112 protein-coding genes, 1 tRNA gene, 1 other RNA gene and 1 pseudogene (2 of these 115 only partly in view) are annotated in these 112,556 nt (G+C 62.4%); 59 read left to right on the forward strand and 56 right to left on the reverse strand.

The annotated features are described in order from the left end of the window. From ileS to MN188_RS13845, 3 genes are all read left to right on the forward strand, one after another. Positions 1-886 carry the final stretch of an isoleucine--tRNA ligase gene (gene ileS / locus MN188_RS13835; protein WP_242109767.1) on the forward strand. It extends 2,006 nt beyond the left edge of the window, so 886 of the gene's 2,892 nt are visible here — the last part of the coding sequence; the start codon falls outside the window, past its left edge; its stop codon occupies positions 884-886. A 68-nt stretch (positions 887-954) separates the two neighbouring features. Further along, complete coding sequence (locus MN188_RS13840) at positions 955-1,413, forward strand: methylated-DNA--[protein]-cysteine S-methyltransferase (protein WP_242109768.1); 459 nt, start codon at positions 955-957, stop codon at positions 1,411-1,413. Further along, the gene (locus MN188_RS13845; RefSeq protein WP_242109770.1) at positions 1,410-2,246 is read left to right on the forward strand and encodes an EamA family transporter; all 837 of its coding nucleotides are present in this window, start codon (positions 1,410-1,412) and stop codon (positions 2,244-2,246) included. Before MN188_RS13840 ends, MN188_RS13845 begins: the two co-directional genes overlap by 4 nt. Here MN188_RS13845 and MN188_RS13850 read toward each other — a convergent pair. From MN188_RS13850 to fsa, 5 genes are all read right to left on the reverse strand, one after another. Next, positions 2,243-2,941, reverse strand: coding sequence for a CDP-alcohol phosphatidyltransferase family protein (locus tag MN188_RS13850; protein ID WP_242109772.1), 699 nt, complete (start codon positions 2,939-2,941; stop codon positions 2,243-2,245). The two genes, MN188_RS13845 and MN188_RS13850, sit on opposite strands and share 4 nt — an antisense overlap. A 59-nt stretch (positions 2,942-3,000) precedes the next feature. After that, a complete protein-coding gene (locus tag MN188_RS13855) occupies positions 3,001-3,486 on the reverse strand; it encodes a hypothetical protein (RefSeq protein ID WP_242109773.1) in 486 nt (161 codons plus the stop codon). 87 nt (positions 3,487-3,573) lie between these two features. Further along, positions 3,574-4,497, reverse strand: a complete 924-nt coding sequence (locus tag MN188_RS13860) for a tyrosine recombinase XerC (protein WP_242109774.1) — start codon at positions 4,495-4,497, stop codon at positions 3,574-3,576. Beyond that, positions 4,494-5,201, reverse strand: a complete 708-nt coding sequence (locus MN188_RS13865; protein ID WP_242109775.1) for a DUF484 family protein — start codon at positions 5,199-5,201, stop codon at positions 4,494-4,496. Before MN188_RS13865 ends, MN188_RS13860 begins: the two co-directional genes overlap by 4 nt. A 186-nt stretch (positions 5,202-5,387) precedes the next feature. Then, positions 5,388-6,041 (reverse strand): fructose-6-phosphate aldolase, encoded by a 654-nt coding sequence (gene fsa, locus MN188_RS13870; RefSeq protein ID WP_242109776.1) that lies wholly within the window; start codon positions 6,039-6,041, stop codon positions 5,388-5,390. A gap of 88 nt (positions 6,042-6,129) precedes the next feature. Between fsa and MN188_RS13875 the strand changes: the two genes are divergently transcribed. Next, complete coding sequence (locus MN188_RS13875) at positions 6,130-8,316, forward strand: primosomal protein N' (protein WP_420839003.1); 2,187 nt, start codon at positions 6,130-6,132, stop codon at positions 8,314-8,316. Positions 8,317-8,320: 4 nt separating this feature from the next. Here the strand turns inward: MN188_RS13875 and MN188_RS13880 are convergent, their stop codons facing one another. Beyond that, entirely contained in the window at positions 8,321-9,640 is a 1,320-nt protein-coding gene (locus tag MN188_RS13880; protein ID WP_242109778.1) for an L-lactate MFS transporter, read from the reverse strand. 63 nt (positions 9,641-9,703) lie between these two features. Continuing rightward, positions 9,704-10,768 carry a YeeE/YedE family protein gene (locus tag MN188_RS13885; protein ID WP_242109780.1) on the reverse strand — a complete coding sequence of 355 codons (1,065 nt, stop codon included), beginning with the start codon at positions 10,766-10,768 and terminating at the stop codon, positions 9,704-9,706. A gap of 132 nt (positions 10,769-10,900) precedes the next feature. Here MN188_RS13885 and MN188_RS13890 point away from each other — a divergent pair, with 132 nt between their 5' ends. From MN188_RS13890 to MN188_RS13905, 4 genes are all read left to right on the forward strand, one after another. Next, positions 10,901-12,142 (forward strand): MFS transporter, encoded by a 1,242-nt coding sequence (locus MN188_RS13890; RefSeq protein ID WP_242109782.1) that lies wholly within the window; start codon positions 10,901-10,903, stop codon positions 12,140-12,142. Positions 12,143-12,193: 51 nt separating this feature from the next. Continuing rightward, positions 12,194-12,841 (forward strand): peptide-methionine (S)-S-oxide reductase MsrA, encoded by a 648-nt coding sequence (gene msrA, locus MN188_RS13895; protein WP_242109784.1) that lies wholly within the window; start codon positions 12,194-12,196, stop codon positions 12,839-12,841. Between the two features lie 208 nt (positions 12,842-13,049). Beyond that, the gene (locus MN188_RS13900) at positions 13,050-13,922 is read left to right on the forward strand and encodes a 50S ribosomal protein L11 methyltransferase (RefSeq protein WP_242109786.1); all 873 of its coding nucleotides are present in this window, start codon (positions 13,050-13,052) and stop codon (positions 13,920-13,922) included. A 113-nt stretch (positions 13,923-14,035) separates the two neighbouring features. Then, positions 14,036-14,383 (forward strand): hypothetical protein, encoded by a 348-nt coding sequence (locus MN188_RS13905; protein WP_242109788.1) that lies wholly within the window; start codon positions 14,036-14,038, stop codon positions 14,381-14,383. Positions 14,384-14,532: 149 nt separating this feature from the next. On the opposite strand, the gene MN188_RS13910 is transcribed toward MN188_RS13905, so the two are convergent. The 3 genes from MN188_RS13910 to MN188_RS13920 all read right to left on the reverse strand — a co-directional run bounded on the left by MN188_RS13910 (position 14,533) and on the right by MN188_RS13920 (position 15,957). Continuing rightward, positions 14,533-14,901, reverse strand: coding sequence for a hypothetical protein (locus MN188_RS13910; RefSeq protein WP_242109790.1), 369 nt, complete (start codon positions 14,899-14,901; stop codon positions 14,533-14,535). A 24-nt stretch (positions 14,902-14,925) separates the two neighbouring features. After that, positions 14,926-15,453, reverse strand: a complete 528-nt coding sequence (locus MN188_RS13915) for a peptidoglycan-binding domain-containing protein (RefSeq protein ID WP_242109792.1) — start codon at positions 15,451-15,453, stop codon at positions 14,926-14,928. Between the two features lie 126 nt (positions 15,454-15,579). After that, on the reverse strand, positions 15,580-15,957 hold the full coding sequence (locus MN188_RS13920) for an OB-fold nucleic acid binding domain-containing protein (protein WP_242109794.1): 378 nt from the start codon (positions 15,955-15,957) through the stop codon (positions 15,580-15,582). Between the two features lie 124 nt (positions 15,958-16,081). Between MN188_RS13920 and MN188_RS13925 the strand changes: the two genes are divergently transcribed. Both MN188_RS13925 and MN188_RS13930 read left to right on the forward strand, forming a co-directional pair. Beyond that, entirely contained in the window at positions 16,082-16,405 is a 324-nt protein-coding gene (locus MN188_RS13925; RefSeq protein ID WP_242109796.1) for a 2Fe-2S iron-sulfur cluster-binding protein, read from the forward strand. After that, positions 16,405-17,133, forward strand: a complete 729-nt coding sequence (locus MN188_RS13930; protein WP_242109798.1) for an FG-GAP repeat domain-containing protein — start codon at positions 16,405-16,407, stop codon at positions 17,131-17,133. Before MN188_RS13925 ends, MN188_RS13930 begins: the two co-directional genes overlap by 1 nt. Before the next feature lie 4 nt (positions 17,134-17,137). Here MN188_RS13930 and MN188_RS13935 read toward each other — a convergent pair whose 3' ends face one another. Both MN188_RS13935 and purD read right to left on the reverse strand, forming a co-directional pair. Continuing rightward, positions 17,138-17,683 carry a hypothetical protein gene (locus MN188_RS13935; protein ID WP_242109799.1) on the reverse strand — a complete coding sequence of 182 codons (546 nt, stop codon included), beginning with the start codon at positions 17,681-17,683 and terminating at the stop codon, positions 17,138-17,140. A gap of 44 nt (positions 17,684-17,727) precedes the next feature. Then, positions 17,728-18,990, reverse strand: a complete 1,263-nt coding sequence (gene purD / locus MN188_RS13940; RefSeq protein WP_242109800.1) for a phosphoribosylamine--glycine ligase — start codon at positions 18,988-18,990, stop codon at positions 17,728-17,730. Positions 18,991-19,047: 57 nt separating this feature from the next. On the opposite strand from purD, the gene MN188_RS13945 reads away from it, so the two are divergent. Then, complete coding sequence (locus MN188_RS13945) at positions 19,048-19,713, forward strand: glycine-rich domain-containing protein (protein WP_242109801.1); 666 nt, start codon at positions 19,048-19,050, stop codon at positions 19,711-19,713. Here the strand turns inward: MN188_RS13945 and MN188_RS13950 are convergent. After that, positions 19,710-20,054: a hypothetical protein gene (locus MN188_RS13950; protein ID WP_242109802.1), complete on the reverse strand. Its 345-nt coding sequence runs from the start codon at positions 20,052-20,054 to the stop codon at positions 19,710-19,712. The two genes, MN188_RS13945 and MN188_RS13950, sit on opposite strands and share 4 nt — an antisense overlap. A 101-nt stretch (positions 20,055-20,155) precedes the next feature. Between MN188_RS13950 and xseA the strand changes: the two genes are divergently transcribed. After that, entirely contained in the window at positions 20,156-21,718 is a 1,563-nt protein-coding gene (gene xseA, locus MN188_RS13955; protein ID WP_242109803.1) for an exodeoxyribonuclease VII large subunit, read from the forward strand. A 6-nt stretch (positions 21,719-21,724) separates the two neighbouring features. Here xseA and MN188_RS13960 read toward each other — a convergent pair whose 3' ends face one another. After that, the gene (locus MN188_RS13960; protein ID WP_242109804.1) at positions 21,725-22,711 is read right to left on the reverse strand and encodes a pseudouridine synthase; all 987 of its coding nucleotides are present in this window, start codon (positions 22,709-22,711) and stop codon (positions 21,725-21,727) included. Positions 22,712-22,782: 71 nt separating this feature from the next. Between MN188_RS13960 and MN188_RS13965 the strand changes: the two genes are divergently transcribed. Both MN188_RS13965 and MN188_RS13970 read left to right on the forward strand, forming a co-directional pair. After that, positions 22,783-23,235: a nucleoside deaminase gene (locus MN188_RS13965; RefSeq protein WP_242109805.1), complete on the forward strand. Its 453-nt coding sequence runs from the start codon at positions 22,783-22,785 to the stop codon at positions 23,233-23,235. Between the two features lie 162 nt (positions 23,236-23,397). Continuing rightward, complete coding sequence (locus tag MN188_RS13970; RefSeq protein WP_242109806.1) at positions 23,398-23,844, forward strand: VOC family protein; 447 nt, start codon at positions 23,398-23,400, stop codon at positions 23,842-23,844. 274 nt (positions 23,845-24,118) lie between these two features. Here MN188_RS13970 and MN188_RS13975 read toward each other — a convergent pair whose 3' ends face one another. Genes MN188_RS13975 through MN188_RS13990 form a run of 4 tightly spaced genes read right to left on the reverse strand, consistent with a single transcriptional unit; the run spans position 24,119 to position 27,996 of the window. Beyond that, complete coding sequence (locus MN188_RS13975; protein WP_242109807.1) at positions 24,119-25,615, reverse strand: malonate--CoA ligase; 1,497 nt, start codon at positions 25,613-25,615, stop codon at positions 24,119-24,121. A gap of 4 nt (positions 25,616-25,619) precedes the next feature. Next, positions 25,620-26,909, reverse strand: a complete 1,290-nt coding sequence (locus MN188_RS13980) for a malonyl-CoA decarboxylase domain-containing protein (protein WP_242109808.1) — start codon at positions 26,907-26,909, stop codon at positions 25,620-25,622. A gap of 1 nt (position 26,910) precedes the next feature. Further along, entirely contained in the window at positions 26,911-27,570 is a 660-nt protein-coding gene (locus MN188_RS13985) for a GntR family transcriptional regulator (RefSeq protein ID WP_275116215.1), read from the reverse strand. A 39-nt stretch (positions 27,571-27,609) separates the two neighbouring features. After that, a complete protein-coding gene (locus MN188_RS13990; protein WP_242109810.1) occupies positions 27,610-27,996 on the reverse strand; it encodes a YciI family protein in 387 nt (128 codons plus the stop codon). A gap of 83 nt (positions 27,997-28,079) precedes the next feature. Here MN188_RS13990 and MN188_RS13995 point away from each other — a divergent pair, with 83 nt between their 5' ends. From MN188_RS13995 to MN188_RS14025, 7 genes and pseudogenes are all read left to right on the forward strand, one after another. Then, the gene (locus tag MN188_RS13995; RefSeq protein ID WP_242109811.1) at positions 28,080-28,961 is read left to right on the forward strand and encodes a fumarylacetoacetate hydrolase family protein; all 882 of its coding nucleotides are present in this window, start codon (positions 28,080-28,082) and stop codon (positions 28,959-28,961) included. After that, positions 28,958-29,623, forward strand: a complete 666-nt coding sequence (locus tag MN188_RS14000) for a malonic semialdehyde reductase (RefSeq protein ID WP_242109812.1) — start codon at positions 28,958-28,960, stop codon at positions 29,621-29,623. The genes MN188_RS13995 and MN188_RS14000 overlap by 4 nt, the downstream gene beginning before the upstream one ends. A gap of 25 nt (positions 29,624-29,648) precedes the next feature. Beyond that, entirely contained in the window at positions 29,649-30,098 is a 450-nt protein-coding gene (locus tag MN188_RS14005; protein ID WP_242109813.1) for an OsmC family protein, read from the forward strand. A gap of 87 nt (positions 30,099-30,185) precedes the next feature. Then, complete coding sequence (locus MN188_RS14010) at positions 30,186-31,211, forward strand: C4-dicarboxylate TRAP transporter substrate-binding protein (RefSeq protein ID WP_275116229.1); 1,026 nt, start codon at positions 30,186-30,188, stop codon at positions 31,209-31,211. A 30-nt stretch (positions 31,212-31,241) separates the two neighbouring features. Continuing rightward, entirely contained in the window at positions 31,242-31,793 is a 552-nt protein-coding gene (locus MN188_RS14015; RefSeq protein ID WP_242109815.1) for a TRAP transporter small permease subunit, read from the forward strand. Positions 31,794-31,876: 83 nt separating this feature from the next. After that, positions 31,877-33,028: pseudogene (locus tag MN188_RS14020) on the forward strand (TRAP transporter large permease); the annotation flags it as partial. 77 nt (positions 33,029-33,105) lie between these two features. Beyond that, entirely contained in the window at positions 33,106-33,975 is an 870-nt protein-coding gene (locus MN188_RS14025; RefSeq protein WP_242109817.1) for a dioxygenase family protein, read from the forward strand. Positions 33,976-34,282: 307 nt separating this feature from the next. Here the strand turns inward: MN188_RS14025 and MN188_RS14030 are convergent, their stop codons facing one another. Then, positions 34,283-34,975 (reverse strand): metal-dependent hydrolase, encoded by a 693-nt coding sequence (locus MN188_RS14030; RefSeq protein ID WP_242109818.1) that lies wholly within the window; start codon positions 34,973-34,975, stop codon positions 34,283-34,285. A 124-nt stretch (positions 34,976-35,099) separates the two neighbouring features. Here MN188_RS14030 and gatC point away from each other — a divergent pair, with 124 nt between their 5' ends. From gatC to rpmG, 6 genes are all read left to right on the forward strand, one after another. After that, positions 35,100-35,387 carry an Asp-tRNA(Asn)/Glu-tRNA(Gln) amidotransferase subunit GatC gene (gene gatC, locus MN188_RS14035; RefSeq protein WP_242109819.1) on the forward strand — a complete coding sequence of 96 codons (288 nt, stop codon included), beginning with the start codon at positions 35,100-35,102 and terminating at the stop codon, positions 35,385-35,387. After that, the gene (gene gatA, locus MN188_RS14040; protein ID WP_242109820.1) at positions 35,387-36,877 is read left to right on the forward strand and encodes an Asp-tRNA(Asn)/Glu-tRNA(Gln) amidotransferase subunit GatA; all 1,491 of its coding nucleotides are present in this window, start codon (positions 35,387-35,389) and stop codon (positions 36,875-36,877) included. The genes gatC and gatA overlap by 1 nt, the downstream gene beginning before the upstream one ends. 42 nt (positions 36,878-36,919) lie before the next feature. Beyond that, positions 36,920-37,600: a hypothetical protein gene (locus MN188_RS14045; RefSeq protein WP_242109821.1), complete on the forward strand. Its 681-nt coding sequence runs from the start codon at positions 36,920-36,922 to the stop codon at positions 37,598-37,600. A 3-nt stretch (positions 37,601-37,603) separates the two neighbouring features. Next, a complete protein-coding gene (locus tag MN188_RS14050; protein ID WP_242109822.1) occupies positions 37,604-38,290 on the forward strand; it encodes an N-acetylmuramoyl-L-alanine amidase in 687 nt (228 codons plus the stop codon). An 11-nt stretch (positions 38,291-38,301) separates the two neighbouring features. Further along, an RNA gene (gene rnpB / locus MN188_RS14055) (RNase P RNA component class A) lies at positions 38,302-38,693 on the forward strand. Between the two features lie 100 nt (positions 38,694-38,793). Next, positions 38,794-38,961 carry a 50S ribosomal protein L33 gene (gene rpmG, locus MN188_RS14060; RefSeq protein WP_058261865.1) on the forward strand — a complete coding sequence of 56 codons (168 nt, stop codon included), beginning with the start codon at positions 38,794-38,796 and terminating at the stop codon, positions 38,959-38,961. 78 nt (positions 38,962-39,039) lie between these two features. Here the strand turns inward: rpmG and MN188_RS14065 are convergent, their stop codons facing one another. From MN188_RS14065 to MN188_RS14080, 4 genes are all read right to left on the reverse strand, one after another. Then, entirely contained in the window at positions 39,040-39,291 is a 252-nt protein-coding gene (locus tag MN188_RS14065; RefSeq protein WP_242109823.1) for a helix-turn-helix domain-containing protein, read from the reverse strand. Positions 39,292-39,489: 198 nt separating this feature from the next. Then, on the reverse strand, positions 39,490-40,179 hold the full coding sequence (locus MN188_RS14070) for an SGNH/GDSL hydrolase family protein (RefSeq protein WP_242109824.1): 690 nt from the start codon (positions 40,177-40,179) through the stop codon (positions 39,490-39,492). Between the two features lie 105 nt (positions 40,180-40,284). Beyond that, positions 40,285-41,019: a Bax inhibitor-1/YccA family protein gene (locus MN188_RS14075; protein WP_242109825.1), complete on the reverse strand. Its 735-nt coding sequence runs from the start codon at positions 41,017-41,019 to the stop codon at positions 40,285-40,287. A gap of 128 nt (positions 41,020-41,147) precedes the next feature. Then, positions 41,148-41,363 carry a DUF1127 domain-containing protein gene (locus tag MN188_RS14080; RefSeq protein WP_242109826.1) on the reverse strand — a complete coding sequence of 72 codons (216 nt, stop codon included), beginning with the start codon at positions 41,361-41,363 and terminating at the stop codon, positions 41,148-41,150. A 123-nt stretch (positions 41,364-41,486) separates the two neighbouring features. Between MN188_RS14080 and MN188_RS14085 the strand changes: the two genes are divergently transcribed. Beyond that, complete coding sequence (locus MN188_RS14085; RefSeq protein WP_242109827.1) at positions 41,487-42,341, forward strand: LysR family transcriptional regulator; 855 nt, start codon at positions 41,487-41,489, stop codon at positions 42,339-42,341. A 3-nt stretch (positions 42,342-42,344) separates the two neighbouring features. Here the strand turns inward: MN188_RS14085 and MN188_RS14090 are convergent, their stop codons facing one another. Then, the gene (locus MN188_RS14090) at positions 42,345-43,304 is read right to left on the reverse strand and encodes an NADPH:quinone oxidoreductase family protein (RefSeq protein ID WP_242109828.1); all 960 of its coding nucleotides are present in this window, start codon (positions 43,302-43,304) and stop codon (positions 42,345-42,347) included. A 332-nt stretch (positions 43,305-43,636) separates the two neighbouring features. Between MN188_RS14090 and MN188_RS14095 the strand changes: the two genes are divergently transcribed. From MN188_RS14095 to MN188_RS14105, 3 genes are all read left to right on the forward strand, one after another. Continuing rightward, a complete protein-coding gene (locus MN188_RS14095) occupies positions 43,637-44,005 on the forward strand; it encodes a helix-turn-helix domain-containing protein (RefSeq protein ID WP_242109830.1) in 369 nt (122 codons plus the stop codon). 58 nt (positions 44,006-44,063) lie between these two features. Further along, complete coding sequence (gene hisN / locus MN188_RS14100; RefSeq protein WP_242109831.1) at positions 44,064-44,864, forward strand: histidinol-phosphatase; 801 nt, start codon at positions 44,064-44,066, stop codon at positions 44,862-44,864. A gap of 178 nt (positions 44,865-45,042) precedes the next feature. Continuing rightward, positions 45,043-46,374: an 8-oxoguanine deaminase gene (locus MN188_RS14105; RefSeq protein ID WP_242109832.1), complete on the forward strand. Its 1,332-nt coding sequence runs from the start codon at positions 45,043-45,045 to the stop codon at positions 46,372-46,374. Here the strand turns inward: MN188_RS14105 and guaD are convergent. Further along, positions 46,371-47,651, reverse strand: coding sequence for a guanine deaminase (guaD, locus tag MN188_RS14110; RefSeq protein WP_242109833.1), 1,281 nt, complete (start codon positions 47,649-47,651; stop codon positions 46,371-46,373). The genes MN188_RS14105 and guaD overlap by 4 nt on opposite strands. Before the next feature lie 126 nt (positions 47,652-47,777). Between guaD and mgtE the strand changes: the two genes are divergently transcribed. Next, a complete protein-coding gene (gene mgtE / locus MN188_RS14115) occupies positions 47,778-49,160 on the forward strand; it encodes a magnesium transporter (protein WP_242109834.1) in 1,383 nt (460 codons plus the stop codon). Continuing rightward, entirely contained in the window at positions 49,157-49,717 is a 561-nt protein-coding gene (locus MN188_RS14120; RefSeq protein ID WP_242109835.1) for a 5-formyltetrahydrofolate cyclo-ligase, read from the forward strand. The genes mgtE and MN188_RS14120 overlap by 4 nt, the downstream gene beginning before the upstream one ends. Before the next feature lie 30 nt (positions 49,718-49,747). Here MN188_RS14120 and MN188_RS14125 read toward each other — a convergent pair whose 3' ends face one another. Together MN188_RS14125 and MN188_RS14130 are read right to left on the reverse strand one after the other, a co-directional pair. Then, positions 49,748-51,067, reverse strand: a complete 1,320-nt coding sequence (locus MN188_RS14125; protein ID WP_242109836.1) for a PepSY-associated TM helix domain-containing protein — start codon at positions 51,065-51,067, stop codon at positions 49,748-49,750. Positions 51,068-51,227: 160 nt separating this feature from the next. Beyond that, on the reverse strand, positions 51,228-51,467 hold the full coding sequence (locus MN188_RS14130; RefSeq protein ID WP_242109837.1) for a hypothetical protein: 240 nt from the start codon (positions 51,465-51,467) through the stop codon (positions 51,228-51,230). Positions 51,468-51,572: 105 nt separating this feature from the next. Between MN188_RS14130 and MN188_RS14135 the strand changes: the two genes are divergently transcribed. The 4 genes from MN188_RS14135 to MN188_RS14150 are packed head-to-tail and all read left to right on the forward strand — an operon-like array spanning position 51,573 to position 55,783. Continuing rightward, complete coding sequence (locus MN188_RS14135; protein ID WP_242109838.1) at positions 51,573-52,397, forward strand: TIGR00282 family metallophosphoesterase; 825 nt, start codon at positions 51,573-51,575, stop codon at positions 52,395-52,397. Beyond that, complete coding sequence (locus MN188_RS14140) at positions 52,394-53,299, forward strand: DMT family transporter (RefSeq protein ID WP_242109839.1); 906 nt, start codon at positions 52,394-52,396, stop codon at positions 53,297-53,299. The genes MN188_RS14135 and MN188_RS14140 overlap by 4 nt, the downstream gene beginning before the upstream one ends. A gap of 31 nt (positions 53,300-53,330) precedes the next feature. Then, complete coding sequence (locus tag MN188_RS14145) at positions 53,331-55,109, forward strand: SLC13 family permease (protein WP_242109840.1); 1,779 nt, start codon at positions 53,331-53,333, stop codon at positions 55,107-55,109. After that, complete coding sequence (locus MN188_RS14150; RefSeq protein WP_242109842.1) at positions 55,106-55,783, forward strand: M50 family metallopeptidase; 678 nt, start codon at positions 55,106-55,108, stop codon at positions 55,781-55,783. Before MN188_RS14145 ends, MN188_RS14150 begins: the two co-directional genes overlap by 4 nt. Before the next feature lie 124 nt (positions 55,784-55,907). Here MN188_RS14150 and MN188_RS14155 read toward each other — a convergent pair whose 3' ends face one another. Further along, entirely contained in the window at positions 55,908-57,689 is a 1,782-nt protein-coding gene (locus MN188_RS14155) for an SLC13 family permease (RefSeq protein WP_242109844.1), read from the reverse strand. A gap of 349 nt (positions 57,690-58,038) precedes the next feature. Beyond that, positions 58,039-58,632: a LysE family translocator gene (locus tag MN188_RS14160; protein WP_242109846.1), complete on the reverse strand. Its 594-nt coding sequence runs from the start codon at positions 58,630-58,632 to the stop codon at positions 58,039-58,041. Between the two features lie 73 nt (positions 58,633-58,705). On the opposite strand from MN188_RS14160, the gene MN188_RS14165 reads away from it, so the two are divergent. From MN188_RS14165 to MN188_RS14175, 3 genes are all read left to right on the forward strand, one after another. Then, positions 58,706-59,158 (forward strand): Lrp/AsnC family transcriptional regulator, encoded by a 453-nt coding sequence (locus MN188_RS14165; protein ID WP_242109847.1) that lies wholly within the window; start codon positions 58,706-58,708, stop codon positions 59,156-59,158. A 90-nt stretch (positions 59,159-59,248) separates the two neighbouring features. Further along, complete coding sequence (locus tag MN188_RS14170) at positions 59,249-59,989, forward strand: YebC/PmpR family DNA-binding transcriptional regulator (RefSeq protein WP_242109848.1); 741 nt, start codon at positions 59,249-59,251, stop codon at positions 59,987-59,989. An 86-nt stretch (positions 59,990-60,075) separates the two neighbouring features. After that, the gene (locus tag MN188_RS14175; RefSeq protein ID WP_242109849.1) at positions 60,076-60,978 is read left to right on the forward strand and encodes a DMT family transporter; all 903 of its coding nucleotides are present in this window, start codon (positions 60,076-60,078) and stop codon (positions 60,976-60,978) included. Between the two features lie 75 nt (positions 60,979-61,053). On the opposite strand, the gene MN188_RS14180 is transcribed toward MN188_RS14175, so the two are convergent. Further along, positions 61,054-61,779, reverse strand: a complete 726-nt coding sequence (locus tag MN188_RS14180) for a leucine-rich repeat domain-containing protein (RefSeq protein WP_242109850.1) — start codon at positions 61,777-61,779, stop codon at positions 61,054-61,056. 67 nt (positions 61,780-61,846) lie between these two features. After that, entirely contained in the window at positions 61,847-63,316 is a 1,470-nt protein-coding gene (locus MN188_RS14185; RefSeq protein WP_242109851.1) for an ABC transporter substrate-binding protein, read from the reverse strand. A 157-nt stretch (positions 63,317-63,473) separates the two neighbouring features. Between MN188_RS14185 and panB the strand changes: the two genes are divergently transcribed. Then, positions 63,474-64,301 carry a 3-methyl-2-oxobutanoate hydroxymethyltransferase gene (gene panB, locus MN188_RS14190; RefSeq protein WP_242109852.1) on the forward strand — a complete coding sequence of 276 codons (828 nt, stop codon included), beginning with the start codon at positions 63,474-63,476 and terminating at the stop codon, positions 64,299-64,301. After that, positions 64,298-65,134, forward strand: a complete 837-nt coding sequence (gene panC / locus MN188_RS14195; protein ID WP_242109853.1) for a pantoate--beta-alanine ligase — start codon at positions 64,298-64,300, stop codon at positions 65,132-65,134. Before panB ends, panC begins: the two co-directional genes overlap by 4 nt. Here panC and MN188_RS14200 read toward each other — a convergent pair. Both MN188_RS14200 and MN188_RS14205 read right to left on the reverse strand, forming a co-directional pair. After that, positions 65,131-66,408: an acetylornithine deacetylase/succinyl-diaminopimelate desuccinylase family protein gene (locus MN188_RS14200; RefSeq protein WP_242109854.1), complete on the reverse strand. Its 1,278-nt coding sequence runs from the start codon at positions 66,406-66,408 to the stop codon at positions 65,131-65,133. The genes panC and MN188_RS14200 overlap by 4 nt on opposite strands. 38 nt (positions 66,409-66,446) lie before the next feature. Further along, positions 66,447-68,330, reverse strand: a complete 1,884-nt coding sequence (locus MN188_RS14205; RefSeq protein WP_242109855.1) for an SLC13 family permease — start codon at positions 68,328-68,330, stop codon at positions 66,447-66,449. 178 nt (positions 68,331-68,508) lie between these two features. Here MN188_RS14205 and MN188_RS14210 point away from each other — a divergent pair, with 178 nt between their 5' ends. The 6 genes from MN188_RS14210 to MN188_RS14235 all read left to right on the forward strand — a co-directional run bounded on the left by MN188_RS14210 (position 68,509) and on the right by MN188_RS14235 (position 75,139). Then, positions 68,509-69,585 (forward strand): hypothetical protein, encoded by a 1,077-nt coding sequence (locus MN188_RS14210; RefSeq protein ID WP_242109857.1) that lies wholly within the window; start codon positions 68,509-68,511, stop codon positions 69,583-69,585. Between the two features lie 42 nt (positions 69,586-69,627). Then, positions 69,628-70,770, forward strand: coding sequence for a hypothetical protein (locus tag MN188_RS14215; protein WP_242109858.1), 1,143 nt, complete (start codon positions 69,628-69,630; stop codon positions 70,768-70,770). 42 nt (positions 70,771-70,812) lie between these two features. Next, a complete protein-coding gene (locus MN188_RS14220; protein WP_242109859.1) occupies positions 70,813-72,750 on the forward strand; it encodes an ATP-binding protein in 1,938 nt (645 codons plus the stop codon). Positions 72,751-72,820: 70 nt separating this feature from the next. Continuing rightward, on the forward strand, positions 72,821-74,173 hold the full coding sequence (locus MN188_RS14225) for a DUF6638 family protein (protein ID WP_242109860.1): 1,353 nt from the start codon (positions 72,821-72,823) through the stop codon (positions 74,171-74,173). A 1-nt stretch (position 74,174) separates the two neighbouring features. Then, complete coding sequence (locus MN188_RS14230) at positions 74,175-74,450, forward strand: hypothetical protein (RefSeq protein WP_242109861.1); 276 nt, start codon at positions 74,175-74,177, stop codon at positions 74,448-74,450. Between the two features lie 8 nt (positions 74,451-74,458). Continuing rightward, entirely contained in the window at positions 74,459-75,139 is a 681-nt protein-coding gene (locus tag MN188_RS14235) for a DUF1523 family protein (RefSeq protein WP_242109862.1), read from the forward strand. 295 nt (positions 75,140-75,434) lie between these two features. Here MN188_RS14235 and MN188_RS14240 read toward each other — a convergent pair whose 3' ends face one another. Together MN188_RS14240 and deoC are read right to left on the reverse strand one after the other, a co-directional pair. Beyond that, positions 75,435-77,783 (reverse strand): aldehyde dehydrogenase family protein, encoded by a 2,349-nt coding sequence (locus MN188_RS14240; protein WP_242109863.1) that lies wholly within the window; start codon positions 77,781-77,783, stop codon positions 75,435-75,437. A 4-nt stretch (positions 77,784-77,787) separates the two neighbouring features. Further along, entirely contained in the window at positions 77,788-78,795 is a 1,008-nt protein-coding gene (gene deoC / locus MN188_RS14245) for a deoxyribose-phosphate aldolase (protein WP_420839004.1), read from the reverse strand. A gap of 321 nt (positions 78,796-79,116) precedes the next feature. On the opposite strand from deoC, the gene MN188_RS14250 reads away from it, so the two are divergent. From MN188_RS14250 to MN188_RS14275, 6 genes are all read left to right on the forward strand, one after another. Next, entirely contained in the window at positions 79,117-80,739 is a 1,623-nt protein-coding gene (locus MN188_RS14250; protein ID WP_242109864.1) for a peptide ABC transporter substrate-binding protein, read from the forward strand. 154 nt (positions 80,740-80,893) lie between these two features. Then, entirely contained in the window at positions 80,894-81,817 is a 924-nt protein-coding gene (gene oppB, locus MN188_RS14255) for an oligopeptide ABC transporter permease OppB (protein WP_242109865.1), read from the forward strand. 10 nt (positions 81,818-81,827) lie between these two features. Further along, positions 81,828-82,775, forward strand: coding sequence for an ABC transporter permease subunit (locus tag MN188_RS14260; protein WP_242109866.1), 948 nt, complete (start codon positions 81,828-81,830; stop codon positions 82,773-82,775). Between the two features lie 6 nt (positions 82,776-82,781). Then, positions 82,782-83,756, forward strand: coding sequence for an oligopeptide/dipeptide ABC transporter ATP-binding protein (locus MN188_RS14265; RefSeq protein WP_242109867.1), 975 nt, complete (start codon positions 82,782-82,784; stop codon positions 83,754-83,756). Further along, the gene (gene oppF / locus MN188_RS14270) at positions 83,753-84,739 is read left to right on the forward strand and encodes a murein tripeptide/oligopeptide ABC transporter ATP binding protein OppF (protein WP_242109868.1); all 987 of its coding nucleotides are present in this window, start codon (positions 83,753-83,755) and stop codon (positions 84,737-84,739) included. Before MN188_RS14265 ends, oppF begins: the two co-directional genes overlap by 4 nt. A gap of 137 nt (positions 84,740-84,876) precedes the next feature. Continuing rightward, complete coding sequence (locus MN188_RS14275) at positions 84,877-85,098, forward strand: YjiS-like domain-containing protein (protein WP_242109869.1); 222 nt, start codon at positions 84,877-84,879, stop codon at positions 85,096-85,098. On the opposite strand, the gene MN188_RS14280 is transcribed toward MN188_RS14275, so the two are convergent. The 4 genes from MN188_RS14280 to MN188_RS14295 are packed head-to-tail and all read right to left on the reverse strand — an operon-like array spanning position 85,099 to position 88,751. After that, the gene (locus tag MN188_RS14280; RefSeq protein ID WP_242109870.1) at positions 85,099-86,232 is read right to left on the reverse strand and encodes an ABC transporter permease; all 1,134 of its coding nucleotides are present in this window, start codon (positions 86,230-86,232) and stop codon (positions 85,099-85,101) included. Beyond that, on the reverse strand, positions 86,229-87,167 hold the full coding sequence (locus tag MN188_RS14285) for an ABC transporter ATP-binding protein (protein ID WP_242109871.1): 939 nt from the start codon (positions 87,165-87,167) through the stop codon (positions 86,229-86,231). The genes MN188_RS14280 and MN188_RS14285 overlap by 4 nt, the downstream gene beginning before the upstream one ends. Further along, entirely contained in the window at positions 87,164-88,111 is a 948-nt protein-coding gene (locus MN188_RS14290; RefSeq protein ID WP_242109872.1) for an HlyD family secretion protein, read from the reverse strand. The genes MN188_RS14285 and MN188_RS14290 overlap by 4 nt, the downstream gene beginning before the upstream one ends. Further along, on the reverse strand, positions 88,104-88,751 hold the full coding sequence (locus MN188_RS14295) for a TetR/AcrR family transcriptional regulator (protein ID WP_242109874.1): 648 nt from the start codon (positions 88,749-88,751) through the stop codon (positions 88,104-88,106). The genes MN188_RS14290 and MN188_RS14295 overlap by 8 nt, the downstream gene beginning before the upstream one ends. A 158-nt stretch (positions 88,752-88,909) precedes the next feature. Here MN188_RS14295 and MN188_RS14300 point away from each other — a divergent pair, with 158 nt between their 5' ends. The 4 genes from MN188_RS14300 (at position 88,910) to MN188_RS14315 (ending at position 93,953) form a co-directional block, all read left to right on the forward strand. Continuing rightward, positions 88,910-91,591, forward strand: coding sequence for a bifunctional acetate--CoA ligase family protein/GNAT family N-acetyltransferase (locus MN188_RS14300; protein ID WP_242109875.1), 2,682 nt, complete (start codon positions 88,910-88,912; stop codon positions 91,589-91,591). Between the two features lie 56 nt (positions 91,592-91,647). Then, a complete protein-coding gene (locus MN188_RS14305; protein ID WP_242109876.1) occupies positions 91,648-92,571 on the forward strand; it encodes a histone deacetylase family protein in 924 nt (307 codons plus the stop codon). Positions 92,572-92,641: 70 nt separating this feature from the next. Then, positions 92,642-92,718: transfer RNA gene (locus tag MN188_RS14310), tRNA-Met, on the forward strand. 167 nt (positions 92,719-92,885) lie between these two features. Then, positions 92,886-93,953: an alpha/beta hydrolase family protein gene (locus MN188_RS14315; RefSeq protein WP_242109877.1), complete on the forward strand. Its 1,068-nt coding sequence runs from the start codon at positions 92,886-92,888 to the stop codon at positions 93,951-93,953. Here MN188_RS14315 and MN188_RS14320 read toward each other — a convergent pair. Genes MN188_RS14320 through MN188_RS14360 form a run of 9 tightly spaced genes read right to left on the reverse strand, consistent with a single transcriptional unit; the run spans position 93,935 to position 103,044 of the window. Then, the gene (locus MN188_RS14320) at positions 93,935-94,528 is read right to left on the reverse strand and encodes a phosphatase PAP2 family protein (RefSeq protein WP_242109878.1); all 594 of its coding nucleotides are present in this window, start codon (positions 94,526-94,528) and stop codon (positions 93,935-93,937) included. The genes MN188_RS14315 and MN188_RS14320 overlap by 19 nt on opposite strands. Continuing rightward, a complete protein-coding gene (locus tag MN188_RS14325) occupies positions 94,515-95,435 on the reverse strand; it encodes a fatty acid desaturase family protein (protein WP_242109879.1) in 921 nt (306 codons plus the stop codon). Before MN188_RS14325 ends, MN188_RS14320 begins: the two co-directional genes overlap by 14 nt. Next, positions 95,428-96,420, reverse strand: a complete 993-nt coding sequence (locus MN188_RS14330) for a Rieske 2Fe-2S domain-containing protein (protein ID WP_242109880.1) — start codon at positions 96,418-96,420, stop codon at positions 95,428-95,430. The genes MN188_RS14325 and MN188_RS14330 overlap by 8 nt, the downstream gene beginning before the upstream one ends. Next, complete coding sequence (locus tag MN188_RS14335; protein ID WP_242109881.1) at positions 96,417-96,995, reverse strand: nuclear transport factor 2 family protein; 579 nt, start codon at positions 96,993-96,995, stop codon at positions 96,417-96,419. Before MN188_RS14335 ends, MN188_RS14330 begins: the two co-directional genes overlap by 4 nt. 33 nt (positions 96,996-97,028) lie before the next feature. Beyond that, entirely contained in the window at positions 97,029-98,096 is a 1,068-nt protein-coding gene (locus MN188_RS14340; protein ID WP_242109883.1) for a hypothetical protein, read from the reverse strand. Further along, a complete protein-coding gene (locus tag MN188_RS14345; RefSeq protein ID WP_242109884.1) occupies positions 98,093-99,442 on the reverse strand; it encodes a B12-binding domain-containing radical SAM protein in 1,350 nt (449 codons plus the stop codon). The genes MN188_RS14340 and MN188_RS14345 overlap by 4 nt, the downstream gene beginning before the upstream one ends. Before the next feature lie 2 nt (positions 99,443-99,444). Further along, complete coding sequence (locus MN188_RS14350; RefSeq protein WP_242109885.1) at positions 99,445-100,806, reverse strand: B12-binding domain-containing radical SAM protein; 1,362 nt, start codon at positions 100,804-100,806, stop codon at positions 99,445-99,447. A gap of 16 nt (positions 100,807-100,822) precedes the next feature. Then, positions 100,823-102,340 (reverse strand): GH3 family acyl-acid amido synthetase, encoded by a 1,518-nt coding sequence (locus MN188_RS14355; protein WP_242109886.1) that lies wholly within the window; start codon positions 102,338-102,340, stop codon positions 100,823-100,825. Continuing rightward, entirely contained in the window at positions 102,337-103,044 is a 708-nt protein-coding gene (locus MN188_RS14360; protein ID WP_242109887.1) for a hypothetical protein, read from the reverse strand. The genes MN188_RS14355 and MN188_RS14360 overlap by 4 nt, the downstream gene beginning before the upstream one ends. 176 nt (positions 103,045-103,220) lie before the next feature. Between MN188_RS14360 and MN188_RS14365 the strand changes: the two genes are divergently transcribed. Then, on the forward strand, positions 103,221-105,806 hold the full coding sequence (locus MN188_RS14365; RefSeq protein WP_242109888.1) for a cation-translocating P-type ATPase: 2,586 nt from the start codon (positions 103,221-103,223) through the stop codon (positions 105,804-105,806). Here the strand turns inward: MN188_RS14365 and MN188_RS14370 are convergent. From MN188_RS14370 to MN188_RS14405, 8 genes are all read right to left on the reverse strand, one after another. Continuing rightward, positions 105,803-106,885, reverse strand: coding sequence for an NAD(P)/FAD-dependent oxidoreductase (locus MN188_RS14370; protein ID WP_242109889.1), 1,083 nt, complete (start codon positions 106,883-106,885; stop codon positions 105,803-105,805). The genes MN188_RS14365 and MN188_RS14370 overlap by 4 nt on opposite strands. After that, a complete protein-coding gene (locus MN188_RS14375) occupies positions 106,882-107,820 on the reverse strand; it encodes an aldo/keto reductase (RefSeq protein ID WP_242109890.1) in 939 nt (312 codons plus the stop codon). Before MN188_RS14375 ends, MN188_RS14370 begins: the two co-directional genes overlap by 4 nt. Before the next feature lie 67 nt (positions 107,821-107,887). Next, positions 107,888-108,454: a hypothetical protein gene (locus MN188_RS14380; RefSeq protein WP_242109892.1), complete on the reverse strand. Its 567-nt coding sequence runs from the start codon at positions 108,452-108,454 to the stop codon at positions 107,888-107,890. Positions 108,455-108,586: 132 nt separating this feature from the next. Next, positions 108,587-109,663, reverse strand: a complete 1,077-nt coding sequence (locus MN188_RS14385) for a BMP family ABC transporter substrate-binding protein (protein ID WP_242109894.1) — start codon at positions 109,661-109,663, stop codon at positions 108,587-108,589. 1 nt (position 109,664) lies between these two features. After that, positions 109,665-110,420, reverse strand: coding sequence for an ion transporter (locus tag MN188_RS14390; RefSeq protein ID WP_242109895.1), 756 nt, complete (start codon positions 110,418-110,420; stop codon positions 109,665-109,667). A 17-nt stretch (positions 110,421-110,437) separates the two neighbouring features. Then, positions 110,438-111,361: an ABC transporter permease gene (locus tag MN188_RS14395; protein WP_242109896.1), complete on the reverse strand. Its 924-nt coding sequence runs from the start codon at positions 111,359-111,361 to the stop codon at positions 110,438-110,440. Beyond that, the gene (locus MN188_RS14400; protein ID WP_242109897.1) at positions 111,358-112,446 is read right to left on the reverse strand and encodes an ABC transporter permease; all 1,089 of its coding nucleotides are present in this window, start codon (positions 112,444-112,446) and stop codon (positions 111,358-111,360) included. Before MN188_RS14400 ends, MN188_RS14395 begins: the two co-directional genes overlap by 4 nt. Then, positions 112,443-112,556, reverse strand: the end of a protein-coding gene (locus MN188_RS14405; RefSeq protein ID WP_242109898.1) for an ABC transporter ATP-binding protein. 1,407 nt of this gene lie beyond the right edge of the window; only the last 114 of its 1,521 coding nucleotides appear in the window; the start codon falls outside the window, past its right edge — the gene reads right to left on this strand; it ends in the stop codon at positions 112,443-112,445. The genes MN188_RS14400 and MN188_RS14405 overlap by 4 nt, the downstream gene beginning before the upstream one ends.

Here is a 112,556-nt window from a genome sequence, read left to right on the forward strand (position 1 = left end):
GGCGCAGACGGATTACACCAACGATCAGCGCATCGGGCCGGAGATCCTGAAGGGCACCGCCGATAGCTATCGCCGCCTGCGCAACACGATGCGGTTCCTGTTGGGCAACCTGAACGGGTTTACGGACGGCGAAAAGGTGGATATCGCCGAGATGCCCGAGTTGGAGCGCTGGGTGCTGCACCGTCTGGCGGAACTGGATCACGTCGTGCGCGACGGATACGCGAAGTTTGACTTCCAGGGCGTGTTCCAGGCGGTGTTCAACTTCGCCACCGTGGATCTGTCGTCGTTCTATTTCGACATCCGCAAGGACGCGCTGTATTGCGACGGGGAGGCCAGCCTGAACCGCCGTGCCGCGCGCACAGTTCTGGACATCCTGTTTCACCGCCTGACCACCTGGCTGGCCCCGGTTCTGGTCTTCACGATGGAAGAGGTCTGGCTGGAGCGGTTCCCGGGTGACGACAGCTCGGTCCACCTGGTCGATTTCCCGGTGACCCCGGCCGATTGGCTGGACGAACCGCTGGCGGCGAAATGGGCCGGCATCCGCAACGTGCGCCGTGTGGTCACCGCCGCGTTGGAGATCCAGCGCCGCGACAAGGTGATCGGCGCCTCGCTTGAAGCCGCCCCGGTCGTGCATGTGCGCGATACGGATGTTCTGGCCGACCTGAACTCGGTCGATTTCGAGGATGTGATCATCACCTCGGGCGTCGCCCTGACCAATGACCCGATGCCGAACGAAGCCTTCCGCCTGCCGGAAACCGAGGGCGTCGGCGTGGTGTTTGAGGTTGCGCATGGCGAAAAGTGCCAACGCTGCTGGAAAATTCTGCCCGATGTGGGCGCACATGACCATGCAGGCACCTGTGGCCGTTGTGACGACGCGCTGGACTGACACGCTTTCAGCATGAAGCGGAGCGCCCCGGCCTTCAGGTCAGGGCGTTTTGCGTTTAGGCTTGTCCCATGGCCATCGCAATTCTGGATACGCCCGTCGGGCGCTTGGGAGTTCACGAAGAGGGCGGGGCAATCACCCGCGTGACCTGGGACGCCGTGGCCGAGGGCGATGAGACCCCAGTTCTGACCCGGGCCATCACCCAGTTGCGCGCCTATTTCGCCGGTGAGCTTCAGCGCTTCGATCTGCCGCTGCGGGTCGACGGTTCGGCGTTCCAGCGCGCGGTTTGCGATGAAATGTCGGCCATTCCCTTCGGCGACACCGTCACCTATGGCGATATCGCCAAGGCCACTGGCAAATCCGCCCAGGCCGTGGGCAGCGCCTGTGGCGGCAATCCGATCCCGATCATCATCCCCTGTCACCGCGTGCTGGGCGCGGGCGACAAAATGGTCGGGTTTTCCGGTGCCGGGGGTGTTGAAACCAAGGTCTGGCTACTGCGCCACGAAGGCGCGGCGGGGCTGCTCATATGACGCCTGTCGTTCTGCTGGCAGTGCTGGGCGCGGCCTTTCTGCATGCGTTCTGGAACGCGTTGATCAAGACCGGCGGCGACAAGCAGACGGGCATGCTGATGCTCACCCTGGGCCACGCCGCGATTGGTGCGGTGGTGGTATCGCTGCGCCCCTTACCGGCCGCCGAGGTCTGGCCCTGGCTCATCGCCTCGGGCCTGATCCACATGGCCTATCAGCTGTTCCTGGCCTACGCCTATGAACACGGTGACCTTAGCCGGGTGTACCCGATTGCCCGCGGCACCGCGCCGCTGATCGTGGCCATCGTGGGCGCGGTCGTGCTGAGCGACGTGATCACCGGGCGGGAGTATACCGGCGTGGCGGTGTTGGGCCTTGGCATCCTTTTGATGGCGCAGGGCGTGTTTCGCAACGACGAAAGCCGCCGTTTGTTGCCCTATGCGCTGGGCTCGGCATGTGCGACGGCGGGGTATTCTCTGGTCGATGGTATGGGCGCGCGGGTGTCGGGCGATCCGGTGACCTATGTGGCGTGGCTTCTGATCCTGTCGGCGCTGTTCTACACCCCCGTGGTGCTGGCGTTGCACGGGCGCCGGGTGTTGGCAAACACGCCACGTGGCTGGGCTTTGGGGGGCGTGGCCTCGGCGGCGTCGTACGTGGCTTATGCGGTGGTGGTCTGGGCGATGACCCAGGCGCCGATCGCGCTGGTCACGGCGCTGCGCGAAACCTCGATCCTGTTTGCGGTTCTGATCGGTTGGGTCGTCTTTCGCGAACCGATGCAGCGCGGCAAGCTGGTGGCGGCGGGACTGATCGTGCTGGGCGTGGTTCTGACCCGAACTTAGGCTGTGGTGCGGGCCGGAATGATTTGCTGCACGATGCCGGCCGCCAGAAGGTAGACCGAGGTCACGACCAGCCCCCAAAGCGCCCAGCTTTGCGGGTCGAAATCGACCCAGGCGGCCCAGCCAGCGAAGAAAGTCCACGCAAGGGCAATCGGAAGCGACAGGGCGCGCCAGCGCTCGGTGCGCACCGGGTGGATGAATTTCAGCGGCGTGAACATGGTCACCGCCAGGGCCACAATGATGGCAAGCATCAGCCAGAAATTCGGTTCGGTCGCGAACAGGACCAGGATCAGCATGTTCCAGCAGCCGGGGAAACCGGCGAAAGAATTGTCCTTGGTCTTCATTCGCGTGTCGGCGAAATAGACCACGCTGGCATAGGTGATCACGATGATCGCCAGCCAGCCGGTCCAGCCCGGCAAAAGCCCTGATTTGAACAGGGCATAGGCGGGAATAAAAACATAGGTCAGGTAGTCGATGATCAAGTCCAGCAGCACGCCATCGATCTGCGGCGCGTTGCGCTTGACCTCGTAATGGCGCGCCATCGGCCCATCCAGCCCGTCGACAAAGAAGGCGATGACCAGCCACAGGAACATCAGCCCCCACTTTTCGTCCACGGCGGCCAGCATGGCCAACATGGCGAAAACGGCCCCAGTTGCGGTGAACAGGTGAACGAAGAAGGCTTTGGTCTGAATTGTCATGGCCTGTTCATGCCGGATGCGGCCGGGTCATGCAATGGCAGGGTGCCTTGTCGTGCGGATCAATCGTCGCCTAGACGTCCATAGCCGGTCATGCCCGTCGTGTCCGGTGACGCGGCCAGCGTGCCGGCAAACAGCGCGCCGGGGCTGAGTCGGGCCAGGCCATCGCGCTCCGCCGGCGGGGTAAAGTCGCCTGCGTCAAACGGGGTTTCACGCAACGGGGCGGACTGCAAGTCTGGCCGTTCGGCGATCGCGGCGGGCCGCCCGCTGGGTGCCTTTGGCGGGACAAAACCGAATTGATCGGTAAGTGACGAGGATGGTTGGTCCGGAGTGCGCCCCTTGGGCGTCTCAACGTCGAATTCCTGCAACAGCGGCACAAGACCTTTCAGCCCCGTTTCACCTTTCATGATCTCGGCAAATCCCATCGGCCCGCGATCCGCCATCAGATCTGAGATCTTCTGTGACAGGTCGGTGGGCTGGGCGGGGGAATTGGCGGGAAGTTGGGCGGCGGGGACGCGCGACATCAGGGCGGCGATCGACTTGTCCATCATGAGGGCACCTTTCTGGTTTCGGGGATGGTCGCGGCCATCCTGCCAGAACACCCTGAACAAAGGGTTTCTTGCCCCGGGACAGTGTCAGGCCCGTGGATGCGCCTTGTCGTAAACTTCCATCAGGCGCGCGGTGTCTACCGCGGTGTAGGCCTGGGTGGTGGACAGTGATGCGTGGCCTAAAAGCTCCTGAATGGCGCGCAGATCACCGCCGGCGTTCAGAAGATGGGTGGCAAAGCTGTGGCGCATCGCATGGGGCGTGGCGCTGGCGGGTAGGCCCAGTTGCAGGCGGGCGGCCTCGACCGTCTTTTGCAGCTGGCGCGGGTTCAGCGCGCCGCCACGCACACCGCGAAACAGCGGCGCGTCGGGCGCCTGTGGGTGTGGGCAGGCGGCCAGATAGGCGGTTACCGCATCGCGGGCGGCGGGCAGGACTGGAACCAGGCGTTCCTTGCCCCCCTTGCCGCTGATGCGCAGCACGCCGGGCAGGGGCGCATCGGCGCCGGTCAGCGACAGCGCCTCGGAAATGCGCAACCCGCAGCCATAGAGCAAGGTGACCACCGCCATGTCGCGGGCATTCACCCAGCCCGTGGTGGATTGCAATCCGGCGGTCTCAATCACCGCGCGCGCGGCGTCTTCGGCCAAGGGGCGGGGCAGCTTCTTGGTGAATTTCGGCGATCGGGTGGACAGGACGGCAGTGGCGTCAAATCCATCGCGCTCGGATAGCCAGCGGTAAAACCCTTTCACCGCGGACAATTTGCGTGCCAGCGACCTTGCCCCGGTGCCAGTGCTGCGTTCGTGGGCCATCCAGCTGCGCATGTCGCGGATGCTGACCCGCGCCAGTGCCGCGCGGCCTTGGGCGCCACCAAGATGCCCGGCCATGAAGGCCAGGAACCCCAGAACATCGGTGTGATAGGCCGTGAGTGTATTGTCCGCCGCGCCGTCCAGCGCGCGGATGTGGTCGATCCAGCCCTCAAGCGCGTTGCGCGCGCCGGGCGAGATCGTAAGGCTCATGACAGCCAGCGGCGCATCGCCCGTTCGAACACGCCGCCGAAAAAGGCCAGAAGGTCGGTGCCCTGACCGGGTTTGAACTGATGCGGGTCCTCGGCGCCCAGTACCAACATGCCGGGCAGGCGACCTTCGCCCAGGTCCAGACGCAGGCAGGCTTCGGAGCGGACCCAGAACCCGGTTTCGCCGTAAATGCTTTCATCCTGCTCGCGCACCTGTCGCAAGGTGACGGGGCGCTGGCCGGTGTCGCGGCCCTGGTTCAGATATTCGTCAATGAAGCCCGGTTCGGCCGTGGACAGCACCGCGCCAAGTTTCTTCACGGCAGGGTTCTTGTCGTCCTGCACCGTTTCCAGCACCAAGCGCACGCAATCGACGCGCAGGATCTCGGCGACCTCGCCGTCCAGTTCTTTCATGAATTCGGCAAAATCCGCCGGGTCCAGCATGCGCAGGATGGCGCGGTGGATGATGTTCATCCCGGCCAGGTTTTCGTAGGCGGCGGCGATCACGCTGCGGTGCGTTTCCTCAAGCCGATCCAGCCGCGCCTCAAGCCGTTCCATCGCGATGCCGCGCATGTCGACGATATTGGCCCCCATCGCGCGTTCATTCGCCGCGATCAGGGCGCGCATCAGGTCCTGGTCATCCAGAATGGTTTCGGGTTGCGAGAGAAGTTTCTCGCGCAGATCGTCATCGATCACTGCGGGGTCGCTCATGTCTGCCTCGGGTCTTCTTTTGTTTGTTGCCGGACAGTATAGGGCAGACGGGCAGGAAATTCAGCAGTTTTTTGGCAACAGGCGGCAGTAAAGAGGTTAACGAGCCACTCGGGCTGAGGTGCGGCAGGCGTGAAAAAGCCCCGCAGCCGGGTGGCGCGGGGCTTTTCTTTCCGTCTGGCGACGACCTTACAGGATCTTGATGTCTGCGGCCGCGATGTCGGCCAGGAAGGTCTCCAACCCTTTGTCGGTCAGAACGTGTTTCGCCATCGCCTGGATCACGTTGGGCGGCGCGGTGGCCACGTCGGCACCGATCAGGGCCGCGTCCTTCATGTGGTTCACTGTGCGGATCGAGGCGGCCAGGATCTGCGTGTCGAACCCGTAATTGTCATAGATCGTGCGAATGTCCGCGATCAGGTCCATGCCGTCGATGTTGATATCGTCCAACCGGCCGATGAAGGGCGAAATGAAGGTCGCGCCCGCCTTGGCGGCCAGAAGCGCCTGATTGGCGGAAAAACACAGGGTCACGTTGACCATCGTGCCATCGTCCGACAGCGCCTTGCAGGCTTTCAGCCCATCCCAGGTCAGCGGAACCTTGACCGCGATCTGGTCCGAAATCTTGGCCAGCTTGCGGCCTTCGGCGATCATCTGGTCGGCGTCGGTGGCGGTGACTTCGGCGGAAACCGGGCCATCGACCAGGTCGCAAATTTCCTTGGTCACTTCCAGGATGTCACGGCCGGATTTCTTGATCAGCGACGGGTTGGTGGTCACGCCGTCGACCATGCCCAGAGCGTTCAGCTCGGCGATGGCGTCGATATCGGCAGTATCGGCAAAAAATTTCATGGCAGGGTCCTGTCAGGCGGGTTCATGTTGGCGCTCTCATAGCCTATGTCTGGTCCGACAGAAACCCCGTAAAGGAGACCCCGTGGGCGTGAGGTTCTATAACGAAGGTGACCGCGTGGGGGTGCTGACCACCCAACCGCTGGATCGCATTCTGACCTATCGCGCGCCTGAGGGCGGCTGTTGGCAGGGTGCCTTCGTCGAGGTGCCTTTGGGTCCGCGCAAGGTGATTGGCGTGGTCTGGGCGCCGGGCGAGGGCGGGTTCGATGCCTCGAAACTGCGCAGTGTGATCCGGGTGCTGGACGTGGCGCCGATGCGCGCGGAAATGGCCGAGTTCCTGACCCGCGTGGCCGATTACACCCTGACCCCGATGGAGCAGATGCTGCGTCTGGCCACCCGTGCGCCGGGCCTGTCGGACCCGCCGTCGATGCGCAAAGTGTTGCGTCCGGGCGGGCCGCGCCCGAACCGGTTGACCGATGCGCGCACCAAGGTGATGGCGGTGCTGGATGAGAACCCGAGTGTTGCCTTCACGCTGAAAGAGTTGACGGATTTGGCGGGGGTGTCGTCATCCGTGGCGAAGGGGCTGATAAAGCTGGGCGCGATCCGCGAAGAGGATACGCCGCGCGATCTTCCCTATCCGCATCTGGACCCGATGCGCCCCGGCAAAGCGCTTGAGGGCGATCAGGTTGGGGCTGCAAAGTCGCTGCGCGACGCAGTGCGCGCGGGCGCTTACGGCACCACGCTATTGCGCGGTGTGACCGGGTCGGGCAAGACCGAAGTCTATCTTGAAGCCGTCGCCGAATGCCTGAAAAAGGGGCGTCAGGCGCTGGTGCTGCTGCCGGAAATCGCCCTGACGTCCGAGTTCCTGAAACGGGTCGAGGCGCGGTTCGGCGCGCGGCCTGCGGAATGGCATTCCGGCGTCACGATGACCGAACGACGCCGCTGTTGGCGCATGGTCGGGCAGGGCGAGGCTTCGCTGGTCGTCGGTGCGCGCTCGGCGCTCTATCTGCCGTTTCGCGATCTGGGCCTGGTGGTTGTCGATGAAGAACACGACACCTCCTACAAACAAGAAGACGGCGTGCTGTATTCCGCGCGGGACATGGCGGTGCTGCGCGCCTCGATCTGTGACGCACAGGTGGTGCTGGCCACCGCGACGCCGTCGCTGGAAAGCTGGGCCAATGCCGAGGCGGGCAAATACACGCGGTTGGAGCTGACCAGCCGCTTTGGTCCGGCGGTGATGCCGAAGATGCAGGCGATCGACATGCGGGTCGAGGATTTGCCGGGCAACCGCTGGGTGTCGCCCACTCTGAAACGCGCGGTCAACGACCGGATGGAGAAGGGCGAACAGGCGCTTTTGTTCCTGAACCGGCGTGGCTATGCCCCGGTGACGATCTGCCGGGCGTGCGGCCACCAGATCGGATGTGACCATTGCGACGCGCGCATGGTCGAACACCGGTTTCTGAAGCGTCTGGTCTGCCACCAATGCGGCGAAACGAAACCGATGCCCGAGGTCTGCCCATCGTGTGAAGTCGAGGGCAAGCTGGCCCCGGTCGGGCCGGGGGTCGAGCGTCTGGCCGAAGAGGTGCGCGAGGTTTTTCCCGAGGCGCGTGTGGCGGTGCTGTCATCCGACCTGTTCGGCTCAGCCCGCGCGCTGAAGGATCAGGTGGAACTGATCGCTGCCGGAGGGGCTGACATCATCATCGGCACGCAGATGGTGGCGAAGGGGCACAATTTCCCGCTGCTGACCCTGGTGGGGGTGATCGACGCCGACCTGGGGCTTCAGGGCTCGGACCTGCGCGCGGCGGAACGTACCTTTCAGCTGATCCGTCAGGTTGCAGGCCGGGCGGGTCGGGCCGAGGTGCCGGGGGTCGCGATGTTGCAGACGTTCCAACCCGAACACCCGGTGATCCGCGCCATCCTGGCAGGCAACGAAGAGGCGTTTTGGCAGGCCGAAGCCGCCGAGCGTCGCGCGGTCGGCGTGCCGCCCTATGGTCGGCTGGCAGGCATCGTCCTGTCCTCACCAGACGTGCAGGAGGTGTTCGACCTGGGCAGTGCGATGGCGCGCGCCGATGGTCCCTTGCGCGAAATTGGCGCGCAGGTGTTCGGCCCGGCACCCGCGCCCATCGCGCGCATTCGCGGCCGCCACAGGGTACGATTGTTGGTGAAGGCGGAAAAGACCGCGCCGATCCAGGCCGCGCTGGCGCGCTGGCTACGTCAGTTCCCGGTCAAAGGCGACCTGCGCATCACCGTCGATATCGACCCGCAGAGCTTCTATTAGGCGCTTAGTCCCAGTGCATCTGGTGCAAAAACCCGTGCACCGACGGGGGCCGGTGGGCTTCTTCCTGATCCGGTACCCGGATGAGGGCCACACACAATGCGCCCAGCAGGCAGGCGCCTGCACAAACTGAAAACGCCAAGGGGAAGTTGCCAAGATCGCCCAGCACGCCGCCCAGCATCGGGAAAGCAATGCCGCCCGCGCCGTAGCTCAAAAACACCATCGGGTAGTTCTGGCCAATCCGGTCGTTGCCGAATGTGTCGGCGGTGATCGCGGGGAACAGGGCAAAGTTGCCACCGAAGTTGAAACCGATCAGCGCCGCGCCCAGGTACAACAGCCACGGCGTCCCGGCCATCGCGGTGAAGGCGAACAGGAACACCGCCTGGCTTGTCGCCATGATGATCAGGGACCGGCGGCGGCCCAGCTTGTCGCTGATCGTGCCCCAGGCCACGCGCCCGATCCCGTTGGCCAATGAAAAGAACACCGCCATCGCGGTCCCGGCTACGGCGCTGGCCTCGGCCAGGGTTAGCCCCTGGGCCTGCAGCGCCTCCATCGGGTAAAGCTTCATCAGCCCGATCGACATCAGCCCGCTGCCTGCGGACACGGCGAAGGTCAGGAAGATCAGGTAAAACTGTGGTGTGTGCAGCATTTCGGCGGTGGTAAAGTTCTCGCGTCCTTTGCGCCCAGTTGCAGCCGCAGAGGCCACGAAACCCGCGGGAACCCAGCCCTTGGGCGGCATGCGCATCCACAGTGACCCGATCCCGATCAGGGCGGCGAATATCAGACCATAGATGACGAAAGTGCCATCCAGACCGATCCGCTCGATCAACCCGCCCCAGCTGCCCGCCAGCTTGACCCAGCCCATCGCGCCAAAGCCGAAGCCCGCGACAGCCAGGCCGGTGATCATGCCTTTCCGGTCGGGGAACCAGCGCATGCCCACGGCGATCGGCACCATATAGGCCAGCCCGATCCCGGCGCCGCCAATCGCACCGACACAGATCGCGACGACCCAGAACGAGGTGCTTCCCAGCAGGCCCGCGAGCACATAGCCCGCGCCCAGCGTCGCCCCGCCCATCAGGGCCAGCGCGCGCGGTCCCAACCGGGCCATGAGCCGCCCGGCGAACACCATCACGATGGCAAACATCGCAAGCCCGATGGCAAAGACGGCCTGTGTTTCCATCTTGCTCCAACCAAGGTCGGTCAGGGCGGGGGTGAAGACGGACCAGGCATAAATCGCGCCCAGAGCCAGCTGGATCAGCACCGCGCCCAGCACGACCCCCCAGCGATTTCCGGTGTATTCTTGCGCTTCGGTGCCTTTGGTCGACATGACGAACCCTCCCCCTCTGTGGTCAGAGTGCCCGAAATGGTTCCGTTTTGGAAATGATCTGGATCAGGCCGCGACGGCCTGGGGGCCGCGCTGGTCCACCAGGGCATCGGTGACCATCGCGCCGATCCACATGCACAGGAGCGCGAGCCACGCGGTGCCGACGAAGATCGACCCGCCAGTGACGCCTGCGCCGATTGCGCAGCCACCGGCCAGCATGGCGCCAAAGCCCATCAGGACAGCGCCGGTCATCGAACGGCGCATGTTGGCTTCACCGTCGAACCCCTGGAACTTGAAGTCGCCGGCGAACCAGCTGGCAGCAAAGGCACCGATCACGACGCCGGGCACCAGGCCCACGTCGAATTCCAGCACCGGGTCGGGGATCAGGAAGAACATCAGCGTATTGGCCGACGGGCCCGAGAATGTGGCCGAGGTGACCGAAACCGGCTCGAACGCGGCCAGCGACAGTTGATAGGTCAGCACCCAGCCAAGGGCGACGGCAAAGCCCACGCCCGAGCCAAACACCAGCCGTTTGTAGCCCATGCCGGATTTGCGCGCGATGACGATGGCCAGCACGGCGGCGATCAGGCCAAGCGCCAGCCCGGCCCATTCCGGCGCGCCAATCGCGGTCAGAAGGTTCACGTTCACGCCGCCATCGGTCATCCAAAGACGGGCAAGGTAATCGCGGGTGGGCGACAACCAGCCGTGCAGGCTCATCTGAGCGACCACGGCGAAGATCAGGCCGGACACGACAGAGCGCAGGTTTCCCGTTGCGGCCAGCACCAGAAGACGGCCTGAACAACCGCGCGCAAGCACCATGCCGACGCCGAACAGAAGCCCCCCGATCACCGCGCCGGACCAGCTTCCGGTGACGGCCATCATGCGCGCGTCCTCGGTCCGCATCAGGCCCACCAGGGCGGCGCCCTGCACCCAGACCAGCGCGGTCGAGAAGGTCAGAAGCCAGACGGCGACCGAGCTGTCCATCATGCGGCGGGCAAATTCCACCGCAGCGGCGCGCAGGCAAAACCGCGAGCGTTGCGCAGACACGCCGAACACGATGCCGGTGATTAAGCCGAAAAGCGCGGCTGTGGGTTCTTCTCCGATCCGGTCGATCAGCGGGACGATATCCATGGTGCCTCCTTGAATTCTGGCGGGGTTGTGGGGGTAAAGGCGGGAACTTGCCTTGATCCATGTCAGAAACATGCGGTTTTGCGCATACGATTTGCGCTCGCCACAGGCGGGTTTCCCGCGTAAGCCGGGATCATGGCGACACGACACAACATTCTGACCCTGAACGAAGCTCAGGGGCTGCCGGTTTGGCGGCGGCCGGTTTTCCTGCTGCTGTTGATGGCCGCCGCGATGCCGATCGCCTTTTCCACCTGGTCGGCGCTGTTGAACAACTGGGTGATCGAGGTTGTCGATTTCACCGGGGTCGAGATCGGCTGGCTGCACACGGTGCGCGAAATCCCGGGCTTTCTGGCCATTGGTGTCATCGCCCTGATGATGATCATGCGCGAACAGGTGCTGGGCATCGTCGCGCTGGGCCTTCTGGGTGTGGCCACGGCGATCACCGCCTGGTTCCCGTCGCTGGGGGGCATCCTGGTCCTGACCATGCTGTCGTCGATCGGCTTTCACTACTATGAGACGGTGAACCAGAGCCTTCAGCTGCAGTGGATCGACAAGAAACGCGCACCGCAAATGCTGGGCTGGATCATGGCGGTCGGCTCGGCTGCGTCGCTGGTGGCCTATGGGCTGCTTGTGGTGACATGGAAAAGCTTTGGGCTCAGCTACAACTTTGTCTACATGGTGTCGGGCGGGGTCACGGCGGCCATTGCGCTGTTTTGCTTCTTTGCCTACCCGCAGTTCGAAAGCCCGGAACCACAGTTGAAGACCTTCGTGCTGCGCCGCCGCTATTGGCTTTACTACGCGCTTCAATTCATGTCGGGCGCACGGCGCCAGATCTTCACCGTCTTCGCCGCCTTCATGATGGTCGAGCGTTTCGGCTTCGAAGTGCATGAGGTCACGGCGCTGTTCCTGATCAACTTCGTCGCCAACATGATTTTCGCCCCCCTGATGGGCAAGGCGGTGACGATCTGGGGCGAACGCCGTGCGCTGACCTTCGAATATGTTGGGCTGATCTGCGTGTTCCTGGCCTATGGTGGGATCTACTATTTCGGCTGGGGCGTGGTGCTGGCGGCGACGCTTTACGTGATCGACCACATGTTCTTTGCGCTGGCCTTCGCGCTGAAGACCTATTTCCAGAAGATCGCTGACACACAGGACATCGCGCCCACGGCGGCGGTGGCCTTCACCATCAACCACATCGCGGCGGTGTTCCTGCCGGCGTTGCTGGGATATCTGTGGGTCGTTTCACCGGGGGCGGTGTTCGGTTTGGCATCAGCGATGGCCGCTGTGTCGCTCGCCCTGGCCTTGATGATCCCGCGCCACCCGGAAAAGGGCAACGAAACGGTGTTCTCACGATTTGTTGCGGCCCCGGCTGAGTAGAAATTGGCGCGCCGCGTTGCTATCTTGGTCGGACGCGAACAGGAGGTTGAAATGATCTTTGCACGGAACAAGACGGAAATGGTTAGCGCACAGGACGCGCTACCAGGGCGCGAGGCCTCGGTTCTCAGCCCCGAAACCCACCACGTTTTTGCCCGCCCCCTGACGATGGACGTGCCCGACGGCATGGAGGTCGCGGTGTTTGGAATGGGCTGCTACTGGGGTGTCGAGCGCGTTTTCTGGCAGGTGCCGGGCGTTTGGCTGACCATGGTTGGCAACGCGGGCGGGGTTACGCCCAACCCGACCTATGAAGAAACCTGCACCGGCAAGACCGGGCATACCGAGGCTGTGCGCGTGGTGTTCGACCCGGCGGTGGTCAGCTATGAGGACTTGCTGACCGTGTTTTGGGAAAACCACGACCCGACCCAGGGGATGCGCCAAGGCAACGACATGGGCACGCAATACCGTTCTGCGATCTACGCAATGGATGAAGGCCAATTGGCCGCCGCCCGCAGCACGGCAGCGGCGTTCGCGCCGAAACTGAAAGCCGCTGGATTCGGTCCGATCACCACCGAGATCAAGCTGGCTGGCCCGTTCTACCCGGCCGAAGACTACCACCAGCAATACCTGTCGAAAAACCCGGCGGGCTATTGCGGTATTGGCGGCACCGGTGTGACCTGCCCGATCGGCACTGGCGCCTGAGACCACAGCCCCCTTCCCCGAAGCGCCGCCCACTCACCCACCTCGTCGCTCCGGGGAAGGGGCGCCCCTTCGCGCGTAGCGCGCCACGCCCAACCAGAGGCGACGCGTCAGCGTCAACGATGGGCGGGAGCGCCCCGTTTCGAGTCGCACAGCTTGACCCGGCCCGCCCCCCCGTCTAGGCCCCTGTCAACTCATGAAAGGATGCGACATGCCCACTTGGACCGCTCTGACCACCTTGGCTGGCAAGGCTGACGCCGAGGCGCTGGGCGCCGCGATGGAAAACCTGATCCCAGAACCCACCGGCATCGGCGTGTTCGAGGTCGAGGATGACAGCGGCTTGTGGGAGGTCGGCGGCTATTTCACCGAAAACCCTGACACCGCTGGCCTGGCGTTGTTGTCCACCCTGCACGGGGCGAAAGACTTCACCGTTTCGGAACTGCCCGAGGTCGACTGGGTCGCCCATGTGAAACGCGAATTGGCCCCGGTCGAGGCCGGGCGTTTCTTCGTTTACGGAACCCACGATGCGGATCAGCTGCCCAAGGACAAGATCGGGCTTTTGATCGATGCGGCGATGGCCTTCGGCACCGGGCATCACGGCACCACCCTGGGATGCCTGCGCGCGCTGGACCGTTTGGCGCAGAACGGCTTTGTCGGCCGGAACGTTGCCGACATCGGTTGTGGCACCGCCGTTCTGGCCATGGCCGCCGCGCGGATCTGGCCCAACCCGGTCATTGCCAGCGACATCGATCAGGTTGCGGTCGACGTGGCGCGTGCGAACGTGGCGGCGAACCACCTCGAGGAGCGCGTCCATTGCGTTGAAGCCGCCGGGTTCGATGCCCCTGACCTGCGCCAGGCCGCACCGTTCGACCTGGTGTTCGCCAACATTCTGAAAGGCCCGTTGATCGGCCTGGCGCCTGACATGGGTGATTCTGTCTCGCCGCAGGGATTCGCCATCTTGTCAGGCATTCTGAACCCGCAGGCCGACGAGGTGATCGCGGTTTATCGCCAAAACGGGTTCAATCTGGTTAACCGGGATGAGATTGTTGACTGGACGACGCTCACGCTGCAACGCGCGCCCTAAAAACGTCTAAAAAATGCTTGGAAACAATCGGTTTCCAGGGTTTTGCCACATTCTCGCCGCATTTCGCCTGAATCTTGTCATTGTTGGTGGGGGCCAGCACTCAGGAGGCGAAGATGGCCGAAGCCAACTACGTCAAGTTCAACAAGCGGTTGCGCAACATCGACCGCAAACATCAGAAACTGTCGCGCGGTTACGTGCAGCTGGTCGAACGTGATGGGATCCTCGTCCCCAAAGCACGTCGCAGCACACGTCGCGGGTTCCCGTTCCGGGGCCTTCTGCTGACGCTCGCAGTCTTCCTTGTGTTCAAGGGCTTCCTGCTGGCTCAAATCGGTCCGATCACCTATCAGGACCGCGTCGAAAAGCTGGCCGCTGGCAGCGCGATCGAACAGGCAGGGGCCTGGGCGATGCACGCCGATCCAGTCACGCTGTGGGTTGCCGGGCAACTCAAGCCGCTGATGTGAAATAAGCAATCAATGGGTTCCGGACTGTCCCCCGGGATCCGACCTGTGACCAGAAAGGCCCTCGTGGAAAACCACGGGGGCCTTTCGATATTCGGGGAGTGGGGCGCAAGACAAAGCTTCACGCCGTCTTTATGTCACCTGCGATCTGTTCAGCGGTTTCTTTCACGCGCAACATGCCTTGCGTTGTCGCGAAACAAGCGCGTGCGTGCAGAAGGGTCGGGCGAACAGATTCGACGGATTTTCCGAATTGTGACATCCAAGGATACCCGGGGCACCATCCACAAATAGAAATGGTGTGACGTGTTCACATTGTGGAAGTAGTAGACATGCTCGACGCCAAGGATTTTCGATTGCGCGGTTTCCAGCGACGTCATGTCAGTCAATGTGCGGAAGTGCCGCCTTGAGGCCAGAATGACCTGACCTGGAACTGGGTAGGCCACATCCTGATGCACATGAGTAAAAGGCGGTTTCGTGGACTGCGCCGCCTGGCACAAATTTGTGGCCAGAGGTGATTCCACAGCTTAGGCAAGCGCCCTGCTTCCTTAGGACCCGTCACTCGCGCCCCGCTCATAGGCGATCAACCCCAATCGCCGCGCGCTGTCCATTGTCAGAAGGTCCGAGTTGAAGCCGGGCAGCTGGAAATTGCGGATCGCTTTGCGGGTGCGGGGATCCAGGGTGCCGTTGATAGGCCCCTTGTAGACCCCACGCACGGTCAGGGCGCGTTGCAGGGTCGATACGAACTCGACCGTGAACAGATGCGGGCAGGGGACTTCGAAGAAGTAGTCACGCCGCTCCTGCACGATGCGTTGGCGCACGTCAGTCTTGTAGACCGCCGGTGCGATCACCGCGCCGTCCGAGGCGATTTGTGCCGGTTGGATCAGCACCTGTTCGGTGACGCTTTCGATCACCGCGGGGGTCACGTCTTTGCCGTAGCAAGCGCCGGAGCGCGCGTCGGGCGGGCCTTCGCCCGGGGCCAGAAGAGTGGCGCCATCGGGCGCGGCGGGGCCGGTGGGACTGACGCAGGCGGTCAGGGTCATCAGGGCCGCAAGGGCGATAAGGGGTCGGATCATGTGCTCGTGCTCAATTGCGGTTCTTGTGACCGTTTCGCGGGCAGGTTACCCGGTTTCACCGCACTGTCATAGCCCCATGGCTGGGCGCGTGCGCAAAGCTTCGCCTTCCTTGTTCACCCAGCCCATTTACCGGGCAGGGGCTGTGTCAGTCTCCAGCTCCGGGGGGCGGGCAAGATCGTCCAGCATGTGCGAGATGTCCTCGATCCGCTCGGCGATGATCTGCACCACGCCGCTTTCGCGTTGCAGTCGGCCCGTCACGCGCAGGCAGCGGCCGGAAACGACCGCGCGGCGAAACGCCTCATAGGCTTTACGCCAGACAATGATGTTGGACACGCCGGTTTCATCCTCAAGCGTAAGGAAGATCACGCCGTTCGCCGTGCCGGGGCGTTGGCGCACCAGGACCAGCCCCGCCACTGTCACAAGCGCCCCGTTGGGCGGCAGGTGCAACAGGTGATGCGGGATCGCGTGGGGCGGACGGGGCCAGGGCTGTTTCGGGGCACGCATGAGAACAAATATGGAACATTTCCCGCGATCACGCAACTGCGACATGTGAGGGGTCGCAAAACGGGCTGGCGATATACATATGGCTTGTCTAAACACAGCGCGAGCAACGAATGGAGAGAGCCAGATGGCAAAGATCACCTATGTCGAGCACAACGGCAAAGAGCATGTCGTGGACGTGGCCAATGGCCTGACCGTCATGGAAGGTGCGCGCGACAACAACATCCCCGGCATCGAGGCCGATTGCGGCGGCGCCTGTGCTTGTTCCACCTGCCACGTCTATGTGGACGATGCCTGGGTCGAAAAGCTGCCTGCGCGGGACGCGATGGAAGAGGACATGCTGGATTTCGCGTTTGAACCGAACGCCACCACGTCGCGCCTGACTTGCCAGATCAAGGTCACCGATGCGCTGGACGGTCTGGTCGTGAAAATGCCGGAAAAGCAGATCTAATGCGGCGCCTGGCGGCGTTTCTGACCGCCATCTGGGCGGGGGCGGCCTGGGCCACCCCGCCTGACATCATTACCGAGGCGCAATACGCCGAGCCCACCACGCGCTATGCCCACGGCGTGCTGGGCGATGATGTCGAATGGGGCGCGCTGGTCTTGACCGTCGATCGCTGTCTGGACTGCGCCACCAAGATGATCGACCGCGTGGTGATCCGTCTGCCGGAAACCCGCGTGTTCGAGGACCTTGCGCCGCGTCTGTTCGTCGATGACGATGGCGCCACGCAGGTCGCGGTGGTTGAAAGCGACCGTGACCGGGGCGCGCGGCTGGCGATCTATGACGAAACCGGGCTTGTCACTGCAACGCCGTTCATCGGCCAGGCCAACCGCTGGCTGGCGCCGGTGGGCATTGCCGATCTGGATGGGGACGGCTTTGTCGAGATTGCCTATGTCGATCGCCCGCATCTGGCCAAGGTGCTGCGGGTCTGGCGGCTGGCAGGCCGGGAGCTGCGCGAGGTCGCCTCGGCCCCCGGCATAAGCAACCACCGGATTGGGGAGGACTTCATCTCGGGCGGGATGCGCGATTGCGGCGCGGGGCCTGAGATGATCGTGGCCTCGGGAGATTGGCGCGAGGTGATGGCGGTAGGGTTTGACGGGAAAGCCCTGTCATCCAATCGGGTCGGGCCATTCGAAGGCCGCGACAGCTTTGCCGCCGCTTTGGCCTGCAAGGACTGACGCGCTAGGACTGCGGCGCGCGGGCACGCTCCGCGATCCGGGTCAGAACCCCACGCAAATCCCCTGCCGCAAGCGTCGGCTGTTTGCGCCACGGGGCATAGCCCGCGACCAGCGTGCTTCCAATCAGGACCAGCGCAATCATCGGGATGGCAGCGGTCAGCAGTTTCGATGTCGCCACGCCGGACAACGCCGCGATCGGGAACAGGCCAAGCCCTGCGATGAGGGCGATCAGCCCGATGGCAAACATCCATTTGCGGGACCGACCATAGGTGCCCCAGGTGATCCTGAGGTCCGGCTGCACCTTGGCCAGCGCATCGGCTGTGGCGCTGCAAAGATCGAGGAAGGCAAAGGCCTCGGGATCGGTGGTCCAATCGCCTGCCAGACCGCTCCAGCTGACGCTGTGGCGGAGGTCGCCCTGCCACAGGTCCATGTGGCGAAAGACATTTGATTTCACACGAGTTTGCACAAATGCGACGCGCGTGACCTGGGTCAGATCAAGTGTCCAGCCATCTTCCTGCGACAGGATCGGCCCGTCGAGGTGAAAGCTCACATGCCCGCGCGCCGGGGCCGGTTTGAAGCGGGCTTGCACAGCCCTTACAGCGCGCGCCAGCCGATGTCGGAGCGGGTGAAACCGTCGGGCCAGTCGATCCCGTCGACCATCGCATAGGCGCGGGCGCGGGCCTCGGACAGGCTGTCGCCGCGCGCGGTCACGTTCAGCACACGACCACCGGTGGCGGTGATCTGACCGTCAACCTTGGCGGTGCCCGCGTGGAACACCATGTTCAGGCTGTCCTCGGGCAGGGTATCCAGCCCCTTGATCACGCTGCCTTTTTCGTAAGGCCCGGGGTATCCGTTCGCGGCCATCACCACGGTGATGGCATGATCGTCGGCCCAGTTCACCTGTGCCTGATCCAGCCTCCCCTCGGCGCAGGCCAGCAGCAGGTCCAGCGCCTGTGCGCCCAGGCGCATCATCAGAACCTGGCATTCCGGGTCGCCAAAGCGCACGTTGTATTCCACCAGCCGGGGCTGGCCGTCCTTGATCATCAGACCGGCATACAGCACACCTTTGTAGGGGGTGCCACGTTTGGCCATTTCGGCCACGGTCGGGTTGACGATTTCATCCATCGCCTTTTGCGCCACCGCGTCGGTCAGAACCGGGGCAGGAGAATAGGCCCCCATGCCGCCGGTGTTCGGCCCGGTGTCGCCGTCGCCCACGCGTTTGTGGTCCTGGGCGGTGCCGATGGGCAGGGCAGTTTTGCCGTCACACAGGATGAAATAGGACGCTTCTTCGCCCTCCATGAATTCCTCGATCACGACCTCGGCGCCCGCGTCGCCGAACTCACCGTCGAACATGTCGTCGATGGCGGCCAGTGCTTCGTCTTCGGTCATCGCGACGATAACGCCCTTGCCAGCGGCCAGACCGTCGGCCTTGACCACGATTGGGGCGCCTTCGCGCCGGATATAATCCTTGGCAGGGTCCGGTGCGGTAAAGCGGGCGTAGCCTGCTGTCGGGGCTTGGGACGCGTCGCAGATTTCCTTGGTGAAGCTTTTCGAGGCTTCCAGACGGGCGGCCTCGGCGGATGGGCCAAAGGCCAGGATCCCGGCCTCTTCCAGACGGTCGGCAACCCCGGCAGCCAGCGGCGCCTCGGGGCCAATGATGACGAAATCAATGGTGTTTTCCTGGGCGAAGGTCACGACCGCGTCGCCATCCATTATGTCGATGCTGGCGCAGTCCGCGATGGCCGCCATGCCCGCATTGCCCGGCGCACAAATCAAACGGTCGCATTTCGGGTTCTGCATCACGGCCCAGGCCAATGCATGTTCGCGCCCGCCGCTGCCAAGGATGAGGATGTTCATGATGCGCTCCCTTTGCTATTGCGTGGGGCATATCGTTTGAAGGCACTGGAAACAAGCATGCGTGACCCGGATTTGTGGCACAGACTGAAAGCCTATCCCTTAGAGCGGCCAGGAGACGACCAGGGCTTCACGGCCAAGCTGAGGACCCAAAACAAATGGGACCATGCATTTGCCGATGCGGTCACGGATGACTACCGGCGGTTTGTGTATCTGAGTCAGGTCAGCGAAACACCCGTGACGCCGTCCCAGGCCATCGACAAGGCATGGCACCTGCACCTGACCCATACCCGCGCCTATTGGGACGGGCTGTGCAAGGACGTGTTGGCCAGACCGTTGCATCACGATCCGAGCGCGGGTGCAGGGGATGACGCCAAACACGCTGCGCAATATGCACGCACGCTGGCGCTCTATGAGGCCGAGTTTGGCATGGCCCCGTCCGAAGCCTTGTGGCCGCGCATGCCCGCGAAACCGGCGCAGGCGGGCGGGCGAACGCGAAGGACAGCCATCAAGCTGGGCGCGCTGGCCTGTGTTGGTGTCGTCTCTGGTGTGATGTTCTTCACCGGAAATGAAGACATCAGCGGGGCCGGTCTTGCCGTTCTGGTTGTCTTGGTGTTCTTCTTCCTTGCGGCGCGGGACAAGGCACCAGGCAGCGGTGGCGCTTACTCGGGTCACACGGCCTGTTCTTCCTCCTCGGACGGGGGGGCGGATTGCGGCGGCGACTAGGCGCCGTGCACCATCAGGGCCACGACCAACGCCTCGGCATCGTTGTGATAGAGCGTGATGTCTTCCGCCAAAAGGCGGGTGATCGCCGGGCGCTTGGGGGCAGGGATCCAGGCCAGCTCCATCGCGGTGGACAAAAGCGGCCCGCCGCCGGCCGTGATTTCCCCGATGATGGCGACAAAATTCGCAGTGACATGGCGCTCCACCCGCGCGCGCCGCGCATCATAGCGCGCGTTTTGCACGGTCGAGGACACCGCCTGCGCGGGCAGAAACAGCGGGTTCGGGATATGGCTGGGCTGGTCGGTGCAGGCCGCAAGGGGCAGGATCAGAAGAAGACGTTTCATGCCGGGTAAGGTGACAGGCTTGCGGGCGGGGGCCAAGCCTGTGCCCTTCCCCTCGGCGGCACACCGCCATAGGATGGGCGCAAAGCAGCACACAGGCCCCCATGTCCGACCTTCTTGAAGATACCACCCCCGGCGAAAATGCCCCGGAATTCACCGTTTCGGAAATCTCCGGCGCGGTAAAAAAGACCATCGAAGGCGCGTTTGGGCGCGTGCGCGTGCGCGGTGAGGTCGGGCGCGTGTTCAAGGCGCGCTCGGGCCATCTGTATTACGACGTGAAGGACGACAGGAACGTGCTGGCCTGCACCACCTGGAAGGGCCAGGCGGCGCGGCTGTCGGTGCAACCCGAGGAAGGGTTGGAGGTCATCGTCACCGGCAAGCTGACCGCCTTCGGCGCGCAGTCGAAATACAATCTGAATGTCGAAGAGGTCGAGGTCGCCGGCGAAGGCGCGCTGATGGCGATGCTGGAAAAGCGCAAGAAGGCGCTGGCAGCCGAGGGGCTGTTTGATGTGGGTCGCAAACAGCGCCTGCCATATCTGCCCGAGGTGATCGGGGTCGTGACCAGCCCGTCAGGCGCGGTGATCCGTGACATCCTGCACCGGCTGCGCGACCGGTTTCCGCGCAAGGTGCTGATCTGGCCCGTCGCTGTGCAAGGCGCGGCCTGTGCGCCGGAAGTGGCGCGCGCGATCGACGGGTTCAACGCGCTCACCCCCGGCGGCGCACTGCCCCGGCCCGACCTGTTGATTGTTGCGCGCGGTGGCGGGTCGATCGAGGACCTATGGGGCTTCAACGAGGAAATCGTGGCCCGTGCGGTGGCCGCGTCCGATATACCGCTGATCTCGGCGGTCGGGCACGAAACCGATACGACGCTGATCGACTATGTCTCGGATCTGCGCGCGCCCACGCCCACGGCGGCGGCGGAACACGCGGTGCCGGTGCGGTTGGAGTTGCTGGCCTGGGTCGAGGAGCAAAGCGCACGGCTGTCGCGCGGCATGGGCCAGGCGGTGATGCAGCGCGGCCAGCGCTTGCGCGACCTGTCCCGGGCCTTGCCCCGGGCCGAGGCGCTTCTGGACAGCCCGCGGCAGCGGCTGGATCAGGTCAGCCTGCGCTTGCCCAACGCCCTGCGCGGCTTGACCGCGACGCGGCGGGTGAAACTGACCGAAGCCTCGGCGGGCCTGCGCCCCCGCGTGCTGACCGCGCGATTGGAGCCGATGCGCGACCGGATCGCGACCACCGGTGCCCGTCTGGGTCCGGCGCTGGGCCGGGCAGCAGCGGAAAAGCGGCGCGAACTGGACCGGTTGGCGCCGCGTCTGGACGGCGCGCGACTGGGCGAGGCCACGACCTTGCGAAAGGACGCGTTGGCAGAGGCGGCCAAGCGGCTGGAGCGGGCTTTCGCGGTCAACACGGCCAAGCATCGCGACCGGATGGATGCGTTGGAGCGGATGCGCCAAACGCTGGGCTATACCGAAACGCTGAAGCGCGGCTACGCAGTGGTGCGCGGCGACGGCGACGTGGTGACAACCGCCAAGGCCGCCGGCAAGGCCGGGGCGCTGGAAATCGAGTTCGCCGATGGGCGTCTGGCGTTGGGTGAGGCGCCCGCCAAACCTGCGAAAAAACCCAAGCCGAAACCGAAAACGCCCACGCCCGGGCAAGGGTCGCTGTTCTGAGCCAACCTACCGGCTGGGGCGTTTGCCTTTCGGCGTGAACCGTTTGCCGGGATCGGCGGCGCGGTTTTTCGGGGCGGGTTTACCGGCTGGTTTGCCGCGCGGACCTGAGGTGGCCCGTCCGGCAGGCTTACCGGCAGGCTTGCCACCCGGTTTGCCACTGGGCTTACCGGTGAACTTGCCACCCGGTTTTCCACCCGGCGCGCCCTTGCGGCTGCGCACAGGCTTGCCACGCGTCTGCGCCGGAGCCTCCTCATGCGCCATGCCCAATTGGTCGCGCATCACGCGGGCTTTGATCTCTTCGACCTGTCCGGCCTTCAGTTCGGCCAGTTTGAACGGGCCATAGCTGACCCGCAGCAGGCGGTTCACGGACAGGCCCACGGCCTCCATCGCGCGGCGAATTTCGCGGTTCTTGCCTTCGCGCAGCGACACGGTCAGCCAGGCGTTCGCGCCCTGTTGGCGATCCAGCGACACGGTCATCGGCTGGAACCGTTCGCCATCCACAGTGATGCCACGGCGCAATGGGGCCAGCGTGTCCTCGCTCGGCTCCCCTTTCACGCGGACGCGGTATTTGCGCACCCATCCGGTCGAGGGCAGCTCCAACTTGCGCTTGATGCCGCCATCATTGGTCAGCAGCAGCAGGCCTTCAGAGTTGATGTCCAGCCGCCCCACGCTCATCACGCGCGGCAGATCCTTGGGCAGAGTGTCAAAAACCGTCTCACGCCCCTTTTCGTCCTTCGCCGTGGTCACCAGGCCCAGGGGCTTGTGGTACAGCCACAGGCGCGGCGGCTCAGGCTCGGCCAGGGGCGCGTCGTCGACCATGATCTGGTCCTTTGTGGTCACGTTCAGCGCGGGGCTGTCGATGACCTTGCCGTTCACGGCCACGCGGCCCGCTTCGATCATGCGCTCGGCTTCGCGGCGCGATGCGACGCCCGCGCGGGCCAGAACCTTGGCGATGCGGTCGCCGTCCGGTGTCTTGGGAGTTTCCTGTGTCATGCCCCCGCATAGCGCGCGTTTGGGCAAAGGGAAAGCCTTGGCAAAGCGGGCAGGGCAGGGCAGGAAGGGGCATGAGTCCTTTCACCTCGCATATGGATGCCGCCCTGGACGAAGCGCGCAAGGCCGCGGCGCGGGGTGAAGTGCCGGTGGGTGCGGTGCTGGTCGGACCAGATGGCACCATCGTGGCGCGGGACGGAAATCGGACGCGCGAGCTGAACGACCCAACCGCCCATGCCGAGATCCTGGTAATCCGCGCAGGTTGTGCTGCGGCGGGCAGTGAACGGCTTCCGGGCCATGACCTCTATGTCACCCTGGAACCCTGCCCGATGTGCGCCACGGCGATCTCCTCTGCGCGCATCCGGCGGCTGTATTACGGTGCTGCCGACCCGAAATCAGGCGGCGTGGCGCAGGGGCCGCGGGTGTTTTCCCATCCGCAATGCCACCACGTGCCCGAGGTTCTGGACGGGTTTCAGGCCGATGAGGCCGAGGCGCTGCTGAAGACCTTCTTTGCCGCGAAACGGTGATGCCCTTGCGCCAGCTTCAGTAATCAGGTTGATCGTGTGTCATTGGCTCAAGACCCTTGCCCGGACCCCAGGCACGGTTTGCCGATGGATTGATTGCGCCCTATCGTGGCAGGGCATCGCGACGCCCGCGCCACTTGCGCAATTTGAATACAGGAGCGTGACATGGATTTTGAAACGACCACGGCGGAGGATTTCGGCGCGTCCCTGACCGGGCTGGGGATCAATATACTGACGCGGGATGTGCGCGCGCTGTCCGCGTTCCTGGTCGAGGTCTTTGAGATGACAGCGCACCGGATAAGCGACGATTTCGCCATCATGACCTATGGCGGGCAGGTGTTCCAGTTGCACGGCGACCATACCTATCACAGCCACCCCCTGCCGTCGCTTCTGCCCGAGGCAGGCGCGCGCGGGGCAGGGATCGAATTGCGGCTTTATGGCACCGACCCTGACGACGCGGCGGTGCGCGCCAAGGCGTTTGGCGCGACGGTTTTGCAGGCACCAGAAAACAAGCCGCACGGGCTACGCGAATGCGTGATCCTTAGTGACGAAGGCTATGCCTGGCTGCCCAGTCGCGCCTTGAGCGACGAAGAGGCGGCGGCGGTCGGCTGACGCGCCCTACCCGTGCGGCGCCGGGCCTCCAGGGCACAGTGAGTAGTCCATCCAATGTCGGCTTTGCGGACAGAGCCGTATTTTGCGTGCAAAGAAGATGCGAGTGCAGAAAACCTTCGCACGCGCTGCGCCCGGTGTTCGGCAACGCGGCAGTTTTCCCCAGCCTGGCCAATCACGTCGTCGAACTCAGATGATTCCAAACAGCTTTTTTGCAACGATGGCCAACTTCACACTCCAATCGGTCTTTCTGAAGCGTCATAAGGTCCCGTTTTTGCTAATTTCCGTGGCGATCTCGTAGGAGATTCTTTTGCACCTTGCCCATCGTATTGCGAGGGAGCGCATCCGTGGTTTGGTACTCACGAGGATGTTTGAAGCGGGCAAGCTTGGTCTCGACTGTGGCGACAATTGCATCCGTGGACAGAGCAGGATCTTCCAACACAATCGAGGCAACCACGCTTTCGCCAAAGTCAGGATGCGGAACACCATAAACGGCGCTTTCCAATACGCCGGGGACGTCGTTGATCACGTCCTCAATCTCTTTCGGATAGATGTTATAGCCGCCTGCGATGATGAGATCTTTCTGACGCCCAACGATCGAGACACGGCCATCTTCGGCCATTGTCCCAAGGTCGCCCGTGATGAAAAACCCGTCGTCACGCAATTCTTCCGCCGTCTTGTCGGGCATCTGCCAATAGCCCTGAAACACGTTGTCGCCACGCACTTCAATGACGCCAATTTCACCTGTCGCACAGGTTTCTCCGGTTGCCGTATCGGTGATCTTCACCTCGGTGCCGGGCAGGGCGTATCCGACCGATCCTGCAATCCGGTCGCCGTCATACGGATTGGATGTGATCATGTTGGTCTCGGTCATGCCGTACCGTTCCAAGATGCGATGGCCGGTGCGGTCTTCAAACGCGACATGTGTTTCGGCAAGCAACGGTGCAGAGCCCGATATGAAAAGACGCATGTTCGCGACGGTGGGTTTGCTAAAGCGTTCGTCGGACAGCAGGCGCGTATAGAATGTCGGCACACCCATCATCAAGGATGCGGTGGGCAATGCGCCCAGAACCGTATCAAGGTCAAACTTCTCCATGAACCGAACCGACGCGCCCGATAAAAGCGCGGTGTTCATCGCCACGAAAAGACCATGTGTATGAAAGATCGGAAGGGCATGTATCAACCGATCATCATCTGAGATTTGCCAAAGTTCCGTCAGGACTTCGGCATTGGACAAAAGGTTTCGATGGCTCAGCATCGCGCCTTTTGAGCGACCGGTCGTGCCTGAAGTGTAAAGCAAAGACGCAAGATCGTCTGGGTCCCGCTGCACAGTTTCAAATGCCTCGGGCAATGCGTTTGCAGTCACCGACAGGCTTCCGTTTGAACCGCAAAGAGTGTGGACCTTGGCCCCGACCTTTGATGCGATGGCATTGATCGCACTTTCGTCTTTGGCGTCACATACAATCAATTTGGGTTGTGCATCCGATACGAAATATTCCAGCTCGGCCTCAGTATACGCCGTATTCAAGGGTAAATAGACCGCGCCCGCCTGCACAGATCCGGCATAAAGCGCAATTGTATCTGCGAGTTTAGGGGCTTGCACAACCACTCGGTCGCCGGGCGTCACACCCGCTGCGACAAGAACATGGGCCATCTGCGCGGCGCGGCGTACAAAGGCGTCATATCTCAGCTGTGAGCCATCGTCGCATTCAAGGAATGTCGCGCTATTGCCAGCGTGCGGAGCGATCAACGCATCATAAAGCGGGTTTGTCATGTCTTCATGCCTTTTGGGATGCCACGATCGGCGCTGTTGAAAGTGCCGCGACGGTCGGTGAAGCGGCAACGATACCATTCAGAACGAAGTCTTCGTGCTGGCGTTCGGTTTGTGACAGATCATAGAGATAGTTGACCATCATGCCGCTTGACTGCATTTGTCCATTTTCCGACGTGTCCGCTTGGGTATGCAGGTCAAATACCTCGGCTCCGTTCCCAAGATGAAACCGTGCCACCGGATCAAGCGGCGTACCATCGGCGCGTTTTGCCAACAACAAATAGCGGGCGGCCAGGGCCTTGCAGTCGTCATCCGTGGCCGCGCCGCCTAGCATCGCGGTCGCCGCTTGTCCGATCTCTTCGTCCTTGGTCTGTTGTTCGAGCCATGCGTTCAATCCCGGAATGGGCGACAGCGTGACAGAAGTCTCAAGCGTTGGGACTTCTAGTGCCAGCTCTGTGACCACTTGCTTGATAAGCAAGTTGCCAAAGCTGATATTGCGAAGCCCTTTTTGGCAGTTCGAAATCGAATAGAACACGGCGACGTTTGCTTGTTCAGCATCGATGGGCGTTCGTCCTTCAGAAAGCAGCTTGTCAACCGATCCCGGAACGCCCTCGGTCAAAGCAACCTCGACAAAAATCAGCGGCTCGTCAGGCATGGCCGGGTGAAAGAACGCAAAACAGCGGCGGTCGGGGGGATAGAGTCTGCGCCGCAGGTCATCCCAATCATTGATCTGGTGGACGGCTTCATAGGCGACAATCTTGTCGAGAATCCGCGCCGGGGTATCCCAGCTGATTTGTTTCAAGACCAGAAAGCCCCGGTTGAACCAGCTTCGCAGCAAGTGGACGAAATCCAGATCAGTTCGCCTTAGCGCAGGCTGATCTTTCAAAAAGCGCAGCAAGTCGACGCGCATCGACACCAAGGTGGGCGTCGCCCCCGTGGGTTGGTTGAGCCGCCGTAACAATTCTTGCCGCCGTGGCTCGGATGCTTGGCTCAGGGTGCTGAAATGCTCGACACTTGGATCCTGTGCGTATTGGCGGGCAAGCGTCGCTACCTGGGCTGCGTCAATGTCAAGTTCGTCATTGAGGTATTCAAAGAACGCGCGCTTTCCAGCGTCGTCCAGGTCGCCATAGCGTTCCAGCACAGTTGCAGCGAGCCGATATCCCGACACTTCACCTTCGGCCGACAAAAGCGCCTCGCACAGATCGACGATGCTACGGTCATCCTGCTTGCCACGCATCTGATTTGGCCGGTCGAACAGATGCGCCAGCAGGTCACCTAAGAAACGATTGCGCTTCATCTTATGTGTCCATCTGGCTGCTCAGATACTCGCCTGTCCGTCGATAATGGCTCAGCAGCAATTCGCAGGCGCTGTCGGTATTTTTGCCAATGGCGGCGTTCATGATTTCTTGGTGTTCGGTTTCAATTGACCGTTTCTGATAGCTTTCGCCGCCCGCAGCGAGGTATCGATAGCGGATGTTCAGGTCGTAAAGTTGCGAACAATACCCCTCTAGCATCGGCAGTCCCGACTGATCCAACAGCGCCATATGAAATGCTTTGTGGGCGGCCTCAAACACAGCGACGTCGTGTCCTCTGGCCTTGTTCATGTGGTAGTGTTTGAGGATAAGGCGCTCTTCCCAAGGCGCATCTGCATTGGCGATCGAGGCACGCAGCGCCATGTCTTCAAGCGTGCAACGCAGCATGAGGATTTCTTCAAAGTTCTCTTTGCTGACCGGTGCTGCGCGAAAACCGCGCTGATCAATCCGTTCGACAAGTTTGTCTGACGTCAAAAGGCTTAGCGCCTCGCGCACAGGGCTTGAACCCAATTCCAGCAGGCGGCGCAGTTGTTCAATCTTCAGCTTGAAACCGGGCTCAATCTCGCCGGTCAGGATCATCTCACGCAGCTTGAGATAAGCCCCGCGCGTGGCCGAAGATTCCTTGGTCGCCGTCTCTGTCGCCATATTCACTTGGCTTCTCCTATTGCTGTTCGCGAATGCCCATTAGCTGAGCGTCGCGCCACCTGTCGAGAGGTTGGCTGACACGCTGACCGATCCTTCATTGATCATCCAACGCCGCAAAATATAGGTGCGCGCACCGCTTCCATGCATCGGGTCCGCTTCGGCAAGGGCGCGTGCGGCCTCAAGGCTGTCAGCGCGGTAGATGATCAACCCCATGCCTTGCATATGTTCGCCCGTTTCGTCCGACATCGGGCCCGCAAACGCCAGCTTCCCTTCGCGTTCCAGCTTCGCCTGGTAGGCCAGGTGATCAGGCAGCGACGCCTTCACATCTTCCGGTGCTTTCGCAGGCGTGCTGTGCGCCACATAAAGCTCAAACGCCAGTGCACCTCGAGTTTTCGCCTCTGCCTTGTAATCCGCCCAAGCAACCATCGCGCCCTCCAAAAATATCGATATTATTTGACATCTGATAATATTGTAGGCAGAAATTAGGGGAACTGACAAGGATTGCATTCATGAAATACATGGTGGGCGAGACATCAACCGGGACAGCGGTCTTTGCCATAAATGGCGAGAAAGCCGTTAATATTACGGCTCTTGATCCTGGAATTGGCAGCGATTTGGCTGTGCTTGCTGGCCAGGGCGATCGCATCGAATCTCTTTCTGATCAGCTTGGCGCAGCGCCGACTGTGCCTGTTGATTCGATCACACCTGCGCTGCCCGTCGCGAACCCGGGGGCGATTATTTGCGTCGGTCTGAACTACACTGATCACATCAAAGAGGGCGGCTATGACATCCCGGATTACCCGGCATTGTTCATGCGCTCGAAGGCCTCGATCATGGCGGCTGGGAAGCCCATGGTGCGCCCCACATGCTCGGAACGTTTGGACTATGAAGCCGAATTGATGCTGATTGTAGGCAAAGGCGGCCGCCACATCTCGGAAGCGGACGCGCTGGATCATGTGTTTGGTTACACCGTCTTCAATGACGGCTCCGTGCGCGACTATCAACGCAAGACGCACCAATGGACACCGGGCAAGAATTTTGACGACACCGGCGCGATTGGCCCAATTGTCGTGACCCCCGATGAGGTGCCAGAAGGCGCAGCTGGCCTTAATATCGAAAGCCGCGTCGGCGATGAGATTTTGCAAAGCTCGAACACCGCAAACATGATTTGGGGCGTTCGCAAGATCATCGCAATCGTATCTGAATACACCACTCTGGCCCCCGGCGATCTGATTGCACTTGGCACACCGCCGGGCGTTGGGCACGCAAAGAAACCTAACCCGCGTTGGTTGGTGCCGGGTGAAACCGTCGAGATCGAAATCGAAGGGATCGGCATTTGCGCCAGCCCTATCGTGGACGAAAAAAACCACGCGTCGGAGGCTGCTGAATGAACGCGCCAACCGGACAGGAGCTTGCGGGTCTGCGCGCCAAGGCACAGGAAGATCACCGCGCATTGCGCGGACGGTTGAATCGGCTATCCGACGATGCCATCGATCTGATCTTGCGGGGTGCTCGGTCGCATTATGCCTGGACGGACAAGCCGATCCCTGACGGATTGCTTGAAGAGATCTATGACATCACGATCAATGGCGCGACCAGCATGAACACATTGCCCGCCCGTTTCGTTTTCGTAAACACTCCAGAAGGCAAAGCGCGGTTGGCGAAGTCGCTAAAGCCCAAGAACGTCGAGAAAATGATGGGGGCACCCGTAACGGCAATTATCGCATATGACACGGATTTTTGGCACGAGCTGCCGTTCCTGTTTCCGCATGAGGACCGTCGTCACTTGTTTGATGGCAAACCGGAGTATTGCGAAGACACAGCTTTTCGCAACGGCACGCTTCAAGGAGCGTACTTCATGATCGCGGCACGCGCTGTTGGGCTGGATGTCGGGGCCATGTCAGGCTTTTCCAACAAGATTGTCGACGAAGAGTTCTTTGCCGGCACCACTCTGAAGTCGAATTTCCTGTGCAACATTGGTTACGCCGATGAGACCGCGCTGTTTCAGAAACTGCCGCGTTTCGCATTCGACAAAGTTTGCACATTCGCCTGAAGGAGGCCCCACATTGGCCGTCAAAATGAAAACTGTTGTGACCTATCGCGCCAAGGCAGAATGCCCGACCCATGCGCGTACGGAAATTCCAGTACGCGATCTGATTGTCGTGATTGACGAACCATTGGAACGTGGTGGGACTAATTGGGGTCCCTCTCCGACGGAAGCGGCAATGACGGCACTGATCGCCTGTACGAATGTCATCGGCCACAAATGTGCCAAAAAGCTTGGTGTGGATCTTGGCAGCACAAGAATTGACGCCAACTGCAAATTTGATCGGCGCGGTGTTCTCTTGGAGGAAGAGATCGACGTGCCGTTCCCTGAAATCTCACTCACGGTGAACTGCGACACCCCGGCCAGTCAGGCTGACCTGGCACGGGTTGGGGTGGAAACAGCGAAATACTGCGCAATCGCAAAGCTGTTTGAAGCAGCAGGCACAGATCTGACCGTGAATTGGGTGAAGACGAACACGTAAAACAACAGGGCGAAAGCCCATATCTCTGGGAGGAAGAAAATGTTGAATTGGACGAAGAAAGCAGTGGCGGGGGCCGCACTTGCGACAATGACGGCTCTACCAGTAGCCGCACAAGAGACTGTTTCGGCTGTTGTCATTGATGGCTATCCTGACCGAGCGCTTTGGGTGAAGGAGTTCACGAATTTCTTTATCCCACAAGTCGATAGCCGCCTTGCAGCAGCTGGCAACTATCAAATGAGTTGGCAGGAAAACTATGGTGGCTCAATTGTGAAACCCAAAGGCGTGCTGGAAGGCGTGCAGTTGGGTCTTGGTGACATCGGCATCGTGACAACCATTTTCCACTCATCGAAGCTGCCAAGCCAGGGCATCTCGGGATCCACGCCGTTTGTGTCTTCGGATGCCCGCGCTGTGGCGAAAGCGGTCGACGAGATTGCGCGCGAATACCCTGCCATGCAAAACGAATTTGCGGCTCAGAACCAAGTTTATCTCGCGACGGGCGTCGTGTTGGACACGTATCAGGTGTTCTGTTCGCAGCCGGTCGCATCGGTTGCGGATCTCGAAGGGCGCAAGATCGCGGGTGCGGGTTTGAACCTGCGCTATCTGGAAGGTATCAAAGATGCCGCTGGCGTTCGTGGTGGTCTGACAGATTTCTACAACATGCTGCAGACGGGCTTGGCCGATTGCGCGATGCTGTGGCCCGAGGCGGCGGTCACGTTCAAGATTGCGGAAGTCGGACCCTACATGCTGCAAGCAGACCTTGGTGCCGTGAACTCGAAAACCGTTACCGTAAATGCGGATTATTGGGCAAAGCTGCCTGACGAGGTGAAAGCCACCCTTCAGGATGTCGCAATTGAATACCGCGACCACCTTGCCGGTATCGCAATGGACCGCGCAGCTGCTGCACACGCAGCCTATACCGAAGCCGGCGGAACAATCGTTGAGGTCTCGGCTGATGATCGCGCCGCATGGGCCAACGCGATGCCAAACATCGCGTCGGAATGGGCAGCAACGCTGAACGGCAATGGCGAACAAGGTACCGACATGCTGGCCGCTTATCTTGGCAAGCTTGAAAGTGCAGGCTTCGTCGGTGTCCGTGACTGGACCGCAGAGTAACCGATTGGCAACCCCAGAAAGGGTCATCCGATGTTAACTTCGGCTATCGCTGGCCTGTCTAGGGTCGCCAACACCTTTGCTATCGCTGCCAACGCCATGGGTACGCTTGTCGTGCTGGCGTTGGTGGTCGTCCTTAACGTCGACGTGATTGCACGAGGCGTATTCTCGGCCCCCATCAAGGGCACGTACGAGATGGTCCAGTTCTCGGTCGTCCTTATCGTTTTTCTACAACTTGCCGATGTTGTTCGGGTCGACCGTTTGACCCGATCAGACGGCTTTCTCAATCTGCTTCATAACCGTCATCCACGGCTGACGGCGAACATGAGACGCATCATCAACGCGTTGTCTGCGATTTTCATGGGGCTGATCGCCTACATCACTTTCCCGGAATTCCTGCACATGTGGGACACGCAGGATTATTTTGGAGTGCCCGGACTGTTTACTTTGCCCTGGTGGCCCGTGAAGTTGGTCATTTCAATCGGCACGGCACTGTCCTGCCTGATTTTCATCCTAAAAGTTATCACTGCGCAGGATCGCCCCCAGCTGATCCGCGCGCCCGAACATGACGAGCCGTCCAAATGAGCCCGATTGAGATTGGCCTCATCTCGGTCATTGCAATTGTCTTTCTGATCTATGCAGGCGTCTACATTCCGATCGCCTTGGGCATGGTGTCCTTCGTGTCGATCTGGTTGATGCGGGACAATTTCACACTTGCTTTGAACCTGCTGAAAATCGCGGTCGGCGACAGCGCGATGGAATACAGCTTTGCCACCATACCGCTCTTTACCTTTATGGGGCTCATAGTCTCCAAAGCCGGACTTGGCCGAGACATATACGAAGTCATGACCATGCGGTTTCGCAAAGTGAAAGGCGGCATCGGCATGGCAACCGTCGGGGCGAATGCGGTCTTTGCGGCGGTCACCGGGTCGTCGATCGCGTCTGCGTCAGTATTCACCAAGGTGTCGGTGCCACAGATGTTGGCCCAAGACTACAACCCGCGCTTTGCTGTTGGCGTCGTTGCCGGGTCGTCCGTGTTGGGCATGATCATTCCGCCCTCGGCGATGCTGATCATCTACTCGTTTGTATCAGAGCAGTCGGTTGGGGATATGTTCCTTGCCGGCGTCATTCCGGGTATCATGCTGGCCATCGCCTATGTGGGCGCGATTTGGTTTATGGGGCGCTACACCCCGAATTTTGTTGGCGGCCGCGTTGTCCAAGATACGGAATGGATGTCCGGGCGTGAAATCGCATCGAAAACACTGCCGACCCTGGGTCTGATCACGATTGTTCTGGGTGGGATCTATACCGGCTGGCTGACGGCGGTCGAAGCTGGCGCAACAGGTGCGCTTGTTGCGCTGATCATTGCCGCTGTGCGCAAATCAATGACGGCCAGATCGTTCTGGGAGGCCTTGCTTGAAACCGGTCACATCACTGCGGCGATCTTGTTTTTGATCACCGCCGCGTCGATCTACAGCCGGATGCTGGGTCTGGCTGGCTTGCCGAACCAACTCCAGGATCTGCTGGCAGGAAACGCCGCGTCGTTCTGGACAGTCATGTTGGTCTATGTGCTGCTGATGCTGTTTCTTGGCACCTTGCTGGATACGGCGTCAATCATCCTGATTGTCGTGCCTCTGTTTTTGCCGCTTGTCGAAGCGCTTGATCTGTCGCTGATTTGGTTCGGCATCATCACAGTCGTCGGCGCGGAAATCGGACTGTTAACACCACCACTTGGGATATCGTGTTTCGTGATCAAGTCGACGATCAACGATGACCGCATTTCGCTTAAAGACGTCTTCATGGGCGCATTGCCCTTCGCCTTTGTCATGCTCATCGTCCTGTTCATCCTGATCGCGTTCCCGGTCCTCAGCCTCGCCTTGATTTAAGGAGCTACATCATGCGCAACGTCACCAAAGATAACATCACCGACGTCTTTATGGGCTATCTGGCCGAGGACAGCGATCCGCGCGTGCGCGAGGTCATGGGCGCAATGGTAAAGCACCTGCACGCGTTCGCACGCGAAACCAACCTGACCCATGATGAGTGGCGCAAAGGCATCGAATTCCTTCAAGGTTGCGCAGCGGTCGAGTGCGAGGATCGGCACGAATTTGTTCTGGCTTCTGACGTGCTTGGCATGTCCTCGTTGGTCGACATGCTGAATTCCAGCCCAGAGGCCACGTCGTCGTCGGTGCTTGGACCATTCCATGTTTCTGGGGCACCGCCCCTTGCGTTTGGTGGCGATATGAAACGCCACTACGGGGGCCCCATTTTGTTGGCGGAAGGGACGATCAAAGACACCGATGGCAACCCAATTGCTGGGGCACAGCTGGATATCTGGCAGACCGCGCCAAACGGCAAATACGCAAGCCAAGACGAAGAGCAGGACACTTATTCGTTCCATGGTCTCATGACCGTGGGTGACGATGGGCGCTATGCGTTCACCACTGTTAAGCCGGTTGAATACACTGTTCCTGACGATGGCCCTGTTGGTGAGATTCTGCGTGCATGTGGTCGACATCCGTGGCGACCTTCCCACCTGCACTACATCGTCACAGCGCCTGGTTACCGATCGCTCGTCACCGAGATTTTCCCGGACGACGACCCTTATCTTGATCAGGATACGGTCTTCGGCGTCCGCGACGATCTGGTGATGACATATGTAGAAAAACCAGCTTCGGCATTCCCGGACGGCATGGAAATCTCGGGGTCTGTTGCTGAGACGTTTTTGCACGTTGAGTTTGACGTAACGCTGATGCCAGAAAAGTAACGGTCGCCTCCAGAACACTGAATCACAATGAAAACGGTGCGGGCAGGATCGAGTCGTTTTCATTTGGTTGGATGATTGCTGCACTTTGCTCGAGTGACTTTTAAGGCTGGGCCAGCACCCCTAACCTTGTTGCCGACCGAGCGAATTTAAGCTGCATGCACGCGAGACACAGATTTGGATGCGTCTGCATAGGGCTCAGAGCCGCCATTTGCCGCGTAGCGCCTGAAAGGCGACGGTCCTTTTTTCTGAAGGTCCTTACGTGCCAAAACTCGATTGCGAGCCGATCCTGCGGGGTGTTTCACGGCGGCTAGAGCTCGATCGGCGCCATCACTTCGGGTTCGATTACGTCCACCCTAGGCAGGCCTGCCTTCAGCACGTCCGCCGATTGCTCCAGCAGCGGGAAGGTCCGGTAGTGGCAGGGGATCACCGTCTTGAAGTCGAAATACCGCTTTGCCGCGTAGGCTGCGCGCGCCATGTTCATGGTGAAATGCCCACCCGCACACAGGATGCCGATGTCGGGCTTGTGGATGTCGCCCATCCATTCCATGTCTGCCATGATGTCAGTGTCACCGCTGGCATAGATCACGTGGCCGTCGCCCGCGATCATGAACCCGGCCTCGGCCCCAGTATAGAGCGGCCCTTCGTCTGTCGCGATGGATGACGAATGCACCGCGTTGACCATCGTTACCGCGACATCGCCCAGCATCACCGTGCCGCCCTTGTTGAAGCCGACGGTCTGGATGCCGTGCTCGGTTTCCCACCATTGCATCAGGTCATAGATGCCGACCGCGGGGATGCCCAGTTCGGCACAGATCGCGGGCGTGTCGGTGGCGTGGTCGCCGTGGCCGTGAGTGATCAGCACATGGGTGGCGCCGGCGATGGCCTCGACGCGGCGTGCTTCGTCGAACATCGGGTTGCCGACGACCCACGGGTCCAGCAGCAACACCTGGTCGCCGATTTCGATGCGGAAACTTGCGTGGCCCAGCCATGTGATCTTCATTGTCCGTCCTCCCAATGCTTTGCCCCAGCTTAGCGCGGATTTGCGTCCTGTCACGCCCTCTGGGTTGCGGGTTGCCCCTGCGGGCGCTAAACGGGCGGGCGAAACTCATCTCGGAGCGCTCCCCATGTCGATCGACATCGAAACCGCACGCAAAGTGGCCCATCTGGCCCGGATCAAGGTGGAGGAAGACCGTCTTCCTGCCCTGGCCCATGAATTCAATGACATCCTCGGCTTCATCGAACAGCTGAACGAGGTGGACGTAGAGGGCGTGGAGCCGATGACTTCGGTCACGCCGATGCGCCTGAAGCGCCGGGTTGATGAGGTGACGGATGGCAACCAGCAAGAGAAAGTTCTGAAAAACGCGCCCGATGCGCGCGAGGGCTTCTTTGCCGTGCCGAAGGTGGTGGAATAATGGCTGAGCTGAACAAACTGACGATTGCCGAGGCCCGCGACGGGCTGCGCAAGGGCGACGTGACCAGCGTCGAACTGACGGAGGCCTGCCTGGCCGAGATCGACGCCGCGGGCGTGCTGAACGCCTTCGTGCACAAAACACCCGAAATCGCTTTGGAACAGGCGAAAGCGGCTGACGCGCGCCTGAAGGGCGGCGAAGAGGCCCCGGCGATGTGCGGCATTCCGCTGGGCATCAAGGACCTGTTCTGCACCAAGGGCGTCGCCAGCCAGGCAGCCAGCGCCATTCTGGATGGCTTCAAACCGGAATACGAATCGACCATCACCCAGAACCTGTGGGATGCGGGCGCGGTCATGTTGGGCAAGCTCAACATGGATGAATTCGCGATGGGCTCGTCGAATGAAACCTCGACCTACGGCGACGTTGTAAACCCGTGGCGCCGGGGTAATGAAACGACGCCGCTGACGCCGGGCGGCAGCTCGGGCGGGTCCGCAAGCGCCGTGGCCGCCGATCTGTGCCTGGCCGCGACCGGCACCGACACCGGCGGCTCGATTCGCCAACCTGCGGCCTTCACCGGCATCACCGGGATCAAGCCGACCTATGGCCGGTGCTCGCGTTGGGGCGTGGTGGCGTTTGCCAGCTCGCTGGATCAGGCCGGGCCGATGACCAAATCCGTGCGCGACGCGGCGATCATGCTGGAAGCGATGTGCAGCCACGATGTGAAGGATTCGACCAGTGTCGATCTGCCGGTGCCGAACTTTGAGGCGATGCTGACCGGCGACATCAAAGGCAAGGTGATCGGTATTCCCAAGGAATACCACATGGAGGGGATCCCGGCCGAGATCGAGGCGCTGTGGGCCGAAGGCACCGCGATGCTGAAGGACGCAGGCGCGGAAATCCGCGATATCTCCCTGCCGCACACGAAATACGCGCTGCCGGCCTATTACGTGATTGCGCCCGCCGAAGCGTCGTCGAACCTGGCGCGCTATGACGGCGTGCGCTATGGCCACCGCGCCAAGCTGGGCAAGGGCGACGGCATCACCGAGATGTATGAAAAGACCCGCGCCGAAGGCTTCGGTGACGAGGTCCAGCGCCGCGTGATGATCGGCACCTACGTGCTGTCCGCGGGCTTTTACGACGCCTATTACAACCGTGCGCGCCGTGTGCGCAGCCTGATCAAGCGCGACTTTGAAACCGTGTTTGCCGATGGCATCGACGCGATCCTGACGCCGGCCACGCCGTCCTCGGCCTTCGGCCTGGGCGAAATGGCGGACGAGGATCCGGTCAAAATGTACCTCAACGACGTCTTTACGGTGACGGTGAACCTGGCGGGTCTGCCGGGGATCAGCGTTCCCGCCGGTCTGGACGCCCAGGGTCTTCCGCGGGGTCTGCAGCTGATCGGCCGTCCGTGGGAAGAGGGCGATCTGCTGAATTTCGCCCATGTTCTGGAAGATCGCGCAGGCTTTGTGGCGAAACCTGGTAAATGGTGGTAAACCCCGTCGCTGGGGAAGAATTTTTTGAGTGAGAGGTCCGGGATGCGGGTTCTTTTGGCAACGATCAGCCTTGTGGCTTTGACGGCGTGTGCGCCGGAGGTTCCCGACAGCGGCGCTGGTGTCGGGTTTGGTGACTATGACAGCTACAAGGCGCAACGCGACGCTGAGCTGAGCGGCACGGCTGGCAGCTTGCCTCCGGCCAGTGCGGTCAGCGCCGGGGTGCTGGAAGACGCAGACACGGGTGCGATGCCCGCAGACGCCACCGCGCCGCGCCCGATCGGTATCTCCGATGAGCAGGATTTCTCGGCGGTGGCCGGGCGTGAATCGATCGAAAGCGATGCCGCGCGCATCGCGGCGAACCGTGAGCTATACGTGCAGATCGAACCAACAGCGGTGCCGACCCGATCGGGTGGCAACGGCGCGTCGATCGTGACCTATGCGCTCAGCACCTCGAATCGTGTGGGTGAATCGCTCTATCGCCGGTCGGGGCTGGGGGCTGAGGCTCGGTTCAACCGCAATTGCGGTAAATACACGTCGGCTGACATGGCACAGGCAGATTTCCTGTCGCGCGGCGGGCCTCAGCGTGACGCCAAGGGGCTGGACCCCGATGGTGACGGCTTTGCCTGTTTCTGGGATCCAACACCGTTCCGGCAGGCCCGCGCAGCTGCAGCCCCCGCTGCGGCCCCTGCGCCCACGGTCTCGACCCTGCCCGAAACCAACTGATCCATGCAGGTGATCCAGCACCCGTCACCCAATTGCGGGCCCCGGCGGGATGGGCTGGTTCCTGAGTTGATCGTGCTGCACTTCACTGCGATGGCCGACACGCCCGCCGCGTTGGAGCGCCTGTGCGCGCCGGAACATGAGGTTTCGGCGCATTACCTCATTTCGCGTGAAGGCACGGTGTTCCAGATGGTCGACGAAGCGCTGCGCGCCTGGCATGCGGGGGCAGGCAGCTGGGCCGGGCGCGGCGACGTGAATTCACGCTCGGTCGGTGTTGAGTTGGATAATTGCGGCGGCACGCCCTTTTCGGCGGCACAGATGGACGCGTTGGAGGACCTGATGCGGGGCATCATGGCGCGCTGGCACATCGGTCCCGAAGCGGTGATTGGTCACAGCGACATGGCGCCCACGCGCAAATCCGACCCAGGGCGCCGGTTTGACTGGCGCCGCCTGGCGCGCCACGGGTTGGCGATCTGGCCCGAAGACGGCGCGGCCACGCCCGATGTGGGCTTGTTCCTGAGGGCAGCAACCCGGTTCGGTTATAACGCCGAGTTCGGGTTTGCCGCCGTGCTGGACGCCTTTCGCCAACGCTTCCGCCCCCACGCCCAAGGGCCGCTGGACGCCGCCGACATGGGGATGATCCAAGACCTTGCCGCCCGCTTCCCGGTTGACCCGACCCAAGGCAACGCCTAAGTCCCCCTTGCGCGGATGGCTGGATGACTGCGGGTGACTGTCGGGGCATGCCCCGGCGTGACGCGAGGAAAGTCCGGACTCCACAAGGCAACGGTGCCGGGTAACGCCCGGCGGGGGCAACCCCAGGGAAAGCGCCACAGAGAACAGACTGCTTCGCATGTCGAAGTGATGGTGAAACGGTGGGGTAAGAGCCCACCGCGCGCCCGGCAACGGGGGCGGCACGGCAAGCCCCACCGGGAGCAATGCCAAATAGGGATCGCGTGGAGCGCAAGCTCCGGGGGCGTCTTGCCCCCAGCAGGTCCGGGTTGGCAGCTTGAGCGTCGTGGTAACACGCCGCCTAGAGGAATGGTCATCCAGGGTGGCAACACCTGGACAAAATCCGGCTTACAGGCCGTCCGCGCATATAAACAAATGATTGCCTGTTGACTCGACCCACCAGACCGCTAAAAGGCGGGCTTCAAGGATACACCCGGGCGGCTTACCGCTCGATGAGGAGTTACATCATGGCGAAGCCGACCACCATCAAGATCCGCCTGAATTCCACTGCGGATACCGGCCACTTTTACGTGACCAAGAAAAACGCCCGCACCATGACCGAAAAAATGGTCGTGCGGAAGTATGACCCGGTTGTGCGCAAGCACGTCGAGTACAAGGAAGGCAAGATCAAGTAATCTTGGTCGCCGGACGGACTGAAAAAGGCCGTGCCTTCGGGCGCGGCCTTTTCTGTTGTGCAAATCCGCGGTGCGGGGTCAGTCGGTAGACAGCACCCGTTTCACGCGCGCCGCGTCGTCCTGGATCAGGCGTAGCAGGCGAAACGCCGGCCCACCCGGGCGGCGCATCCCACGTTCCCACAGCCCATAGCCGTTCGGGTTCATCCCCATAAGCTCGGCCATTTCCCCCTCGGTCAGCCCGGCGGCCTTGCGAACTTTTGCGGGAGACAGGGTCTCCGCCGCATCGGCTTCGGCGTCGTCCGTGGTAACGGTTTTGGTCTGATAGGTCATGGGATTCCATTTCTGGCCCTGAGGGGCGCTGTGTTGGATGGGTTCACAAGAGGTGCGCGATAGGCGAAACCGGCCACTGGTCCCAAGGGAAGGGGTGGCGGCAACAAAAGGGGCTACGTCAGGTCTCGCATGCGACAACCCTATCAGGGATAGGCTGAATTCTCAAACAAGCGCTCGAATGCGTGTTGCCGATCTACGTCACTTGAGGATCTCACGCGCCAGATGTTCGGCCCAGACACGATAGGCCGGCGGGCCGGGGTGAAACCCGTCCGAGGCCATCATCCGGGCATCGAAGGGAAGGTCGAAGCGGATGTATTCCACGCCCGTCTGGCTGGCCAGCCGCGCATCAAACCGGCGCGCCGTACGCCCCAGCACCCAGCGCAGCGGGTTGGGTAGCAGCGGGAAGTTTCCCAGCGGTGGCATGCCCGACACAACCAAGCGCGCGGCGCCGAAATCTTCGCGTAGCATGCGGTGAAGGGCTGCGCGCTGCGCCAAAAGCCGGCGCCCCGTCACGCCAGAGGTCACGTCGTTCACTCCCAGAGCCACCACCGCGACGTCATAGCAGTCGTGTGGCACATCGTGCAGCGTCTCCAGCGTGCTGGCCGTGGTCGCACCTGTCCTGGCCTCCAGCCGCCAGGTCACCTTGTGGTCCTCGGCCAGTATATCGCGCAGGCGGCCGCTGAGCGCCTCGTCCTGATGCGCCGCACCGACGCCTGCTCCAGAGCTGTCCCCGACGATCAGAATGCGCAACGGCGGCCCAGCGCCGTCCGTGCCAGATCGCGGGCCGGGGGGCTCAGGCAAGCTTTGCGCGCCACGCTTGGCCATCAGCGCCTGAACGACGAGCACAGGCAGCAGCGCAAGCTTGGCGATATTGTCGATCGCGATCATGGCGCAAGGATAGGCCCGGGGTGGGCGATGCAAAAGCGTGACGTCACGCAAAGAAAAGGGCCGGTCGCTTGGACCGGCCCTGTCTGTCGCATCATGTCTGCGCCGTTATTCGCGGTTGCCCAGGAACTGCAGCAGGAACATGAACAGGTTGATGAAATCGAGATAGAGGTTCAGCGCCCCCATGATCGCCGATTTCGCCAGCCATTCGCTGTCCATCGCGTGGGCGTGAGCGATATAGTCGGTCTTGATCTTCTGGGTGTCATAGGCGGTCAGGCCGGCAAAGATCAGAACACCAAGGATCGAGATCGCGAAGTGAATCGCGGGCGAGCCCAGGAAGATGTTGACGATCGAGGCGACGATCAGGCCGATCAGGCCCATGATCAGGAAGCTGCCCCAGGCCGAAATGTCCTTCTTGGTCGTATAGCCCCAGAGGCTGAGACCGGCGAAAGAGATCGCGGTAACCAGGAAGGTCTGCGCGATCGAAATGCCGGTGAAGGCAGCGAAGATCCAGCTGATCGACAGGCCCATCACCGCCGAGAAGGCATAGAAGAACAATTGCGCGCCCGCCGCCGACAACCGGTTGATGGCGGCACCGAAGGCGAAGACCATGATCAGCGGGGCGAACATGACAATCCAGCCCAGGATGTTGGGCGACAGCGTGATCGGGTCACGCAGGATCGACAGCAGCGCGTCGTTTGATCCGAAGGCCCAAGCAACCAGTGCGGTCATCAGAAGGCCAACCGACATCGTGCCGTAGACCTTGTTCATGTGGGCGCGCAGCCCTTCGTCGATCGCGGCGCGCGTGCCTACGCCAGCGCGGATCGTGTCGAATTCAGCCATTTAAGCCTCCTTGAGTGTAAACAATTGGCGGCTTCATACGAAAACCGCCCTTACCCGACAATATCGGGAAGGGCGGCGGGTTTTTCAAGGTTTTTGGTGCCGGAACAGCGTCGAAAACGCAGAGTTCTTCAGGACCAGTAGCTGGGAACGTCCCAGATCGGCTTGCGGGCCTCGCGGCGGGCATCGCGGTAGCTTAGGCCAATGTCGCGCAAGGCGGCGTCGTCAAGGCGCACCAGTTTGTTACGCTGCCGGCGCACGGCAATCGCGTCAGCCAGCCAGGTGAGCGGCGACAGCATGCGGGGTTTCTGGGTCGGGGCCACATTGGTGCAGTGGATGGCGGTCATATCGTCTCTCCTTTCAGAACGTGATCATTTGTTCGTGTTTCATCAATCTTCTTGATCCTTCTGTCAGATCGTGCAGAATAATGAAAATGAATGATTTTGAGATGACACATCAGGAGTTGTGATATGCCCCGCAATCTGGACATGACCGCCCTGCGCAGTTTCGCCACCGTGGCCGATGCCGGTGGGGTGACGCGGGCGGCGGGTCTGCTGCACCTGACGCAGTCGGCGGTGTCTATGCAGTTGAAGCGGCTTGAGGAAAGCTTGGGGCGCACGCTTCTGGACCGCTCCGGCCGCGGTGTGACGCTGACGGCGGATGGCGAACAGCTTTTGGGCTATGCCCGCCGGATGCTGCGGCTCAATGATGAGGTCTATGGCCGCCTTACCGACCAGGTCTATGAGGGCGAGATCGTGCTGGGCGTGCCGCATGACGTGGTCTATCCGGCGATTCCCAAGGTGCTGAAGATGTTTCACGCAGAATACCCGCGGATGAAGGTGAACCTGGTGTCGTCCTTCACCAACCGGTTGAAGGAAATGTATGCGCGCGGGGAATGCGACATCATCCTAACCACCGAGGACCGGCTGGATGCGGGTGGCGAAACCCTGACGACGCTGCCGCTGGTCTGGGTCGGCGCGCCGGGCGGGCAGGCTTGGAAAATCCGCCCCCTGCGTCTGGCCTATGAGCACAATTGCATTTTTCGCATGGGGGTGCAGTCGGCGCTGGACGGCGTCGGAATCGCTTGGGAAATGGCGGTGGAAAGCGACAGCAGCCGGACCATCGAAGCCTCGGTCAGTGCCGATCTGGCGGTGCACACGGTGATCGATGGCACCGTGCCGCGCCACCTTGAGGTGATCGACCACGGTGGCGGCCTGCCCGAGCTGACGCTGACGCAAGTAAACCTGTATGTCGCCGATCCCTGCACGGGGCCAGTCTTTGACGATCTTCTTGCGGCGATTCGCCAGGCTTTCGACGTGATGTAGCGGCTACATCGTGACCACGACCTTTCCGGTCGATTTGCGCGCGCGCAGCAGGTCATAGGCCTTGTCTGCGTCCTCCAAAGGCAAGGTGTGGCTGACATGCGGATGCAGACGCCCGTCTTCGTACCAGTGCAGCAATGTGCGCAGGCTGTCGGTCAACACATCGGGGCGAAAGTTCAGATAGCCGCCCCAGTAAAAGCCCAGCACGTTGATGTTTTTGACCAGAAGGTGGTTGGCGGGGATCTGGGGGACCTCACCGCTGGCAAAGCCGACGATGATCATCCGCGCTTCGGGGTTACAGGCGCGCAGGGCGGCCTTGAACTGGTCGCCTCCCACCGCGTCATAGACCACATCAGCGCCACCCAGGGCCTTCACTGCCTCGCGGATATCGTCGGTGGTGCTGTCGATCAGGTGATCCGCACCCGCCGCCTTGCAGACCGCCAGCTTGTCGGCACCGCGCGCACAGGCGATGACAGTGGCGCCCATCAGCTTGCCGATCTCAACGGCAGTCAGCCCGACACCGCCGGCCGCGCCCAGCACCAGAAGCGTTTCCCCGGCCCGCAACCCGGCCTTGTGATCCAGAGCCACGTGGCTGGTGCCATAGGCGATCTGGAAGGCAGCGGCGTCCTGAAAGCTCATGTTCGCGGGTAGCGCGACACAGCGATCAGCCGTGAACACGCCTTTTTCGGCCAACCCGCCTTCGGAGGTAAAACAGGCAATACGGGTGCCGATCTCAAGCCCGGTGACGCCTTCGCCCAGCGCCGAGATGGTGCCCGCAGGCTCCATACCCAATGTCAGCGGCAATGGCGGCCGTTCCTGATACTGCCCTTTTTGCATCAGCAGATCAGCGAAGTTCAGGCCGCAAGCCGCGATGTCCATCAGAACCTCGCCGGGACCGGGATTGGGGGCTGGCACGTCGGTCAGGCTGGCGGGTGAATCGTAGTCGGTAATCTGATAGGCGTGCATAATGTCCTCCTGTGACCTGCCCTTTTAGGGGGTGCGCGTGGGCTTTGCGAGGGGGATTGCGCTTCAATAAGGCCGTTTTTTGCGGGATTGATGATACCGCCTGTCCGGCCAGTGCAACGTTCTTTGCAAAATGTGAAACACGCATAGCGGGTGCGCAAATCTTGAATATGTTTTCTCAAATGACCTGTACTTTCGGCTTGAAAGATCAGTAAGTGCACGGATTAAAACGATTAAATGTTGCCCCTTCGATCTGCCCAAAAAGACAGGTTGTGGTTGCAGGGCTGAGGGTGTTTGTAGATCGTTAATAGAAAAAGTAACGAGGAACCTGTCTGATGAAACATCCCGTGGACGTCCATGTTGGAAAACGCATTCGCCATCGCCGGTGGATGGTCGGGATGACTCAGCAACAGCTGGCCGAAAAAGTCGGCATCAAATTCCAGCAGATTCAGAAGTACGAAACCGGCATGAACCGCGTGTCGGCGTCACGGCTTTGGGATATTTCCTCGGCCCTGTCGGTGCCGATCAGTTTCTTCTTCGAAGGGATCGAAGCCAATGCGTCGCTGGAAGGGGAACAGACCCTGCCGGGCGACATTCTGGGCGACAAGGAAGCGCTGGAACTGGTGCGCAGCTATTATGCGATCCCGGAAAATCAGCGTCGTCAGCTGTTTGAACTGGCCCGCGTCTTGTCCGACGCCGCCTGAGGCGTTGACCTGAAACGGCCCGCGCGTTACCGCCTGTAGGGGTAGGAACGGGGGCCGCATGAACCTGAGCAACAGCACCAAAATCGAGTTGGAGGCCACCGCGCAGGCGTTGGCCGATGCCGCGCGTGCGGCAATCCTGCCGCATTTCCGCAGCCCGGCCCTGACTGCCGACAACAAAGAGGCCGACGGGTTCGATCCGGTCACCGAGGCCGACCGCGCCGCCGAACGCGCAATGCGCGAGGTGCTGGCCCGGCTGCGCCCGGACGATGGCATTCTGGGCGAAGAATACGGCACGACTGAGGGCAGCACGGGCCTGACCTGGGTCCTGGACCCGATCGACGGCACCCGCGCGTTTCTGTCTGGCACCCCCAACTGGGGCGTTCTGATCGCGGTGATGGATGAGACCGGCCCGGTCATGGGCCTGGTCGACCAACCCTATATCGGAGAGCGATTTTTCGGCGGGTTCGACGCGGCCTGGATGGTTGGCCCTGCGGGTCGCTCCACGCTGGCCACGCGTCCTGCGCGCGCCCTAAGCGAGGCGATCCTGTTCACGACATTCCCCGAAGTCGGCAGTTCCGAGGAGGGCCGGGCGTTCCACGACCTTGCGGGTCGGGTCAAGCTGACCCGCTATGGGATGGATTGTTATGCCTATGCGCTTGTCGCCGCCGGTCAGATCGACCTGGTGGTCGAGGCCGGGCTGGAAGCCTATGACATCCAGGGGCCGATGGCGGTGATCCAGGCGGCCGGGGGCATTGTGACCGACTGGCATGGTGGCCCGGTACATATGGGCGGCCGAGCCGTGGCGGCCGCAAACGCCGGCATTCACGCCGCCGCGCTTGAGGTTTTGTCCAAGGCGTAGCGCTCCCGCCCCTTGGCGACGCCTTCGGCGTCTTCGCGGGTTGGGCGTGGCCGCTTCGCGGATTTTTCTTGCCATCGGCAAGGGTTTTTGGCGAAAATCGAAGCTGGCGCCGTGTCCTTTGCCCTTTCTGGCGGCGCCGTGACGTTGTCTCACCGAAATGGGCGCAAGGAGGCAACGTATGGAAATTCTGCTGAAAAATGCACAGACGATTCTAACGATGGACGACGGGGCGCGAGAGCTGTCTGGTGCGGATGTCTTGATTCGCGATGGGGTGATCGCTGCGGTCGGGATCGGGTTGGAAAGCACGGGTGAGGTCGTGGATGCGGCTGGCTGCGTGGTGACGCCGGGCCTGGTGAACACGCATCATCACCTTTACCAGACCTTGACGCGGGCGGTGCCCGGCGGGCAGGACGCGCTCCTGTTCGGTTGGCTTCAGACGCTGTATCCGATCTGGTCGCGGTTCGGGCCCGAGGAGATGCGGGTGTCGGCGATGGTCGGGTTGGCCGAACTGGCCCTTTCGGGTTGCACCCTGTCGTCGGATCACTTGTATCTGTATCCCAACGGTGCGCGGCTTGAGGATACGATCGATGCGGCAACGGAGGTGGGGATGCGGTTCCATCCCACCCGTGGAGCGATGTCGATCGGGGAAAGTGACGGCGGCCTGCCGCCCGACAGCCTGGTCGAGCGTGAGGCGGATATCCTTGAGGATTGCATCCGGGTGATCGACGGATTTCATGATCCCGGTGAGGGGGCGATGGTGCGGGTCGGCGTGGCGCCCTGTTCGCCGTTTTCGGTCAGCCGTGAGCTGATGCGCGACGCCGCGATTCTGGCGCGCGACAAGGGCGTGATGATGCACACGCATCTGGCCGAGAATGACGAGGATATCGCGTACTCCCTTGAGAAATTCGGCTGCCGACCGGGGCAATATGCCGAGGATCTGGGCTGGACCGGTGACGATGTCTGGCACGCCCATTGCGTGAAACTGGACGGGCAGGAGATCGACCTGTTCGCGAAATCCCGCACCGGTGTGGCGCATTGTCCGTGCTCCAACTGTCGCCTTGGGTCCGGGATTGCGCCGGTGCGCGCGATGCGGGACGCGGGCGTCAAGGTCGGGCTGGGCGTCGACGGGTCCGCGTCCAATGATGCGGGCAATCTGGTGGGTGAGGCACGCCAGGCGATGTTGTTGCAACGGGTCGCCAACGGCGCCGACCAGATGAGCGCCCGCGAGGCGCTTTGGATCGCCACACGCGGTGGGGCCGAGGTGCTGGGTCGCCCCGATTGCGGCCAGATTGCCGTAGGAAAACGCGCGGACATCGCCGTTTGGGATGTCAGCGGGATCGAGGCTGCAGGCAGCTGGGACAAGGCCGCGATCTTGCTGGCCGGCCCGACGCAGGTGCGTGACCTTTTCGTCGAAGGACGCCAAGTGGTGCGGGGGGGCATGGTCACGACGATCGACCTGCCGCTGGTCATTGAGCAGCAGCACCGTCTGGCGGCAAAACTGGCTGGTTAAAGCGGCTTTCCGTTCGCCCAGGTGGCGACCACCGCGCGGTCGTCGCCCATCATGATGGTGGGAAAGACTTCTTCCCAGAGCGAATTCGCGCGCGCGCTGCGTTGCGCGATGCCGGGGGTTGAGGCGAGGTCGATGATGGCAAGGTCGGCCTCCATGCCGGGGGCAAGGGTGCCGATGCGGTCCTCCATTTGGATCGCGCGGGCGGACCCGGCGGTGGCCAGCCACCAAAGCTGGGCCGGGTGCAACGTGGTGCCTTTCAGGTGCGCGACCTCATAGGCGGCGGCCATCGTGCGCAGCATTGAAAAGCTGGACCCGCCACCGGTGTCCGTGGCCAGACCGATGCGGTGGCCTTCGGCCATCAGCCCGCCCATGTCAAACAGGCCCGAACCGATGAAGGTGTTCGAGGTCGGGCAATGGATCAGGCTGACATCGCGTTCCAGCATCCGGGCGCGTTCGCGCTCGGTCAGGTGAATCGCATGGCCCATCAGGGCGCCGGGGCCGACCAGGCCGAAGCTTTCATAGACATCGAGATAGTCGCGCGCCTGCGGGAACAGATCGGCAACCCAGGCGATTTCCTCGCTCTGTTCCGAGATATGCGTTTGCATCAGGCAATCGGGGTGTTCGCCCCACAGCGCACCAAGGGCGGCAAGCTGCTCGGGTGTCGAGGTCGGCGCAAAGCGCGGCGTGATGACATAGGACAGGCGGTCCTGCCCGTGCCACTTTTCCAACAACGCCTTGCTGTCGTCATAGGCCGATTGCGCGGTGTCGCGCAGCCCGTCGGGGGCGTTGCGATCCATGCAGGTCTTGCCCCCCAGCACGCGCAGCCCGCGCGACTGGGCCGCGCCGAAATAGGCGTTCACGCTTTCGGGGTGGATGGTGCAATAGCTGACGGTCGTGGTGGTGCCGTTCGCCGTCACCAGGTCGAAATAGGTGTCGGCGATGTCCTGAGCGTGGCTTGCGTCGTGGAACCGGGTTTCTTCCGGGAAGGTATAAGCGTTCAGCCAGTCGATCAGCCGTTTGCCCCAGGACGCGATGATGGCGGTTTGCGGGTAATGCACGTGTGTGTCGATGAACCCGGGTGAGATCAGCGCGCCGCCATAATCGGTCACCTGCGCGTGCGGATAGGCGGTACGCAATTGTTCGGCCGGGCCAACATCTGTGATCCGCCCGCCGTCGATCGCGACCGCGCCCTGGCTGTGGTGAGTCACCACATCGTCGGGGTCGGCGTGGAAAGGGTCACCAGTGAAAGTCAGGGTTTGTCCAAGGATCAGATGCATGGTGTTCTCTCTCAAAAGGCCGTCGATCAGGGTAGGGCGGCAATTTGCCTGCCGCAATCCCTTTTTGTCCTGTTTCTTTCCCCGCGGGCCTGCCCTATTGTCCAGCGCGACAGGCAGGGGATTGCCATGCTGGAAGACAACCATATCGATGACACGCCCGAAGAAGGCGATTATGAGCTGGACAGCGTGACCCTGCGCCCGGTTATGGCCGCCCTGCGCGCGGGCGACGAAGCCACGCTGCGCTTCACGCTGGATCCGCTGCATCCAGCCGACATCGCCGACCTTCTGGAACAATTGCCAACGCCCCTGCGCCACGAGCTTGTGCGCCTGTACGGGCGTGAATTCGACGGCGAGATCCTGGCGGAATTGGATGAAGGTCTGCGGGAGGATGTGGTCAGCGCGCTGGCCCCTGACGTTCTGGCCGAGGCCGTGCGCGATCTGGAAACCGACGATGTTGTCGACCTGATCGAAGACCTGGGCGACCCCCAGGCCGAGGCGGTGCTTAAAGCACTGGATGCAGGCGACCGAGTCGCGGTCGAAAGCAGCCTGGCCTACCCCGAGGAAAGCGCCGGCCGTCTGATGCAGCGCGAGCTGGTGGTGGCGCCTGAACATTGGAACGTGGGACAGGCGATCGACTACCTGCGCTCGGAAGACGACTTGCCCGAGCAGTTCTATCACGTCATTCTGGTCGACCCGCGCATGCGCCCGATCGGTTATGTCACTCTGGGGCGCATCATGGGATCACCGCGCAAGGTGAAGCTGACCGAGATTGCCGAGGAAAGCTTTCGCACCATACCCGCGCTGCAGGACGAGGCCGAGGTGGCCTATGCCTTCAACCAGTACCACCTGATCTCGGCCCCAGTGGTAGATGCCAACGAGCGGCTGGTTGGCGTGATCACCATCGACGACGCGATGGTCATTCTGGACGAAGAACACGAAGAAGACATTTTGCGCCTGGCAGGCGTCGGCGAAAGCCGCCTGTCGGACCGGGTGATCGACACCACCAAGCGACGCTTTCCGTGGCTGGCGGTGAACCTTGTGACCTCGATCCTGGCGTCGCTGGTCATTGCCCAGTTCGACGCGGTGATCGCGCAATTCGTGGCGCTGGCCGTTCTGATGCCGATCGTCGCCTCGATGGGCGGCAATGCGGGCACGCAGTCGCTGACCGTGGCCGTGCGTGCGCTGGCCACGAAAGACCTGACATCGGCCAACGTCTGGCGCGTGATCCGGCGTGAGGCCCTGGTGGGTCTGATCAACGGTGTGGTGTTCGCGATTGTGATGGGCGTGGTCGGCGTGATCTGGTTCGGCACCCCGATGCTGGGCGTCGTGATCGGGATCGCGATGGTCATCAACCTTGTGATCGCCGGTCTGGCCGGGGTTCTGGTGCCGGTGACGCTTGAGCGTCTGGACATCGACCCGGCGTTGGCCTCGGGCGCGTTCGTGACCACGGTGACGGATGTGGTTGGCTTCTTCGCCTTCCTGGGTCTTGCTGCGACGATGCTGTTGTGACCGATTTGACCGACGTGAAAGCCGCGGCACGCAAGGCCGCCTTTGCCCGACGCAAAGACGCGCATGGGGCAAAGGCCGCGCAGGCGGGCGTGGCGCATTTGCTTGAGGCGTTGATGCCGCACAAGGGCCGCGTGATCGCAGGCTACATGCCGATCCGCACCGAGATCACCCCGATCCCCGCGATGGCCGCGATGGCGGCCTGGGGGCCAGTCGTGGTGCCAGTGATCGAGGCTGCTGACCAGCCGCTGAAGTTCGCCCGCTGGACGCCAGATTGCGAGATGGTCGACGGCGCGTTCGGGGCGGCGGTGCCCAAGGTCTGCGAATACCTCGACCCCGAGGTGTTGATCGTGCCGCTGGTCGCGTTCGATGGCGCGGGCAACCGGTTGGGCTATGGCGGCGGGTTTTACGACCGCTCGCTGGAAGGGCTGCGCGCCAAGCGGCCGACGCTGGCGTTCGGCTATGCCTATGCGGCGCAACAGGCGGACGGCCTGCCGATCGAACCGACTGATCAACCGTTGGATGCGATGATCACCGAGACGGGCATCACCCGGTTCTGACGGGCCCGCCGAAGCGGACCCGCCATTGGCTCATTCAGCCGGTTGCAGGGTGGACCCGGACCGAAACCAGCCCAGCCGCTTGAACAGCAGCCAGTCCAGCAACAGCGCCAGGATCAGCGTTGCACCCATCAGCGGCAGCAGCAGCGCCATGACGACGACCAGCGCGATCATGCCCCAGCTCAGGGCCGCCTCGGGCGCGACGGGCACGCCCAGCTGACCCGCCGGGCGGCGTTTCCACCAGGCGACGAAGCCCGAAACCGACAGCAGCACGCCCAGCCCTGCGGCCAGCGTGTTTAAGGCCAGGTTCAGCGGCCCGAACAGCTCCCCCTGGTGCAGCGAGATTCCCCAGCTGACCAGTTTGGCCACGATCGAATTGTTTTCGAAATCGATCCGTTTCAGCACGTCTCCGGAATACTGATCCACGACCAGCTCGGTCTGCTCGGCGCGATTGGTCGAGCCCGAGCGCATCCAGAACGCGCCGTCCGCCTTGCGCGGCGGCTTGATCTCATAGGGGCCGACCAGGCCTTCGGCCTGGGCCAGGGCAACCAGGGTCTCGATTTCCAGCGCCGTGCCTTCGGCAGTGGTGGATTTCGGCATCCGTCCACCAAAGCGCAGCGAGTGGGATTTCTGCCCGGTCTGTTTCTGCACATAGTTCAGGCCACCGCCCCAGACGTCGGTCCAGGGCAGGCCTGTCAGCAAGAGCGGCGTGATCAGAACGGCTGCCAGCATGCCGGTGAACATGTGTGTTTCACGCCACCAGGCCCGGCCGGTGGATTTCGGCAGCGACACGGCGTCCGACAGGCTGCGTTTGCCGCGCGGCCACCATAGGTAAACGCCGGTGATCATCATCACGATGGCCCAATGCGCCGCCAGCTCGACAAACTTGGTGCCAAAGGCGCCGCCCAGAAGCTCCCCATGGAAATTGCGCACGATGCGCATGAAGGTCTGGTCGCGCGGCGTGATGGCCAGAACCTCGGCGGTATAGGGATTCACCCAGGCGTAGGAGCGCACCTTCTCGCTGTCCTCGAACTCGATCAGGGTCGCGCGTGTGGGGTTCTGCGGGTCGGTGACCATGCGCAGACGGGTCAGGCCAGCCGTATTGCGCACCGCGTCGATCTGGGTGGCATAGGGCAGGGCCTCGCCGGTGATTTCGACGTTCAGCCGGTCGGCATAAAGCGCCTCTTCGATCTGTGGTTTGTAGAGATACAGCCCACCTGAGATCGACAGGATGAACATGAAGGGCAGCACGAACAATGCGGCCAGGAAATGCCATTTCCAGACAAGGCGGTAAAAGCCGCCGCCAGTCATGGCACGGGTCGCGGCCGGGGCCGCGGTGGTTTGATCAGTCATTTTTGTAGGTCCTTGAGTGTCTTGAGAAAGTGAGGTCAGACAGCCAGGGAGGGTGGCGCGCGCGCCGGTCTGCGCTGGTCATAGAGCGTCAGGCGCGGGTGCGGCTGGGTATGAAGTGCTGCGGCGGTGTCGAAACGGCGACCCAGCTCCTGCCAGAAGGTCAGGTTTGGGCCTCGGCCACGACGATGTTGCCCAGGGTGCAGGGCTCTTCGGTGACCTGGGTTTCCGACAGGGGTGCGCCGTCCGGGCCCAGCTGGATCGTGGTCATGCCGTCGTCGGTACAGATCACGATGGTCTGAATCCCACCCGGAAGCGCCATCGCCAGCGCCGTTCCGACCTTTGGCAGAAGGATGCCAAGACACAGAAGCAGGGTCAGGATGAGGCGGGATGTCGCGCGCATGGGCTTGGTTAACCCGTGAAGTGACGCAGCAACGTGTGGCGGGATGTCGCAGGAAGTGGGAAAAACCCGTTGCCCTTCGCCGCCGGTCGCCCTAGGGCTGGGCGCATGAAGATACTGTTTCTTGGTGATGTCATGGGTCGCGCTGGTCGGCGCGCCATAACCGAACGTCTGCCGGCGCTGCGCGAGGCCTGGCGGCTGGATTTCGTCGTGGTGAACGGCGAAAACGCGACCAACGGCGCGGGGCTGTCGCCGGCCCATGCCAAGGGTCTGCTAGAGGCCGGGGCAGATGTTCTGACCCTGGGCGATCATGCGTTCGACCAACGTGAGATGCTCAGCTTTTGCGATCAGGAAAAACGTATCATCCGCCCGCTGAACTTTGCCAAGGGCGCGCCGGGATCGGGCGCGCGGATCTACAAGGATCGGCGCGGGCGCCAGGTTCTGGTCACCCAGGTGCTGGGTCAGGTGTTCATGAAACGCGCCTTTGACGATCCGTTTTCCGCGGTCGACCAGGTCTTGCGCGCCAACCCCCTGGGCGGCAACGCGCAGGCGATCCTTGTGGATATGCATTGCGAGGCGACATCGGAAAAGATGGCGATGGGGCGTTGGTGCGACGGGCGTGCCTCGATGGTTGTGGGCACCCATACCCACGTGCCGACGGGGGATGCGATGATCCTGCCCAAGGGCACGGGATACCTGTCCGACGCGGGCATGTGTGGCGACTACAACTCGGTCATCGGGATGGAACCCGAGGAACCGATGCGCCGTTTCGTCACCGGCATGTCCAGGGGCCGCTATACCCCTGCCAATGGCGAGGCGACGCTGTCGGGCCTGTATATCGAGACTGATGATCGCACCGGTAAGGCCACGCGTGTTGAAATGGTGCGCGACGGCGGGCAGTTGCAAGCCGCACACCCGACCGGGCCTGCATGACCCGCCATGCCGGGTTGATCGCCTTTCTGGTCCTCTTGGGGGCCGGTTGGGGGCTGACCGGCGTGCTGGCGAAATTCGCGGTCGAGGCTGGGTATCGCCCCTTCGGCATCATCTTCTGGCAGCTGGTGGTCGGCGCGGTTGTGCTGGGGGCGCTGACCCTGTCACGCGGCAAGGGGCTGCCCCGGACGCCCCGCGCGTTGGGCATGTATCTGTTCATTGCTTTGGTGGGCACCATCCTTCCCAACACGACATCCTATATCGCGCTGGATCACCTGCCGGCGGGCGTGATGGCGATTGCCATCGCAGCGGTGCCGATTTTTGCCTTTCCCATCGCGCTGGTGCTGGGAAATGAGCGGTTCCAGGTCCTGCGTCTGGTCGGGCTGGTCATCGGCCTGATCGGTGTCGCACTTCTGGCCGGGCCCGAGAAAAGCCTGCCGCCGGGGGCCGCGATCTGGGTGCCGCTGGCGCTGGTCGCGCCGTTTCTCTACGGGCTTGAGGGCAACGTGGTGGCGAAGCTGGGCACCGGCGGGCTGAACCCGATCCAGCTTTTGTTCGGCGCCTCGGTGCTGGGCGCCTGCCTGACCTTGCCGCTGGCGCTGGGCAGCGGCAGTTTCATTGACCCGCGCGTGTCCTGGGGCATTCCCGAATGGAGCATCCTCGGCTCCTCGGTCATCCACGCCTTCGTCTATTCCGGCTATGTCTGGCTGGTGGGGCGTGCCGGACCCAGCTTTGCCGCGCAGGTGTCCTACCTTGTGACCGGGTTCGGGGTGATCTGGGCGATGATGCTCTTGGGCGAAAGCTACTCCACGTGGGTTTGGGCGGCACTTGGCGTCATGTTCCTGGCGCTGTTCCTGGTGCAGCCGCGCGAAAGCCGCTTGCCCGACCCGGCACCCCCTGCGTAAAACGGTGGAAACAAGCGTTTAAGGGGTTGGCATGGGCATTCTCGAGTTGAGCCAGACGGCACAGGCAGTTTGGGCGCTGTTAGTCGTCGGGATCATGTTCGTGCTGTTCCTGCGCGAAACCTTTCCAACCGAGGTCGTGGCGATCACCGGTGTGGCGCTGATGCTGATAACCGGCATTCTGCCCTACGAGACCGCGCTGGGCGTGTTGTCGAACCCGGCCCCCTGGACCATCGCCGCGATGTTCATCGTCATGGGCGCGCTGGTGCGCACCGGGGCGCTGGATTGGTTCACCAAGATTGCCGAAGCGCAGGCTGCCGATCGACCGATGGTTGCGCTGAGCTCGTTGATGGCCTTTGTCGTGGTCAGCTCGGCAGTGGTGTCGAACACGCCCGTGGTTGTGGTGATGATCCCCGTCTTTGTGCAGTTGGCGCGCAAGATGGGAATGGCGGCATCGAAACTTCTGATCCCGCTGAGTTATGCCGCCATTCTGGGTGGTACTTTAACCCTGATCGGCACCTCGACCAACCTCCTGGTCGATGGTGTTGCGCGGGCCAACGGGCTTGAGGCGTTTTCGATCTTCGAGGTCACGCCGCTGGGCATCGTTCTGGTCGCCTGGGGCATGTTCTACCTGTATTTCATCGCACCCCGTATTCTGCCGGACCGCGACAGCATGGCAAACCTGCTGTCTGATCGCAGCCGCAAGAAGTTCTTCACCGAGGCGGTGATCCCGCCGGAATCCAACCTGATCGGGCGCGAAGTGACCGGCGTGCAGCTGTTCAAACGCGAAGGCGTGAGGCTGATCGATGTGGTGCGCGGCGACCTGTCGCTGCGCCGCGACCTGAAGGGCGTGACACTGCAGGTCGGCGACCGGGTGGTCCTACGCACCGCGATGACCGAACTTCTGAGCCTTCAGCGCAACAAGAGCCTGAAGCGCGTGGACCAGGTGAGCGCGGTGGAAACCACCACGGTCGAGGTGCTGATCTCGCCCGGATGCAAGATGATCGGTAAATCGCTGGGCGGGCTACGTCTGCGGCGTCGTTATGGTGTTTATCCACTGGCGGTGCATCGCAAGAACCAGAACATCGGGCGCCAGTTGGATGACCTCGTGGTGCGGGTCGGGGACACGTTGCTTTTGGAAGGTGCGCCCGCCGACATCCAGCGCCTGGCGCAGGATATGGATGTGGTCGACGTGTCGAAGCCTTCGGCGCGCGCGTTTCGACGCGGTCATGCCCCGGTGGCGATTATCGCACTGATCGGTATCGTTGCCCTGGCGGGCCTTGGCGTGGCCCCGATCTTCCTGTTGGCGGTGCTGGCGGTGGCGTTGGTGCTTGTCACCCGCTGCATCGACGCGGATGAGGCGTTCGGCTTTGTCGATGGCCGCCTTCTGGCGCTGATCTTTTCCATGCTGGCCATCGGCGCGGCGCTTGAAGCGTCTGGTGCGGTGAAGCTGATCGCCGAGGCGCTGGCCCCCGCGCTGGGCAAGCTGCCTCCGTTCCTGATCGTCTGGGCGATCTATCTGCTGACCTCGGTCCTGACCGAACTGGTGTCGAACAACGCGGTGGCCGTGGTGGTCACGCCGATCGCCATCGGTCTGGCCAGCGCGCTGGGCATCGACGCGCGGCCTTTGGTGGTCGCGGTGATGGTCGCCGCCTCGGCGTCCTTTGCCACGCCGATCGGATACCAGACCAACATGCTGGTCTATGGCCCCGGCGGCTATCGTTTCACGGATTTCATGAAAGTGGGCATCCCGCTGAACCTGTCGGTTGGCCTTCTGGCCTCGGCGCTGATCCCGTTCTTCTGGCCGCTGTGAGCCACCTGCGCGGGCATTGGCAGCTGATCGCGCTGACCGCGCTGGTCGTGGCACTGTGGACCACGCCGGTTATGCTGCCCCTGCGCATCCTTGTGGTGTTCCTGCATGAACTGTCGCACGGATTGGCCGCGCTTTTGACCGGTGGGTCAATCGAGGCGATCAGCCTGTCACCGAACGAAGGTGGGTTGACTACCACACGCGGTGGCAACCTGTTTGCGATCCTGAGCGCGGGTTACCTTGGCTCGCTCGTGCTGGGCGTGACGCTGTTTCTGGCCGCCTTGCGCAGTCGCGCCGACCGGGTTGTGGTCGGGTGCCTGGGGGCGGCGATGCTGGTGATAGCCGCGCTTTGGATGCGCGAGGGCTTCGCGCTTGCCTTCACCCTTGGCACCGGCATCTGGATGCTGGTCGTGGCGCGGTTTTTTCCACATGAGGTCAGCGACATGGTCCTGCGCGTGATCGGGTTGACTTCGATGATCTATGTGCCGCTTGATATCACCTCGGACACGATCGCACGGGCGCATCTGCACTCGGACGCCTATATGCTGGCCGAGCGGGTCGGGGGCGCGACGATGCTGTGGGGTGGGCTTTGGCTTGTGATCAGCTTGATCGTGATCGGGGGAACACTGTGGTTCGGAAGCGGGCCACAGAGCAACTTGAGCTTCGCGCGGCGCTAGCAGCCCAATTGCGTTCAGGCCACGCAGACCTTGGGGGTGCCCCCCAAACCCCCACGCGGCCACCCGAGGCGGAGGCGTCAGCCGACAACGAGACAAACATGTGCGCCGAAGGCGCCCCTCTGGATCAAAGCGGCCAGAATACCAGGATCGCAGGGATCGAGACGGCCACGACCAGCACCTCAAGCGGCAAGCCGATGCGCCAGTAATCGCCAAACCGATATCCGCCCGGCCCCAGGATCAGCGTGTTGTTCTTGTGCCCGATCGGGGTCAGGAAGGCACAGCTTGCCGCCACCGCCACGGCCATCAGGAACGGGTCGGGGTTCTTGCCCAGGGCCTGCGCCATCTGGATGCCGACCGGGGCGGCCACGATGGTGGTCGCGGTGTTGTTCAACACATCCGACAGCGTCATGGTCACGACCATCAGCACGGTCAGCACGGCCCAGGCCGGCAGGCCCTCGGTCAGGTTGACCAATGTGCCCGCGATCAGCTCTGTCCCGCCCGAACTGTCCAGCGCGGCCCCAAGCGGGATCATCGAGCCCAGAAGCACCACGACGGGCCATTCGATGTGGGTATAGATTTCCGACAGCGGCACGATCTTGGCCAGCACATACCCGACCACGACCAGCCCCAGAGCGACCGGCAGGTAGACAAGCCCGAAGCTGGCGGCGGCCACGGCGGCGGCGAACAGGCCGATGGCCAGCCAGACCTTTTGGTCCTGCGTCACGGTCAACCCGCGCTCGGCCAGAGGCAGGCAGCCCAGCCATTCGGTAACGTCTGCTTCGGACCCTGCAGGCACCAGCAGAAGCAGGATGTCGCCGGGCCGGATCTCGGTCTTGCGCACATGGTGCCTGATGGTCTCGCCAGCGCGGGAGATGCCCATCAGCACGCTGCGCTGGCGCCAGGCCAGGCCGATCGCCATGGTGGTCTTGCCGGCGATGCGGGCATTTTCGGGCACAACGATTTCGATCTTCGACAGGCCGGCGCCTTCGGCGGTCAGGTGCTGTTCCCGGTCCGGTTCGGCAAAGGACAGGCCAAGGGCCGCGCGAAATTCGTCCAGGGCCTCGGGGGTGGCCTCCAGCACCAGCGCGTCGTGATCGGTGATGACGCTGGACCGCTGGGTGCCATAAAGACGGGTTCCGTTGCGTACGAGGCCCAGGATGGCCACGTCGTTCTTTTCGGCCTCATCGTCGAGCTCCATAAGCCGCCGGCCGATCAGTTTCGACCCCTCCGGCACGGTCAACTCGGCCACGTATTGACCGAATTCGTCCATCGGATCGGCGCCCGCCTTGGCCGCATCAGGCTGGGGGATCAGGCGCCAGCCGATCAGCGCCACGAAGACCAGGCCGGCCAGGGCCGTCACGCCGCCCACGGGTGCGAAGTCGAACATCGAAAACGGCTCGCCCAAGGCTTCGCCGCGGATCGACGCGATGATGATGTTGGGCGGTGTGCCGATCAGGGTGACCATGCCGCCAAGGATCGTGGCAAAGCTGAGTGGCATCAGCGACAGGCCCGGAGCGCGACCGGCCTTGCGCGCAGTTTGGATGTCAACGGGCATGAGAAGCGCAAGGGCCGCCACGTTGTTCATGAAGGCGGACAGGATCCCGCCAATCGCCCCCATCAGCGTGATATGCGCACCCAGAGAGCGGGAGGCATCGACCAACGTGCGGGTGATCAGAAACACAGCGCCCGACCGCACGAGGCCCGCGGACACGACCAGCACCAACGCCACCACCAGCGTCGCGGAATGACCGAACCCGGAAAAGGCGTCTTTCGTTGGCACAACCCCCAAAACGACCCCCGCCAGGAGGGCGGAAAAAGCCACGAGGTCATATCGAAATCGGCCCCAGAGAAGCAGGGCAAAAACGGCGCCGAACAGGGCGAAAAGGATGATCTGGTCACTGGTCATGGCCAAGGGATAACGCGGGGGCGGGGTAAGGTCACGCGGATTTGCAGGAATTCCGCCCCGACGTCAGGCGTGCTTCGCACACCCTCCATTCGGGTCGGGTCGGGTCTGTGAAGGGCGCCTCGCGGCGCGGCGGGGGCTACTTTCAGCTATTATCAAATATCCTTGCCAAGGCGCACGAGCCGCGGTGGTACCAGAAGAAACTTCAAGCCTCAGGCGAGGGTATTTCAGGAAAGACAAAAAAAGGACCGAGCGAAGCGAGGCCACCGGATACCATGGCGAGCGCAGCGAGCTTGCCGCGACGGGCTCGAGAGCGGCAAAGCCGCTCAAGGGCGCGGCGCCATCCTTAGGATCAGGTGACGATTACTGGATAGAGCGAGGCGATCAGAAGAAGAGCCATGGTTGCGTTGAACGTGCGCAGGCGGGTCGGGTTGGTCAAGACGCGTTTGATCTGTTGTCCCAGCACGGTCCATATCGAGACGGTCGGCAGGTTCACGGCGCCGAAGACAAGGGCGACAAAGGCCACCGCTGCCAGGTCACGGCTGGGCGCATAAGCGGTGATCGCCGTCAGGGCCATGGCCCAGGCCTTGGGGTTCACCCATTGAAATGCCGCCGCTTGCAGGAACGTCAGGGGCGTGCCGCCGGCCTGTTTCGTCCCAGGTTCGCCCGCCGTGGCGATCTTCCACGCCAGCCAGGTCAGGTAGGCGACGCTGACCACTTTCAGCGCCGTGTAGCTGACCGGAAAGGCGTCGAACAGCTGCATCAGCCCGATGCCGACCAGAACCACCATGAAGGTGAAACCCAGCCCGATGCCCAGCATATGCGGGATCGTGCTGCGAAAGCCGAAATTCGCGCCGGAGGCCATCAGCATCAGGTTGTTGGGCCCCGGCGTAACCGAGGACACGAAGGCGAAGGTGATAAAGGCAGAGAGGAGCTCGATTGACATGGGACAATGATCGCGCAATTTTGCCGCGTTCGGATTGTGAAAGGAGTGCGCAGAGGGAATATCTGCGCAATGAATGATGAAAGAAGACAAGATAAACGCGCGGATATTGCGTGAGTTGACGCGCGACGGTCGCCTGCCGAACACCGAGCTGGCCGATCGTGTCGGCCTGTCGCCCTCCGCGTGTCTGCGGCGGGTGCAAGAGTTGGAGCGTCTGGGCGTGATCCGCGGTTATCGCGCTGTGCTCGACCCGGTGGCGATGGGGATCGGATTTGTCGCCTATGTCACCGTCGGCCTGTCGGGCCACACCAAGGCCGCGCAGGAGGCGTTCGAACGCGCGGTGTCGCGGTTTGGCGAGGTGCGCGAATGCCACAACATCACCGGCACGGTCGAATACCTGCTGCGGGTCGAGGCGGCGGACCTTGCCGCTTATAAGCTGTTTCACACCGACAAGCTGGGCACGTTGCCCGAGGTGCACCAGATCGTGACCCACGTCGTCATGGGGTCGCCCAAGGACGAACGGGCATAGGGCCAAGGTGCGAACGCGCCTTGCCCCCTTGCCCCCAGCCACGCGCCTGCGCTATGGAACCGGGAACGGAATTCACTGTCGGAGGTCGCCATGGCGGGCCATTCTAAATGGGCAAACATCCAGCACCGCAAAGGTCGCCAGGACAAGTTGCGCTCGAAACTGTTTTCGAAGCTGGCCAAGGAAATCACCGTGGCCGCCAAGATGGGCGACCCGGACCCGGACAAGAACCCGCGCCTGCGCCTGGCGGTGAAGGAAGCGAAATCGCAATCCGTACCCAAGGACGTGATTGATCGCGCAATCAAGAAATCCCAGGGCGGGGATGCCGAGAATTATGACGAAATCCGCTATGAGGGCTATGGCCCAGGTGGCGTTGCCGTCATCGTCGAGGCGATGACCGACAACAAGAACCGCACCGCCTCCACCGTGCGTTCGACCTTCGGCAAGAACGGCGGGAACCTGGGTGAAACCGGGTCTGTCGGGTTCATGTTCGAACGCAAAGGCGAAGTGACCTATGGGGTCGATGCGGGCGACGCCGACACGGTGTTCGAAGCCGCGATCGAAGCCGGCGCCGAGGATTGCGAAAGCTCGGAGGAAGGCCACATCATCACCTGCGTCGACAGCGACCTGAACGAGGTTTCCACCGCGTTGGAGACCGCATTGGGCGAGTCGGCGTCGACCAAGCTGATCTGGCAGCCCAACATGACGACCGAGCTGGATCTGGACGGAATGCAGAAGCTGATGAAGCTGATCGATGCGCTGGAAGATGACGACGACATCCAGCGTGTGACGGCGAATTTCGAAGCCTCAGACGAGGTTCTGGCACAGCTGTAAGCACGGTGCCATTCGCGAACAAAGACCCCCGGCCTGCGCGCCGGGGTCTCTTGTTTTCGGGGCCAAGGTAGGATCAAGTCGGCGCCATGACCCCAAACCCCGACCGCCCCCTTGCCGGTGTTGCCTGGATGCTGATCACCGGCCTGTGTTTCGTCGGCGTCACGGCCGTGGTGAAACATGTGGGCAGCGATGTGCCGGCCAGCCAGGCGGCTTTCTTGCGATATCTGTTGGGGCTGGTGTTCCTGCTGCCGATGATCAAACCACTGATGGCGGCGTGCTGGACCCGCAAGGGCGTGGCGCTGTTTGGCCTGCGTGGGGCTGTGCACACGGTGGGCGTGATCATGTGGTTTTACGCGATGACCCAGATCACCGTGGCCGAGGTCACGGCGATGAATTACATGAGCCCGGTGTACGTCACCCTGGGGGCGGCGGTGTTTCTGGGTGAACGCCTGGCCGCGCGGCGGATCATGGCGGTGGGCGTGGCACTTGTCGGCGCACTGATCATCCTCAGGCCGGGGTTTCGGGAACTGAATTCGGGCCATTTCGCGATGCTGTTCACCGCTGTCGGCTTCGCCGGGTCCTATCTGATTGCCAAACGCATGGCCTCCGAGGCCAGCGCGACGGTGGTCGTCGCGATGTTGTCGATTACCGTGACGATCGGGCTGGCCCCGTTTGCTTTTGCAGTCTGGGTTCCGCCCACGTTTGAGCAGCTGGCCTGGCTGTTCCTGGTCGCAACTTTTGCCACCGCGGGGCATTTTTCCATGTCGATGGCCTTTGCCGCAGCACCCGTTTCGGTGACGCAGCCGGTCACCTTCCTGCAACTTGTCTGGGCAGTGACGCTGGGCGCCGTGGTGTTCGGCGAACCTGTGGATGGCTGGGTCGTTGCGGGCGGCGCGCTGATCATGGCCTCGGTGGCGTTCATCACTTGGCGCGAGGCGGTTCTGAAGCGGCGGGGGGTAACCCCTCCGGCGGAGAGCACACGGGTCTGATCCGCCCGCTTGGCGCCGCTCCCGCCCGCCCACCCCGCGGCGACAAGCGGGCTGTGCCTTCCCCCTTTTGCTGGCTTAACAGACCACCACGTTTTCGATCTCGACGACCTCAACGCCTTTGGCGCGCAGGGCGGCGATCAGGGGCCGCATGGCGGGGGTAATGCTGAGGTCGTCCAGCGATACAGATTTCAGGCGCTTCAGGGTCAGGAGTGGCGCCAGATCCTTGGGCTGTGTTCCTAGAAGATCCAGCCGTTCCAGTGATTTGTGGCCACGCAGGCCCGACAGGTCCGTGACATTCGAATAGGATAGATCGAGCACTTTCAGCCGCGTCAACCCGCGCAAAAGGCTGGTGTCGTCAAAGTGGGAGCTTCCGATGGCAAGCTCTTCTAGTCTGGTCATCCTGGCCACAGGGGCGAAGCTGACGGCGTCGAGGTCCTGGATGTGCAAAAGCTTCAGATTGCGAAACTGGGGCAGGGGGGACAGGTCCGTCACCCGGGTCGCGCCGATATGCAATTCGTCCAGCTGGGTCAGACCGTTGATCTGGCCGAGGTCGGAAAAGTTCGTGTAGCTGATCATCAGCGCCGACAAGTGCGAAAGCCCACCCAGCCCTGCGTAGTCCGCCAGCCCTTTGCTGTCGAGGTTCAGGGTCTTGCAGCGTGTGGCAACGCAGTCCGCCAGGATCGCCGCGCCCTTTGCATGCTGTTCGGCCTCATAGGCGGCGGGGTTCCAGGGTTTCGAAGTGTCGGTCTGACATCCGGTCAGCGCAAGGGTGAGCAGCGCCGGGAAAACAATCCGCTTCATGCAAACACCTCGTCTAAAAAAAGAACAAAAAAGGGGCGCCCGTGGGCGCCCCTTTGGTTGGTTTGGATTACTCGGCCCAGCTAACCCCGGTCAGGTCGTTGGCCTGGGTCGGTGCGTTTTCCCAAAGCCCGGTGATCTTGGCGTTCGCCACACCGGTTTTCGCCAGCTGGAACAGGTAGCCATTAACGTAATCGTCCGCGATCATCTGTTGCGCCTGCTGGTTCAGCTCGGTCCGCATCGCGCCGTCCGAGGTGACCGAAAGCTTTTCGATCAGCGCCTGGAACGCGGCGTTGTCATACTGGAAATAGTATTCCGGCCGGGCATAGATGTTGATGTCGGCGGGTTCCGTGTGGCTGACGATGGTCAGGTCGAAATCCTTGCCCTTGAACACCTGTTCCAGCCATTGCGCCCATTCGAGGTTCGAGATTTCCGTCTCGATCCCCACGGCGCGTAGTTGGGCCGCGATGATCTCACCCCCACGCCGCGCATAGGCCGGCGGCGGCAGCATCAGGCGCAGGGTCAGCCCGTCCGGCGCGGCCTCGGCCAACAGCGCCTTGGCCATGTCGGGGTCATAGGCGGAATTGCCGGTCAGGTCGACATAGTCGGGGTTGTGCGGGGCAAAGTGCGTGCCGATCGGTGTGCCGAAGCCGAACATCGCGCCGTCGATGATTTCCTGTCGGTTGATCGCATGGGCAATCGCCTTGCGGATGCGCACATCGGTCAGGTTTTCGGCCTTGTTGTTGGTGGAGAGGATCGTCTCACCCTCGGTCGACCCGACGATGACGTTGAAGCGCGGATCTGCCTCGAATTGGCCCAGCGTTTCCGGGGCCGGGAAGTTCGGGAAGGCATCGACATCACCTGCCATCATCGCCGCGAAGGCCGCGTTGGGGTCCGAGATGAACTTGAACGTCGCTTTCGACAACGCAGGCGCGTCGCCCCAATAGGCGTCGTTGCGCATCAGGGTCACGTGGTCGCCCTGCACCCATTCGGTGAAGGTAAACGGGCCGGTGCCCACGGGTGCGGTGGCTGCGGTGTCGGCGCTTTCCGGTGCCACGATGACCGCGTCACCCCAGGCCATGTTGAACGGGAAATTGCCGTTCGGGGCGGACAGTGTCACCGCCACGGTTTGCGCGTCCACAGCCGTCACACTTTCGATCCCGGCAAACAGCGCCTTTTGTGCGTTGGTCGAGTCCTCAGCCCGCGCCCGGTCCAGGCTGAACACCACGTCGTCCGCGTTCATCGCGCTGCCGTCATGGAAGGTCACGCCGGCGCGCAGGTGGAAAGTATAGGTCAATCCGTCCTCGGACACGTCCCAGGTTTCGGCAAGGCCGGGGTTGACCGACCCGTCAGGGCCGAAGCGGGTCAGACCCTCGAAAATGTTGGCATAGACCACTTCGTCAATCGCGGCAGCAGCCCCGCCGGTGGGGTCAAGGTTTGGTGGCTCAAGCACCATGCCGATATTGATCGTGTCCTGGCCAGCCAGCGCGGTGCCAGCCATCAGCGCCAGCGCGGCGGCAGTGAGTTTCAGGTGTTTCATGAGCTCTCCCCTTCTGGTTCCCGTCTTGCGGGTGCCCACCCATGAAACGCGGTTGCGCTGCGTATGGCAAGGGGGAGGTTGGGCTGGATCATCCCTTTGATTTTTGCTGCAATGCAGCATATATTGGCCGAGCGAACAGGAAAATCGGGAGGATTTCATGAGCGCTTCTGCACGGGTTACAGCCCCCACACCGTCCGAAATTCGCGCCAGCAAGGGGGCTGAGCCGCTGGTCATGCTGACCGCCTATACCACGCCGATGGCCCAGATGATGGACGACCACGTGGACATGGTCCTGGTTGGGGACAGCGTCGGCATGGTGCTGCACGGCCTGCCCGATACGCTGGGCGTGACGATGGAGATGATGTGCCTGCATGGTGCGGCCGTGAAACGCGGGCTACACAAGGCGATGATGGTCGTGGACATGCCCTTTGGCAGCTACGAAGAAAGCCCCGAACAGGCGTTTCGCAACGCGGCGGCCTTGATGCGCGACACCGGCGCGGCGGCGGTCAAGCTGGAGGGCGGCGTCACGATGGCCGAGACGATCCGGTTTCTGACCGCGCGCTCGATCCCGGTGATGGCCCATGTCGGGCTGACGCCGCAGGCGATCAACACTCTGGGGGGCTACAAGGTGCAGGGGCGCGGCGACGACCGGGCACGGGTGATGGCAGATGCCAAGGCCGTGGCCGAGGCTGGTGCGTTTTCCGTGGTGCTGGAAAAAGTGCCCGCCAGCCTGTCGGATGAGATCACGTCCGCACTGGATATTCCCACAATCGGCATCGGAGCGTCGGCGAATTGCGACGGGCAGGTTCTGGTGGTCGACGACATGCTGGGGCTGTTCACCGCGTTCAAACCAAAATTCGTCAAGCGCTATGGCACGCTGGGCGCAGATGGCGAAACAGCGATCAAGGCCTATGCCGACGAAGTGCGTGCGCGCAGCTTTCCCGGCCCAGAACATGTCTTTGCCGACGAGGTGCCGACAAAATGAAACTGGTTCGGTCAAAGGATGATCTGCGCACTTTGCGTCGCAAATGGATTTTCGCCGGCGAAAAGGTTGCCGTCGTGCCCACGATGGGCGCGCTTCATGCTGGGCACCTCAGCCTGGTCGAGGCGGCAAAAAAAGGCGCCGACCGGGTGATCGTAACGATCTTCGTGAACCCCAAGCAGTTCAACAACCCTGACGATCTGGACAAGTATCCGCGCACCGAACATGAGGACGCCGAGAAACTGGCACCCTACGGCGTGGATGCGCTCTATGTACCAACGCCCGACCAGATTTACCCGGACGGGTTTGCGACGAATGTCAGCGTATCGGGCCTGACAGAAGACCTGGAGGGCGCGCACCGACCCGGCCATTTCGATGGCGTGGCAACGGTGGTCTCCAAGCTGTTTTTGCAAAGCCGCGCGGACGTCGCGTTTTTTGGGGAAAAGGATTACCAACAGCTGTTGATCGTGCGCCGCCTGTCTGAGGACTTGGACATTGAGACCGAGGTTGTCGGTTGCCCGACCGTGCGCGAAGCCGACGGGCTGGCGATGTCGTCTCGCAATGTGCAGCTGGGGGGCGAGGCGCGGGCGATTGCCCCGGCGCTGTATCGCGCGATGGAAACGGCTGCGGATGCAATCCGGGGCGGTGTGGCGGCGACTGTCGCGATCAAGCAGGCCAAGGAGGAGGTCCTGGCGGCGGGATACGGAGAGATCGAGTATCTGGAGCTGCGCTCCGCCAAGGATTTGCGCCCGCTTGAGACGCCCGCAGAACCCGCCCGCCTGTTGGTGGCCGCGATGCTGGACGGCGTGCGCTTGATCGACAATATCGCCGTTTAAGGCGTGATGAGCAGCTCGTGCAGCACCAGCGCCATCACGCCCGCACTGTCTTGCATGTCCTGAACGCCGACCCATTCGTCGGGTTGGTGCGCCAGGTCCAGGATGCCGGGGCCATAGGCGATGCAGTTCTTCAGCCGTCCGATCCGGTCGATGTGTTTCTGGTCATAGGTTCCGGGGCTGACCACGTATTCAGGCCGCGCCCCCAGCACCTTTTCGATCGCCGCCGCGGTTGAGGTCACCACCGGCGCGCCCTTGTCCGTCATCGTCGGAACAACCTCGTGCATGTCGCGAATTTCGTATTCGAAATCAGGGCGTTCGTCCTTGATGCGTTCCATCATCCGGTGCACTTCCGCCTTCACCTCGTTCAGGTCTTCTTCGATCAGAAACCGCCGGTCGATCACGATGCGGCAACGGTCGGCAACGCAGGGCGCCGGGAAACCGTCATAGCCGTCTTCGGGCTCCGCCTCGCCGCCGTGGATTGAATTCACGTTCAGGGTGGATTGCTTGGCCCCATCCGGCACCACCGGCATTTCCGTGCGTTTGGATGCCAGAAGGGGATAAAGGTGCTGCTCCATCTCGGCCAGGACCGCGCTCATGTGGCGGATGGCTGAATCACCCAGGAAGGGCATCGAGCCGTGGGCGATGCGACCCTTGGTTTCGATTTCCGCCCACCAGACGCCGCGGTGTCCCAGGCAGATGCGGTCCTTGTTCAGGGGTTCGGGGATGATGACATGCTGCACCCGGTCGGGGTCGAAATAACCCTTTTCGGCCAGGTAGGCGACGCCGCCATATCCGCCAGATTCTTCGTCCGCCGTGGCGCTGATTTCCACCGCGCCCTCGTGATCGGGGTAAAGGTGCACGAAGGCCTCGGCGGCGATGATCGAGGCGGCCAGCCCGCCCTTCATGTCACAGGCGCCACGGCCATAGATCTTGCCATCGTCCAGCTCGCCCCCGAACGGGTCGCGGGTCCAGCCATGGCCGACCTCGACCACATCATGGTGCGAATTGAAATGCACGCAATCGCCGGGTGCGCCGCCTTCGTGGCGGGCAACCATGTTCCAGCGCGGGTATTTCACGCTGTCGCCAATCGCACCCTCGGCCCGGATCATTTCGACCTTGAAGCCGGATTTCGCCAGCCGCTCGGCCAGAAAGGCGCAGATTTCGCGGTAATTGCGGCCCGGCGGGTTCAAGGTCGGAATACGGATCAAGTCCTGCGTCAGGGCGATCAGGTCGTCCCGGCGGGCGGCGATTTCGGTCAGGAGTGCGTCGGTCATGGGTTGAACCTAGGCCGGGGCGGGGCGGGTTTCAACGCCTAGTAAACCAACGCCATAACGCCCTGGCTGACCACCAGGAACAAAAGCGTCATGATCCCGCCCGAGCGCAGGAAATCCGCGACGCGGTAGCCCGCCGGCCCCATGATCAGCGCGTTTACCTGGTGGGTCGGGATCAGGAAGGAATTCGAGGTCGAGATCGCCACCGTCAGGGCGAAAATCGCCGGGTCGCCCCCGGCAGCCACGGCAATCGACACCGCCAGTGGCACCAAGAGCACGGTGGCGCCCACGTTGGACATCACCAGAGTGAACAGCGTGGCCAAAACCGCTACCCCGGCCTGCAGCGCCCAGATCGGCCAGCCATCCAGCAGGGTCAACACCTGCTGTGCGATCCAACCTGCGGTACCGGTGTTCTGCACCGCCATGCCAAGCGGGATCAGCGAGGCCAGCAGGAACACGGTCGACCAGCCAACGCTTTCATAAGCCTCGTCGATCGACAACACCCGCGTCACGATCATGCCCACCGCGCCGATCAGCAGACACAGTGACAGCCGCACATCTGAGAAAAGGATCAGTCCCAGCGCCAGCAGGAAAAACAGCAAGGCCCAGCCGACTTTTTTCGGGCGCAGTTCTTCTTCTGGGAAATCCGAGGTGACCACCACGAAGTCGCGGTCCTGCTTCAACCGGCTCAGCATGTCCCATGGCGTGTGTACAACCAGCGTGTCACCGGCCAGGAACGGGATGTCACCGATCATCGCGGCCTTGTGTTCGTCGGTTTCCACCAAGCTCATCGTCTCTTCGCCCCGGTGAATGGCCAGAAGGCTCATCCCGTGGGTCTGGCGAAAGCGCAGGTCGCGGCCGGTTTTGCCGATCACGTCCGAACCGGGGGTGATGACGACTTCGGCGACACCGGCGCGGGTGGCGGCGAAATCCTCGGCGAAATCCTCCAGCCCGGGCAGAACCGTCAAGCCGTAAATGTCGCAAATCTCCTCGATCACCTTGCGATGGCCCAGAATCGCCAGGCGGCAGGGGGTCAGAATTTCCGTGGTCACGCGCGGTGCAATCACCTTTTGCCCGGCATATGAAGTGCCGATTATGTACAGGTGGTGCGCGAGCATGATGTCGTCCAACGTCTGGCCGACAAGAATGTTGCCCTCAGGCACGATGACCTCAACCAGGTCCGCTTTCAGGCGATAAGTTGCCTTCAGGTATTCGGCGATGCTTTGCCCCGCGGCCGCGTCATCGCGCGGTGAGGCGGCGGGCAGGACCCAGCGGCCGAACAGCACGAAATAGGCGATCCCGGACAGGATCAGCGCGAGCCCCACCGGGGCGGGATCAAACAGGTCGAACGGCTCCATCTGAGCCGCTTGCGGAAGGTCGGCATTGGCTGATGCGATCAGGTCGTTGAGCAGGATCATGGGCGAGGAACCCACCAGCGTCATGGTCCCGCCCAGAATGGCGCAGAACCCCATCGGCATCAGCATCCGGCCAAGCGGCAACCCGGTGCGCGCAGAAATGCGCGACACGACGGGCAGGAACAGCGCCGCCGCGCCGACGTTCTGCATGAACGAAGATATCACCCCGACGGTGCCTGAGATGATCGGGATCAGCCGGGCCTCGGAGGTGCCGCCGTGTTTCAGGATTACTGCCGCGACCTTGTTCATGATCCCGGTCTTGTCCAGCCCCGCGCCGATGATCATCACCGCGATGATCGAGATCACCGCATTCGAACTGAAGCCTGCAAACAGCTGGTTTATGTCGGCCAGATTCTCAAGCCCCGGCAGGTAGGACAGTGCCCCCACCAGCACCATGACCATGATCGCCGCCAGGTCGACGCGCACGACCTCGGTCACGAAAAGTGTCATCGTGATCCCCAGCACGCAGAGCACGGCAATCATTTCCTGCGTCAGGATCAATGGGTCCATGGGGCCTCGGATTCAAATACGTTTTCCTACTATGTCGCGGCGGGGCGGTTTTGAAAACCCCGATGGAAACCTGTGGAAAACCGGTGTTTCGGTGCGAAAACCGTCTGTTGCCCCCCTTCAAATCGCGCTAACCTCTCCCCAACTGAATGTTATACCCATTTACTTTCGAGGGAGTTCCATGTCCGATTTCGATACCCAAATCCGCGATAGCCAGGCCCAGGTCGCCGAGGCGCAGGCAAAAATCTCTGAGCTGACCAGCCGGATCGAGACCGCGCGCAGCAAGATGGCGTCAGGTGACGACATCGCGATAGATATCGAGAACGCATCGCTGGAAGACGTACACGCCCACACCGAAGCGATGAACGCCAACATCGCCGAGTTGATCATGGGGCTGGATGACGTAACCAGCGGGTTTTCAAAGGACTTTGACGAAATGCGCTCCAAGACGGGGTGGGAAACTTTCGTCGGCATTTTCTCCAAGGGGAAATCGGAAAGCCTGCGGCAGGAACGCATGCGCACCGCGTCGATCGACGACAAGTTGCAGGAGCTGATCGGCCAATCGGATACGATTGTGAAACTGCTCGAAGGGCAGCTGGCGATGCTAAACACCCAGAAGGAAAGCGTCAGCGTGAACCTGACGGAAACGCTGGATGACCGCGAGTTGACGGTGGGTGAACTGGAAACCCTGCGTGCGGACATTCTGGGCATGGACCCCAAGATTATCACGCTTGAGAACAAGATCAGTGTCGAACAGGACGCCGCCGCGCGCACCAAGCTGGAAACCGAACTGGCCGAACTGAACGCGAAGTACAACGAGATGGTGCAGCAAGAGCAGGTCAAACTGGCCAAGTCCCAGACGCTGGAGCGCTATATCGAGAAGGGCAAGACCTGGGTGGATTCTCTTCAGAACCAAGCGGCAACGCAGATGGTTCTGATCAACAAGCTGCAGACGGACACTAAGCAGCGTGTGGTGCTGTATGACGCCCTGTCGAAGTCGCTGAAAACGGCGCAACAACAAGACGTGGCGCACCGGATCAATGAGATCGGCGTCGAAACCGACAAGGAAGCCCAAGCCGCGATGGCCGCGATCGGCACCGCGACGAACCAGAAAATGGCCGACATGATGGAGGCGCATGAAGACCACATGGTGTTCGCCCGCGAGGTTCTGGAAGCCAAAGCAAAGGCCGACGAACGGTTCGCCCGTCGGTTCCAGGACATCGTCGAGAAGCACGACAAGAACCTGTATGGAGCGTGAATTACGCGATCCGACCTGCAAATTCCGGGCGTGTGCGCTGACATGACTGACACCGACGATCTCACCCTTGACCACGCGTCGTTGAACGATACCCGCGTCACGCGGCGCTATTTCGCCAAGTTTGCTCGGATCACCGGGCACATGGCCCGTGTTGCCGGGCAGATGGAGGCCGAGGGCAGCCTGTCGCGCGACGAGGTGGAGGTGTTGGCGCGTTATCTGGTCAGCCTTGGTTTCACCTTCCGTGCTCTGGCGAACAAGCATTTTTGGTCCGGGCGCGGCGAAGGCGCGGGCTGGTCCACGCTGGTCTTTGACCGCCACGAAAGCGGCTTTCCCGTGCATGCTGAGCTGATGCAGATGGCCACGGACGCGGCGCAGGCTGGCAAGCACCTGACGGGTATGCCGTCGGCGGATGAGCTGAAGGCGCAGATGATCCAGCAGATCGTCGGTGATCTGACGATCCCGACCAAGCTGCAATACGCCCTGTCGCAACGGCTGTATTACGAAGAGCTTCAACGCGGCGATCTGTTCTGGCCGCAAAACGACCCCGACGTGGTCTGGCTGGGCGATGTCAGCGAGGGGCGGGATCGGCGGCGGCGCTATCTGCTGCACTGGGCGGTCTATGACAGCAGCCTGAACATCCCGACGATCTATCTGATGGAGCTGGAGGACACTGGCCGCACCGCCTTGCCGCGCGATGGGCGGCGCTGGCCTGCGGTTCAGGCGCACCTGATGGCGCAGGCGGTGGCCGGGCTGAAGCTGGTGACCATCGCCGCTGGGTTCGACCGTGATTTCGACGACTTGCACCCGAAACGGCTGCGCCGGATCCACGTGGGTCCGATGTATTCGCACACGTTCACCAAGCAGACCGGTCCGCTGCGCGAGGTTCTGGAACAGGCCAAAGCGCCACCCGGCGAAGACTGGGCGCTGGCCTGGACAGTGGAAGAGCTGGTGAGCGAAGGAGTCAAAACCGAAAAGAGCGGCTGGTTCGGGTCCGTCGAGCGCGAAATCTTTGCCCTGGATCCGTTCGCCGGGCGCGGGGTCGTCACCGGCGCCACGAAAATGGAACGCTCGATCATCCTGCCGCAGCGCCCGTATCAGGTATTGGCAGAAAAGAACCCGCCGGGGTTTCGGGATGTGCGCAAGTTCGTGGTCAGCCCGGGTGGGCGCGTGCTGAGTTACAGATAGCTTCCCCCAGAACAGTTTAGGGAAAGATGAAAGGGATTTGAAATGAGCCTTCCTTCCGATCAGATGGAGCTTCGCGAAGAAGAGATTCGTGCGCATTATGACGCGGCGGCGGTGATGCTGGACGGATTGGATCACACGCCCCGGATCGCCAAACCGAAGGTGGCGCCGACGACGCCTGAACGCTCGCCCGGCATTGCCACCCGGCGGCGGTTCCGGTCGACCACGCCCGGTCTGGTTACACGCTCAACCGCACGCCCCGAAGGCGTGCATCTGGTGGATCGGATCGAAGGTGCGGATGGCGGTGATCCCCTGATTAGCCCGATGCAGGCGACGGTGTTGCATTCCCTGCGCCGGGCCATCGCCATCGCCCTGTCGGTGGGCGAAGGATACGCTGAGGCGACCGGGTTGGTCGCGCTGAAACGCGCCAATCTGGAAGGCGGGCTGGGCAAGGACAAAGCGGCCGCGTTTTCCGAGCTTTTGGCCGCCGAGAGCCTGGTTGTGCTGTCGGTCTTCGCCAATGCCACTGCGTTCTTCCTGGCGCCGCATTCCAGCGAGGTCTCGGTTGATATTGGCGCAGTCGAGGAGGTTTTGACCGACAACGCGGGTCTGGCGCTGCATGGCGCCTTGTGGGAGCTGGATCAGGAAATCGCCACCTTCGTGGATGTGGATGAGAAGCTGGTCCCGACGGTGATGGCCTTTGCCGAGCAGTTGATGGAAAAGGTCGCCCTGCGCGCCCAGACCGCGCCGCGGCTGGCGCCCTTTACCGGCGCGAACTACCGGGTTGAGGCGGATGATCTGACGATTTCCGGCTTCACGCCCTCGCGCGCGGCGCGGGGCACGAAGCTGACCATGAGCTTCAAGAAACCGCATCAGGTCGTCGGCAACCACATCGCGAAGTATCAGGCGATGAAGCTCAGCAAAATGCTGATGGCCTATGATTTCGATCGCAAACTGAATCCGTTTGCGGACCTTGGTGGCTTTATCTTCACCTTCATGGGCGACGGCATGCCGGGCACCGGCAAGACCACGCTGATCCAGATGATGGCCGGGCTGATCCACGGCTATTGCGAAACGGCAGGCTATCCGTTCCGATACCAGAACCTGTCGACCGAAAGCATCGACAGCTATCAGGGCAAATCGGCGCAGAATGCCAAGGCGTTCATCAACAACGTGATCGACCCGAACGTGATCGGCTTTGGCACCATCGACGACATCGACCAGCTGGCGGGTAAGCGCGGAGATCGGCAGTCGAGCGCCGGGCAGTTGGAGATTACTGCCGTTTTGATGGAGAGCTTTGCCGGCGCCAACACGGTCGTGCGCGGCAATTGCACCTTCGGTATGTTTTCAAACTATCCCGAGAACGTCGACGACGCCCTGCGCCAGCGTGCCGGTGCGCGGTTCCTGGTGGATGGGCCGATCACGCGGGACGATTATATCGACATCCTGAACCTGCTGATGGGCAAGAACCACGACATCCCGCTGGGTGATTTCGAACCCTTCGCGGCGCAGGAGATCAAACGCGCGGTGGCGAAGTCCTTCGAAAGCCACGCGCGGCCGCATGAGGAAGGTTTGGTGCGGGTCTATGAGCGCGTGTCCAAGGATATCGGCAAGCTCGATACAATCGCCAAACTGGGCACCTATCTGAAAGGCATCCAGGAGGCCGACGCGCGCTTCACCGGCCGCGCGATCAAGAACATCACCGACGCCGTGAAGGTCCGCGCGATGGATTTTGAACTGCCGGACGAATGGATGGAGGAACCCGACCTGTTCTTGTTCAAGGACTACGACACCAAGAAGGGCATGATCGAGGAGCTGCGCCAGGAGATTACGGTCGACATGGTGATCCAGGAAATCAACCGCTACGCGGATTCAGAATTCCGCTATGCCGACAAGTCGGACGAAGCGGCGATTGCCCAGATGGTGCGGGAGTTCGGGTTGTCGGAAGAGGCGAAACGGCGGTATTTGGAGGGGAAGGGGTGATGTCCGACCGCACCGCATTGCGCATAGGGGCGAGCCAGACCCATCTTGGCCGATCAACGAGGGCCACGCCATGAGACGCCTGATCCAACGTGGCCTGATGTTCGGCAACCTGATCCGGGTGGAGAGCCCGGCTTTGATCGAGCGCTATAACAGGGCGCTGGACGGGCTGACGGGGCTGCGCACGGCGCTGCCGGACTTCCACATCGATATCTCGGGATACTCGCCCGAGGTGGGGGATGAACTGGGGGATCATCTGTATCTGAACCCCAATGGCTGCAACCGGCAGTTCATCATCCTGACCACGGACCAGCGCACCGCGCCGCTGCTCAATGCGAAATTTTCAACCTCACGCGGGATCCTGCGGCAGTTCATCAATGACAACGAGGCAAAGCTGTTTGCCCTGACCGCTCATGACGCGGTGGCGGGGGAGTTGCAGAATTCGGTCTATGACGTGTCGACGCCCGCCAAGCTGTTCGACATTCGCAAGATCACGATCGAGGCGGACACGACACAAAGCCACGTGGCCAATGCACGCGCGCTGTCCGACAAGATTGACCAGTTTCAAGCCGACCCGGATGCCTGGTTTGATGACGTGCTGATCGCCGAGATGATCGGGCTGGCCAAGCAGACTGGGGACGTGACGAAGAACCCGATCGACCTGGACCGCGCAACGTTTACCCAAGGCAATTTCTGGACCGACCATTTCGGCGGGCTTTACGTGTTTCGCGACGTTGATCACCCGTTCGTGGTCTCGATGGGTGAGATGCCTGAGGGCAAGATGCCGGTCGAGGATCGGATCTCGCGGGCCCAGCCCAATCGGATTGCCACCTTCCTCAAGGAAAATGGGCTGGTCGAAAGCGTGATCAAGGCGCGCGGTGTGAACGGGGCCACGATCCTGCGCCAGAAGATGGATTTCATCCTGGTGGATGCGGCGGCGGAACTGGATCAGGATATGGGCCAGATGACGGCCCGCGACCTACGCCAGTTGGCGCACCGGATGGGGGCGACGTTGCCGAAGGAGTTCCAGGCGCTGGCAGCGTTGGTGCGTTGGGCTGAAAACGGCGGCAAGTGGCCGCGCATCACCTCAAAGCACCCGGCGTATTTCTATACCCTGCGCGCGGTGCCGAACCACCCGGACCGCGATCTGGTGAACCAGATGCTGGCAGAACTGGCGCCCAAGGATTTCCGCCAACTGTTCATCTGCCACAAGCAGGCGTTCTATGCGGCCTATGCGACCTGGGCCGAAGTGAAAAAGGAATACGTGGCGGAATTCCTTCATCGTGACTATATGGCGAACAAGGCTGGCGCGCGTGAGGCGCTGTTCGGTGGTGCCGAGGTGTCCGGGAAAACCCCGCCCCCGCCACCGAAAAAGGATGATATGATCGATCTTGTCGGCCCTTGGGGCGCGATCAGGAGGAGGTGACATGGGACTGATACGACTTCTGGTGTTCGGGTTTCTTGGGTTGAGCGTGGTGTATTTGGCGGTCAGCTTTTATTCCCGTTCGATCCGACGCGAAAAGCTTGAGGATCGCTGGGCCGAAGACCACCCCGATGACCGCGACAGCCCCGAGCGTGAGACCTTTATCGAGGACGGAATGACCGAGTACCAGAACGGCATCCGACCCAAGCTGATCCTTCTGGTTTATGTGATCCCGGCCATCCTGGTCGTGCTCACGCTTTTCATGACGAACGCAAACTGAGGCCCCCGATGGCATATGTCAAAAACACGATCCGCATCGTTCTGTTCCTGGTTTTCGGGGCGCTATTTCACTATGTCCTGCCGCAACACGATGTCGTGCGGGTGACAGGGACCGAGATTATCCGCATGGATTTCTCGTCGATGAACCGGATTTTCTTTGCCCAGGCCGACAGTGCCTCGGCTGAGCTGGCAACCCGCGACATTCGCCTGCTGAACACGGTTAAACGCAAGACCTTCCTGTTGGGGTTTTACCAACGTGAGGCCGAAGGCGTGATGGTCTATCGCAACGAAGATACGGGCTGGATCTGGCCGCCCTATTTCAAGTTCGACAGCTCGGACTTGCAGGCGGAAGCCTTGGCAAATGTGTCGACGCCGGACAATGAACAATGGGTGAAGATCACCCATTATGGTTGGCGCAATCGGTTCTTCACGGTCTATCCCAACGCCATCGCGATTACGCCGATTGATGGGCCAGAGGTGCGGATCATTCCCTGGTTTAACATCTTCTTCTTCGGATTCCTGATCGTCGGCCTTCTGTTCATGCGCGCCATGTGGCGACAATTCCGTGAACGCACGATCGACCCGGCGATGGAAGACGCGGGGGATGCCTGGGAACGGGTCGATGCCCATGCAGACCAAGCGCGCGGACGGTTTGGTCGCTGGCTGGACAGCTGGCGCGGCAAACGCTGAAGTTCCACCCGCCGGTCAACCGCTGACGCGGTCTTCCTTGCGGTCGGCGCAGGGCGCCTCGCCAACGGCTTGGCGCGTGCGTGTATCAGCTGTCTCGAAAAACCCTCGCCGAAGGCAACAAGCCACTTCTGGTGTTCCAAAAGAGATTTTAAGCCTCCGGCGGGGATATTTTCAGAAGGAAAAAAGATGCCGAGCGCAGCGAGGCCGCCAGATACCATGGCGAGCGCAGCGAGCTTGCCGCGACGCCGATGAGGGCGCCGAAGGCGCTTGAAGTGGCGTCGCAATGCCGGTTCGATTATTCCCCGTATGGGACCCAAATCGTTTTCACCTCGGTGGCGTGGGCCAGCATCTCACGGCCTTCCCCGTCTTTTCCGGACCAGTCCCGCGCCCGGGCGTTGTTCACCCAGGTTCGCTTCAGGTTGCCGGCGGCGGCGTGTTCAACGATTGCTGACAGGTCTGCGCCGGATTGGCTCCAGACCGCGTCCACGTCCAAATGGCCCGCCATGGTCTCGGCCAGGTCGGCATGTGGCCCGGTAAGGATATTCACGACCCCCGCCGGAAGGTCCGAGGTTTCCAGGACCTGATAAAAATCTGTCGCGGCCAGCGGGTAGGGGTCCGAGGCCACGGCAACCACGCGGTTGCCCATTGCGATCGCCGGGGCCACCAGTGACACGAGACCCAGAAGCGGCGCGTCGTCCGGGCAGAACGCGCCGATCACGCCGACCGGTTCGTGCATCGCCAGTGCCACGCCGCGCAGGGGCACGGGTTTCGCCGCACCGTCGTATTTGTCGGCCCAGGCGGCATAGGAGAACAGGCGCGACACGCTTGCCTCAACCTCACGCGCGCCGTTCCGTTTGCCGGTCATCTCGTTGATCCGGTGTGCAAATTCTTCGGCCCGTGCCGACAGGTTTTCGGCGATGTAATACAGGATCTGCGCCCGCAAATGTCCGGTGGTTTTCGACCAGCCTTTGGCGGCATGGGCGGCTTCCACCGCGTTGCGGATGTCCTTGCGGCTGCCCAGCCCGACGTGGCCCAGAAGCTTGCCCTTGGGCGACCAGACCGGGCGGGAATAGCCGCTGTCAGGCCGCGCCTGTTTGCCGCCGATGAACATTTTGGCGGTCCGATCCAGCGCATCAACACTGGCGTCCTTCGGTGCCGCAATCGGGGCGACAGGGGCCAGCGCCTGCGTCTTGCCGCGCGCCTTGGTATAGGCCATCAGCCCTTCCCAGCCGCCTTCGCGCCCGAAGCCGCTTTCGCGCACGCCGCCAAAGCCGGCGGCGGCATCGAACATGTTGGTGGCGTTCACCCAGACCACGCCCGCGACCAGTTTCGGCGCGATGTCCAGCGCCAGGTTCACATTCTCGCTCCAGACCGTCGCGGCCAGGCCATAGCGCGTGTTGTTGGCGATCTGCACCGCCTCGGTGGGGGTGCGGAAGGTGGTGGCGACCAGAACCGGGCCGAAGATTTCTTCCTGCATCAGGGTTGAAGATGGCGACAAGCCGGTGATCAGCGTGGGCGGGTAGAAACAGCCTTGGTCAGGCAGCGGGCAGGGCGCGCGATAGGTGTCGCCTTCGTCCGAAGCGTCCACCATGCGCGTGATGGTCTCCAACTGCACCGGGTCGACCAAGGCGCCCACATCGATGGATTTGTCCATCGGGTTGCCGACGCGCAGCCCGTCCATCCGGGCGCGCAGTTTGGCATAGAACCGATCCGCGATACCTTCCTGCACGATCAGGCGCGAGCCCGCGCAGCAGACCTGGCCCTGGTTGAACCAGATCGCGTCGACCAGCCCTTCGATGGCGCTGTCGATATCAGCGTCGTCAAAGACGATATAGGGCGATTTCCCCCCCAGTTCGAGCGTTAGCGACTTGCCGGTGCCCGCCGTGGCGCGGCGGATGATGCGCCCTACCTCGGTCGAGCCGGTGAAGGCGATCTTGTCGATATCTTCGTGGCTGACGATGGCCTCGCCGACTTCCCCATTGCCGGTGACGATGTTGACAACCCCCTTGGGCAGCCCGGCCTCTTGGCAGATCTGCGCGAACAGAAGCGCGGTCAGGGGGGTGTATTCGGCGGGTTTCAAAACCACCGTGTTGCCCATCGCAATCGCTGGTGCGATCTTCCAGGCCAGCATCAGAAGCGGAAAGTTCCACGGGATGATCTGGCCGCAGACCCCCAGCGCCTCGCGGTCGGGCAGTTCGCTGTCCTGCAGCTGCGCCATGCCTGCGTGGTAGTAGAAATGGCGCGCGACCAGCGGCACGTCGATGTCGCGGCTTTCGCGGATCGGCTTGCCGTTGTCGAGCGTTTCCAGCACCGCGAACAGGCGCGCGTGTTTCTGCACCAGCCGCGCCAGTGCATAGAGGTATTTGGCGCGGGCGTGACCGGGCAATTTTGCCCATTTGCCCTGCGCCTTGCGCGCAGCGGTCACGGCGCGCTCCACGTCATCCGGGCTGGATTGTGTGACTGTGGCCAGAACCTCGCCGGTCGCGGGGTTCTTCGTCTCGAACGCCTCGCCGGGGGCGGTCATTTGCCCGTCGATGAATAGGCCAAAGCTGCGGTTCGTGCGCTCCAGCCACGCCATCGCCTCGCCCGCGCTTTCGGGGGCCGGGCCGTATTCCATGCTCTCGAAGATGTCTTTGACGGTCATGTTCTTATCCAATCGGGTGGCGGTGGGCGGCGGAATAATGGCCCGACACGTGGTGTTCCAGCTGTCGTTCGATGTCGCCTAACAGGGAGGATGCGCCGAAGCGGAACAGGTCGGGTTGTAGCCAACGATCGCCCAGCTCGTCCTTGATCAGGGTCAGATAGGTCACCGCATCCTTGGCCTTGGAAATCCCACCCGCGGGCTTGTACCCCACGCGGTAACCGGTGCGGTCGTAATAGTCGCGGATCGCGCGGATCATCACCAGCGACACGGGTAGGGTGGCGTTGACGCTTTCCTTGCCGGTCGAGGTCTTGATGAAATCGGCGCCCGCCATCATGCAGACCAGCGAGGCGCGCGCGACGTTGCGCAGGGAGCCCAGCTCTCCGGTGGCCAGGATCGCCTTTACATGGGCGTCACCACAGGCCTCGCGGAACGCTTTCATCTCGTTATACAGTGCCTGCCAATTGCCGGTCAGCACGTGGCGGCGCGAAATCACGATGTCGATTTCCGCGGCCCCTGCCTTCACGCTTTCGCCGATCTCGGCCAGGCGCAGGTGAAAGGGTGACAGGCCTGCGGGAAAGCCGGTGGAAACCGCTGCCACCGGAATGCCCGTGTCCTGAAGTGCCGCAACCGCTGGTTCGATCATGTCGTGATAGACGCAGACGGCGCCGGTAGTGATGCCGCTGACACCCAGGGCGTCCAGAATGTCGGCCCGCACCGGGTGGGCGGCCTTGGCGCACAGCCGGCGCACCCGGCCCGCCGTGTCGTCCCCGGAAAGGGTGGTCAGGTCGATGCAGGTGATCGCCTTCAGCATCCACGCGGCCTGGTGGTCCTTTTTCAGCGACCGACGGCCGGACAGGCTGCCGGCGCGGCGTTCGATCGCCGAAGTGTTGGCCTGTGCGGCCCGCACCCAATCCATGTCAAGCGCCATGCCCGGATTGCGCGGCTCTGTCACCTGCGGCAATTGGGCGGCCCCGGTTGCCACATGTCCGGTCGTTGTCGTGTCGGTCTGCACGGGGTTCCCCCTGTTCACTGGTTCGGCCCAAAGTCGCACGAGGCCGCGGATTTGGCAAGATTTACCCTTTGGTCAAAAATTACCCCTGGCTGCCGGCATATCGCCGAAATGCAACGACATATTGCCGTGTAGACGTGCAAGGACACTGCATTTTGACAGGGCCGGGGTGGGTCCAAAATTAACGTTGGGTAAATAGTTGTTTCAGCTATCGCGATGAGCATAGGATGCTCCATCCGCGAGAGCGTGGGGGTGAGTCTTTCTATGTCTCATCCTCGGCGCAGGGAGACTCGCGCATTCAGAAACTGACTAGGGAGATCCTTTATGAACATTTCGATCAAAGCCACTCTCATGGCCTCGGCCTTTGCAATGGCCAGCCCGGTGCTTGCCGCTGGCACCCACCCGGAGACCGGTGAGGCCCTGGCCGATGACCAGACCTTCACCTACCGCGTGTTGGATGAGCATACGTCGGTTGACCCGCAGATCGTCGAAGACGTGTCGGGTTCGGAAATTGTGCGTGACCTGTTCGAAGGTCTCTACAACCAGGACGAAAAGGGCAACCTTGAGCCCGGCGTCGCCCTGTCGCACAGTGTGAACGACGACAACACCGTTTACACCTTCATCCTGCGTGACAACGCCAAGTGGTCGGACGGCAAGCCCGTCACCGCCGGTGATTTCGTCTATGCCTGGCAGCGTCTGGCCGATCCGGCGACCGCCTCGGCGTATCAGTGGTATGTCGAAGTGATGAACATCAAGGGCGCTGGCCCGGTGATGGCTGGCGAAGCTGGCGTTGAGACCCTGGGCGTGAAGGCGATTGACGATCACACGCTGGAAGTGACGCTGAACAGCCCGATGCCCTATTTCGCGCTGACCACCACGCACACCTCGACCTTCCCGACCCCGGCCTGGGCGATCGAAGCCCACGGGTCCGACTGGATCAAGCCCGACAACATCGTCGTGAACGGCGCCTATACGCTGACCGAGCACGTGCCAAACGAACGCCTGGTTCGTGAGCGCAACGAGATGTACTGGAACAACGAGGCGACCATCATCGAGAAGGTCGAGGCGCTGATCATCAACGATGAAAACGTGGCGCTGACCCGTTACATGGCTGGCGAACTGGACCGCACGGAAATCCCTGCCGGTCAGTACCCCGCCCTGTCGCAGTCGAACCCGGATGAAACCACCGTGTTCCCGCGCCTGTGCAGCTACTACTACACGATCAACGTGTCGGACAACGCACCGGAATTCCTGCAGGACGTGAACGTCCGTCAGGCGCTTTCGATGGCGATTGACCGCGACATCATCGTGGAAAAAGTCCTGCAGGGTGGCCAGACTCCGGCCTATACCTTCACCCCTGGTGCGACCGCGAACTTTGACGTTCCGGCCGTGGAATACGCGGGCATGACCCAGGCCGAGCGTAACGCGAAGGCCGTGGAAATGATGGCCGCCGCCGGTTACGGCAAGGACAGCCCGCTGGATATCGAGCTGATCTACAACACCTCGGAAGCCCATAAGAAGGTGGCCATTGCGGTTAGCCAGATGTGGAAACAGACTCTGGGAGTGAACGTGACCCTGGCCAACCAGGAATGGAAGACCTTCCTGGAAACCCGCGGCAACCAGGACTACCAGATCGCGCGTGCGGGCTGGTGTGGCGACTATAACGAAGCTTCGACCTTCCTGGATCTGGTCCAGTCCGGTTCGGGCTACAACGACGCCAAGTACAACAACCCGATGGTGGACGAACTGCTGGCCGGTGCCAAGACGATGACCGATCCGCAGGCCAACTACACCAAGGTGGAAGAGCTGATCGCGGCCGACATGCCGATCATCCCGATCTACCACTATGCCGGCAACTACATGATCGCGACGGACCTGGAAAACTGGCCGGTCGAGAACGTGGAACAGAACTGGTATTCGCGCAATCTGTACAAGATCGCCGAATAATCAGACCTGAAACGGGGGGCATCGCAGATTGCGGTGCCCCTTCGTCTTGCCGCTCCAAACACCCTGAACATGCCCAAGAAGACGCGCGACGCGGATTGTATTGGGACTGACGTTTCGAACGACAAGGCAGCGCCATGACAGGTGCGGGGGATATATGCTTAATTTCGTCATTCGACGGGTCGCCATCGCGATCCCGACACTTCTGGTTCTTCTGGTCGCCAGCTTCTGGCTGATGCAAACCGCGCCGGGCGGGCCGTTCACATCCGAACGCCCCCTGCCACAGCAGGTTCTGGACAACATCAATGCAAAATACGGCCTGGATGACCCGCTGTGGAAACAGCTGTGGAACTACATCACAGGGATCGTCACGCAATTCGATTTCGGACCGTCCTATAAATACAAGGACCGCTCGGTAAACGATATCATCGCGCAGGGCTTCCCGGTCACGCTGACCTATGGGATCCTGTCTTTCGTGGTGGCCATCGTGGTGGGCGGCATTCTGGGCATGTCCGCCGCGATCCGGCAGAACTCCTGGCTGGACTACTTCGCCGTGGGCATCACCATCGGTGCACAGGTTTTGCCGAACTTCGTGATGGCACCCATCCTGATCCTGGTCTTTACCCTTTGGCTGGGCTGGTTGCCAGGCGGCGGCTGGAACGGGGGGCAGTGGCAACACCTGATCATGCCCGTGATCGCGCTGTCGACCTCCTATATGGCGTCGATCGCCCGCCTGACGCGATCCTCCATGCTAGAGGTGCTGCGCTCGAACTTCATCCGCACCGCGCGCGCCAAGGGTCTGCCGAACCGCACGATCATCTGGCGCCACGCGCTGAAGCCCTCGCTTTTACCGGTGATCAGCTACCTCGGGCCGGCCTTCGTGGGCATGGTCACCGGGTCGTTCATCATCGACAGCATCTTCGGCACCGGTGGTGTCGGGTATTTTTACGTCAACTCGGCCTTCAACCGCGATTACGCGGTCATGATGGGCCTGACGATCCTGCTGGGGTCCATGACGATCATGTTCAATATGGTCGTGGACATCCTGTATGCCTGGATCGATCCAAAGATCCGGCTGTGAGGGGCGCGACATGACAGACAAACTCGTGCAACCCTTTTCACAAAAGCGAACCGCCGAACTGGCGGAAAGCCTGTCGGCGGGCGGCACCATCAAGGGCCGGTCGCTGTGGGCTGACGCACGCAACCGCTTTGTCGCCAACAAGGCGGCGATGGCTTCGGTGGTCGTGCTTTTACTGGTCTTCGCGTTTTCGCTGCTGGGCGATTACCTGACGCAATTTGACAACGAAACGATCGACTGGGACGTGATGGGATCGGTCAAGGAACTGGGTCGCCCGTCGCTGTCCAACGGCCACTGGTTCGGCTTCGACGAAAGCGGGCGCGATCTGTATTCGCGCGTCGTGCAGGGCAGCCGGATCAGCCTGTCGGTTGGCCTGGTCGGCGCCTTCATCGCGGTGATGGTCGGCACGCTCTACGGCTCGGTCGCGGGCTTTGTCGGCGGGCGGGTCGATTCCATCATGATGCGCCTGGTCGATATCTTCATGTCGATCCCCTACATGTTCGTGCTGATCCTGTTGCTGGTCGTCTTTGGCCGGTCGATTTCCATGCTATTCGTCGGCATCGGTCTGACCGCCTGGCTGGATATGAGCCGGATCGTGCGCGGGCAGACCCTTTCGTTGAAAAACCGAGAATATGTCGAGGCGGCCGTGGCGATGGGCGTAAGCACGCCCAAGATCATCACCCGCCACATCGTGCCCAATCTTTTGGGTGTCGTGGTGGTTTATGCGACGCTGCTGGTGCCGCAAATGATCCTGACGGAAAGCTTCATTTCCTTCCTCGGGCTGGGGGTTCAGGAACCCGACACCTCTTGGGGCGCGTTGATTTCCGAGGGCGTGAAGTCGATGAATTACGGTACGTTGTGGCATCTTGCCTTCCCGCTGTTCTTCTTCGTCATCACCATTTTCTGTTTCTTCTTCATTGGCGATGGCCTGCGCGATGCGCTGGACCCCAAGGATCGGTAAGGGCTTATGGCACTTCTTGAAGTTCGTGACCTGACCGTCACATTCGACACTCCCGACGGCACTGTAACCGCCGTGGATAACATCAGCTTCGACCTTCACAAGGGCGAAACGCTGGGCATTGTGGGAGAAAGCGGATCAGGCAAAAGCCAATCGGTTTTCGGCATCATGGGTCTGTTGGCTCAGAACGGCCAGGCGACCGGATCGGTCAAACTCGAAGGCGACGAGATCCTGAACGTTTCGCTTGCCAAGCTGAACAAGATCCGCGCGGAAAAGATCGCGATGATCTTTCAGGATCCGATGACCTGCCTGAACCCGTTTCTGCGCGTCTCGGACCAGATGGCCGAGGTTCTGGTGCATCACCACGGCATGTCGAAACGCGACGCGATTGCGGAAAGCGTGCGCATGCTGGACGCTGTGCGCATTCCCGAGGCAAAGGCCCGCGTGACGATGTATCCGCACGAGTTCTCGGGCGGGATGCGCCAGCGTGTGATGATCGCGATGTCGCTTTTGTGCAATCCTGACATCCTGATCGCGGATGAGCCCACGACCGCGCTGGATGTCACGGTTCAGGCGCAGATCATGAAGCTTCTGGCGGACTTGCAGCAAGACTTCGGCATGGCCATCGTGCTGATCACCCACGACCTTGGTGTTGTGGCCGGGTCCTGCAAGGAAACCCTGGTCATGTATGGCGGGCAACAGATGGAATATGGCACCACCGAGGGCCTGTTTGAGATGCCGACGCATCCTTACACGATCGGACTGTTGAACGCCGTGCCACGGCTGGATGTGGAAAGCGCCGAGCTGGCCACCATTCCCGGATCGCCGCCCAACATGATGAACATGCCGTCGGGCTGTCCGTTTGAGCCGCGTTGCGTGTTCTCGGATGAAACCTGCGTGCACAAACGCCCGTCGCTGGCCGGTGTGCCGGGGCGCGACGTGCGCCGCCGCGCCTGTCACCGCACCTTGGAGGAGCTGTCATGAACGACCTTTCCCCGCTTTTGTCCGTCGACGACCTGCGCGTCTGGTTCGACATCAAACGCCAGGGCGCGATGCCCTGGACACCCACCGACACGCTCAAGGCCGTGGACGGGGTCAGCTTCGACCTGATGCCGGGGGAAACCCTGGGCATCGTGGGCGAAAGCGGCTGCGGCAAGTCCACGCTGGCGCGCGCGGTGATGCGTATGGTGCCGGCGGAAACCGGCACCGCGCTATGGCTGGGCGAAGACCTGCTTTCGATGTCCAAGCGCGAGATGCGCGGTCACCGCAAGGAAATGCAGATGATCTTCCAGGACCCGCTGGCGTCGCTGGACCCGCGGATGACGATTGGTCAGATCGTGGCGGAACCGCTGAAAACCCATTTCCCCGACCTGTCGGCAAAAGAGGTCAAGAACCGGGTGCGCGAGGTGCTGGATCGCGTTGGCATCCTGCCCAACATGGTGAACCGATATCCGCACGAGTTCTCCGGTGGCCAGTGTCAGCGCATCGGCATCGCCCGCGCGCTGATCGTGAAGCCCAAGCTGATCATCTGTGATGAACCGGTCTCGGCGCTGGACGTGTCGATCCAGGCGCAGGTGATCAACCTGCTGATGGAAATCCAGCAGGAAATGGGTCTGAGCCTGATCTTTATCGCGCACGACCTGAGCGTGGTGAAGCACATTTCGAACCGTGTGATGGTGCTTTACCTGGGCAATGTGGTTGAGATCAGCGACAGCGTGCAGCTCTACAAATCGCCCGGCCACCCGTACACCGAGGCGCTGATTTCCGCGGTACCGATCCCGGACCCGAAGGCCGAAAAGGGCAAAGAGGTCATGCTGCTGGATCGTGACCTGCCATCGCCCTTGGACCCGCCGTCCGGTTGCGTCTTCCGCACCCGCTGCCCTATTGCCGAAGCGCGCTGCGCCGAAAGCAAACCGCCACTGAAGGATCAGGGCAACGGGCAGGCCGTGGCCTGCCACCTGCGTTAACCTCACCTCATGCCTATGCCCTTGCTGCCCTGGCATTGCGACCATGCATGGCGGGGTTGCGTGTTTGCGGGCTGGTGACCGGGGTCGGATCGGCCTAGTGCAGGCCTGATTGGTGCCGGCAGCAAGGAAGCGTGGTCATGACTTTATTCCCCCATGTGGGCGAGGGCTTTCCCCTTCGTACAAGCATGACCGCGACCTTGTCGAAACTGGGCGCTGTTGTGACAGGCTATATCGAAGCAAAGTCGCGCCGTGCACAATATGAGGCCCTGATGTCCTTGAGTGATGACCGGTTGTCTGATCTGGGCTTGAACCGCGATGGGATCGCCGATCACACCGTTCGTGCAGCGCGCTCCCTGTAATCAATCCAGCGTCTGACGGTAGCGCAGAAGCGACACGGTGGTGATCACCGCGAGGATGATCGCGATGGCGGCCATGTCGCCGCTGATGTCCGCCATATCCGCGCTCTTCAGCATCACTTTGCGCACCAGGCGCAGGAAATGTGTGGCCGGAATGGCGGACCCGATGGTCTGCGCCCAACCGGGCATGCCTGCAAACGGGAACATGAAGCCTGACAGCAGGATGGTCGGCAGCAGGGTGAAGAAACTGATCTGCATCGCCTGCATCTGGGTGCGGGCAACGGTCGAGATCAGGAACCCCAGCGCCAAGTTCACCACGATATAGAGGTTGAAGCCCACGAAGAAGGCCAACCGCGACCCGGTGAAGGGCACGGCAAACAGCACTTGGGCTGCGATCAGGAAAACGATCGTTTGCACATACCCGACGAAGACATAGGGCAGGATCTTGCCCAGCATGACCTCAAGCGGGCGCACGGGCGTTGCGATCAGCGTCTCCATCGTGCCGCGTTCGCTTTCACGCACGATCGCGACGGCGGTGATCATCACCATCGTCATCGACAGGATGATGGCCAACAGTCCTGGGACGATGTTGGTCGCGGTTTCCCCTTCGGGGTTGAATTGTTTGTGCACCACGACGGAAAACGGCGCGGGGCTGCCCGCAACGGCCTGAAGCGGGCCGGTCAGGCTTTGTTTCACCGCCACATCCAGAATACCCTGAAGCGCCCCGACGGCCGATGACACAGCGGTGGGGTCTGAGGCATCCGCCGCGATCAGAACCTGCGGCGCCAGCCCGCGGATGATGTCGCGCTCAAACCCCGGCGGGATCACCACGACGAAGTTCGCCCGTCCGTCGCGCAGGGCGCGGTCGCCATCCTCTTGCCCCGTGACGACGCCAACGAACTGGAAATACTCGCTGACCTCCATGCCCGCCAGCACCGCGCGCGCGGTGGGCGAGGCGTCGTTCATCTCGATCATCGTGGGCAGGTCGTGGGGGTCGTTGTTGATGGCAAAACCGAACAGGACCAGCTGCATGATCGGGATGCCGATCATCATGCCAAAGGTCACGCGGTCACGCTTCATCTGGATGAATTCCTTGACCAGCACCGCGGCGAAGCGGGCAACGGAAAACAGGCTCATGCGGTGCTCCCCGCGAAATTGTCGACCGCCGTGGCCATGAGGTAGATGAAGGCTTCCTCAAGCTCGGCCGGTTTTTCCTGCCAGCTATGGGTTTTCCTGGCTTTTTGCGCGGCCACGACCTTGTCCAGCGCCGCCTTGTCGGTGCCCGACACGTGCAGTGCTGCGCCGAAGCGGGCAACCTGCTCCACACCGGGCAGGGCCAGAAGCTCATCTTCCAGCGGGGTCAGGTCGGGACCGTCCACCCGCCAGGTGGTCAGGCCGATCTGGGCGGGAATGTCCTGCGCGCGCGCTGAGATCAGTTTCTTGCCATAGGCGATATAGGCGATGTGGTCGCATTGGATCGCCTCGTCCATGTAGTGGGTCGAAACCAGCACGGTCACGCCCTTGCGGCTGAGCCTGCGGATCTCGTCCCAGAAATCGCGTCGTGCCTTGGGGTCCACCCCGGCGGTCGGTTCGTCCAGCAGCAACAGCCGGGGGTCATGCTGCAAACAGGCGGCCAGGGCCAGGCGCTGTTTCCAGCCACCCGATAGGGTGCCCGCCAACTGGGTCGCGCGGTCCAGCAGCCCCAGCTCGGTCAGAGTGTCGGTGACAACCGCCTTGCGGTTTTTCAGCCCATACATCCGTGCCATGAAATCCAGGTTTTCGCGGATCGTCAGGTCCTCATACAGCGAAAACTTTTGCGTCATGTAGCCGACATTCGCCTTGATCGCCGCGCTTTCGCTGCGGATGTCATAGCCCAGGCAGCTGCCCGTGCCGTCGTCAGGTGTTAAAAGCCCGCACATCATGCGGATCGTCGTGGTTTTGCCCGACCCGTTCGGGCCCAGAAAGCCATAGATCGCGCCTTTCGGAACCTCCATGTCGAAATTGTCGACCACGGTCCGGTCGCCGAAACGTTTGGTCAGGCCAGTGACCCGGATGGCGGGGGCGTCGGTCATGGGCGGGCCAGCGTCACCGGTTGGCCGGGCAGAAGGCCGGTGCTGCTTTCCAGACGCGCCTCGGCCCGGAACACCAGCCGCGCACGTTCATCGCGGGAATAGATCACCGGGGGCGTGTATTGCGGGTCCGAGGCCATGCGGGTGATGCGCACGGTCAGACCATCGTCGCAGCCGTCACAAGACAAGGCCAGGGTCTGGCCCACGGCGAAGTCCAACCGCTCAGGCTCGGGGATATAGAACAGCACGGTCAGGGCGCCGGGGGGCAGGATGGACAAGACGGGCTTGCCCGCCGAAGCGACCTCACCCGGTTCGAAATAGGTGGTGTCGACAAGGCCGCTGGCCGGGGCGGTCACGGTCAGATCGTCCAGGGTGGACCGCGCCTGATCGGCATCCGCCGCGGCGGCGTCCAGGCTGGCCTGCGCGGCGGCCACCTGTTCGACGCGGGCGGGCAATTGCGCGACCTCAAGCTGCGCGCGCAGCTGGCTGACCTGCGCGTTGGCTCGTTCCAATGCGGTGCTGTCGGCGTCGACCCGCGCGGTGGTGACGATGTCACGGTCAAACAGGCTTTGTGATCGCGCCAGGTTCGACCGCGCCAGCGCCTGATCGGCCAGCGCCTGTTGCAGCGAGGCGTCGATCACCTGGATTTCAGCGGCACGTGATCCGGTTTCAAGGTTGTGCAGGTTCGCTTCTGCGGCCGCTTGACGCGCCACTGCCGCCCGCAGCGCGGCTGCTTCGCGGGTGGCGTCCAGCGCATAGAGCAGATCGCCCGCCGCCACCAAATCCCCTTCGGCCACCGCCATGTCGGTGATCCGGCGGGTCAAGGTGGGGGCGACGTGCACGTATTCGGCCTCGACATAGCCCGCATAGACCGGCGCAGGTGGCTCACCCAGGCTGGGAAATACCGCCGCAAACAGGGACATGATCCAGGGAAGGAAATCACTCATGGGGTACCTTTCGGGGCGTGCACAGCCCGTCAAACAAAATGGTCAGGTGGTTGTCGATCAACCGGTCCAGGGCCAGGCCGCCGGCAGGTTGAATGCCGAAGATCTCGGCCAGGAAGATGTGAACCAGAACCGGCCCCATCACCGTGCGCACGGTCATTTCGGGGTCAACATCGCGGAACTGGCCGTTGTCGATACCGCGTTGGATCAGCTGGATCATGATGGGTAAGGCCTGGGCCAGCACCGCATCATGATACATCTGCGCGATCTCAGGGGCGACAACGGCTTCGCGAATCACAATCTTGGGAATTGCCAGCGTTGCGGGATCTGACAGGCGTTGGGCGAGACTGGTCAGAAAGACGGTCAGCATCTGGCGGATATCGCGGGCCTCGGCCGCGACCTGTGCCATCAACTCGGCGCCGACCGGGGTGATGGCGCGCGCGACCAGGCCTTCCAGAATGGCCTGTTTTGATGGGAAATAGAGGTAGACCGCCCCTTTCGACAATCCCGCGCGCGCCGCGATCTGCGCCACCGACGTGCGCGCATAGCCCTGTTCGATGAACAGGGCGACGGCGGCATCCAGAAGCTCATCCGGCCGATCCTCGGCACGGCGGCGGAATTTGGGGGCGGGGTCGTCCTTCATACGCCCCTACTAACTGACCGGTCAGTTAGTTGCAAGTCAGCTTGACGCAAGGGTATGTTGATGGAAGTCAAAGAAGCGTTAGGGTTTATCGCCAATAAGCCCCATGTGGAGGAAAGATTTTCCGGGGCTTAGGCCCCATATCGCGAAGGAACGTTCCGATGGACGCAAGTCCCCTGTCCAAACTGTTCAACCCGACTTCGATCGCTATCTTTGGCGCGTCGGAAAACGGCACCAGCGTGGGGTCCTTGACCTATGCCAACCTGCTGGCCGACGGGTTCAAGGGGCCGATCGTCCCGATCAACCCGAAATACAAGAAACTGGGCGGCGCCAAGTGCTTTGCCAAGATCACCGATGTGCCCGATGAAATCGACCTGGCGGTGATTGCCACGCCCGCACGCACGGTGCCGGGCATCATCCGCGAATGCGGTGAGGCGGGGATCAAGAACGCCATCGTGCTGTCTGCGGGCTTCGGCGAAGGCGACGGGGGCGGCAAGGACATGGAAGCGCAGCTTCTGTCCGCCGCGCGTCGGGCGGGCGTGCGCTTCATGGGGCCGAACTGTGTCGGCCTGGTGCGGCCGGGCATCGGCATGAACGCCACCTTCCTGCGGTCGAAAACACCGCAGGGGCGGCTTGCGCTGATCTCGCAATCGGGCGCGCTGATCTCGGCAATCTCGGATTGGGCCGAACCGCACCACACCGGGTTTTCGGCGCTGGTCAGCCTGGGCAATTCCGCCAATATCGACTTTGGCGACGCGATGCAGTTCCTGGCCACCGATCCGGGCACGGACGCGATCCTGCTGTATGTCGAGGGGGTGCGCCATGCGCCCAGCTTCATCTCGGCGCTGCGCTCGGCGGCGCGGCTGAAGCCGGTGATCGTGCTGAAATCCGGCCGTCACGTGACCTCGGCCAAGGCCGCCAACACCCATACCGGCGCGCTGATCGGCTCGGACGCGGTGTTTGACGCGGCGCTGGAGCGTGCGGGTGCGGTGCGGGCGCAGACCTTCGGGCAGCTGTTTGCCGCCGCCGAGATCCTGGCCAACACGAAGAAATCCACCGGCAATCGCCTGACCATCATCACCAATGGCGGTGGCGCCGGCGTGCTGGCCGCAGACCGGGCCGGTGACATGGGCGTGGACCTGCCGGCCTTGTCCGAGGCGACGATCAAGAAGCTCGACGCGATCCTGCCGCAATACTGGTCGCATGCGAACCCGGTCGACATCCTGGGCGATGCCAAGCCCGAGGCCTATTCCGCCGCGATCAAGGCGGTGATGGATGACCCCAACAGCGATGGCGTGCTGGTCATGCTGACGCCGCAGGCGATGACCGACGCGACCGCCGCCGCGCAGGCGGTGATCGACGCGCTGCCCAAGCGGCGCAAGAAACCGGTGCTGGCCTGCTGGATGGGCCAGAGCTCGGTTGCCGAGGCGCGCACGCTTCTGTCGGCCAACGGCGTGCCGGATTTCTTCACCCCCGAACGCGCCGTCGAGGCGTTCAGCTACCTTGCGCAACATCACCGCAACCGCCGCCTGGCGCTGGAAACACCCGGTCCGATGGCCAACAGCCACCTGCCGGACCTGGAAGGCGCGCGCATGATGATCGACGCGGCGCTGGCGGAAGATCGTGACATGCTGTCGGACATGGAATCGAAGGCGCTTCTGCGCGCGTTCAACATCCCGATCAACATGACGATCGAGGCTTCGACCCCGGCCGAAGCCCTGGTCGCCGCCGAAACCGTCGGCTTCCCGGTCGCGGTCAAGATCAACTCGCCCGATATCAGCCACAAGTCCGATGTGGGCGGGGTGCATATCAACATCGCCGATGCGGCGGATGTGAAACGCGCGTTTCGCGAGATCGTGGAAAGCACCAAGTCCGCGCGGCCCAATGCCCGGATCAAGGGGGTGACGGTCGAACCGATGGCCCATGTGGAAGACGCCCGCGAACTGGTGATCGGCGCCTCGCGCGACCAGGTGTTCGGCCCGACGATCCTGTTCGGCGCCGGCGGCACGATGGTCGAGGTGCTGAAGGACAGCTCGGTCGCGCTGCCGCCCTTGAACGCGGTGCTGGCGGATCGCCTGATCAACCGCACCCGCGTGTCGGCGGTGCTGGAGGCGTTCCGCGACCGCCCGGCGGTGGACCGGGACGCGGTGGTCGAGGTGCTGCTGCGGATCTCGGACCTGGTGTGCGAACTGCCCGAGGTGGTGGAGCTGGACATCAACCCGCTGTTTGCCGGCCCCGATGGGGTTCTGGCGGTGGATGCGCGCATTGGCATCGCCCGCCCGCCAGCGCGTGACGGGCATTATGACCACGTCGCGATCCACCCCTATCCGCGCCACCTGGTCACGGAAACCCACCTGACCGACGGCACGCCGATGGTGATCCGCCCGATCCGCCCCGAAGACGCCGAAAACGAAAAGGCATTTGTCAAAGAGCTGTCGGACGAAGCGAAGATGTTCCGTTTCATGGGCGCGCTGAACGAACTCAGCCCCGAGATGCTGGTCCAGTTCACCCAGATCGACTACCGCCGTGAAATGGCATTGGTCTCGATGGTCGAGATTGATGGCAAGATGGTGCAGACGGGTGTGGCGCGATACGTCATCAACCCCGATGACAAGTCCTGCGAATTTGCCATTGTCGTGTCGGATCGGGTGCAGCATCAGGGAATCGGCACCAAGCTGATGAAAGCCCTGTTCGCCGCTGCGCGCGACCACGGGCTGACCATCATGGAAGGCTCGGTTTTGAAAAAGAACGCGCCGATGCTGCGTCTGATGACGGACCTTGGCTTCAGCCAACGGATGGACCCGGATGACCGGGAACTGGTGCTGGTGGAACGCTGGTTGTAAACAACACGGTCCGGGGCTGCATAGTCGGCCCCGGTCCTGAGCAAGGAGGACGGCCCATGCTGGCCATGATTTCGCACTACGATTGCCGGGAACACGACGCGGGGCCGCTTCACCCTGAAAGCGTCGAGCGTCTGGATGCGATCAACAATCAGCTGATCATGTCGGGCATGGATTACGTCATCCGCCACTATGACGCGCCGCTTGTGAGCCGAGAGGAATTGGAACGCGTGCATGTGGGGGACTATCTTGATCGCGTCTATGCGCTGGCCCCCGGTCAGGACATGAAATCGGTTGAGATCGACGGCGACACGGTGATGTCACCCGGCACCCTGCGCGCCGCCGAACGCGCCGCCGGGGCGGGCGTGATGGGGGTCGATCTGATCATGAAGGGCGAGGCCAAGCCGGTCTTTTGCGCCGTGCGCCCGCCCGGCCACCACGCCGAAAGCGACAAGGCAATGGGCTTTTGCCTGTTCAACAACATCGCCGTCGCCGCCGCCCATGCGTTGGAGGCCCATGGGCTGGAGCGGGTCGCGATCATCGACTTCGACGTGCACCACGGCAATGGGACTGAAGAAATCTTTGCCGGTGACAAACGCGTGTTGTTCTGTTCCAGTTTCCAGCATCCGTTCTATCCTTTCACCGGCCACGAAAAGGAAACCGACAACCTTGTCGACGTGCCCTTGTCAGCAGGTGCGGGCGGCAAGGAATACCGCGAAGCGGTGACGGAACACTGGCTGCCGCATCTGAACGATTTCAAGCCTGAATTCGTGCTGGTCTCGGCCGGGTTTGATGCCCACGTGGCCGATGACATGTCGTCGCTGCAACTGACCGATGCCGACTATGGCTGGTTGACGCAGGAGTTGAAGAATGTCGCCGATACCCATGCCGACGGGCGGCTGTTGTCGATGCTCGAAGGCGGTTACGAACCCGCCGCATTGGCGCGTTCGGTGGTGAAACACCTCGACGTGCTTCTGGGGTGACAAAAGGCGTGGGGGCGGTCAATTTCCCTCTTGACCCGCCCCGGCGCCTCGCCTAAATCCCGCACACCGTGGCGGTGTAGCTCAGTTGGTTAGAGCAGCGGAATCATAATCCGCGTGTCCGGGGTTCAAGTCCCTGCACCGCCACCACTTCCCCTCGCTTTTCGATTGCGCTTCGCCCCGTGCTGACGGACACTTGGCCATTAGCAGCCAAGAATGACCCGATGCCGTCGAAAAACGTGTCCCACACCGAGGCCTATTCCACATTCGATCACCTTTTTCTGGGGGCGATGCGGTCGATATCAAAAGTAGTGAGCATGAAAAAGCTGACCCGGCCGTTCTGGAACCGGTGGCGGGCCGGGGATGTGGGCGATGACGTGCTGTTTGCCTTCCTTGAGGAAATCAGGTCGCTGGACGACTGGCCCGACGCCGCCCTGCGCATGATTGCGACGAACGAGGCGACGTATAAGGCAGGGCGCGCAGGGATGACCCAGGTCGAAGAGATCGCCGCCCTGCGCCGCCTATCCTATATGTGCAACCTGGGGCACTGGGGTATCCTGCCGCTGAATGAAGCCAAGCGCCGGGCATATACCAAGGCGCGCGACTACTACGTTCAGGCCGAAAGGCTGGCCTTTGGGGATCGATTTCAGCAATTCAGTATCGCGTGGAACGGGCAGGCGTTTCCTGCCAACCTGCACTTGCCCAAGGGCGATCCCGCACCGCTTGTGATCTTGGTGCATGGCATCGATGGCTGCAAGGAAGAGCATTTGGCAACCGAGCTTGCCATGCTGGATGCGGGTTTTGCCGTCGCCGCCTTCGACGGGCCGGGCCAAGCGGAATCCTTCCTGCTCAATGGCATCCTTTGGGACGCACGGTTTCCCGAGGCGATCACTGCCTGCATCGACCAGTTGGTGGATCATCGGGGGGTGGATGCGACCCGCGTCGGCATCATGGGGATGAGCATCGGCGCGCTGTGGACGCTGGCGGCAAGCTCCGGCGACGCGCGGGTTAAGGCAGTCTATGACCTTGGCGCACCGATCAACACGCGGGCTTTCAATCGGGTTCCGTTCATCATCAAATCGAAGATGTGCCAGATCACTGGCGCCACGTCGGACAAGGATATTTCTGACGTGCTGTCGCGCAATTTCATCGACAGGGACGAAATCCTGAACGGCATCACCGCCGCCGTCCGCATCGTGCACGGTACCAAGGACCGGGTCGTGTCGATGGAGGATAAGCACTGGTTGCATGAAAGATTTCAGGCGCTGGGCGTGGCAAAGGCGATCGAGATGCGTATCTTCGAAGACGCGGACCATTGCTGCACCAGTCATATCCCGGAAATTCGCCGCGATATGGCCGATTTCTTTCACCGGTTCTTGCGGTGAAACCAGATCAGGCCAAGCGCGCCCAACAAGGCGCCGCTGGCCACGTCGATCACGAAATGCTGGTGGGTCAACAGGGTCGAGAGGCTCATCAGCCCGGCCCAGAGGGCCATGATCCCGTTGCGCAGAGGCCGGCCGCGCGCAGCCATCGCGCCCGCGCAGGTGATCGCCAAAGTCACATGCAGCGACGGGGCGGAATTATAGGTCAGGTTCACCTGATCAGCGACCTGGAAGACCAGCGGTGTCACTGCGTCCAGGTGGCCGGTGGGGGCCACGGGAAAGGCCAGGTAACACAAGCCCGCGACGCCGGTTTGTGCAGCAAGGACTAGGGCCAGGCGTGTGACATCCGCGCGGTTTTCAAACAATGCCAGAGGCAGCAAAAGCAGCGGCGTTATCGTCAGGTAGATCCAGGCAAACTCCGGGACGAAGGGCATCGCGCGGTCCCAGGCGGTCTCGATTGACGGCAACGGTCCGCGTTGTGCCGTGATCCAGTTCGCGCTGGCATAAACCGCCCAGAACCACGCGGCAAAGCCCGCGCCGATCCCGCTGCGTGCGCGCCAGTCCTCAAGGCCCGGCATCGGCGTCCCCCGGCAATGGACGGGGCCCTGCCCACATCTGGCGATAGATCTGCCAGAACGTCGGGCGCGGGTCGCTGGGGCGGACGTGGTGGGGCAGGTCGGTCCAGGGGATCGACGGGTCACGGTGATGCGCCAGGTGATAGTGATAATTCAAGAAGATGCGCCGGGTGACCGGGTTCACTTTCAGGTTCCATGCGCCTTCGGTCCGGTCCAGTTCGGAAAACGCGTGGTCGGTATACTGCAACGACGACCAGTTCAGCGCGAAGGCGGCATAGCACGCGAGCCACCCGGTCAGCGATATGTCCAGCGCCACGATCAATACCAGCTGCACCCCGGCAGCAATCGCGATGTCGGTGCGCGCGCGCCAGACAGGCACTTCCTCCAACGCGTCCAGAAATTCTTGCGCGCTGGTTTGTTTCGAAAACCAAGCGCCCTTGTCGCCGAACAGGTGGCGCCAGCGGATCAGGTCGGCGGCGATGAAATAGATCACTGCGAACAGCGGCAGGGCGATCCAGTACAGCCCAGTCAGGATCATGTACCATTGCACCGCCTTGATCAGGCGGTTCTCACCGGGGGCGTAGTAGTCGAACCGTTCAAGTTCGGTTCGGTTGTTGCGATGATGCGCCAGGTGAAACGCCCGTTGCAGAGAAAACGCGGTGGGGAAGAATCCGGCGATGATCCTTCCTGCGTTTTCATTCACCACGGGGCGTGGGTGAAAGTGACGGTGCACCGCTTCGTGCATCAAGGCATACATCGTGTTGCCGCCGAACGAGAAGGCGATCATGGCTGGGATCACGCCCCACCACGGGGCGTGCGAGGCGACCCAAAGGCACGCGGCAAGCCCGGCAATACCGCCGAGCAGGATTGTCAGGTTCAGGCGTCCAGGGATCTGCACAGGTTCACTCATCCGCGGCGGATTGGGCGCAGAAATAGCGGTGCAGGCGGCGCGAATAGGCGTCGCCGGGTGTGTGTTCGTGGGCGGGTGGGGTCCAGCGCAGGCCTTTCATCACTTCGAAATCCTTGGCTAGGAAATCGATGAACAGTTTCGACGTCAGCCTCAGGCGCAGCCAATCCCAGAACGTACCGCGTGCCCCGTTGATGCCCACGATCCCGCGCACCAACGTGCCACCTTTGCCGTCCGGGCACATCGACAGGATGCAGAAACTGGGCCTGCCGACCTCGCTTTGCACCAGAATCATTGACCCCTTCAGCGCGGTCATGGACGCGTGAATGCTGTCGTTTGAGATCCATTTCACCACCCGGTCGGCCAACCCGCGCCCGGTCACACGGGTGTGGTAGGCGATGCGGAAGGCACCGGGGACGGGCTCTTCCACCAAAGGGTCTTCCCGCAACACGCGGTCGTGGACAGAGGCCAGATGCTCCATGTCGAACCCGTTCGCCACCAGCGAGAACCAGGTGGCGTCGCTGTCCAGAGTTCCTGCAAATCGGGTGATAACCGGGCCGTTCGCGGCAAGCACGGGCACGGGCAGCGGAGGTGGGTCGCCGGGTCCGACAAAGACGAAGATGGCCGATAGTGTTTCTTGGGTGGGAAAGGTCCGCTGCACCAAATCGCGTGATTTCTGCCCGTCCGGGCGCAGGAACGCACCGTCCAGCCCGATTTTGCGGTGATGCATGGCGCACAGGATGCTGTCGTCCGCAGCTTCGGCATGTTTCAGGTGGCACCCCATATGCGCGCAGTGCGGCGCATAGGTCGCGACCTTCCCGGAAGGCGCGCGATACAGAACGTATTCGCGGTCCAGCAGGGTGCGGGTCAGAACCTGCCCCGGTTTCAACTCATGCGACCCGGCCAGGATGTACCAGTTCGCAGGCAGGGCGGGCAGGGTCGAAACCGGCGGCAACGCCGCGCTGATCTGCCCTTCTGGAGCGGTCATGACCGACCTCGACGCCCCAGAAAGAAGCCCAACACAAGGCCAAGGACTACGCAGGCAGCGACGATCATCCACAGGTATTGCCGCAGGCCCGTGTCGATCGGGTTGTCGAAGATATTGGCGGAAAAATGCATGCCGGTGATCTGCCAGGCGCCTGCGTCGTTTGACATGGTCGCGCTCCAGCGCAGGGGGATTTCGAAATCCAGACCCGCGCGCATGGTGAAATGCGCGGTGGAGGTGCCGGTGGCCACCGCGGCGCGATTGTCCGCATAAAGCGCGGCCAAGCTGTCGACATCAAAGTCGATTTCAAGCGCCTGCACCATACCGTCGGAGGCATCCATCATCCGTTGATAATAGGCGCGCACAGCGTCCTTTCCATGTACGACTTCGTTGTTCATCGCCGTGAACATGATGTCGTCACCTACGTGGGTCAGGAAGGCGTCCATGTCGCGGGTCTGGAACGCTGCAATCGCCCCGTCCCGCATGGCGCGAATCTCGTTATGGATGGCTTCAACGTCCTGGGCAAAAGCTGGCAGGGTCAAAAGCGCGAACAGTGGGGCAAGAAGGACTTTTAACATGAAATACCTTTCTGTGACTGGGTGAATCCTAGCTTAGAGCAGGCTGATTTCAACCTTCGATTGGGCAAGAGCGGTGGGCGGAGGCAGCGGGGCATCATCCCAGGTGACTCCATAAAGTTGGCTGTCGTAGCGGCGGTGCCTGACGGCTGAAAGGGCTGTGAGCAGCGGGTCGTCCTGCACGAAGCCCAGCGTGGCCATATCCAGCCCGCGCCGCGCCGCGAGCGTCAGCCCCGCGCGCAGAAGCGGAACCGCATCCCCTGGGTCGTCCACGGTGAAGAACGCCAGATGCGCGGTGTTGAGTTCGTCCCCCACCTTGGGAAGCCGGGGGAGGCCGGTCAGCGGTGCGATTGCGTTCAGTGCCGGGCGCAACAGCGCCAACCGCTGGTCATAATCGGTGACAACGAAAGCACGAAGCGGGCGTTGGTCCCAGAGGGCAGTGACACCAGTGATCTCGCCCTCGCGTTCGATGATCAGCACGTCCTCGGGTGCCAGGCCAGGGAAATCCAGGCTGTCGAAGGCGGGCGCCAGCGGGCGCTCAACATTGCGAGAGTTCAAATAGGTCAATATCGCGGGCACGTCTTGGGGCGTGGCCAGCCGACCAATGGGTCGTCCCTGCTTGGTGGCGCGAAAGGCCAGGGTGGCATAGTCCAGCAGTGGGGCGAACCGCGGGAACCCGTCCAACCCAGCCTCCAACAGCCGCTTAGCACGCAAATTGTCCGATAGGATCGTGGCCATGTACCAGCCGGGCTCATCCGGGCCGCTTGCACCCTTGCGAAAGGCGTGAAACCCGCCGCGCAGCACGCGCGCGCGGTTGCGGAAATCCTGATCGACACGCAGCCCGCCAACCCAGCCAATGCCCTGCCGCTGTCCGTCGAAATACCCCGGTAGGATCGTACGCGTGGCCATGCCCACCAGCTGCCCGCCCCGGGCGCGCCCGATATAGGTATCAGCATGCCCGCCCGGATGCAGGCAGGTTGTATCCCCTTGATACGAAAGTGTTATCCAACCTGGCATGTCGCTTTGCGCCAGCAATCTGCGCATCGCGTCGGCATCCCCCGGCTTGGCCCGGTGAAAGGTTATGTCCACCCCCGGCGCGATCACGCGACCTTCAGCAACTCGCCCTGCCAGGCCGGGTCTCCGAACGGCAGCAGGTGGCGTTTGTTGACCTCACCCCGGTGCAGCAGGTTGATGATGAAAAACGCACGCATCATGGTGAATTCCCCCCGGTTCGCCGGTGAAAACCCGCGTTTGGTCATGGCGCGAAGGGTATAGAAACGCTTGCGCGCGTCAACGCAATGGGCGGTGATCTCTTCGCCCGCCATGCCGCCGGTATCGAACGGCAGGGTGTTGTAGGCATAGGTGTCATCCAGCCACCAGGCATCGAACTTCAACCGCCCTTCGGCCTCCAGCCGTTGATACAACGGGGTGCCGGGAAACGGGGTCAGGTGGTTGAAGGCGGCCAGGAAAAAGTCGTTGTCCTGGGCGAAGTTCACCGCATCGTCGAAGGTCTGCGCCGTTTCGGTGCCATAACCGAAAATGAACGTGCCATAGACGCGAATGCCATGACGCGCGAGGTTCTTCAGCGCGTTTTGATACCCCCCACCCATCGTGTTGAATTTCTTGCCCATCGCGCGCAGCGTGTCGCGCTCCAGGCTTTCAAACCCGATCAGGACACCGCGACAGCCCGATCGGGCCAGCGCGGCCACAAAGTCTTCATTGTGGGCCGCGTCGATGCTCATCTGCGTGACCCAGCGGATGTTTTCGGGCGCCAGCGCCTCGGCCAACTCCTGCGCCTTGGGGATTGAGCCCGCGAAATTGTCGTCGACGAAAAAGAACAGCTTTTTCTGGTGTCGGATCTCGCGCAGTTCGGCGACGATTTCATCCACCGGGCGGCGGCGGTGGGTGCCGCCAAAGAACGTCTGGATTGCGCAAAATTCGCACGGGAATTTGCAGCCGCGCCCGGTTTCGACCAGCCCCAGAGGCAAGTAGCGTTTGCCTTGGAACACCGAGCGGTCGAACCTCACGCCGGCAAGTGAGTTGCGATCGACACCCTTGTAACGCGCCTTCAACGTGCCGTGGCGAGCGTCGTCCAGAACCTCGGGCCAAGCCGCTTCGGCCTCGCCGATCACCACGGTTTCGGCGTATTGCGCGACCTCGTCGGGCATCAGGGTGGCGTGAAAGCCACCCATCACCACCGGCACGCCCCGGCGCCGGTATTCCGACGCGATCTGATAGGCACGTTTGGCAGTGTACGTCTCAACGGGGATCGCTACCAGGTCGGTGGGTTCGTCAAAGGCGATGGGCTCCATCCGGTCGTCGTAAAACCGGGTTTCGACCTCGGGAGGCGTCAGCGCCTTCAAAGCGGCGACCGGCAGGCTCTCCATCTGCCAGGTCCGCATGTAGTTTTCCCCGGCACGACGGCCGATCGATGGGTGGACGAAGGTCACCTTCATGCCGCACGCCCCGCGTATCCGACGGGCCAGTCGCAGGTGTAGTGGCTGTGCAAATGGTTGGCGTAGTATCGATAACCGAAGTTCGCCAGAAGCGAGATCGGCAACTGCGTGCGCGAGTGGGCAAGCCGCCGGGCGATGTTGGGGGCAGAGTATACCTTCTGCCATGCGCGCACGTGACCTTCCTGCAACTCTGCGACGCTCATCGCTTTGGGTTGAAATACGACGTGCTGACCGTCGTAAAGCTCCCAGTCGCGGGTCAGAATGCGGCCTTCGTCGGCCAGCCGCGTGTAAAGTGGGGTTCCGGGAAACGGGGTCTGGATCGCGAACCGCGGAAGGTCGATCCCGGTCTGCACGGCGAAATCGGCGGTGCGGTCGAACACGTCCGGGGTGTCTTCGTCCTGGCCAAAGACGAAACAGCCATAGATCAAGATGTTCAATCGGTGCAGATCGTCGATCAGATTTGCATAGAGGTCGGGGTCATTGAAGCCCTTCTTCATGCCTCCAAGCGCGGTCTGGGAAATGCTTTCAAACCCGATCAGCACCCCGGAACAGCCCGAGCGCGCCATCAGCTGCATAAGCTCTGGGTCGCGGCCGATCAGGCTGGTGACCAGCCCGAACCAGCGGATGTTCAGAGGAATCAGCGCGGTGAACAATTTGCGCGCATATTTTCGGTCCGAGATCAGGTTGAGATCCAGGAAGATGTTGCGTTTTGCGCCCCAAGTTTGAATGTCCTGAACCACATGCGCCACCGGTTTCTGGTATTGCTTGCGGCCCCAGGCGCTGGGCACGACGCAGAACTCACAGGCATGGGCGCAAGCGCGGGTGGCTTCGAACACGGCCTGGGTGATGTAGTGTTTCTTGTTCAGACGATTCCGGTCCGGGGTCACCGGGGTATCCAAACTGAAATCCGCCCCCTGATCGTATCGCGCACGCATCGCTCCGGCGGCGAAATCGCGCAACAGGCGGGGCCAGGATGTCTCTGCGTAACCCACCACGATAGCATCCGCATTCGCTGCAGCCTCGTCCGGCATCAGGGTCACATGCGGGCCGCCCAGCACAACGGGAATACCGCGCGTGCGCAGTTTCGCTGCCAACGCATAGGCGCGCGGGGCGGTGCCGGTGATCACGGTCATCCCGACCAGGTCGGCGTCGATGTGATCGGGTAGATCCTCGATGCCTTCGTCGATCAGGGTGAAGTCGATGTTAAGCTCTGCGGGGGCGAGAGCGGTCAGCGTGGTCAGGGTCAGTGGCTGATAGCGCAGGGATTTCTTGAAGATGCCGCCGGAATGACGATAGAGCGGCCCCTTGGGCGAAATCAACGTGACCCGAAGGGGCCGGTTTCCAACCAGATCGTTCACTCGAAATAAACTCCCTTCAGCCCCAAATCTCGCGGGCCGCATCGGGTTTCAGCAAAGCAGGAGTCTTGACGTCTGACAAGCGGGCACCGCGCGAAAGCCTGTGCTTTACGTAGGTGTCGATCAGGCCGGGACAAGGTCGCGAACGCAGTGGGGCCAACTGGCCAAGGGCGCGGGCATGGGCATATTGCGGGTTTTCGCGCAGGGTTGCTTCGACATGGGCCAGCGCATTTTGTGGCACGGTCTCGGTGTCTAACCACAGCTCATACCCGGCGTTCGGGATCGTGACCGGAGCCAGGATCGCGGTGACCGGTAGTTGGGAAAGCGCTTTCAGGACAAAGGCCTCGGTGAGTTTTTCACCGACCAGATCTGCGCCGGCGCCACGTCCGGAAAAACGCAGCATCGGTAGGCCGAGGGCCGCCGCAATGCCTTTGGTGGCCAAGTGCGGTGCGGCAGGGCCTTCGCAGATGACCCGATCGCCGATGTCATAGCGCAGGAGCCCACCAGTGGTGGAGACGATCAGGTCGTAACTCTCGCCAGGCTCCAACGCATCGACCAGATGCATGTTGCCAGCCACGTCGCGAAATTCGAAAAACGCTGAGCGAAGGGCAGGCAGTGGAGCGGGCAGACCCATCAGCGGGAAGGTGAACAACCCTTCTGTCGCCAAAAGGCCTTTGGGCTGAAACGGAATGCCCGACAGCCGCGCGTGCAGATCGGCGGCGGGACGGGCTGAGCTGGCGTCCGCCCAAGCCGAGATCAGCCGTAGGTTCGGCCATAGATCGGCCGGATCGGTGGAATGAATTTCGCGAGCGCGTTCGGGATTGGGGGGCAGCCCATATGCGCCCGAATGGAGCGTGGCCAGGACATCCTCGGTCTGGGTGTCCAACACGTCCAATAGGCCTGTCAGGAACGACGGGCTCCAAACCGATATCAGCCGCAGATCGGGTGCGGACAGCATCATGGCAAGCGTAGCCAGCGCCCAGTCGTCATAATCGCTGAGGTCGTCCAGCGCCGGGTGATACAGAAGCACCTGTGCCATCGTGGGCGCGAGATCGCCGAAATAGGCAAGGTCCGAGCCAAGACCGACCGGCAGGCTTCCGATGGGTGCGCGCGGCTCGGTCAGCGCGGGTGAGATGGCGAAATAGGCTGGGCCAGGGGCGATGTCGGGGTCTGCGGCCAAAAAGTCGCCGAACCAGGCCAGCAGGCCGTGGCGGAAATCGTGAAGCAGGCTGGTGGTCATCGGCACGCGTTTCTGTCCACCAGAGCTTCCACCGGTCAGCTCGAACGCCACCGGCGCTTCGTGGGTCAGGGCGGCCAGGTCGCCTGCCGCGATCCGGTCGATCCACGGGGTGAAATCGTCATAGCTGCGGATCGGCACGGTGGCGCGAAATTCGTCAAGGCTGCGTGCATCGGTCAAGGTCGATTGCCCGATCACCCGTGACAGGGTCCAGAGCTGCGCCTGTTTCGGGTCGCGAAAGGCGGGTAGATGCGACAGGAGCGCATCCTGCGCGGCTTCAGTCACCCCGGCCCAGGTCATGCGCCCAGCCCCCGGACAAAAGCCGCGCGGGCCCGTGGGCGCAGATTGTCCACCGACAATTCACACAGGCAGAGCAACTCTTCGCCCTTCGCATGGCCGGGGTTGCGATCCTCAAAAAACCGTGCGTGTCGGTTGCGCGTGGGGGTGTCCTCACCAGCGTATTCAGGTCGCAGTGCCGTGGGGCAAGCGCCGGGGCGCACGATGCCGCGCCGGGTGTCAAATGCCTGGGCAAACCGGGTCGTGCCCAGCTCTTGCATCAGCGCGGCCAGGGTCGGTGGCGTGGCCTCATCCGGCGCGGGATAGGCGTGATAGGTGAAGGCGGGAAGGTAACGATAGGTGCGATGCCCCTTTGAAATCAGGAGCCAAAAAAGCGGCACGTCGGGCCGTTCAGCCTTCACCCGACCCGCATGTTCGATCCAGCGCATCGGCAGTGTCTGAGCGCCCCAATGGTCGCGCCTCAGGATTGTGTCGCCGGAAAACAATACTCGGACCGGGCCGGTGGCGGTGTTGTGTTCGGACAATTCGATTGTGGAAAAGCCAACCACCTCGCCTTTGGCACGCAGCACGATCACCCAGCTTTTGCGCGCCAGGTCCGCATCGAACACAGCCCGGTTCGTTGGTGTGTAATGCGCCGCATAAAGCGCAAACAGCGCGTCACGCAGCGCCGGGGTGATCTGGGATTGGGCAAGAATGTCCGACTGCAAGGGTGCACCTCATACACTTCGCTTTGCGTTAACCAGATGCTGGGCACGATTTCAAACGGACAATTGTTTGGCAGCATACCAAGTTCCAGAAATCTGGTCGCGCGATCCTTGGGCAAATTGCCGCCGAATTTGCCTTGGATCATGGTCGCACGTCCGCAAGCTGGCACAATGGCAGGATGAAACCCAAGATTCCTCTGAACGGCCTGAGCAGCGCCGAGGCTGCCGCCCGGCTTGCCGAACACGGCCCCAACGCGTTGGCCGAGGCGGCACAAGTGTCGCCTGTGCGCATTTTCGTGCGGCAGTTCACCGGGCTTTTGGTCCTGATCCTGATCGCCGCCGCCGCCATCGCGTTGGCGCTGGGCGAGGTCGTGGATGCGGTTGCCATCGGCCTGGTTGTGATCCTGAACGGCATCCTGGGGTTCGTTCAGGAATGGCAGGCTGAAAACGCGCTTGAGGCGCTGCGCTCGATGCTATCCACCACGGCGCGTGTGTTGCGCGACGGGCAGGAACAGGTGATCGACACGCGCGACATCGTGCCGGGGGATCGGGTGATGTTGGCAGCGGGCGACAAGATCCCGGCCGACATGACGCTCAGCGCCGCGGTGCAGTTGAGCGTGGATGAAAGTGCCCTGACCGGGGAAAGCTTCCCGGTGTCGAAGGCGGCCGAGGAGACCCTGTTCATGGGCACGGCGGTGGTCGAGGGCCGGGCCGAGGGCGACGTGACGGCGACCGGGCAGGAGACCTCGTTCGGCCAGATCGCGACGCTGACCACTTCAGTGGGCGAAAAGACCACCAACCTGCAACGCGCCCTGGCGCAGCTGGCGCGGCAACTGGCGCTGGCGGCGATCTCGGTGGCGGCGCTGATCGGGGCTGCGGGGCTTTACATGGGCCACGGCTGGCACGAGATGTTCCTGACCGCCCTGTCGCTGGCCGTGGCGATCGTGCCCGAAGGCCTGCCCGCCGTGGTCACGATCACGCTGGCCTTGGGTGCGGGCGCCATGGTGCGGCGCAACGCGCTGGCGCGCCGGTTGCAGGCGGTCGAGACGCTGGGCGCGGCCTCGGTGGTGTGCACCGACAAGACCGGCACGCTGACCGAGGACAAGATGACGGCGACCGATGTCTGGACGCTGGACCATGACTACAAGGTCACCGGCGGCGGCTATGACCCGGCCGGGCACATCTCCGTTGATGGTCAACGGGTGCGGGCCTCGGATGACGCCGACCTGGGCGACCTGCTGGAAACCGCGCTCGTGTGCAACAACGCGTCGCTCAGCCAGGGCGAGGAAGGCTGGCGCATGGTCGGATCGCCCACCGAAGGCGCGCTGGTCACGCTGGCCTACAAGGGCTGGTGCCCGCTGCCCGAACCCGGCGCGGCGCTGGCCGAGCTTCCCTTCAGTTCCGAGCGCAAGCGCATGTCGGTGCTGGCGCGGGCGGGCAAAGAGGGGCACGGCGAATGGGTTCTGCATGTGAAAGGGGCCCCCGAACGCATCGTCGAGCGCTGCGTTTCGGTGCGCCAGGCGGGTCAGACCGCGCCGCTGGACGACGCCACGCGAGCGCGGATCATGGCGGCTTATGAACAGATCGCCAGCCAGGGTCAGCGCGTGATTGCGCTGGCCCGGCGGGTGCAGCCCGACATGGCCCCCCCGGTCGACGAGGTTGACCTGGAATTTCTGGGCTTCGTCGGTCTGATGGACCCGCCACGCAAAGAGGTGAAGGCGGCGATAAAGGGCGCGCATATGGCGGGCATCCGGGTGATCATGATCACCGGCGACGGGGCCGCCACCGCGCGTTCGGTCGGGCAGATGATCGGGCTTCAGGTCGATCGGGTGCTGACCGGCGCCGAGGTCGAGGAGCTGTCCGACGCCGAGTTGACCGAAGCGCTGCGCGGCGATGTCCTGTTCGCCCGCACCGCGCCGGCGCACAAGATGCGCATCGTGAACGCGCTGCAATCGCTGGGCCAGATCGTGGCGATGACCGGCGACGGGGTGAACGACGCGCCCGCCTTGAAGCAGGCCGATATCGGCGTGGCGATGGGCACGCGGGGCACGGATGTGGCGCGCGATGCCTCCGACCTTGTGCTGCTCGACGACAATTTCTCAACCATCGTGCGGGCCATCCGCGAAGGGCGGCGGCAGTTCGACAACGTGCGCAAATTCGTGCGCTATCTGCTGTCGTCCAACGCGGGCGAGGTCATTGCGCTTTTGGCGAATATCCTGATTGGCGGGCCGCTGATCTTCCTGGCCACCCAGATCCTGTGGATGAACCTGATCACCGACGGCATCACCGCGGTCGCGCTGGGGCTTGAGAAGGCCACGCCGGGCCTGATGCGCCGCCCGCCGCGTGAAAAGGGTGAAAACGTGGTGGGCCGGGCAGGGCTTCTGATGATCCTGCTGTTCGGCACGTATACCGGCGCGGCCAGCCTTTGGTTGTTCTACCACTTCCTGCCGATGGGCGAGGGGATCGCGCGCACCGTGGCCTTTACCGCGATGGTGTTCTTCGAAAAGATCAGCGTCTTTGCCTTCCGCAGCTTCCATTACTCGAACTTCCGCATCGGCTGGTTCTCAAACCCACTCTTGATCGGTGCGCTGATGCTAATGGTGGCGGCACAATTGGCGGCGGTTTACTGGCCACCCCTGCAAACGCTTCTGCGCACCGAGGCGCTGGGCCTGGCCCATTGGCAGCTGATCACGCTGTTCGCCGCACCGCTGATCGTGGTGCCGGAGCTTGCCAAAGGCGTCTGGGCGCTTGTGCGTAAGGGTTAAGCGAAGCGCGCCGGGCTGAGGGCGGCGACGATGTCGGCGTCCAGTTCGGACGCAGTGCCGCCGACCAGATCCGCCAACAGGCGTGACGCCGCCGGGGCGGTCTGGAACCCGTAACCGCCCTGTCCGGCCATCCAGAGGAAGCTTTCGTCTTCGGGCGACCGCCCGATCACCAGGTTGCGGTCGGGCGAGAAGGTGCGCAGCCCGGCCCAGTTCGAGATCATCCGCGTGACAGGTTCCGTGACCATCGCCTCGTACCGCGCGAGCCCTTCGGCCAGCACCATGTCGTCGGCCCAGGCGTCCTGAGGGGGCACTGGGTCTTGCTCGGCGGGCGAGACGAGAAGCGCGCCGGCATCGGGTTTCGCATACCAGGTTTCGCCGGCCCCGAAGATCATCGGCCAGCGGGTCACATCGTGGCCGCCAGGGGCGGGTAGGCGGGCCATTGAGCGGCGGAAAGGCTGAAAGCCCAGCGGTGTGATGCCCGCAAGGTTCGCAACCTCGTCCACCCAGGCACCGGCGGCGTTGACCAGCTGAGGGGCCTCATGGCTTTGTCCATTCGCGACCACCTGCCAGCCCGACGGCGTGCGCGTGATGCTGTCGACGCTGGCGCCGGTGATCACCTGACCAGTCGCGCGAATGTCGCGGGCGAAGTTCTGGATCAACAGGTCGGTGTCCAGATCCCAGGCCTCGGTATGGATCCCGGCCATGGTGACCGCTGTGGTGTCCAGAATGGGCACGATCGCCTGCGCCTCGGCGGGGCTGATCGGCTCCATCGCCATTTCGACCATGTCGTGGGCGAAGCGCGCTTCGTCCCCTGCGCCACCCAACAGCATCAGGCCGCGCGGCGACAGTACGCCGCCGTTTTCGGTCATGTGAAAGTCGCGCGAGGCCCGGTTCAGCGCTTTGACCGGGGGCAGGCCATAGCTTTCCTCAAACATCGCCGCGGACCGGCCCGAGGCGTGGTAGCCCAGCGCGCTTTCGCCTTCCAGGAGCGTCACGCGGCCTAGTTTCGACAGGCGTGCGCCTGCGGCCACCCCGGCGATGCCGCCGCCGATGACGATGAAATCCGGGCGCTGGCTCACGCTTCCTCCAACCGGTCGGTGGCGGGGGGTGGTGTCTGGCTCAGCGCCGTGATCCGGTCGTAAAGCCGATCGTCCATTTCGAAGTCGAGCGCCGCCAGCGACGGCATCAGCTGTGTCGCGTCGCGTGCCGAGATAATCGGCGCGGACACCGCCGGGTGGCGCGCGGCCCAGGTCACGGCCAGCGTGGCCGCATGGGTGCCCAGCTGACCGGCGAGGGCGTTCAGCTCGCGCCCGGTCTGGTGCATCCAGCTCAGGCCATAGCGTTCGGCATACATCTGGTCTTCGGCCAGGCGGCCCCGCGCGGCGGCACGGGCGTATTTCCCGGTCAGAAGCCCGCCGCCAAGCGGTGAATAGGGCACGACGGCAAAGCCCTCCGAAGCAGCCATGGGCAGGATTTCCACCTCGGCCTGGCGCTTCACCAGGTTGTACATCGGTTGCAGCATCGCCACCTTCAGCCCGAAGCCCTGTGCCAGATCGGCGGCTTTCATCGCCTGCCAGGCGGCGAAGTTCGACAGGCCGACATGGCGCATCAGCCCTTCGTCGCGCATTCGCGCCAGGGTTTGCATCGTCTCGACCAGCGGGGTGCCCGCGTCCCAGCGATGCACATAAAGTAGATCAACCTGGTCCATGCCCAGCCGCTGTCGGCTGATGTCCAGCTGCGCGCGCATGTTCGCCGCCCCCGCGCCGCCGGTGCTGGCGACCTTGGTGGCGATGAACAGCTTGTCGCGGTCCTTGGCGGCGAACTGACCCAGCAGGGTTTCCGACGCGCCATCGGTGTATCCATAAGCCGTGTCGAAGAAATTCAGCCCGGCGGCACGGCAGGCGTCGAACATGGCGCGGCTGGCCGCTTCGTTGGCGCGGCCACCAAATTGCATGGCTCCGAAACAAAGCGGTGACAGGGCGTCGCCCGAGAGGGTTTTCAAATCACTGAACATGCGCGCGAAACTGGCACGCGGCAGGGAAAAGGGAAAGACCCCGTTTGACCGGGGCCTTCCGTTTTTGTCAGTTTCCGCGGCCGAAATCTTCGGCGGTGATGGTGCCATCCCCGTTGCGGTCCTGTTTAACGAACCAGGCGTCGGTGCCGGCCACGAATTCTTCGCGGGTGACGGTGCCGTCACCGTTGGTGTCGGCGTTCTGCCGGGTCATGGCCATTGCGGCGCTGTGCGGCCCCATGCCACCACCTTGCCCTTGGCCTTTTCCGTGTCCCTGACCTTTGCCCTGGCCCATGCCTTTGCCTTGACCCTGGCCTTGTTTCTGGCCCTGACCCTGGTTTTGGCCCTGGCCGTTGCCGCCCTGGCCCATGCCCTGACCGATGCCGTTTTCTTTCATGTCGGCCTCGCGGGCCTCGTCGAACATGTCGTATTCCTCGTCGCTCATGATGCCATCTTCATCGGCGTCGAAGGTGGTGAAAATGTCGCCGCGCCGTTCGCGGGCCTCTTCAAGCGTCACGCCGCCGCTTTCGTCCAGATCCCAGTTCTCGATAAAATGGGCGCCGGGCACGTTTTCGGCCATGGCGGGAAGGGCAAGCGCGACGATCATCGCGGTGGTAAGTGTCAGGGCGCGTTTCATGAGGGAAACTCCTTATTCATGAAGTTGCATATGACCTTATAACGTTCGGGCGCCAGCTTTCCGTCGCGTATCTTTGAAAAAAGAAAAGGCCCCGCGTTTGCAGGGCCTTTCCAGGGTGTTCAGAGGCTCCGCTTACTGCGGAATGTCGCCTTCGATGCCTTCGACATAGAAGCCCATGCCGGCCAGCGTGCCATCATCGGCGGTCTCGCCGTCTGCCAGCCATGCGCTGCCGTCCTGCTTCATGATCGGGCCGGTGAAGGCGTGGTATTCGCCCGAGGACAGCGCATCGCGCAGCGCTTCGGCTTCGGCTTTCACATCAGCGGGAACCGCGTCCGAGATGTCGCCGATGCCGACCATGCCGGCGCCAATGCCGTCCCAGGTCGACACGCTTTCCCAAGTGCCGTCCATGACGGCCTGAGTGCGTGCGATATAGTAGGGAGCCCAGTCATCGATGATCGAGGACACGCGCGGTTTCGGGCCGTATTCGGACATGTCCGAGGCCTGACCGAAGGTGATCACGTTGCCGGCTTCCTGCGCGGCCGCCTGCGGGGCGGTCGAGTCAGTGTGCTGCAAGATAACGTCAGCGCCCTGTTCGATCAGCGCCTTGGCAGCGTCGGCTTCTTTCGCCGGATCGAACCAAGTGTAGGCCCAGATGATCTTGAACTGAACGTCCGGGTTCACTTTTTTGGCGTGGATATAGGCCGAGTTGATGCCACGGATAACTTCCGGGATCGGGAAGGAGGCGATGTAGCCGATGATGTTGCTTTCGGTCATCTTGCCCGCAATGTGCCCCTGAACAGCGCGGCCCTCATAGAAGCGCGCCGAGTAGACGGACACGTTATCGGCCTGCTTGTAGCCGGTGGCATGTTCGAACTTCACATTCGGGAACTTGGCCGCAACCGCAAGGGTCGGATCCATGTAACCGAAGCTGGTGGTAAAGATCAGGTCTGCACCCGACAGCGCCATCTGCGTGATCGCACGTTCGGCGTCGGCACCTTCCGGCACGCTTTCCTGGAACACGGTTTCGACCTTGTCGCCGAATGCTTCTTCGACGGCCAGCCGGCCCTGGTTGTGTTCGTAGGTCCAACCGCCGTCGCCGACGGGGCCGACGAAGATGAAGCCGACCTTGGTCGGGTCTTCGGCGGCCGCAGCCCCCGCAAAGCCAACGGCCATGGCCGCGCTGGCCAGAAGTGTTTTCACTGAACGCATATTAATCTCCCTTAGTGGTTTCAGCAGCGTTTGATTGGTCGTCTTTGCGCTTCTGGATGTTGGTTTCCGCTTCCAGAAGCGCGGTGGTTACGATGGCCGAGGGCACGGCAATGATGCCCAGGCCAATAAACAGAACGAAGGTGGTAAAGATGCGGCCCCCTGCCGTGATCGGAACCAGATCGCCGTAGCCCACCGTGGTGAAGCTTGCAACCGCCCACCACAGGCTCATCGGGATCGACGAAAAGTTTTCGGGCTGCGCGTCGTGTTCGAAGATATAGATCCCAACCGAGGCAATATAGAGCATGAGCCCTGCCACGACCGAGAAGATCATCATCTCGCCTTTCACCTCGCGAAAGGCGAAGACCAACCGCTCCAATGCTTTCGAGCTGCGAAACAGCTTGAGCAGGCGCACCAGGCGGATCAGGCGGAAGGCCCGCACGGCCTGCCATTGCGGCGTCATCAACGCGATCGCGGGCAGGATTGTCAGAAGATCGACCAGCCCCCAGAAGCTGAAAATGTATTTCAGCGGGCGCGGCGAACAGATCACGCGCAGCAGATACTCCAGGGTGAAGACGCCCAGCAGAACGATCTCGAACCCGAACAGGCCCGCGCGCAGGGCGGGGGGCAGGCTTGGCACGGTCTCCATCGCAATGGCGATGGCCGACAACACGATCAGCGCGTTCAATCCCAGCGCGACCCCGTTCCCGATTTTCGGATGGTAGCCGTCCAGAACCTGTATGATCTCGTGACGCTTCACGTGCTTTGTCTGACCCCTTAATGTGACGCATGGAAGATGCGCCCCAGCGACCCCGGTGCGCCATGTTTACCGCGAGTCGAAATCACGACAAGCACCAGGATGGTAATGATATACGGGCTCATCGACAGATATTCGACCGGAATTGCGACGCCGGCGGCCTGAAGATTCAGCTGAAGCACGGTGATGCCGCCAAACAGGTAGGCACCCAGCAGCACCCGCCATGGGCGCCAGCTGGCAAATACGACGATGGCAAGCGCGATCCACCCGGCCCCGGCGGTCATGCCCTCAACCCATTGCGGCACGCGCACCAGGCTGACATAGGCACCACCCAGTCCCGCGCAGGCCCCGCCGAAGGCAATCGCCATCAGCCGCACCCGGATCACCTTGTATCCCAGCGCATGGGCCGCGTCGTGGTTTTCACCCACCGCGCGCAGGATCAGGCCAGCGCGGGTGGATTTCTGCACGTACCAGACCACGGCCACCAGCCCCAGGCTGACATAGACCATCGGGTCGTGGTTAAACAGGATCGGCCCCAGCACCGGGATGTCCGACAGCAGCGGGATGTCCCATTTCGCCAGCGTCGGCACTTTCATCCCCTCGTAGGGTTTGCCGATCAGCGACGACAGGCCCAGCCCGAACAGGGTCAGACCCAGACCGGTCGCGACCTGGTTGGACAGAAGGTACAGCACGAGGAACCCGAACAGCATCGACAGGGCCGCACCGGCAATTGCAGCGGCGACAAATCCCAGCACCGGGCTGCCCGAGTTCACGCCGATGGCAAAGCCAACCACAGCGCCGGTGATCATCATGCCCTCGACGCCCAGGTTCAGCACGCCGGCCTTTTCGACCACGGCCTCGCCAATAGCGGCCAGAAGGATCGGGGTGGCCGCAACCATGAGCGACGCGATCAGCAGGATCGGATTGATCTGGTCCAGGTTCATGTCGTGGCCTCCTTGCGGGTCAGTCGGATGCGATAGTTTGACAGCACGTCCATCGCCAGAAGGAAGAACAGAAGCATCCCCTGGAACATCTGGATCGCCGCGGCAGGCAGGCCCAGCATCAGCTGCGCCAACTCCCCGCCGATATAGGTCAGCGCCATCAAGAGGCCAGCCAGCAGGATGCCGATCGGGTTCAACCGGCCCAGAAACGCCACGATGATCGCGGTGAAGCCATAGCCTGAGTTGAAATCAATGCTGATCTGGCTCGCCGGGCCCGTGGCTTCGAACATGCCCGCCATCCCGGCCAACGCGCCCGAGATGCCCAGACAGAACAGGACCAGCCGGGTCGGGTTCACGCCAGCAAACCGCGCCGCGCGCGGGGCCTCGCCGGTCAGTCGAACCTGAAACCCCAGCATGTGCCGGCTCAGCAGGACATAGGCGAAGATGACCGCGATAAAGGCGGTCACGACACCCCAGTGCATGCCGGAATTGGCGAAAATCTCGGCATTGTGCGCCGCCGGGAAGTCTTTGAAGTTCCGGCTGCCGGGAAAACCCATGCCGTCGGGATTGCGCAGCAGACCCTGACTGACCGAGGCCAGCCAGCTTTCGGCGACATAGACCAGCATCAGGCTGACCAGAATTTCGTTGGTGCCGAATTTGGTCTTGAGGATGCCCGGGATCATCGCCCAGGCCCAACCGCCGAACGCGCCTGCCAGCACCATGGCCGGGAAGATCAGGACGCTTTCGGTCGGATAAAAGGCAAGCCCCATGCCCGCGCCACAAATGGCGCCGACAATGTATTGCCCCTCGGCGCCGATGTTCCAGATCCCTGCGCGAAAGCCCAGGGATAGGCCGATTGCGATCAGGATAAGCGGTGCGGCTTTCACCAGCAACTGAGGCCGCGAATAGGGGCCAAAGGTTTCATGAAACAGCGGGTCCCAGAAGATCGTGCGGATCGCCTCCAGCGGGTCCTTGCCCAAAAACCAGAACATGACCCCGCCAACAATCATCGTTGCGATCACCGCCAGAATCGGCGTGATACCCGCCCAGAACCGCGACGGTGAGGGTCTTTTTTCCAAACGGATCATACTGCGTCCTCCGCCATGCCGCCCATCATCAGGCCAATGTCTTCAACTGTCAGCCCGCGTGTGGGCACGGGTGCGGCCAGGTGGCCTTCGTTCAGCGCCGTGAACCGGTC

Origin of the sequence: Aliiroseovarius subalbicans (genome assembly GCF_022678625.1) — a bacterium.
Lineage (GTDB): Bacteria > Pseudomonadota > Alphaproteobacteria > Rhodobacterales > Rhodobacteraceae > Aliiroseovarius_A > Aliiroseovarius_A subalbicans.

Coding starts and splice junctions, on each gene's coding strand:
- MN188_RS14130 (WP_242109837.1), bottom strand. CDS start 51,467: ATGCGCGCGACATCCCGCCTCATCCTGACCCTGCTTCTGTGTCTTGGC.
- MN188_RS13950 (WP_242109802.1), bottom strand. CDS start 20,054: ATGAAACGTCTTCTTCTGATCCTGCCCCTTGCGGCCTGCACCGACCAG.
- MN188_RS13925 (WP_242109796.1), top strand. CDS start 16,082: ATGGCAAAGATCACCTATGTCGAGCACAACGGCAAAGAGCATGTCGTG.
- MN188_RS14080 (WP_242109826.1), bottom strand. CDS start 41,363: ATGACCGCCATCCACTGCACCAATGTGGCCCCGACCCAGAAACCCCGC.
- MN188_RS14030 (WP_242109818.1), bottom strand. CDS start 34,975: ATGAAGATCACATGGCTGGGCCACGCAAGTTTCCGCATCGAAATCGGC.
- MN188_RS13860 (WP_242109774.1), bottom strand. CDS start 4,497: ATGAGCCTTACGATCTCGCCCGGCGCGCGCAACGCGCTTGAGGGCTGG.
- MN188_RS14185 (WP_242109851.1), bottom strand. CDS start 63,316: ATGAAACACCTGAAACTCACTGCCGCCGCGCTGGCGCTGATGGCTGGC.
- MN188_RS13920 (WP_242109794.1), bottom strand. CDS start 15,957: ATGCGTGCCCCGAAACAGCCCTGGCCCCGTCCGCCCCACGCGATCCCG.
- panC (WP_242109853.1), top strand. CDS start 64,298: ATGAAACTGGTTCGGTCAAAGGATGATCTGCGCACTTTGCGTCGCAAA.
- MN188_RS14205 (WP_242109855.1), bottom strand. CDS start 68,330: ATGGACCCATTGATCCTGACGCAGGAAATGATTGCCGTGCTCTGCGTG.
- MN188_RS14330 (WP_242109880.1), bottom strand. CDS start 96,420: ATGACCGCTCCAGAAGGGCAGATCAGCGCGGCGTTGCCGCCGGTTTCG.
- MN188_RS13945 (WP_242109801.1), top strand. CDS start 19,048: ATGCGTGACCCGGATTTGTGGCACAGACTGAAAGCCTATCCCTTAGAG.
- MN188_RS14125 (WP_242109836.1), bottom strand. CDS start 51,067: ATGACTGATCAAACCACCGCGGCCCCGGCCGCGACCCGTGCCATGACT.
- gatA (WP_242109820.1), top strand. CDS start 35,387: ATGGCTGAGCTGAACAAACTGACGATTGCCGAGGCCCGCGACGGGCTG.
- MN188_RS14070 (WP_242109824.1), bottom strand. CDS start 40,179: ATGATCGCGATCGACAATATCGCCAAGCTTGCGCTGCTGCCTGTGCTC.
- MN188_RS14275 (WP_242109869.1), top strand. CDS start 84,877: ATGACTTTATTCCCCCATGTGGGCGAGGGCTTTCCCCTTCGTACAAGC.
- MN188_RS14365 (WP_242109888.1), top strand. CDS start 103,221: ATGAAACCCAAGATTCCTCTGAACGGCCTGAGCAGCGCCGAGGCTGCC.
- MN188_RS13985 (WP_275116215.1), bottom strand. CDS start 27,570: ATGGCGACAGAGACGGCGACCAAGGAATCTTCGGCCACGCGCGGGGCT.
- MN188_RS14095 (WP_242109830.1), top strand. CDS start 43,637: ATGAAACATCCCGTGGACGTCCATGTTGGAAAACGCATTCGCCATCGC.
- MN188_RS13990 (WP_242109810.1), bottom strand. CDS start 27,996: ATGGTTGCTTGGGCGGATTACAAGGCAGAGGCGAAAACTCGAGGTGCA.
- MN188_RS14315 (WP_242109877.1), top strand. CDS start 92,886: ATGAAAAAGCTGACCCGGCCGTTCTGGAACCGGTGGCGGGCCGGGGAT.
- MN188_RS14355 (WP_242109886.1), bottom strand. CDS start 102,340: ATGACCTGGGCCGGGGTGACTGAAGCCGCGCAGGATGCGCTCCTGTCG.
- fsa (WP_242109776.1), bottom strand. CDS start 6,041: ATGAAATTTTTTGCCGATACTGCCGATATCGACGCCATCGCCGAGCTG.
- MN188_RS14290 (WP_242109872.1), bottom strand. CDS start 88,111: ATGAGTGATTTCCTTCCCTGGATCATGTCCCTGTTTGCGGCGGTATTT.
- MN188_RS14320 (WP_242109878.1), bottom strand. CDS start 94,528: ATGCCGGGCCTTGAGGACTGGCGCGCACGCAGCGGGATCGGCGCGGGC.
- MN188_RS14135 (WP_242109838.1), top strand. CDS start 51,573: ATGAAGATACTGTTTCTTGGTGATGTCATGGGTCGCGCTGGTCGGCGC.
- mgtE (WP_242109834.1), top strand. CDS start 47,778: ATGCTGGAAGACAACCATATCGATGACACGCCCGAAGAAGGCGATTAT.
- MN188_RS14090 (WP_242109828.1), bottom strand. CDS start 43,304: ATGCACGCCTATCAGATTACCGACTACGATTCACCCGCCAGCCTGACC.
- guaD (WP_242109833.1), bottom strand. CDS start 47,651: ATGCATCTGATCCTTGGACAAACCCTGACTTTCACTGGTGACCCTTTC.
- MN188_RS14295 (WP_242109874.1), bottom strand. CDS start 88,751: ATGAAGGACGACCCCGCCCCCAAATTCCGCCGCCGTGCCGAGGATCGG.
- MN188_RS14260 (WP_242109866.1), top strand. CDS start 81,828: ATGACAGACAAACTCGTGCAACCCTTTTCACAAAAGCGAACCGCCGAA.
- MN188_RS13890 (WP_242109782.1), top strand. CDS start 10,901: ATGGCGACACGACACAACATTCTGACCCTGAACGAAGCTCAGGGGCTG.
- MN188_RS14335 (WP_242109881.1), bottom strand. CDS start 96,995: ATGTTAAAAGTCCTTCTTGCCCCACTGTTCGCGCTTTTGACCCTGCCA.
- MN188_RS13980 (WP_242109808.1), bottom strand. CDS start 26,909: ATGAAGCGCAATCGTTTCTTAGGTGACCTGCTGGCGCATCTGTTCGAC.
- oppB (WP_242109865.1), top strand. CDS start 80,894: ATGCTTAATTTCGTCATTCGACGGGTCGCCATCGCGATCCCGACACTT.
- MN188_RS13880 (WP_242109778.1), bottom strand. CDS start 9,640: ATGTCGACCAAAGGCACCGAAGCGCAAGAATACACCGGAAATCGCTGG.
- MN188_RS13975 (WP_242109807.1), bottom strand. CDS start 25,615: ATGACAAACCCGCTTTATGATGCGTTGATCGCTCCGCACGCTGGCAAT.
- MN188_RS14005 (WP_242109813.1), top strand. CDS start 29,649: ATGAAAACTGTTGTGACCTATCGCGCCAAGGCAGAATGCCCGACCCAT.
- MN188_RS14045 (WP_242109821.1), top strand. CDS start 36,920: ATGCGGGTTCTTTTGGCAACGATCAGCCTTGTGGCTTTGACGGCGTGT.
- MN188_RS14050 (WP_242109822.1), top strand. CDS start 37,604: ATGCAGGTGATCCAGCACCCGTCACCCAATTGCGGGCCCCGGCGGGAT.
- MN188_RS14010 (WP_275116229.1), top strand. CDS start 30,186: ATGACGGCTCTACCAGTAGCCGCACAAGAGACTGTTTCGGCTGTTGTC.
- MN188_RS14285 (WP_242109871.1), bottom strand. CDS start 87,167: ATGACCGACGCCCCCGCCATCCGGGTCACTGGCCTGACCAAACGTTTC.
- MN188_RS13845 (WP_242109770.1), top strand. CDS start 1,410: ATGACGCCTGTCGTTCTGCTGGCAGTGCTGGGCGCGGCCTTTCTGCAT.
- MN188_RS14000 (WP_242109812.1), top strand. CDS start 28,958: ATGAACGCGCCAACCGGACAGGAGCTTGCGGGTCTGCGCGCCAAGGCA.
- MN188_RS13905 (WP_242109788.1), top strand. CDS start 14,036: ATGGCCGAAGCCAACTACGTCAAGTTCAACAAGCGGTTGCGCAACATC.
- MN188_RS14215 (WP_242109858.1), top strand. CDS start 69,628: ATGACTGACACCGACGATCTCACCCTTGACCACGCGTCGTTGAACGAT.
- MN188_RS14175 (WP_242109849.1), top strand. CDS start 60,076: ATGACCCCAAACCCCGACCGCCCCCTTGCCGGTGTTGCCTGGATGCTG.
- gatC (WP_242109819.1), top strand. CDS start 35,100: ATGTCGATCGACATCGAAACCGCACGCAAAGTGGCCCATCTGGCCCGG.
- MN188_RS13900 (WP_242109786.1), top strand. CDS start 13,050: ATGCCCACTTGGACCGCTCTGACCACCTTGGCTGGCAAGGCTGACGCC.
- MN188_RS14305 (WP_242109876.1), top strand. CDS start 91,648: ATGCTGGCCATGATTTCGCACTACGATTGCCGGGAACACGACGCGGGG.
- MN188_RS14065 (WP_242109823.1), bottom strand. CDS start 39,291: ATGACCTATCAGACCAAAACCGTTACCACGGACGACGCCGAAGCCGAT.
- MN188_RS14210 (WP_242109857.1), top strand. CDS start 68,509: ATGTCCGATTTCGATACCCAAATCCGCGATAGCCAGGCCCAGGTCGCC.
- MN188_RS13960 (WP_242109804.1), bottom strand. CDS start 22,711: ATGACACAGGAAACTCCCAAGACACCGGACGGCGACCGCATCGCCAAG.
- MN188_RS14300 (WP_242109875.1), top strand. CDS start 88,910: ATGGACGCAAGTCCCCTGTCCAAACTGTTCAACCCGACTTCGATCGCT.
- MN188_RS14155 (WP_242109844.1), bottom strand. CDS start 57,689: ATGACCAGTGACCAGATCATCCTTTTCGCCCTGTTCGGCGCCGTTTTT.
- MN188_RS13995 (WP_242109811.1), top strand. CDS start 28,080: ATGAAATACATGGTGGGCGAGACATCAACCGGGACAGCGGTCTTTGCC.
- msrA (WP_242109784.1), top strand. CDS start 12,194: ATGATCTTTGCACGGAACAAGACGGAAATGGTTAGCGCACAGGACGCG.
- MN188_RS14075 (WP_242109825.1), bottom strand. CDS start 41,019: ATGGCTGAATTCGACACGATCCGCGCTGGCGTAGGCACGCGCGCCGCG.
- MN188_RS14265 (WP_242109867.1), top strand. CDS start 82,782: ATGGCACTTCTTGAAGTTCGTGACCTGACCGTCACATTCGACACTCCC.
- hisN (WP_242109831.1), top strand. CDS start 44,064: ATGAACCTGAGCAACAGCACCAAAATCGAGTTGGAGGCCACCGCGCAG.
- MN188_RS14085 (WP_242109827.1), top strand. CDS start 41,487: ATGCCCCGCAATCTGGACATGACCGCCCTGCGCAGTTTCGCCACCGTG.
- MN188_RS14375 (WP_242109890.1), bottom strand. CDS start 107,820: ATGTTCAGTGATTTGAAAACCCTCTCGGGCGACGCCCTGTCACCGCTT.
- MN188_RS14180 (WP_242109850.1), bottom strand. CDS start 61,779: ATGAAGCGGATTGTTTTCCCGGCGCTGCTCACCCTTGCGCTGACCGGA.
- MN188_RS14160 (WP_242109846.1), bottom strand. CDS start 58,632: ATGTCAATCGAGCTCCTCTCTGCCTTTATCACCTTCGCCTTCGTGTCC.
- oppF (WP_242109868.1), top strand. CDS start 83,753: ATGAACGACCTTTCCCCGCTTTTGTCCGTCGACGACCTGCGCGTCTGG.
- MN188_RS13965 (WP_242109805.1), top strand. CDS start 22,783: ATGAGTCCTTTCACCTCGCATATGGATGCCGCCCTGGACGAAGCGCGC.
- MN188_RS14325 (WP_242109879.1), bottom strand. CDS start 95,435: ATGAGTGAACCTGTGCAGATCCCTGGACGCCTGAACCTGACAATCCTG.
- MN188_RS13840 (WP_242109768.1), top strand. CDS start 955: ATGGCCATCGCAATTCTGGATACGCCCGTCGGGCGCTTGGGAGTTCAC.
- MN188_RS13885 (WP_242109780.1), bottom strand. CDS start 10,768: ATGGATATCGTCCCGCTGATCGACCGGATCGGAGAAGAACCCACAGCC.
- MN188_RS14385 (WP_242109894.1), bottom strand. CDS start 109,663: ATGCGTTCAGTGAAAACACTTCTGGCCAGCGCGGCCATGGCCGTTGGC.
- purD (WP_242109800.1), bottom strand. CDS start 18,990: ATGAACATCCTCATCCTTGGCAGCGGCGGGCGCGAACATGCATTGGCC.
- rpmG (WP_058261865.1), top strand. CDS start 38,794: ATGGCGAAGCCGACCACCATCAAGATCCGCCTGAATTCCACTGCGGAT.
- MN188_RS14280 (WP_242109870.1), bottom strand. CDS start 86,232: ATGAGCCTGTTTTCCGTTGCCCGCTTCGCCGCGGTGCTGGTCAAGGAA.
- MN188_RS13850 (WP_242109772.1), bottom strand. CDS start 2,941: ATGACAATTCAGACCAAAGCCTTCTTCGTTCACCTGTTCACCGCAACT.
- MN188_RS14400 (WP_242109897.1), bottom strand. CDS start 112,446: ATGATCCGTTTGGAAAAAAGACCCTCACCGTCGCGGTTCTGGGCGGGT.
- MN188_RS14220 (WP_242109859.1), top strand. CDS start 70,813: ATGAGCCTTCCTTCCGATCAGATGGAGCTTCGCGAAGAAGAGATTCGT.
- xseA (WP_242109803.1), top strand. CDS start 20,156: ATGTCCGACCTTCTTGAAGATACCACCCCCGGCGAAAATGCCCCGGAA.
- MN188_RS14140 (WP_242109839.1), top strand. CDS start 52,394: ATGACCCGCCATGCCGGGTTGATCGCCTTTCTGGTCCTCTTGGGGGCC.
- MN188_RS13930 (WP_242109798.1), top strand. CDS start 16,405: ATGCGGCGCCTGGCGGCGTTTCTGACCGCCATCTGGGCGGGGGCGGCC.
- MN188_RS14380 (WP_242109892.1), bottom strand. CDS start 108,454: ATGAAACGCGCCCTGACACTTACCACCGCGATGATCGTCGCGCTTGCC.
- MN188_RS14025 (WP_242109817.1), top strand. CDS start 33,106: ATGCGCAACGTCACCAAAGATAACATCACCGACGTCTTTATGGGCTAT.
- MN188_RS13865 (WP_242109775.1), bottom strand. CDS start 5,201: ATGAGCGACCCCGCAGTGATCGATGACGATCTGCGCGAGAAACTTCTC.
- MN188_RS14145 (WP_242109840.1), top strand. CDS start 53,331: ATGGGCATTCTCGAGTTGAGCCAGACGGCACAGGCAGTTTGGGCGCTG.
- MN188_RS14225 (WP_242109860.1), top strand. CDS start 72,821: ATGAGACGCCTGATCCAACGTGGCCTGATGTTCGGCAACCTGATCCGG.
- MN188_RS14015 (WP_242109815.1), top strand. CDS start 31,242: ATGTTAACTTCGGCTATCGCTGGCCTGTCTAGGGTCGCCAACACCTTT.
- MN188_RS14105 (WP_242109832.1), top strand. CDS start 45,043: ATGGAAATTCTGCTGAAAAATGCACAGACGATTCTAACGATGGACGAC.
- MN188_RS14200 (WP_242109854.1), bottom strand. CDS start 66,408: ATGACCGACGCACTCCTGACCGAAATCGCCGCCCGCCGGGACGACCTG.
- MN188_RS13970 (WP_242109806.1), top strand. CDS start 23,398: ATGGATTTTGAAACGACCACGGCGGAGGATTTCGGCGCGTCCCTGACC.
- MN188_RS13915 (WP_242109792.1), bottom strand. CDS start 15,453: ATGATCCGACCCCTTATCGCCCTTGCGGCCCTGATGACCCTGACCGCC.
- MN188_RS14395 (WP_242109896.1), bottom strand. CDS start 111,361: ATGAACCTGGACCAGATCAATCCGATCCTGCTGATCGCGTCGCTCATG.
- MN188_RS14165 (WP_242109847.1), top strand. CDS start 58,706: ATGATGAAAGAAGACAAGATAAACGCGCGGATATTGCGTGAGTTGACG.
- MN188_RS14235 (WP_242109862.1), top strand. CDS start 74,459: ATGGCATATGTCAAAAACACGATCCGCATCGTTCTGTTCCTGGTTTTC.
- panB (WP_242109852.1), top strand. CDS start 63,474: ATGAGCGCTTCTGCACGGGTTACAGCCCCCACACCGTCCGAAATTCGC.
- MN188_RS14250 (WP_242109864.1), top strand. CDS start 79,117: ATGAACATTTCGATCAAAGCCACTCTCATGGCCTCGGCCTTTGCAATG.
- MN188_RS13855 (WP_242109773.1), bottom strand. CDS start 3,486: ATGGACAAGTCGATCGCCGCCCTGATGTCGCGCGTCCCCGCCGCCCAA.
- MN188_RS14230 (WP_242109861.1), top strand. CDS start 74,175: ATGGGACTGATACGACTTCTGGTGTTCGGGTTTCTTGGGTTGAGCGTG.
- MN188_RS14240 (WP_242109863.1), bottom strand. CDS start 77,783: ATGACCGTCAAAGACATCTTCGAGAGCATGGAATACGGCCCGGCCCCC.
- MN188_RS14170 (WP_242109848.1), top strand. CDS start 59,249: ATGGCGGGCCATTCTAAATGGGCAAACATCCAGCACCGCAAAGGTCGC.